This is a genomic window from Vibrio mimicus CAIM 602, from assembly GCF_000338875.1.
GTDB classification, from domain to species: Bacteria; Pseudomonadota; Gammaproteobacteria; order Enterobacterales; family Vibrionaceae; genus Vibrio; species Vibrio mimicus.
The window spans coordinates 1-115,343 of sequence record NZ_AOMO01000002.1 but is presented as its reverse complement, the minus strand read 5'-3'; the positions used below and the strand labels follow the sequence as shown (position 1 = coordinate 115,343).

Below are 115,343 nucleotides of genomic sequence, written 5' to 3'. Positions count from 1 at the left end.
GTGCAATACCGTATTCAGTTTGATCTGAAACTGGCTTAAGATTTTTCTATTCCACATTATTTAAGCCCATGGTTGATTACTAAATCATGGGCTTTGATTATTCCTTTCTGCTGATAATTCTCTCTATGTCAGCCAAATCCACTTTATGTGTAGGGATTCTTACATTTTTCTGACTTAATGGTGCTAGCCTTACCGCCAATTGTTGTACAGGAGATTGTGTATGAAATTACACCATAGAGTTACCAGCATCATGGTATCGCTCCCCTTGCTACTCGGTGGGTGTTCTTTATTGGAAGTGAAACTGGATAGCCAAACTACGCCATTAACTCAGCAAGAGCTGAATATGCGGCTGATGACTCGCGAATACGCCCACCAGTTTTTCTCTGCGGTTGAGCAAAGTGCCGATCACATCGCTGCACAATATGAAGCGCAAGATAAGCTGCATCAATCCTATGTGTTGCTTTGGAAAATCAATGCGGAAGAAGGTTTACAGCGTTCGGCTTATCAGCTTTCACCTATGGCTGCTCTGATTGATAGTTGGGTTTTTACCCAGCAGATGGATAACTTTTTCCAAACGGGGAAAGGACAATCACTTTTTAGCAGTGAGCAGGCTAAGCAAACGGCAGCCGGATTAACTCGCGATGTTGAGCAACTTGCCCAGTCATTACTGAAAAAAGAGAGCTATCAAACCGCCCAAGCTTTTGTGAAATCTTTTGCCAGCGCAAACCCTTTTACCGATCTCACTTTCACGCGCACTCCGGCTTATCGGGCTTGGCTACAAGCGAATAAGATCGATGAAGCGCAAGCGGTTTCCACAGTAGGAACCATGCCTGAAGCGATGAGTGACGTTTCGGATCGGCTCAGTTTGGTATCGGAACAGTCACCGAAAATCATGACTTGGAAAGCACAATTGATTGCGATGAATAGTGCGCTGAGCGGCGAGCAACTGACGGAAACACTGCAAAGCATTCAAGCTTCATCCGCTTCGTTTCAAGATTTTGTGAACAATAATCCTGAATACATGCGCAACCTCGCGGAGTATATGGCCGTTGAGCTGCAACCCTTGGTGGAAGATATTGACCAGAAAACCCAGCAACACCTGAGTAAACTCAGTGATGAGCGAGTTGCGTTGGAGGCGATGGTGGCCAGAGAGCGAGCTGAAATTGCGGCGATTATCCATACCGAACGAGCGCAGTTTGCCGCTGATATCGATCAGATTTCGCAGAATGTGCTGGCGTTAGCGATGGATAAAGTCATGCAATTAATAAAGAGCACCATCTTGTACTTTGTGCTGTTTATCGTGGTGATCTTTTTTGCCCCGCTCGGCCTGGGTTACTGGTTGGGTAAACGTTCTACTGGGAAACGAACAAGCTAACATGCTTTGCAATAGAAAAAGGCGGGGTTCCCGCCTTTTTGCTTTCATGTCACCGATTCAGTGAGCGTCTATTGAGCTAATTGAGTCGTTTGGTCTACCAACCCGCTTCTTGGTGATCAATCTCGTTATGGATCAGCGTGACACACTGTGAAGCAAACAGCATTTTGGGGCCAAGGCTGATTTTCTCTACCCCAAGGCGTTTCATCGAGTTACCACTCTTTTTCGGCATTGGGATGTGATCGGTCAAAATAAAACACGGGTTCGGGCCGATCTTAATATCACGGATTGAATCGCCTTTTTTATCCATCATGTACAGCGAATGATGCTCTGCCAACTCGCCCAGTAGGGCTTCAAAACTGATAGTGCGCACGGTCAATCCCGGCTGAACCACACGAGTTTGTTCTTTTCCCATACCAACAGAGGCATCCAGCGCTTTCACCAACAGGGCAATCAACGCCGCTTCATGGAATCCGCCCACATCACTGATTTCATTCGCTTCGACTGTGATGGTGCGTGAATAATCGCGCGTGCTTTCCAATACCAGATGAATCACCACATCTTCACGATGCGACTGCGCGGTAAACAGGCTGTTCATCATGCAGTGCGCCAAAATTTCGGTATGGCATTTGCCACCAATTTCGTCCAGTAGGCGTTGACTATCGGTCGGTGCAGAGCGAGCTCGAAGGATAAAACTGCGCATGGTATTTCTCATTCGTTGTCATTCAAAGTGCGGTATTGTCGCTAAGCGCGCTGAACTTGACCAGCACTTTATGGCTATTCGTTTTTAAGGTCGAAAACGGTAGGTTTGAATCAGATTTTCCTTTCGCAAACGACACTTGAGAAGGTTGTGTTCCCAAACCATTGTTGTTAGATTGCCCAGATGAACGATATTTCACTTTCTACTTCATTCTTCTTCTGGTGGCGCTCTCATTAGAGCGGCACGGAATTCTTACATTCTTAAGCTGCTGGAAGGTAGCTAAGACTGTAATTTCTTTTGTATCTCCAGTAGCACTTATTTTTAACGAGGAGATACACAATGTATACACATCAAGATACTGATAAAACAGAGATTATTTTAACTGGCGATCGAGCCACTGGCCCTTTGCATTTAGGTCACTATGTCGGCTCTCTAAAGCAACGTGTCGCTTTACAGGAAATTTATGAGCAAACGATCCTTGTCGCCGATATGCAAGGTCTTACGGATAACGCTCACAATCCCAAGAAAGTCTCATCCAACATTCTCAATGTCGTGGCTGATTATCTCGCCGTCGGTATTGATCCCACCAAAACAACCATTTGCCTTCAATCACAACTTCCCGCTCTTGCTGAACTGACCATGTATTACAGCAACCTTGTCACCATCAGTAGGCTGGAACGAAATCCAACCGTCAAAAGTGAGATTCAAAACAAAGGGTTTGAACGCTCAATTCCTGCTGGATTTTTAACATACCCCATATCTCAAGCGGCGGACATAACTGGTTTTAACGCCACTCTCGTTCCCGTCGGGGACGATCAATTACCCATGCTTGAACAAGCTAATGAGATAGTGAGGAAAGTGAACTTACTCGCTGGGCGTACTGTTTTGAATGAATGCCGGCCGCTACTGAGTAATGCACCACGGCTACCGAGCACGGATGGGAAAAGTAAGATGTCTAAATCGATGGGCAACGCGATCAATCTTGGGGCTTCGCCAAAAGAGATCTCCGCAGCGGTGAAATCCATGTATACCGATCCCCATCATCTAAGAGTCGAAGATCCCGGCCGTATTGAGGGAAATGTGGTGTTTACTTATCTCGATGCATTCCATCCAGATGAGGAATATATCAGCCAACTCAAAGAGCACTATCAAGGTGGTGGTCTTGGTGATGGCATAACGAAAAAAATATTAGAAGAGTGCTTGCAGGAGATGCTCCAACCAATAAGAGAAAGACGATCTGAATTTTTAAAAGATAAAGCTCAACTGATTGATATTTTGAAACAAGGAAGCCAACTTTCTAGAGAAAAAACGGCAAGAGTGCTGTTTGATGTAAAAGCTATTTTTGGACTTAATATTTTCTGAACAACGTGTTTTGTTCGCCAGCTTCGAGGCGTTTACTCGCTGAACTCCTCGAAGCGGTTTGTTCTATTTTAGTCGTATAAATAATGTGTTTTAAGCCCCAAAGTAAGTGTTAGTAATTCGCTATTGCTCAAAAATATTCAAGAGTGATTACCTTAAAGCCTTTCGGGTTAAAGCAAATCCTGCTCAAAATAACGCTTACTGAACTCAATAAACCGCTTTAAGCGCACCGGTTGATACTTGTCTTTATGGTAGATAAGGGAAAACTCAACGCTCGGGATATGCCAATCCGGAAATACTTCCACTAATGCACCGCGGGCGATTTCTTCTTGGCAGTAGAAAGTGGGTACGCGAATGATGCCGTTATGCGCCAATGCTGCTCGTACTAACACTCGACCATTTTTACACTGTAAATCTCCATCGACCGGGATATCAATGGTTTGCTGGGTAGTATTGTGTTGATAACTCCAACGTTTTACGGAGCCCGTTAAGCAGCTATGTTCGGCTAATTGTTTAGGATGCTGAGGTTGCCCACACTGTTTTAAGTAAGCTGGAGTCGCTAAGGTGCTCATCGCAACGTTAGTGAGCTTGCGAGCAATAAAACTGGCATCTTCCAATTTCCCCATCCGAAATGCCACGTCAAAGCCTTCTTCAATTAAATCAACGCGATGACTACTGAAGTCGAGGTGAATCCGAACCTCCGGATTTTCTTGCATAAAGGCACTGCAAATGTCCGCAATTAACTCTTCCCCGATATGCCCGCCAACACTGTTGATGCGTAGCTCACCGCGCGCTTCTTGCACGTCATCCACTGCCGCTAATACGGCTTGTTCAATACTGCTCAGGGCTTGCTCGCATTGGCGATAGAACAACTCACCTGCATCAGTCAATGAAAGGCTGCGCGTAGTTCGGGTGACGAGTGTGACGCCCATGCTGTTTTCTAACTGGCTCAGTTGGCGTGAAACATGTGAGCGGGAAACCTCCAGTTCTTCCGCCGCTTTGGTGAAATTGCCCAGTTTTGCAATCAGCACAAAGGCACGAATATCGGCCAGATTAAGTTGGTTAAGCTGCATAGTAGTCTCTTCAATTAGTCATCAATTGGCAACAGTCTGTGAACCTGTCGACTATATATCAACAATCTGCTTTCACCTAGACTGCTCGCATTCCAATGAACTCCTCAGATGGCAGGAGACTCTTTTACGAATCAATGAGGTAATCCAATGAAATCGTTAGTCGTTATTACAGGTGCAAGTTCTGGTATTGGTGAAGCGATTGCTCGCCGTTTCAGTGAAGCGGGTCATCCGTTGCTTTTGGTCGCGCGCCGCGTGGAACGTTTAGAAGCCCTGAATTTGCCCAACACACTGTGTGAAAAAGTGGATGTGACTAATGCCGCTACGTTAGTCGCTGCAATTGCGAAAGCGGAAGCCATGTTTGGCCCGGCAGATCTTTTGGTGAACAATGCGGGTGTGATGCTGCTGGGGCAGATTGATACGCAAGAGGCGAGTGAATGGAAGCGTATGTTTGATGTGAACGTACTCGGTTTGCTAAATGGCATGCACGCGGTGTTGGCGGATATGAAAGATCGTAACCACGGTACTATCGTGAACATCAGTTCCATTGCGGGTAAGAAAACGTTCCCGAATCATGCCGCTTACTGCGGAACAAAGTTTGCAGTACATGCCATTTCAGAAAACGTGCGTGAAGAAGTGGCCTCCAGCAATGTGCGTGTGACGACCATTGCACCGGGAGCGGTAGAAACTGAACTGCTTTCACACACCACATCAAGCGAGATTAAAGACGGTTATGACGCTTGGAAAGTGGACATGGGCGGTGTGTTGGCGGCAGATGATGTCGCGCGTGCAGTACTGTTTGCTTACCAGCAACCGCAAAGTGTGTGTATTCGTGAGATTGCGTTGGCTCCAACGAAACAGCAACCTTAATTGAAGACAAACGAATCTTTCAGCGTATTGCTGATTGAGATAGCGGTGATCTGAAAGGGTCGCCGTTTTTTTTATTGAAATCAGGGCTCTATTTATCAGAAAGCTTATTGTTTAAGAGTTTCTTTGCATTTTTTTGTACAGACAGCCAGCACTGACTATGCTTTGTAGGAGACTCTATTCTTATAAATACACTCAATTTTTGTCTATCTGTCGTTGGCATAGTCCTTGATTTCTCAAGGATAAAATCTGTTATGTAGGGATATAACGATGAAAATTGCCAACAAAATCGTACTTTCAATGACCTTATTGTCGACCGCCGTTGTTGTGCTTGCGGGAGCATGGATCGGATGGAGCGCCTCGGCGCTTTCACAGCAAGCCATCTACAACCGGGCGAGCAGCCAGCTGTTGTCAGTACGAGAAATCAAAAAAAGCGAGATTGAACGCTATTTAAAAAGTGTTGAGGGACAACTGATCACGTTGGCCCACATGGTTTCGACCGTGGATGCCGTGCAAGGCTTATCCAATGCTTTTAAAAATTACCCGCTTGATTCTGTGCCTGACTCTTCATTTCGTGCGCTAAAAGACTATTACAGTTCGCAGTTTGGGCAGAATTACCAAAAACTGAATAATGGCCAAGAGGCGAATTCATTAATGCGCTTGGGGCAATTATCCAAACAAGGTGAAGCGCTGCAGTCTCGTTATATTGCGAGCAACCCGAATCCACTCGGTTCAAAGCATGAATGGATGGGCGATTCTTTAGGCACCCCCTATGACACCCTGCATCAAAAATACCATCCGGGCATTAAGCAATATCTTGAACAGTTTGGTTTGTATGATGTTTTCATGGTCGATAATGACGGCAATGTGGTGTACACGGTGTTCAAAGAACTCGATTTTGCAACCAACTTGCTCAATGGCCCATACAAAGACAGTGGACTGGCGAGAGCCTATGTAAAAGCCAAGATCTTGGCGGATAACCAGTATTATCTGGATGATTTCACGCCTTATTACCCATCGTATGAAGCGGCGGCCTCTTTCATTTCGACCCCGATTTTTAATGGTACTGAACGTGTCGGCGTGCTGGTTTTTCAAATGCCAGTGGATGAAATCAACAACATCATGACTTTCGATTCTCGCTGGAAAGAGAATGGGCTCGGTAATACGGGTGAGAGTTACTTGGTGGGTAATGATCATCTTATGCGTAGCCAACCTCGTCAGTTATTGGAAAATGAATCGGCCTTTATTGGGTCATTGGAATCAATGAAGGTAGACAGAGCCGCAGCCAACCAGATCCGTAACAGAAGCTCTGCGATTGGTTTGCTCAAAGTGAATACTCAAGCCGTCGATAAGGCGTTGAGAGGAGAACGAGGCGTAGTGGAAGACACCAGTGCTGCCGGCGTGAAATGGCTATCAACCTATGTGCCGATGGAAGCATTAGGGCTGCGCTGGGCTTTGGTTACTGAAATGCAGGCAGATGAAGCTCTTGCCGATATTTCAACGCTGAACCATGAAGTGATTCTCAAAGTAGTGATTGCGATTGTTGTCGCGGCTGTTGCGGCAACAGTTGCTGCTTTAGTGGTGGGGAATGGCATTTCCAAACCGATTCGCGTCTCTATCAGCCAAATTCAGCGGATCAGCCGAGATAATGATCTAACGGCACGGTTGCCAGAACAAGGCAGTGAAGAGATCAAACAGCTGGCAAAAGCGCTCAATACCTTGTTTACCCAACTGCAGGAAACCATTTGCCAATTTGCACAGGCGACTGACAAATTGAATTCTCATACCCAAGTGATTTCACACAATATGGGGGGAACGCGTGAATCCGTCTCCGATCAGCATGAGCGTACGGAATCTGTCGTCACTGCCGTGAACGAAATGAGTGCTTCAATTGCAGAAGTGTCACAATTCGCGCAGCGAGCAGCTCTGTTTGTGCAAGAAGCCAACCAGAAAGGGCACAGTGGCGTCTCGGTTGGGGATGAATTAGCACGAGATATGACGTCCATTAACCAACAAATGGCTTCGGCAGTGGAAGCGATCGCACGTTTGAACCATGAAAGCCAATCGATCGCTTCTGTTTTGGATGTGATCCAAGCGATTGCGGAGCAAACCAACTTGCTCGCGCTTAATGCGGCGATTGAAGCTGCTCGCGCCGGTGATCAAGGGCGTGGTTTCGCGGTGGTCGCGGATGAAGTTCGCAATTTAGCGGCGAAAACCCAAGCGTCTACCGAAGAGATCCGCAATAAGATTGATCGTTTGCAACATGAGACTCAAGCGGTGGTCAGCTCGATTGAAAGTGCCAATCACACCGTTATACGGGGTGTTTCTACCTGCAACAGCAACACGGACATGCTCAAACAGATTGTGGATATGCTGAATGAGTTGAATGAAATGAACATTCAGATCGCCACAGCGACAGAAGAACAACGCAGTGTAACTGAAGAGATCAATGCCAATATCACATCGATTTCTGATGTCTCCTCTTCAGTAACCGAGCAGGTGGGCGAAGTGGATACCATTGTCAATGAGTTGTCTCATGAAGCGATTGGATTGAGCAAACGAGTGGGGCAATTCCGCTACTGATATTTGATTGCTCGCCCAACCGATCTGGTTGGGCGATGTGTTTTAAGGCCACAGTAAATCTTGTTGCCAACGCTCCGCGAGAAAATCAATAAACTGCCTGACCAAAGGCGTCTGATAGCTGCGGGAGAGATATACCGCCCATATCGCGCTACTGGGCAGATGGTAATCGGGTAGCAGCGCTTGCAGTTGACCCGATTGCAGCAGCGGATTGGCTAAATCGCAAGGCAGACGAATCACCCCTTTGTGGTTGAGGGCAGCACGGCATAACGTGCCCATATCGTTCGCGCGAATATTACCGTTCACTAAAACGCTAAAGTGCTCGCTATCACGCACGAAATCCCATTTGTTGCCACTGATGTGAACCAAGCAGTTGTGCTCAGCCAGATCTTGCGGTGCCTTGATGGGGGCCTGTTGTGCGAGATAGTCTGCCGTTGCGCACACCACCATGCCGACTTCCAACAAGCGGCGAGCGATCAAATTTTCGTCCGGTTGCTGGGTAAAGCGCAAAGCAATATCAACTCGTTCATCGACCAATTGTGAAAAACGATCCGAGGCCAGCACATCAAAATGCACTTGCGGGTGTAAGTCGGTAAAGGCCTGTACTGCATCCAGCAGCATGTTTTGAGTGAGCCCAATTGGGGCAGAAATACGAATGCTGCCGTGTAAAGAACCGGATTGTTCCAGTGCGCGCATTTCCAATTCCATGGTTTGGTGCAGAATTTGCTCGCAGCGTTGTAAAGCCTCTTCGCCGGCGGCAGTCAGGCTGACTCGACGAGTTGTGCGATGCAATAACCGCTGTTTCAGCCAATCCTCAATCTCTTGAACGTGGCGTGAAACCTGTAAACGGCTCAGATTCAGGTTATCGGCCGCTTGGGTGAAGCTGGCGGTATTCGCCACTTCAATAAAACTGCGCATAGCGGTGAGGCGATCCATAAGCTCTCTCATTGGCAAACTAACTGGATACAATGTACATCATTTTTTCTCATTTATCGCTCGTGATGCTACAAACTATACTTATCCTCGTTGAATGAACTTACCTAAACAGATTTAAGAGGAAGGTAAAAAATGAAAGTCACAATTCTAGGTGCATCAGGTTGGATCGGTAGCCATTTATTGGCAGAAGCTAAAATGCGTGGACATGAAGTGGTTGCTATTGTGCGTGATCCATCAAAAGTAACCTTGCAAGGCGTGACAGTACATCAATTGGATATTCTAAACCCTGAGAGCGATCTGAAGCAGGCCGTGCAAGGTGTTGATGCTGTGGTTGCTTCTATCGGCGGGCGTGCAGCAGGCAATCACGACATGGTGGCGAAAACGGCGCAGCGTTTACTTCATGAGTTACCACAAGCCGGTGTAGAACGTTTGTTATGGGTTGGTGGCGCTGGCTCACTGGAAGTCGCACCGGGTGTGAAGTTAGTGACAGTGCCTGATTTCCCAGAAGAATACAAAGGTGAGGCGTTAGCACAAGGTGAAGCACTTGATGTATTTCGTGCCAGCGAAAGTGCGCTGAACTGGACTTTCGTCAGCCCAGCAGCAGAAATCTTCCCTGGTGATAAACAAGGTCAATACCGCGTAGGTGGTGATCAACTGCTGACCGACAGTGAAGGTAACAGCCGTATTTCCGTTGCCGACTATGCAGTGGCTTTGATTGATGAGCTAGAGTACGCCGAGCATCCTCGTCAACGCATCGGTGTGGCGTACTAAAAAGAAGGTTTCCCCTTCCTACTTGAAGCTGCATTGGTGTTGGCTATGTTTGTTCATCCCAATCACATAGTGTGTCTATGCTCATGGGGGGGAACGCACTTATCGCCTACCTGCAACTTCAAGTTGTTTGGGGATAACGGCCGTTCACTTTACATGGACGGCACGATTGGGTTTCGAGTAGCGAAACGGCCAGAATTGAAACAGCAAAATCGCGCCCAAGATCCCCGCCAAACACAACAGTGTGCGATTATCCACCGCACCACCTTGTGCTAAAACAGACAGCAACACACCCACGGTAGGCACCAGATAGTTACTCAATGAGGCATAAGCAGGGCCTTTGCTCATAATGAGTTGCATGAAGAGAATGTAAACTACACCGCCGCAGAAGATACCCAAATAAAGGCTAGCCAGACCGGATTGCATTGAAATGTGGCTATACGTGAGCTCACTGCTCAGCAATGCAACGGGCAGTAATTGTAGCGCCGACAGCACAATCACATCACGAGCGACCACAATGGGGTTTAGTTGATCGAGCTTTTTAACCAAAATTAGGCTCAGGGCGAAACTGAGTGCAGCAATAAAAATGGCCGCGGCATCATAAAAACTGCTCACATCTTGCACCTGTAACTGGGGATAGAACAGATACAGTAAGCTTGCGAACCCTAACATACCGCAAATCAGTGACTTGGCATCCAGACGAGCGCTTTTCAAAAACAGCGGAGCAAGCAAAATGGTGAGAAGTGGATTCATACCCGTAATGACGGCCGCATGGCTCGATGGGGTTGTTTGCTGCCCCCATGCCACCAAGAGAAACGGTAAGGTGGCTTCCAATGTCGCGATTAAAAACAGCAACGGCCAGTACCCATGTTCGCGTTTTAACTTCAACAAATAACACGCGACAATCAGGATCACCGCACCGAAGGCTGAGCGTAGAGCGGCAATCCAAATCGCAGGGATTGATTCCAATGCAATACGGTTGAACTCGTATTGTGACCCCCACAAAATCCCGCACATAATCAGCATAACTAAATATTTCATGACGACTCCTTGTCCCTCCCACTTGCGGCTGAGCTGCAACGTCAAGTTGTTCAGGTGTAAATGAAGGCGCAGATGCGCCTTGGTTGTAACATCCCGCCACGGCTAAATTTGCAGGACAATTTTTCCTTGCACGTGTTCGGTTTCCGATAATGCGTGCGCTTGTGCCACTTGCTCAAAAGGCATTTCTTGAATGCTCGGCAGCTGGATCTCACCGTTATCAATCAGCGTGGCAATGTGTGATAACTGCTCGCCACTCGGCATCACCAGTACACGCTCATGGGCAAAAGTGTAGTGAGCCGGGATCTGGTGTGTTTTTAGCGTTGAAATGTATTTTCCTGATGGCTTCACGGAGTCGTAGATACCAAGCGCATCGTTATCCACCACATCAAACACATAATCAAACTGACCGAGCGTCTGCAGATAGTTTGGCGAACGGTAGTCAACGATATGCTCAACACCGAGTGATTTAAGGTAGTTATGATTATTGGCGGAGGCGATGGCGGTTACCTTCGCACCTAAGTGAACCGAAAACTGTACTGCGAAGCTCCCTACACCGCCACTGGCTCCGTGAATGAGAATTGATTGTCCTGGTTTTATCTCAGCTAACTGGGTTATGGCTTGCCACGCTGTTAATGAGGTAAGGGGTACCGCAGCAGCCTGAGCAAAGGTTAGAGTGCGTGGTTTTTTCGCCACTAAAGACGCATCAACACGGATGTATTGTGCATAAGCGCCATCTTTGGTTAGGTCACCAAAAGCAAACACTTCGTCTCCCACTTGAAACTGCGAAACTTGTTTCCCAATTTGAACCACTACCCCAGAAAGATCCCAACCTAGGATCAGCGGTAGTTGATGCAAGTTTTCACTCGCTAACCAGCCCTCACGCACTTTCCAGTCAACAGGATTGATCCCGCTGTATTTCACCGCGATCAGCACATCATGTTCGCCGATTTGGGGGATCGCCACTTGCTCTGTAAGTAGGGTTTGTTGCCCTCCGTATTGATGAATACGGATTGCTTTCATGGTTGTCACATTCATTTTTGTTGCTCCTCGCTGTCACACTTAAGTCATTGGGTGTGAAGCAAGAGTAAGGAGATGAGGCGATTTTTTCTTCGCAAAAAGTAGGTAGGTATTAGTCACTTTGTTCATTCGTCGTAAGGCAAAAACCGCCTTAGGATGAAAGCACATTCACAGAGGATACGACTATGAACAAACAACCTACTCGTCAAATTGAATTCTTCCATGATGCGGTCTGTGGCTGGTGTTATGTGCTCAGCCCACGTCTGCGTAAGCTCGCCAAACAGCAAAATATCCAGATTGTACAGCGCTGTTTTGTGTTGCAGCGCAGTGATGAAGAGATGGTTGAGCGCTTCGGCTCATTAGCGCAGGCCAAAAGTGAAATTCTCAACCACTGGATCGCTTGTCAGCAGGCCGCGGATGACAAGACGTTATTCAATATTGAAGGAATGCGCGCTCAACCTTTCAACTATCCGAGCGGTTATTTAGCCGCTGTTGGTGCGAAAGCCGCAGAGAGATTAGCAGGCAATGAGGCGCATTGGGACTTCTTTGACGAGATCCAACGCTTGCACCTACTGGTGAACGACAACATTGGCGATTTGGAAACGATCGTCAAAGCCGCCGTCAATATTGGTTTAGATGAAGTGGCGTTTCGCCAGATGTTTCATGCGCAAGAGACGCTTGATGCTGTGGAACAGGATCTCGCATTGGCACGCCAATACCACATTCGCAGCATCCCAACCCTTGTTATCAATGGTGAGCAAGTGATTTCAAAAGCGCTGACTAACGAAGAGTTAGCACAGATTTTTCTCAGTTAATCGAACAAGCAAGCATTCAAGGAGACGAACATGACAAAAGTATTGGTTCTGTATTATTCAAGCTACGGTCACATCGAAACCATGGCAGATTACATTGCCCAAGGTGCGCGTAGCGTAGAAGGGGTGAGCGTGGACATTCGCCGTGTGCCTGAGTTGGTACCGCAGGAAATTGCGACAAAAGCGGGCATCAAGCTGGATCAAATTGCGCCGTTGGCCAAAGTTGAGGAACTCGCCGATTATGACGCGATCATCTTTGGCACGCCAACCCGTTTTGGCAACATGGCTGCGCAGATGCGTAATTTTCTCGATCAAACCGGTGGTTTATGGGCGGCAGGGAAACTGGTTGGGAAAGTGGGCAGTGTATTTACCTCGACGGGTACTGGTGGTGGTAATGAAACGACGATCCAATCATTCCACACCACTCTATTCCATCATGGCATGGTGGTCGTTGGTTTGCCTTATGGCATTCCGGAAACGATGGATGTCAGCGAAGTGAAAGGCGGTTCTCCGCTTGGGGCGGCGTGTATTGCCGGGCCTGATGGCAGCCGAGCGCCTTCTGAGAAAGAGCAAGCCACCGCTATTTATCAAGGGCGTCACGTTGCGTCAATTGCTGCTAAACTTGCGCGATAAATGTCACAGGCGGTGCAGAGACACCGCTCTTTTACAGAGTGTTATCAAATATCTTTCTTGCCACTTTCTGTTCGGTATACTCTTTTTCCATTCACTGCCATTGACGGTATTAATAAAGCGCGTAGCGATGAGGTTAGTAGGTCACGCACGCGCTGAAAATGGGATGAGAAGGATACGAGAATGTCAGCAAGGATCTCTCTGGAAATGTGGCGTGCGTTTATCGCTGTCGCGGAACATGGCAGCACAGTCAAAGCTGCTGAGCAGTTGCACAAAAGCCAGTCAGCCATTTCTCACAGCATCAACAAAATGGCGACCATGCTGGGCCAAGAGCTGTTTGTCATAGAAGGCCGCCAGTCGGTGCTCACTGAGCTTGGTAAACAGCTTCTGCCTAAAGCACAAGAACTGCACCACAATGCATTGCAAATCGAAAAGCTGGCGATGAAATTTCAAGGCGAACTCGCGCAGGAAATCAGCATTGCGGTGGATGTATTATTGCCTGCCCGTTTTGTTTTGGAAGTGATCGACCGCTTTCATTTGGTTTATCCGCATATCTCACTGCGTGTTTATGAAACCGCATTGTCCGGTGCTTCACAACTGCTTAATGATGGCAGTGTTTCTCTTGCCATTGCGAGCGCGTTGCCTAAAGGCATCATTCTAGAGTCCTTGTTTGAAGTGGACATGCTGTGTGTTTGCGCCAGTGATTTCGAGCTGGTGCAACGAAAAAACATCACGCAAGCAGAGCTGAAAACGTTTCGTCATATTGTGATTCGAGATTCTGGCAATCAGGATGTGGATAGCGGTTGGATCGGTTCCCACTTACGTTTAACCGTGACGCATCCTAGTACCGCACTCAGTAGTATTATTGATGGTATCGGGTTTGGTTGGCTACCGAAGCACCTAGTTCAGCCTTACTTAAATGATGGACGTTTGGTGTTGGTGGATCTCGAACATGGGCAAAAGCGCAGCGTAAAATTTCAATTGGGCATGAGAGCAGAGTCATTGCAAAACAGTGAGTTGATGACCTTATTTGAATTTTTTAACGCCTTGTGCACCATGCCAATGGTGTTGAATGAAGAGTGACAATTGAGCGATGAAATAAGCTAGGTTCATCGAATAAAACCAAGATCTTTTTCTTCGCTACGGCTTGGTTTGCTTATCCACCTTGTGGCACACTGCATGCTCATTAAACCGACAAGGAGAAGTCGAATGTCTAGTGCCGTATCTCGCGTGCCTGCGGCGTCCAGTGTGGATGCTCTGGCACATTTTGAAGCGTTGTTGCAGTTTGAAACCGATTGCTGGGATGTGCACCACGCGATCACCAATGAAAGACAAGATTTTGTGTTACTCGATGTCCGTGGTGAAGCACTGTATGCCGAAGGACATGTTCCGTGCGCTATTAGTCTGCCGCACTCACGTCTGAATGAAAAAACCTTAGCCGATTACCCTATGGATACACTGTTTGTGGTGTATTGCGCGGGGCCTCATTGCAATGGCACTGAAAAAGCGGCGATTCGTTTAGCCAAGTTAGGTCGACCGGTGAAGAAAATGATCGGCGGCGTTACTGGTTGGTTGGACGAAGGTTTTACGTTGGTCACTGAGTAGACGTTATCTACTTTCTTCCATTATTTTGATGAAATCGAGATTAGCGGTCGCCACCTAAAACGACCGCTTTATGATTTCTTACTCTGCCAGCAAAATTTTCTTTAAAAGTTGTCCCAGCTGTTTTTGTTCTTGCTCAGTGAGCACTTCTAACATGCGATTTACATTGGCGACATGGGCATTTAATGCTTGGTCGACCAACGTTATTCCTTGTTCCGTTAATGTCACCTTACAACTGCGTCTGTCTTCTTCACTCGCCACTCGTTGCACCAAACCGCGTTGTACTAATTGTTCAATGCGTGTGCTGATCGCACCGGAAGAAAGCATCAAGGTTTGGTATAGCTCGGTTGGGGTGATCTCTCTGTTATTGCGGCGGATCGTAGCCAAAATATCAAATTCAACCGAGCTTAATTCAAAGTTCTCAAACACTTGATCTAACCGTGTTTTCCATAACCCATTCGTCTGGCGTAAACGGCCAACCACTCCCATTGCAGAGCAATCCAGATCCGGCCTGACATTGCGCCATTGCGCAAGAATGGCATCGACTTTATCGGTGGGCATAGCATTCTCTGGAGACATCGGGGTATCTGAAGGCATAGTGTTCTCACTCAAAATATCTTTTCAAAAAGATACTTGATCAAAAATTACTTTTCTATTATTTTCGACAAAGTATCTTTTATGAAAGATACTTTGTCGAAAAGGATTAGCTCATCTAGGTAGGGTGAAATATGAACACAAGGTCAGGAATGAAGACGCTACTGCTTACTGCGATTGCTCCCATCGTTTGGGGCAGTACTTATATTGTGACGACAGAAGCTCTGCCGCCGAATTCACCACTGATGGCCTCTTTGGTACGAGCTCTGCCTGCTGGGATATTGCTGGTGCTGTTTAGCCGAGCTTTACCAACGGGAAATTGGTGGTGGCGTTTGCCAGTATTGGGCTTTTTTAATATTGGTTTTTTCTTTTACTGCTTATTTTTTGCGGCCACTGAATTACCGGGTGGGATGGCGGCCTTAGTTATGTCCTTCCAACCTATGTTGGTGATGACGATGAGCTGGATTTTACTGAGCACACGCATTACGCATTTGCAGTGGATCGCAGGTGGTATCGGAGTCATTGGGATTGGGCTATTGGTGCTTAACCAAACCGCAGCCTTGAGCATACAAGGTTTATTGGTGGCCTGTTTAGGAACACTTAGTATGGCATCCGGAGTCGTTCTGACCAAAAAATGGGGACGTTCTCAGAGTATGTCCACGCTCGGATTTACTGGCTGGCAATTACTGTTTGGTGGGTTGTTTTTGCTGCCAACCACGCTGTGGATTGAAGGCATTCCTGAGCAAATTACCCCACTTAACTACCTCGGTTACGGATACCTGAGTGTGGTTGGCGCTATGTTGGCTTACTTTCTCTGGTTCCGTGGTATTGAGCAACTGCCAACTGTCACTGTGTCTTTTCTCGGATTTTTGAGCAGTGTTTCTGCCTGCTTGCTGGGCTACTGGGTTCTCGATCAAGCACTCACTTGGACGCAAATTTTGGGAGCAGGGGCGATTTTTATCTCGATCGTGCTGGCTATCCCTCGTTCCACCTCAACCACTTATTCAACAACACCCTCTTTCAGTTTAAAAAGGAATTGATATGAAACTTACTCTCGTCTCTGGCAGCCAAAGAGCACATTCACAAAGTTTGAATGTGGCGAACTACTTAAAAAGTCTCGCGGAAGCACATTTTGATCAGATCGAAATACTGGATTTACACGAGTTGGATTTACCGTTTTGGAATGAAGGAGTATGGCAGAACCGTGAGCAATGGCAGCCTTGGCGTAATGTCGCGCAGGGGCTGAAACAATCGGATGCGTTTGTGTTTATCACTCCCGAATGGCACGGTATGGCAACCCCTGCATTGAAGAACTTTTTACTGCTGACGACGGATGACGAACTGGCACACAAGCCCGCGTTGCTGGTGAGTGTGTCGGCCAGTGTCAATGGCGTGTACCCGATCAGTGAGCTGCGGATGACGGGCAACAAGAATAATCACGTCTGTTTTTTACCGGATCATCTGATTTTCCGCGATTGCGAACAGCTCATCACCGCCGAGCATCAGCTCACTGATCCACAGATGCAGGCACGCAGTGAATACACCATTGCCTTGCTGAGTGCCTACGCGACAGCGCTTGCGCCTGTGCACCGTGACATGGTCAATTTGGGCAAAACGTTCCGTTACGGAATGTAAGCCGTTGAGCTGAGTTCGGGCGAAACGTTTCTATTGCGAAATATCGCTGAACTGATAACGTCAGTATCTTCGATGAGTGGCAGTACAAGGGAAGAAAATGGAATATTTAGGCGCGAGTGCATGGATTGCAATGTTACTAGTGTTTATCGGTTCCTTTGTACAGACCGCGATTGGCTTTGGGCTGGCCGTGGTCGCTTCGCCGCTCTTGTTCCTCGTCTCTCCTGATTATGTTCCTGCACCGATCTGTTTAGTTGCGCTGTACATTTCACTGCTTAATGCCATGAAACATCGTGAAAGCATTTCGATTGGTGGCTTAAAAATGGCCTTAATTGGGCGCATTCCGGGCTCGGTTGTCGGTGGTTTGCTGCTGATGTGGATTTCCACACAGGCGTTGGCGCTGTGGCTTGGCCTGTTGGTACTCTTTGCGGTGGCGGTAAGTTTACTGCCTCTGCGTATTGAACCGAACCCAACTCGGATGGGGATCGCGGGATTTTTCTCGGGCGTATTTGGTACCAGCAGTGGCATAGGTGGGCCACCCATGGCACTGCTGCTTCAGCATCAAGATGCTAACCAATTGCGCGGTAATTTGTCTGCCTTCTTTGTGTTTAGCTCGATCATCTCTTTGATGGTGCAGTGGCCGACGGGTTTTTTAACTTGGCACCATGTGTTACTGACTTTACCGTTGATCCCCGCTGCTTGGTTAGGCTACGCGCTGGCACGTAAAACCACTCACTCGTTGCCGAAAGAAAAAATTCGCTTGACTGCTTTAGCTCTGTGTATGACCAGTGGAGCCACCGCTGTATGGCAAGGGTTGTTTTAATTGTATCCGCAAATAGAAATGCTTTAAGTCGCCAACGGATATTCATCTGCCATTCATGGTGGCATGATTAGCTTAGGGCGAGTGAAACACCTTTAACAACTTGAGGTAACGTGATGTTAAGAACGCTAGGCAACATTATTTGGTTTTTATGCGGTGGCATAGTGATGGGATTGGCTTGGTGGCTATTTGGCGTGCTGGCGTTTATCAGCATCATTGGTATTCCGTGGGGACGTGCTTGTTTTGTGATGGGGAATTTCTCGTTCTGGCCGTTTGGTTATGAAGCCATTTCGCGTGATGAATTGACTCAGCAGACCGACATTGGTACCAGCGGTTTTGGCGTATTAGGCAATATTATTTGGTTTGTCTTAGCTGGTTTTTGGTTGGCGGTGGGGCATATTTTGTCTGCGGTGGCCTGTTTTATCACCATCATCGGTATTCCGTTTGCGTTACAGCATTTAAAACTGGCGGTGATTTCATTGGCACCGATTGGCAAAACCGTGGTGCCAATTGAAGAAGCCGCGCGTGCGCGTTATCACGCTCGTTAATAGGCTTTAATGCCGAACTCACGCAATTTCGCGGGCAAAATGTCATCAAGTTGCGTGATATCATGAGGCTGGATCTCAATTAACCCTAACCCGTGTGCTTGATAGAGTGCGCGGGTTTTTTGTTGCTCGCTTGGTGCAATTTCACCTTCGTCTGTACCCCAAAATTGCAAATACACCTTGCCGCTTGGCAGATAAAAATCACTGGTCACTTCCTCTTCGATGGGAAGCGGGCGCTGATAAGCGTGTACCACGCCAGCCAGATACAACCAGTTATCAATCAGCAGTTCACCCGTTGAACGGACATAGTGCCCATCCAAAGTGCGGTGTTTGGCGGCAAATTTCTGGCGAAAGCTAGAATAAGATTTATCGGTCGCGTGAGCCTGTGCTTCTTGGCCGAGAAACTCAACCACGGATTGGCGTAAGTGGCGGTTACGCAGTATCGCTTCATGCCAGACCACAAACCCATTGCCTGAGCTTTTTTCTTCACGCTGTTGGGCTCCGGCACGCAGGCCGCTTTCAGTGGCATGCCAACCAGCTTCGCTACGCGCTATCCAGCCTAATTCACTGAATAACTGATTCATTTTCTTCGGGTTTAATTTGAAATATTCCCCGACTTGCGTGGCGGTGAGTGTTTGGCCGGAGGTGGCGTGTAAGTCGATCAGCAAATTCTCAGGCCAGACAATAAAGCGACCATACTTAGGGTGCTGGGCATATTCACCACCAAACTTGGTGCCGAGATCGGTCAGTATCCACTGCTCATCATGGCGATGGATATAACCCGCTGTTTTCAAATCCTGAAACAGCTGTTTGGCATCTTGCTGGCGCTTTTTTGCCAAGGCGGAGGTGGAAAGTTTGTCGGCCATGCTGAAATTCCTCGGTGTCTGCGCTCCATTCAAGCATAAGGCGAGGAAGAGACTCAATGCCGATCGGCAATGGGAACAGAAATCTGTGAGGTTCTCTAGGCAATCCCGTTTGATTGGCTAACTGATTTGAATCAGTGATGTTCAGAATGCGATCTATTTGTTCAAATTAAAACACAATAAGCTGTCACCGTATTGATGCACTACGGAGACACAAACATGAATTTTACTCGTACCTTTTTGACCACTGCACTGATGTTACCTGCTTTTTCAAGCTTTGCTGCGCTGCAACTACAAACTTATAACCCAGGTGAGCAGGGCATATTCCCCGTCAGCTCTACGCTGATCAGTGGCGAAAAGCACGCCATCTTAGTGGATGCTCAATTTGGTGTGAATGATGGCGCTAAGTTGGTGGAGATGGTGAAACAGTCAGGCAAAGAGCTCACCGCTATTTACATCAGCGCGGGCGATCCGGATTACTATTTTGGTCTACAACCTCTGGTGGAAGCCTTTCCCAACGTTCCGGTTTTAGCCAGTGAGAGTGTGGTCAAACACATTGAAATGACCAAAGATGCGAAAATTGGCTATTGGGGGCCGATCCTCGCAGAAAAAGCGCCAACCAAAGTGATTGTGCCTAAAGTGGATAACCGCACCGAATTTGTGCTGGATGGCGAAAAGATCGAGATCAAGCAGCTCAATCACCCACAAGCATACCTCTGGCTGCCCGCGCAAAAGACCATTTTAGGTGGTGTCGCGGTGATGAGTGATATGCACGTTTGGACGGCAGACAGCCAAACCAAACAAGCTCGTATGGAGTGGGTTGAAACCCTAGATCGTATGGCCGACCTGAAGCCTAAGCAGGTGATCCCGGGGCATTATGGTCACGAGATCCCACAAGGACTACAAGCGGTGACGTTCACCAAAGAGTACTTAGTGAAATTTGAACAGGCTTTGGATAGCTCGACTCACTCTTCACAAGTGATTGAGAAAATGCGCGCGATTTACCCAACCTTGCCAGATGACGGTAGCTTGCAGCTCAGTGCGGAAGTGAACATGGGCGAAAAAAGCTGGTAAGTGCGGCGTTATAGACTCGTCCCATCGAAGCATGTTGATGAAATATATTCACCCCAACCCTAGAGTGTATCTTCGTGGTTGGGGTGAACTCATTGGCTTAAAGGCGAAATTCACTGGAATTGCGCGAGCCAGTTTCCTGCTGCTTCGATTCGACTTATCGTTGAACCTGTTGAATGAGATGTTCGCAAATCGCTTCTGCCAGCTGGTGGCTCGCTAAGTTACGTTCAATGATATGAGCAGCCAGCGTGCCTGTCGCCGCAACCTGTAGCCAGTCTTGCACCATATGTTCAAAGCCTTTGCTGGCCAGCATTGGCGTCCAATCTTTTAAGGCCACTCGGCTTTCTTGGTTATCTCGCCACGCTTTTCCTTGGGTAAAGGAATCAAACTGATAGGCCACATTGTCATAGCTGGCCGTGACATGCTCGGTGGTGATCCCAAACTGACGGTTCATCGAAGCGTGCAGTAAGGTATCGCCCGCTTGCCATTGAAGATCAAGGCGAGCAAGCAGCCCGCCGCCGCTCATGTGATGGGTCAGATGGATGTCGTCTAAGTTGCGTTGACGCGAAAGGTTGACGCTATCTAGAGGATGAATGAAATCATCAAACACGAAAGTGCGGATATCACCGGGTAGGGCGTGGCGATGCTTTTCCCAACGTAACGAACGCAACTCACCACATTCTTGATGGCGCAGTTCTGGCAGATGTTGGTTGTAGAGCGGAATATGGCGTCGATTAAATCCGACATAAAGTGGTTGGTGATGTTTCTCCGCTAACTCATACAAGTCTTCACACTCTTGTGCGCTCGCGGCCAGCGGTTTATCAACAAAGGTTGGAATACCTTGGGTTAGGAAAAAGGTTGCCAATGTACTGTGAACATCGGTCGCCGCATGGATCATCACCGCATCCACCCCATGCTGTAAAACATCGCGGTAATCAGTACAAGTTGCACTGACTCGATAACGCGTAGCCAGTGTTCCCAATATTTTCGGGTTGCGGGTACACAGCACCAGTTCGACATCGGGTAATTGAGCTAATACAGGAAGGTAAGCTTTCTGGGCGATATCACCCAGACCAATCATGGCGATTTTCATTCTTCGATCATCGGTTATCAGAAAAGGGCTTCAGGCTAGCACGATAAACAGACAATGCGAAAAATGGATGTGAGATTTGTGTTGTGATCGTGCGGTTTATGCGGCGGCTGGTGCGGCAATCTCGCGGTTCAAAATGGGCTGTCTTTATTGAGCGTATTGCAAATCTGAATGATGGCTAAAGAGAGCCCTGATTTAATGACTTGCTGCTGGCGCTGCAACTGCAAATGGTAAAAGCTGAGGTCAATATCATCGTCGGGTTCCACCACATTTAAGTGCAACATGCCCATTTTCTTAACCAAATTCAGCGCTTTGATTGGGGCAAGAATTTGAGGATCGGTGAATTGGTACTCAGTGGCATCGTGATTGAGCTGGTTACGCAGTTTGATGAGCTGCTCAATATCGTGGAAAACTTCATCCGGGATAACGCCGAGGCCGAACAAAAGCTTCAGACGAACGGAGAGATCACCCAGTGGGCCAGTATCGTGCAACAGGGGTTCTACCACGGATTTCACCGCAAAGTTGTCTTTACGGAAAATGCGTTGCATCAGTGCATCAATGGCCTCGGTCAGCACATCAACCGTTGTAATGAAGAATCCTCGTACCGTGTTGGTCTGATTCAAGCGCTCCAGAATGTCGGATTCGTTAATTTTTTCTGCCATAAACTGATCTGTTGTTGGGTTAAGTCGAGAGCGAGTGACGGCTCTCGACATTTTAAGGCTTCCGATAACATTGTTTTTCAAACAGTTATCCTGAGACTTCAATCCATTTGTTGATAGAGTGCTTCAATCTTCTGCGCTTCAACACTGTCTGCTGCTAACCCTGTGTAGCGAGCCAGTGTAGAGCGAACCCCTTCTTTTTCAATGCTTTGCTGCAGTTCCACGGCTTGCGGATCACTGTCATTACGGTATTTCAGTGCGGCCGCGATGCCTTTCAATAACATGCCGTTTGGCAGGCCATACTCGATTGTACCGAGTAACGGTTTGATTAATCTATCATTTGCGCCAAGTTTTCTTAGCGGCTGACGACCAACGCGATCCACTTCATCCACCAGATAAGGATTGGCAAAGCGGGTAAGGATTTTTTCGATATAGGCGCTGTGCAGTGCGCGATCAAAACCATAACGGCGGATCAGCACTTCGCCGCTCTCCTGCATCGCTTGTTTCACCTGCGCCTGAATGCTCGGATCTTCAATGGCCTCTCGAATGGTGCGGTGCCCTTTCAAACATCCTAAATAAGCAGTAACGCAGTGACCCGTATTCAGGGTAAACAGTTTACGCTCGACAAACGCCATCAGATTGTCAGTTTTTTCCATCCCCTCAATATGCGGGATTTCGCCTTTAAACTGCTGCTTATCAACAATCCATTCACTAAAGCTTTCTACTGTCACTTCCAGCGGGTCATCGTTGGCGGCTTGCAGCGGTGGCACAATGCGATCGACTGCGGAATCAACAAACCCCACTAAAGCATCGGCTTGTTGTTGCTCGTCGGTGGTGAGGAATTGATACACCTGCTGTTTAAGGTGGGTGGTACCGCGCACCATATTTTCACAGGCGATGATGTTGAGTGGCTGGCGATTGCCTGCCGCAAATCGAGCACTCAAGCCTTTGGCAATGGTTTTGGCGATGATATCGAGCACTGTTGGGCCAACGGCCGTGGTGACCAAATCGGTTTTGATAATCCGCTCTATCAAGGCTTCACTGGCACTGTTAACCGCGGTGACGTGGCTAACGGTCTCCATTTTGCATTCGTTACCCACTACTTTGACTTTGTATTCTTGCTGATGGCTCAATTGATCCACTAAAGGTTCGTTAACATCCGCGAAGGTGACGGCGATATCGGCATCCGCCAGAAGTTTTCCAATAAATCCGCGGCCAATATTGCCTGCGCCAAAATGAACTGCATTCTTTTTCATCTTTACCTACCTCAATCTTGAATTGTTACCCTTACTGCCTGAGGTGAGGTCAGCCACATAGGGGGCGTTGCTGACCTCGTTTTGCCTCAGGAGCAAAAACGTTATGCTGCTTGGCTGGTGGCCAAAATGCTCAGTACATCACTCACGTCCTTGGTTGAGGTGAGTTTGTCGATAGCACTTTGATCATCAAGAGCATTGGTAATGGTGGTAATGACTTGAATATGTTCGTCATTTCTAGCCGCAATACCGATGACGAGCTTGGCAACATCGCTGCTGTCTTCGCTAAAGGCGACACCTTGCGGGTATTGGCAAATCACGATGCCGGTTTTGATCACGCGATCTTTGGCATCCACTGTGCCGTGAGGCACCGCGATGGATTCACCGAGGTAGGTAGAAACCAATTTTTCGCGTTCAAACATGGCATCGACATATTCTGGGTGTACGTAACCTAATTCGACTAATTTGTTACCCGCAAAGCGAATAGCTTCTTCTTTATTACTGGCATTCAGGCCAAGGTGAATGTTCTCTTTTTGCAGTTGGAACACACTCGGTGGTTGGACTTCAAAACTGTCATCATTGGCGGCCATGATGGAAGGTTTGAGTAACTGACCATCATTCGCGGCATGGCGTTGAGCGGCGAGAAGCTGCGTGACCAGTTGGCTATACAGTGCGCTGTCCAGAAAGTTATTGAGTGAAATGTGCTCGGCTTGTGGTGCATGTTTGCGTGCACGGTCAGTCAGATCTCGGTGCGTGATGACTATGTCTACCTCCGCAGGCAATGCATTGATCGCCATGTTGGTGACAATGATTGGTAAACCAACTTCTTGAACCTTCTTACGCAGCATGCTTGCCCCCATGGCACTGGAGCCCATGCCTGCATCACAAGCGACGATGATGCTTTGTACATTCGCCATGTCGATTTTCTTATTCTGCGCGGCAGTTGGTGTTGATTGACCTTTAGGGCCCGCTTTCATCTCTTGCATCTTGGACGTGGCTTTCACCAACGCGTCTTTATCGCCATCTTGCTCGGTTGAGGTTTGAGCTTTCATCAGCAGTGCTGCCACCGTGAAGGAAACCGCGGCGGCCGCAAAAATGGAGCAGACGACACCCAGAATTGAACCTTTATTGGTCATCAACAGTACTGCGAAAATAGAACCCGGAGATGCTGGAGAGACCAGACCTGCATTGAATACCGTTAGGGTAAATACACCCGTCATACCGCCAGCAATCGCCGCTAAAATCAGGCGTGGGTTCATCAAGATGTAAGGGAAGTAGATCTCGTGAATACCACCGAAGAAGTGAATGATGCTTGCACCGCCAGCGGTTTGGCGAGCGGTACCTTTACCAAACACCATGTACGCCAGCAAAATACCAAGGCCTGGGCCCGGGTTGGCTTCAATCAAGAAGAAGATGGATTGGCCCGTTTCACTGGCTTGCTGAATACCCAGTGGTGAGAAAATACCGTGGTTAATCGCGTTGTTGAGGAACAGGATTTTGGCTGGCTCAACAAAAATTGAAGTCAAAGGGAGTAAGTGAGCGGTAACGAGGAAGTTAACCCCAGCCGCTAATGCGCCTGACAACACCTTCACGAATGGGCCGATCAGGAAGAAAGCGATGATGGCACACAGCATACCGATAATGCCGGCTGAGAAGTTGTTCACCAGCATTTCAAAGCCGCTGCGCACCTTGCCATCGATTTTTTTATCGAAAGTTTTGATTGCCCAGCCACCCATAGGCCCGACGATCATGGCACCCATGAACATTGGGATGTCCGTTCCAACAATCACGCCCATAGTGGTGATTGCACCTACCACGGCACCACGTTCGCCGCCTGCCAATTTACCACCTGTGTAGCCGATCAGCAGAGGCAGCAAATAAGTAATCATGGGGCCAACTAATGACGCAAGCGTCTCATTGGGTACCCAACCTGTTGGAATAAAAAGCGCGGTAATAAAGCCCCACGCAATAAAAGCGCCGATATTCGGCATGACCATATTTGATAAGAAGCGGCCAAAATTTTGTATCTTGACCTTGGCGTCTGATGATATCATCGCGTCCCCCGTTGGATGTTCTGCTTGAATTTAATCGTAGTAACGGTTCGGCAAAAAACCGTTGATTGCTTAGTACACAATCACTCTACCACACAAATTTCGAACAGAATCCCCAACGGGCTTTTTGTGATCATTGTTATAAAAATGTGCTTAGCATTCGGATTTTTTAGTGATCCATTTCAACTATTTGTCATGTAAATTTAATACAATTTTATCAATTTAATTTTGTCAATCATTTAAAAGCGATCAATGTCCCAAATTTATATTTTTAATTTTTATAAATTAAGTGATCAAATTCACATTTAGTGAATATTGGTTGTTTAAAAATAAAACCATTGATGATTTAGATCACATTTTTGTTTCCTTGGCACTCCGTAATCTGCATTTCTCCTTTCATTATTGTTTGATTTGTAATTAAGCTACGAAATCCGTCATGTTTTCTGCCTATAAGCGTAATTAACGTGTGGGTAAGATACCTAATTCACAAAATACACATTAAGGCTGTGAATTGGCTTCAATGACCTTATGCAAAAGATTTAGATGGGGGGAGTTCCTTGTTATCATCCGCCCCACTTTGCCGTCCAGATGAAGAAAACAAAGCAGTATGAAAGAAAGAGTGATTGTCTCGGTTTCCTCGATCCATGGAACCCAGCATTTTCATTTGGATAAAGTGTTTCGCCTAGTCCTCAAAAGCTTGGGTTACATCACCTTAGTGGGCGTGTTTGCCACGGGTGGCGTGATTTATTACCTGAAAAACCAAGTCGATTTTGCCAAACTCAAACAGCAAGAGTTGGAAAGCCAATCGACGACGTTACTAGAAGAAGTCTCTTCACTTCGAGAACTGAAAGAGAACTTAGAAAGTGACTTAGCGGTACGCGAAGAGAAGATTCAGATTGTTTCAGATCGCCTTGGTGATTTGGAAAAAGTGCTTGGCGTGGATGAAACGGGCGCTGAATTAGAATCCCGTTTAGATGCCGCCGCGATTACGTCCTCAGTGCGAACCATGATGTTGACACAAATTCCAAGTGGTTCCCCCGTTCCGGGCGCACGGATCTCTTCCGGTTACGGTAAGCGGATTCATCCGGTGACCAAGCAAGCTAAATTGCACCGCGGTCAGGATTTTGCGGTCAACATAGGTACCCCAATTTATGCCCCGGCTGACGGCGTTGTAGAAGTGACTCGCGCCAGCAAAGTGGGTTCAGGGAATTTTATTCGCTTGTTGCATGCGTATGGGTTCAGCAGTTCGTATTCACATTTGCAGAAATTTGCCGTGAAAAGTGGTGAGTTTGTGCAAAAAGGCGACTTACTGGGCTATTCCGGTAACAGTGGGCTCTCATCCGGCCCGCACTTACATTACGAAATCCGTTTTATTGGTCGATCATTAGATCCACGACCTTTTGTCGATTGGGGAGTCAATGATTTTGAAACCATATTCACTAAAGTAAGAGGTATTCGATGGGAATCTTTAGTAAACAAAGTCGAGCAAAGAGTCAGCTCTCAGCTACAACTCTCATCGCAAAAGGTAGCCACATCTCCGGAGAGCTGAAAGTGGAAAGCAGCATTCAGGTTGATGGCCTAGTAGAAGGCGAACTGCATGTTGATAAAACACTGGTGATCAGTGAAAGCGGTGTGGTTCGTGGCGAAATCTTTGCTGACCATCTGATCATTAATGGTCTGTTTGAGGGCACTGGTCACGCCGGAAAAATTGAGATCCTCAACAAAGGTCGTGTCAATGGCACTTTGTTCAGCGATGATCTCAGTATTGAACAAGGCGGCCGTTTTACGGGCAATACCCACCCTTCACCAGAGCATCAAGTGGTTGATTTTAAAGATGCCAAAGCTGCGGCTGAAGGTTAACTTAACGCTCAGTAAACAATAAAAGAGAGGCATTAGCCTCTCTTTGTTTTTGTAAAATGCATGTGCTTAAAGCGAGTTATAAGCTGGTTTGATGCTCAGCAATCAGTAATGACATCTGCTCATCGGCACGTTCTTGCGCGCTCGCAAAATCTTCGCCAGCCGCAAATGGCGTCACTACTTCGTAGTAGCATTTTAGCTTAGGCTCAGTACCCGATGGGCGTACAATCACGCGAGCGCCACCGTCCAGGTGGTAGATCAGCACATCACTGGTTGGCAGGGTAATCGCTTCGGTTTTGCCATCGGCAAAGGTGCGGCGTGCCAGTTTAAAGTCTTCTACGATGAGCACTTTACGCCCTGCAATGTCCGTTGGTGGCGTGGCACGCAATTTATCACCCACCGGTGGCGAGTTCGGTGCTAACGCAATGCTGCGTTGGGCGTTAACGTGCAGACCATGCTGGCGATACAGCGCTTCAAGCTGATCCCACACCGTTTTGCCTTGTGCATTAAGCTCTGCGGCAAGTTGGGCAAAAGCGACCAGAGCAGACAAGCCATCTTTATCCCACACTGTGCTACCAATCGTGTATCCCAAGGCTTCTTCATAAGCGAACAGGAATTGGTGTTGCTCGGTTTGCTCTTGCATCGCCACGTTGGTCAACCATTTAAAACCGGTGAGGGTTTGGTAATAACGCGCGCCATGAGCTGCGGCGATTTTGCTGAGCAAGCTGGAAGAGACGATGGTGTTGCCGACCAATTGGCGACGAGCATCGGTTTGCGAGAGCAGATAGTGACCAAACAGTGAGCCTACTTGATCGCCGGTCAGCATTTGATATTCGCCATCGGCTTTACGCGCGGCAACCGCAAAGCGATCTGCATCTGGGTCATTAGCACAAGCAAGCTGAGCGCCGACTTTTTTGGCCAGTGCCATCACCATATCCATCGCGCCCGCTTCTTCTGGGTTCGGGAAGTTCACGGTTGGGAATGTGCCATCTGGCTCGCGCTGTTCCTTCACGCTGCTAACGTGAGTAAAACCTGCATCGGCGAGTAAGGTTTCCGCCATATTGGCACCCACACCATGCATCGCGGTGTAAGCCAAGCTTAGCGCTTGCGGCTTAGTATGATGCTGCAACAGTGGGCTTTCACCAATGGTTTTACGGTAAGTTTGGTAATACTCATCACGTAGCCAATGTAGCAGGCCTTGTTGCTCCGCCAGTTCAAGGGCGAGATAAGGGATCGCTTGCTGCGCTGCTTGGTTGATACAAGCAGCAATGCCTGCATCGTGTGGTGGAATAATTTGCGCGCCGTTTTCCCAATACACTTTAAACCCATTGTACTCTGGCGGGTTGTGACTTGCTGTCACCACAACCGCAGCGGCCGCGTTGAAATAGCGTACACCGAAAGCCACGATAGGAGTCGCGGCAACTTGGTACGTCAAATAAGTCTTGATGCCCAACGAGGTCAGCACGCTTGCGGTATCGTGAGCGAACTGCTTTGAATCTGGGCGGCCATCGTAACCAATCACTACGCCGCGGCTTTTGGCATCGGGTAATTGAGCGATCAGATAATGCCCCAGACCCGCCGCCGTTTCTTGGATCACTAAACGGTTCATTCGGTTAGGGCCACAGCCGACTTTGCCACGTAAACCAGCGGTACCAAATTCAAGGCGTGATTGAAAGCGCTCGGCAATCTGCGCGTCTTGCTGAGTGTCGATCAGCTGTTGCAGCTCTTGACGAGTTTTAGGATCCGGATCTCTGGCCAACCAGTGTGTGACTTGTGAATTCATGGGGTCACCTTTGTCTATTGAGGTTTTGAAGTTTCAGTCTAATTGATATTTATTCTCAAAAATATCGAAGCAATCGCTAAACTGGCTTTGCTTCGATACCTTCATTAATCATTCAACGGCTTAAATGGCGTAAGCTTCGCTTCTCTACTTGCTTAAACAGCATAGACAGCGTGAGGCAAAGCACCAGATAGGCTGCGCCGACAATGAGCCAGATCTCAAAAATTAGCCCAGATGAGTTGGCAATTTCGCTGCCGACAAAGGTCAGTTCTTGAATCGAAATCAGCGAGATGATCGACGTGTCTTTGATGAGGGATATTGTCTGCCCAGCCAGAGCTGGGGTAATTGCGGTCAGGACTTGTGGGGCAATCACATAGCGGTATTTGACCCAAGTTGGCAAGCCAAGCGAATCCGCGGCCTCCCATTGTCCCTGCGGGATGTTGGCGAGCCCAGCACGCACGATTTCCGCAATGTGAGCGGAAGAGAGCAACCCGATACACAAGACGCCGGACAGCAAGTTTTCCCACAAGCGGGCAGGACCAAACAGCAAAGTGATCAGCGGGTGAACTTCCGCTGTGTGGTAGCGCAGTAACTCATCCAAACCCAGTAGCGGGATGAGTTGATTGGAGATGAAAAAATAGAAGATGAACACAAACACCAGTGGTGGAATATTGCGTACCAGCTGCACAAATGCGTTAGCGGGTAAACGCACAAACCAAGCCTTGCGGCTGCGCGCGATGCCGATCAGCGACCCTAACACTAAAGCCAGTACCATGCCCCATAAGCTTAAACGTAACGTTGCGCCTAAGCCTTGTAAGAAGTAGGGCAAGCTGCCATCCGCACGCGGCGTGAAAATCAACGTCCACGCTTCACGCCAATGCCAATGGTAGTGAATTCCCACTTCAGATCGGTAATAGAGCCAGCCAATGAGGCTGGCTATTCCGAGCAGTAATCCGCCATCCAGCAGAGTGAAACGGTAGCCAGATGAAGGTTTTATGCCATTATTGTTCATTTACTGACCTGAAGCCACCTGATCTTGCCAATCTAAAGTGGAGAACCAGTATTCATAACGCGCTTGCAGCCAACCATCGGCAGTGCGGTCTGCAATCCATTGATCAAAATAGGCTTTCTTATCTTCTTCCCCTAAACGCACTGCAAACGCTTCATTCCCTTTACTTAAACGTTCACTGAAAGGAAGAAACAACGAATCGCTGTGTTTGATGCTTTCATGCTCGGGTTTTGGGCTTGAAGCAATCACCGCATGCGCGTTGCCGTTGATCACTTCTTGGAAAGCTTGGGCATCGTCATCAAATTGCAGCACGCTGGCTTTCGGGAAAGTTTCACGCGCCACTTGCACGGTAAAAGCGCCACGGCGAGCCGCGATTTTTACGTTGCGCTTATTAAAATCTTCCAACTTGGAAAAGCCTTCAGCGAGCTTTTTACTCGCGGCAAGTTGCACACCAGAGTGAGAGTAGGGCGCAGTAAACAAGACACTTTTCGAGCGCTCAGGCGTGACCGACATTCCGCCGATGATCACATCAAATTTTTTGGCCAGCAGAGCGGGAATAATGCCATCCCATGCGGTAGGCACAAATTCCACTTGCCAACCTGAGTCAGCCGCAAGGCGTTTAGCGACATCAATCTCAAAGCCAATCAGCTCACCTTGCTTATCGCGCATTGCCCAAGGCACAAATGTCGACATACCAACGCGCAGCGTGCCACGCTCTTTAATCGTATCAAGATTCGGTGTGTCGCTCGCCACTGCTGGCAAAGTGAGAGCTAGCCCCAACAAGCCAGTAAGTAAGGTTTTAACGCTGAATCGACCTAAACGTTGTCCAAATGGTTTCATAGGAGTTCCCTTTTTATTTCGCGCATTTTTATTTCGCGTTACTGTGAGCGCCACTGCGCGCCCAGTTTATGTTCTAGCCAAGCTGATAACGCTGACAGAGTCAGGGTTAACAACAGATAGATCGCCGCCACGCTGAACCAGATCTCAAACGGCATCGCGGTTTCCGAGACGATATTTCGCCCCTGCGTGGTGAGATCAAAAATCGCCATCACACTGACAATAGACGAGTTTTTAATCAGCGACACCATCTCATTGGTTAGTGGAGGTAATGTACGTTGCAGAAGTTGCGGCAGGATCACATCGTAAAAGGTAAAAAAGCGCGATAAGCCTAGCGAGCGTGCCGCTTCATACTGGCCTTGCGGAATGCTGTTTAACCCGCCGCGAAACACCTCTGCGGTATACGCGCCTTGAAACAGAGCAAGGGCAAGCACCGCGGTGGCAAAACGGTCGAGCCCAATGACGGGACCAAACACAAAGTAGAGGAGGTAAATTTGCACCAAAAGCGGTGTGTTGCGGACTACCGCTATGTATCCGGTGCCTAAAGCGCGCCCAACCAGTGAATGTGACTGACGCAGCAAAGCGGTGGTTAAACCCAAAGCCAAAGTGAAAATCAAACTGATCCCAGTGAGCTGTAATGTGACCAACAGGCCGTGCAATAAATCACCTGCCCACCATTCGCCGTCTTCAAAAATCAGTACATACTCAGGCACGCGGTGCCACTGCCATTGATAGCCCATGCTTGTGCGCCGGAATCAAGCAGCCAGACCAACCCTGCAAATACCAAGATCATTTGCAGGGTGGCGAACAGCAGTGGGCGAAGATAGCGTTTTAGCATCAATGGCTCAGGATCTGATTGAGAAATTGTTGGGTTCGCGGATGCGTTGGGTTTTGGAACAACTGTTCGGGTGAACCCACTTCGAGAATTTCCCCTTCATCCATAAATATCACGCGATGTGCGACTTTGCGCGCAAAGCCCATTTCATGGGTTACGCACATCATGGTAATGCCATCTTGCGCGAGGTCGACCATGACTTCGAGTACCTCGTTAATGGTTTCAGGATCGAGCGCGGAAGTGGGTTCATCAAACAGCAAAATCTCCGGTTGCATGCACAGGGAGCGAGCAATCGCTACTCGTTGCTGCTGGCCGCCAGAGAGTTGAATCGGGTACTTATGTGCTTGATCGGTGATCTTTACGCGCTGCAGAAAATGATAAGCCCGATCTTTGGCTTCTTGAGCCGAAAGTTTTAACGTTCGGATGGGCGCTAAGGTGAGGTTTTCCAATACCGTTAAGTGTGGAAACAGGTTGAAATGCTGAAACACCATGCCGATTTTTCCGCTGCGTCGAGTGCGTTCATCCAGATTAGGCAGCACAGTAATTTCACCAGCATCAATGTTTTCTAAGCCATTCACGGTGCGGATTAAGGTCGATTTTCCCGAGCCAGAAGGCCCGCAGATCACCACAATTTCCCCTTTGTTGACGGCCAGAGAAATCGACTTCAGTGCTTGAAATTGACCATACCATTTACTGACTTGGCGAAACTCTATCACTTTCATGTTGTTATCTTTGTTGTTCTTCTTGGCATACCTTAGCAACATAAAACTGACATTGCATTAATTGATTCTGTCTTGAAAGCCGCTTTTGTTCTTTGTCTCATCCCTGTTTTATTCCCGCAACTTCAGGGAGTTTGAAGATGATCCCTCTGTTCTTAGCACTCTATTCTTAGAGTGTAATTTATTTTTTACACAATGATTTTCCTGTAAAGAAAAGTGGAATCTTGCCTTTATTTAAAAATAGTGATTGCGATATTTTCTGAGTGCCGATAAGTTACCCGAAGACACGACAGGTGCAGTAACTACCGTAGCGAGAGCCGTTACTCGCTAGGTAAACCAGAAAGTAAAGGAAGAAGTGACAATGTTTCAAACCGATGATGTAAAAATTAAGAAGATTAAAGAGCTACTGCCACCAGTCGCGGTGTTAGAGAAATTTCCGGCTACCGAAACCGCGTCTTCGACCACGTTTCAGGCGCGCGAAGCGATTCATAACATGCTGCAAGATAAAGACGATCGCCTGTTGGTGGTGATTGGCCCTTGTTCCATTCATGATCCGAAAGCGGCAATTGAATACGGTCAGCGTTTAAAAGCACTGCGTGATGAGCTCAGTGGTCAGTTAGAAATCGTGATGCGAGTGTATTTTGAAAAGCCGCGTACGACCGTCGGTTGGAAAGGGTTAATTAACGATCCGTACCTCAATGATACCTATGAAATTAACGATGGTTTACGCATGGGGCGCAAACTGCTGCTGGATCTGACCGATCTGGGTATGCCAACCGCCAGTGAGTTCCTCGATATGATCACCCCACAGTATGTGGCGGATCTCATCAGCTGGGGCGCGATCGGAGCGCGCACAACGGAATCTCAAGTGCATCGTGAGTTGGCTTCAGGGCTTTCCTGCCCAGTGGGTTTCAAAAACGGGACCGATGGCAACATTAAAATCGCTTCCGATGCGATTCGCTCTGCAGGCGCTTCGCACCACTTCTTGTCGGTTACCAAGTTTGGCCATTCGGCGATTGTCGAGACGGCGGGTAACCCAGATTGCCACATTATTCTGCGTGGCGGTAAAGAGCCAAACTACAGCGCGGCGCACGTTAGCAATATCAAGCAAGAGCTGGAAGTGGCTGGCTTACCACAAAAAGTAATGATCGATTTCAGCCACGCGAACAGCTCTAAGCAGTTCAAACGCCAAATGGTGGTGGCGGAAGATGTCGCGGCACAGATTGCACAAGGTGAACATGCGATCTTCGGGGTGATGATTGAATCGCACCTTGTTGAAGGTCGTCAGGACTTAACTCCGGGTTGCCATCTGACCTACGGCCAATCCATCACAGATGCATGTATTGGGTGGGAAGATACTGAAACCGTATTGCGCCAACTGGCTGCGGCAATCGAAACGCGTCGCCAAGCTTAATTGTGTTGCTTAAATGCAAAGGCCCTTCACATCAGTGAAGGGCCTTTTTTATGGTGGCTTCTTAGCGTTAAAGATGGACAGCGAGTGGTTTGAACCTTCTACGCGACCGCGTGACAAGCGTTTTCAAGCTGCTGCAATGCTCGTCGATAGCTCAACCACGCAACCCAACCGGCTAAAATATTGCCCACTAACGCACCAATAAACAGACCGGTAAGCCCGTAAACTTGCGCCCCGATCCATAAGCAAGGCAGATAAAAAGCAAACAGTCGTAAAGCCGAAATGGTTAACGCGACATAGGCTTTGCCAAGCGCATTGGCGACAGACACCATCAACATACAGATGCCGAGTGTGCCCAAGCTGATTGGAACGATGGTTAAGTGTTGGAGCAAAATTGCCGCAACTTCAGTCTCACTGGTCATTAGCGATGACAGGTAGCTGGCTAGGAGATAAGTGGCTAGTGCAATCAGCAGTTGGAACCCAAGCACAAACTGACAAGCGATGCGAACCAACTGGCGAATATCCGCCACATTTTTAGCGCCGAGCATTCGCCCTACCATGGGGGGAATCGACATTGTCAGTGCCAGAACTGCCACTAAAGCAAAAAATTCAAACCGAGAACCCAATGCCCAAGCCGCTACGGCTGCCGTACCGAAACCGGCTAATAACTTGGTCGCGAACATAGAAGAGAGCGGCGGCAACAACTGGCTTAGCATTGCAGGCCCCATAATGTGACCGAGTGAGGTTAAGCTCTTCGCAATATCCAGATCATGCCAGTCGAAACTCATCCATTGGCGTTGAGTTACTTTAGGAGCCACGATGGCGATCCCGATGCCAAACGCCAAGATAGTGGCAATAGCTGCACCGTTGATGCCCCAATCCAACGTAAAAATAAACAGTGGGTCCAGAATCAGATTCAGCACGCTGGTCACCATCATCATGGTTCCGGGCAGCAGTGTGTTGCCGTTGGCGCGGCATAAGCTGTAAAAGAAGTAGAGCATCGCGCCTGTCCAAGCACTCACCAACCACCAGATCCAGTAATGATCGATGATTTGCAGCACATCATCAGAAGCTCCGAGCAAAGACAGTAGCGGATGGCGCAACAAATAAAGCAGCACCGCAATGACAGCAACCCCAATTCCACCGACACCAATGACTAAACCGCCCAGTTGCTTGGCATAGCGCTCTTGGTTCGCCCCCAAAGCGCGCGAGATCACCGCGGTAGTGGCAATGCCCAAGCCTACTTGCACGCCGATGATCACCATTTGAATCGGCATGGTAAAGCCTTGGGCGGCAAGGGGAAGAATGCCGAGTTGGCCGATAAAGGCGCTATCGACCAGTTGGAAGCTCATTAATGACAGTACGCCAAACAGCATTGGCCAAGTCATTTGAAAGAGTTGTTTCGCTAATGACGATGAAGTGGTAGGCATAAGATTCGTTATCTGGCTGAGTGTAGTTCGTTATATTTGGGTTAAATTGAGATTAACAACCCTTAATCTACTCATGTCATAAAAATACGGCGGCGTGAGTTGCAGATAAAAAGAAGCCTCGGAGGGGAACGCCGAGGCTTTAAGATGTTTTCCGATATTGTTGTTGAGTTCATTTACAAGCGACGGAATTGACTCACGAGGCTGGTTTGCGACACCAAATTTTTCACTAGGTTGTGGCACTCTGTGCGCGTACCTTCGGCCAAATCGAGAGTCGAGGTGGAGACATCACTGATGGATTGAACACTGCGGTTCATATCTTCAGTCACTTTCGCCATTTCTTCGACAGCGGTGGCGATTTGCTCGTTGCGCATAGCGATATCGGAGACTTGAGAAAGCAGCGTTGTCAGCTTATCACCAGACAGATTGGCGCTATTCACACAAGATTCCGAGAGCTGATTACCTTGCTCAATCGTATTCACCGCGTTACGGGTACTGGTTTGAATCGACGTGATCACCTCTTTGATCTCTTCGGTGGATTCAGTACTGCGTTGGGCCAGTTTACGTACTTCATCAGCAACAACCGCAAAACCACGCCCTTGTTCACCCGCACGTGCTGCTTCGATGGCAGCGTTCAACGCCAGTAAGTTGGTTTGTTCCGCAATGCTTTGGATCACCTCCATCACTTGGCCGATAGTGGCACTTTGCGAGGAAAGCTGTTCAATCACTTTGGTGGCCTGTACGAGCTGATCCGCCATGTCATTGATTGCTTCAACCGTTTGCTCTACTGCGCGCATACCTTCACGGGCGGCGTTTTGGGCATGTCCGGTGGCATCGGAAGCGGCTTGAGCATTTTGAGCAATTTCTGTCGCAGTGATGTTCATTTGAGTAATGGCCGCAGCAACCTGCTCAGTTTCGCGAGTTTGTGCATCTAAGTTTTTCGCAGTGGTTTCACTGTTCTTTGAAGACATCTTCGCTGCTTCACTGATTTGAGTGCTGGAGTCCTGAATCCGTCCGACGACTGCGTTGATCTCGGACTGGCGCATCTTCATCGCCAGCTTGATTTCAGAGAGATCGTCGACGCGATCGTTGTAAACCAGCTCCATCAGCGGGTTATCAAAAATTTTGCGAGCTTCTTGTGACAGAGCTTCGAGGCGGCGAGTGAATTGATAAGCCATGGCGATGGTTAAAAGGAGCATCAAAGGAACACCCGCGCCAGCTAAAAATAAATCGGTCGCAAAACTAAGCCCGGCAGCAATCACAAAACCTGCACTTAAACGTTGCCATAGGCGGGTGCGTGGCAGTTTTAAGCGCCAGTGCGTTTTACCTTCACGAATCTGTTTATAAAGCTTATCAGCGTTTTCAACATGTTGCCGATTAGGAGACAAACGAACAGATTGGTATTCCACCACTTTGCCGTTGTCTTTGATTGGTGAGGCGAAAGCATCAACCCAGTAATAATCCCCGTTTTTACAACGGTTTTTGACCATCCCCATCCATGATTTACCCGCTTTGAGATGTTCCCACATATCCTTAAAGGCTTCGGGGGGCATATCTGGGTGGCGAACCATGTTATGTGGTTGGTTGATCAGTTCATCAAGCGTGTATCCGGCGACATTACAGAAATCATTACTTGCATACTTAATATGACTGCTCAGGGTTGTTGTAGATAAAAGATTATAATGCGGTGGGTAAGTCACTTCCTTTTGAGTAACTGGTTGATTATTTCTCATAAATGCATCCCGAAGTTGGCCGAAAAAATGAGCCCAATTCTGTTGTTGTACCGAATGAACCAAGTCGACTTATGCCGACCATAATTACCTCTAGGTATAGTTACCTATATCAAAGAATGCAACTGAGAATCTGGCAATACCCATAAAGGGGTGCTTGGTGACGGTTTTTGGTTTAATGCATTAAAATCAGTATGTTGAATTATGTTTTATGAAACTTAACTTCATGCTTTTGGGTGATAAGAAGAATAATTTTTAATTCAAATTACCTAGAGAAAGCAGCATGTCCTCATGTTGGGTCAGTGCAATATCAATGGTGGTTTTTACGGCCTCAACGCCCATTTCAATACTCATGCTCGGTGCTTTATGTTGGCATGCTTGTTGTGGGCTGAGTGGGATATGAATAAAGCCAGCGCGCACTTTGGGTTGGTCTTTTAAAGCATGCATTAAGCCATAAAAAAGATGATTGCAGACGTAAGTGCCAGCTGAATAAGAGATCTCAGCGGGAATGTGTTGTTGATGCAGGGCATGAACAATGGCTTTGAGCGGTAAGGTACTGAAATAGGCAGTAGGCCCATCTGGAATGGTCGCAGTATCAATGGGTTGTTGTCCTGCGTTGTCCGCAATACGTGCATCATTGTAGTTAATGGCGACTTTCTCTAATGAAAAGGCAGATCGCCCTCCCGCTTGACCTAAAGCCAACACTAAGCAAGGTTGATACTGCGCTAAAGCATGGTTTAGACGATCAATACTTTCATCAAACACGCAAGGCAGCTCGATGGCCTTTACCGTGCACTCTTCGTTCGGTTGCCAGCCATCCAATTGTTTGGCGAGTTGCCATGACGGGTTAACGGACTCTCCTCCAAACGGTTCGAATCCCGTAACAATAATCCAATGCAATTTATTGTTTCCTCATTAAGTTTAGTTAGAGCCAGACTAAATCACCCTTGGCCTAAAAACAAATCTTGTCACTGAGTGGGTTTTGCGGAGGAATAAACTTTGTCTGCACACCAAAAATCTTGTCTATAGTTTTAATGTCTGCGTAGAGAGTGACTAAAGCGAAGGTTTAGCCGCTGCCGTGTTGTTGCGTAGCCTTAGCACGTTCCTTGTTAAGGAGAAACTATGAGGACAGCCCAATCATCCGTGCTCAGTGACCCCGAAGCATTGCTTGCTTTGCATGATCTCACTGAAGCCGATCTCGCCTTGATTCGTAAATTCGGTCAGATCATTCAACCCAAGCTCAAAGAGTACGTTACGCACTTTTACGGTTGGTTGCAGACCACCTCGGCTTACGATCAGTATTTCCACGATCCGCAAAAACTAACTCGAGTGCAGGAGCAGCAACTGGACTATTGGCGCAGTTTCTTTAATGCACGAGTGGACGCGCAATATGTGAAAGAGCGTGCGGAAGTAGGGGAAGTTCACGCCCGGGTCGGGCTGCCTTTGCCGACCTACTTTGCTGGCATGAATATGTCGATGGTGATTTTTACCAAACGTATGTATGACGGCAGCCTCTACAGCGATGAGTACAGTTCTCTGGTCACGGCGTTTACGAAATTACTGCACATGGATACCACCATAGTGGTGGATACCTATTCGCGTTTAATCAATAAGAAAATTTCTGAGCAGAGCGAAGCGCTGCTCGCGATGTCAACGCCTGTCACCATGATCTGGCAAGACATCCTGATGTTGCCGATCGTCGGGATCATCGATTCCAAACGCGCGCAGGACATCATGATCACCGTGCTCAATAAAATCGCTGAATACCGGGCCAAAGTGTTCATTATGGACATTTCGGGTGTGGCGGTCGTTGATACCGCGGTTGCGAACCATTTCATCAAAATCACCAAAGCGACCAAATTGATGGGCTGTGAATGCTTGGTTTCCGGTGTTTCGCCTTCTATTGCACAAACCATGGTGCAACTGGGCATCAATGTTGGTGAAGTCAGAACGAATGCCACATTGCGTGATGCACTGGAAAATGCGTTTCGCACCGTGGGGGTCAACCTAAAAGGCAGTGGGCAAATGCGCTCCGAAGAGTAGGAATGTCAAACTATGCAGAGTGTGATTTCAATCAGCCGAATGCAGCAGGCATTGATTGCCTCAGTGCAAGTGGATTTGTCCTTGAGTGTCTTAAAAGCGTTTGAGGAGGAACTGCTGGCGGCATTGGGTCGCGACAATGTTCGCGGCGTGCTGATTGAAATGTCCGGTTTGAAAAGTTGCAGCCGAGTGGAATTGAGCCGCTTGCTGCAATTGTCTTACGCCATTGAAGTGATGGGGCGGCACTGCATTTTTGTTGGTATTCGCCCCGGTTTGGTTTTGGGAATGTTAGATACCGGCCTAGACACCACGCACATGGTGTCGGTTGCCAGCATCGAACAAGCATTGGCCATATTGAAATGATGCACTCGGAAACCACCGATTCGAAAACAACCGTATTGGTTGGTGAATGTGAACTCTTTCATTTGCGGGAGGAGACCGATTCGGTCACCGCGGTGATGGGCGCTTACGTCTTTGCGCGTTCGATGGGGTTCTCCATGGTGGAGGTGAGTGAAATTGCAACGGCGGTGTCTGAGCTGGCAACCAATGTGTTTAAGTACGCAGAGTTTGGCACGGTAGAAATGCAGCAAATTCAGTCGCAAGGGCGAATGGGGCTCCGAATTACCGTGCAGGATAAAGGCCCGGGCATTGCGGATATCGCACTGGCTATGCAGGAGCATTTTACCACGGGAGGATCCCTAGGTTTAGGCCTGCCGGGAGTCAAAAGGATGATGGATGAATTTTTGATAGAAAACCACTCGCGAGGCACCATGGTTTCCGTGATCAAATGGAGCCAAAATGAATTTTGATATTGCCGTACGCCAAGTGCCCTATTTTGGAGAGCCGGAAGCCGGAGATGGCTACATGGTTTACCAAAATGAGGATGATTTGCTGGTGGTGATTATTGATGCGTTAGGGCATGGCCCGAATGCGGCTGATCTCGCCCGTGCGATGGAACGATTCCTCAATGAGAAAGCTAATTTTGATCTCACTTGGCTGATGCAGTCGTTGCATGAACACTTTATGGGTAGCCTTGGTGCAGCGGTCACCATGCTGCACCTTGATTGCCGAAAAAACCAATTCAGTGGTGTGGGGATTGGCAATAATTTACTGCGAAAAGTGAACCACAGTGCGCAATCTTTTCATGCTCAGCCCGGGGTTGTGGGGGAAATGATCCCCACTCTGCGTCAGTTTCAAGGCACCTTTCAGCCAGAGGACTGGTTTATTCTGACGACGGATGGCATCCGCGAAAATTTGGATCTTCATGAAGCGGACGTGCCATGGGCACAGAGCTCCGCACTGCGCATGGCATCCTATTACATGGACCATTTTTCCAAACACCATGATGATGCCACCGTCATCGTCGTGAGGTGTCACCATGAGCGAAACCATTGAAATTCTTCTGCACAACAGTGAAGCAGGGCTGATTGCGCTGCGCCAAAAATGCTTAACCACGGCGCGCTGTTTGGGGCTGTCGCCTACGGAACAAGATTTACTGACTCTGCATGCGGCGGATCTGTTTAATCAGCTGCTGTCTGTTGCTCCCTCCGTCACGCTGCAAGTCACCATCAATGACAGCGGGTTGACCCTTGCTGGGCGTTATCCTATTTCCGTGAGTGCCCCTGCCCAGCAAGCGTTACGCATGCAGCTTAACAGTCACCGCTTTCTTTGCCACATTGTCGCGAAACGCCAACCCAGTACAGAGGAGCAAACCAAGCTACGAGAACTTTGGCAAGAGAAAGGGCGTGATGAACTCTTAGACGAGTTGCATGAAACAAACCGCGCACTTGCGCAGCACCAAGCTGGGCTCGAAGAAGAGATTGCGAAGCGCACCAAAGAGCTGGCGGTGAGTGAAGAACTCTCACGCACCATTATTGAAGGCGCTCCTTCCAGTGTGGCGATTATTGATAGCCAAGGGCTGATCCTACTCTGGAATAAAACCGCCATTAGCACCTATGGCTACACCGCTGAAGAAGCGCTTGGGCAGCCATTACTCACGCTTCTAAAAATGGCTTTGCCACCAGAATTAGCCGCGGCGTTAACCCTACCGCTGCGAGTAGATCAACGACAGTTACTCAACGAAGCGTTTTACGAAGCAGAAACGTACACCCGTGACGGAAACTTGGTGCCGATCGACCTTGGTGTGTCGATTTTTGAGTTAAACGGCCAATGTCAGGCCGCTATGTTTCTGCGTGATGTCACCGCACGCAAAGCCGCAGAGCAAGAGCTGAATGAGGCCAAAGCCAAAGCGGAAGAAGCGGTGGAAGTGAAGTCGATGTTTTTGGCCAATATGAGCCATGAAATTCGCACCCCAATGAATGCCATCATCGGTATGTCGCACCTAGCACTGAAAACGGAACTGACTCCCAAGCAGCGCGATTATGTTTCGAAAATCCACAGCTCGGCGACTTTGCTGCTGGGCATCATCAACGACATCCTTGATTTCAGCAAAATCGAGGCCGGTAAGCTGAGCATCGAGCACATTGAGTTTTCGCTTGAAGAAGTCTTGCATAATGTTTCTATGGTGACAGGGCAAAAAGCCTTTGATAAAGGCTTGGAATTGCTGTTTAGCCTACCACGCGAAATCCCTCATAAACTGATTGGCGATCCACTGCGTATTGGGCAAGTGGTGATCAATTTGGTGAACAATGCGGTGAAATTTACCGAGCAAGGGGAAATCTCCGTGAATGTTCAGGTGGGTGAGCGCCAGCCTGGGCGCATCAAGCTGCTGTTTAATGTTTCGGATACCGGAATAGGAATGACGGAAAAGCAAACCCGCAATCTGTTCCAAGCCTTCACTCAAGCAGATGGCAGTACAACCCGAAAATATGGTGGTACTGGGCTGGGGCTTTCAATCAGCCGCCGTTTGGTGGAGTTGATGGAAGGGGAAATCAGCGTGACCAGTCAGCCTGATATGGGCAGCTGCTTTACCTTTAACGCATGGTTTGATGTTGATGAAAACCAAGCACCGCATCAAAAGGTTGTGCCTGATGTACTGGGCAGCATTCGCGCGCTGATCGTGGATGATAACGATCACGCCCGTGAGATTCTGCAAGACATGCTTTCCATGCTGGCGATCCCGCCGGAAACCGCCGCCAATGGTGTCGAAGCCTTACGCAAATTGGAACAAGGCGTGGCGAATGGAAAACCCTTTAATCTGGTGTTTATGGATTGGAACATGCCAGAAATGAATGGGATTGAAACAACGCGCGCCATTCGCCACTCATTCGCCGCAGAGCATCAACCTAAAGTCGTGATTGTAACGGCTTACGATAAAGATGATTTGCAACAGATGATTTCGGAAATCGATATCTGCGGCTTTTTGACCAAGCCCATTGGTCAGTCGCATTTGTTTGATCTTCTGGTCAATCTGTTTGTAGGCAGCAAAGCTCAAGCCTCCGTGGCGGCGCGAATTTCTCATCACCATGAGCATGGTGATATACGTGGTTTGCGTGTGTTACTCACTGAAGATAATGAGATCAACCAACAAATTGCCCTTGAACTGATGGAAGCCAAAGAGCTGGTGGTCACCATAGCGAACAACGGAAAAGAGGCACTCGATCATTTAGCCCATTCATTAGAAACCCAACAGCGGTTTGACATCATCTTCATGGATCTTCAAATGCCCGTGATGGATGGTTATGAAGCGGCGCGCCACATCCGTTCGACACCGGAGCACGATGATACGCCATTGATTGCGATGACCGCACACGCCATGGTGGAAGAACGCGAACGCTGCTTGAGTTTGGGCATGAATGATCATGTTTCTAAACCGATCGACCCGGATTTACTGTATCGAACCATCGCCAAATGGTGTGAAGGCAAAGCAAAATCCACAACCACGGCGGAAAGCAATGCCAAGGTGGAACCAGACATTCCAGAGCCGAGCACCGAGAAAACCAGTTTTGAGCTGACGGATGTTGAACGGTTAGATGTGAAAAATGGTCTGTTACGTGTGGCGGGAAACGAAAAGCTATATCGACGTTTGCTGTCACAAATGATGGATAAAGAGTACGACATCGTGAAACGGATTGTGGTGGCTTTAGAGCATAACGATCGAGAACTCGCAGTGCGTTATGCCCACACTCTAAAGGGAACGGCTGCCAATTTAGGTGCGGTGAGAGCTTCCGATATTGCCGCTCGGCTTGAAATCGCTTTAGGCAAAGAAGGTGACGCTACCCAACTTCAAACTATGTTAGATGAGCTGGCAAGCCACCTTGAGTATTTCTTTGCCCTATTAGCTAAAGCGTTGAACCGCCCAGTGCCCAATCAAATGAACCCGCAAACGCTCGATAAAGAAACGATAGCGATTTTGCATCAACTTCACCTGTATCTATTGGATATGGATGCCGCCGCGCTCGACTTCCTTGAGCAGCATTACCTGCACCTCAATTCTCTGTTTAAGTCAGAGGATTTTGCGGCCTGCTGCCAATTGATCAGTGAGTGTGACTTTGCGGCGGCAGAAGTCGCCTTGCGACGGGCAGTGAGTCTTTACCCGCTGGACTTAGATAAGATTTATGGACAAACCGATCATGAGTGAACTTGAAACCATCCTGATTGTGGATGATAACCCTGAAAATCGGGCGTTGCTGGCTGGATTGCTCAAGCCGCATTACCGTTTGTTGGTGGCGACCAGTGGTGCTCAAGCACTGACGATTTGCCATAAGCAGAAGCCGGATTTAGTTCTGCTCGATATCATGATGCCGGAGATGGATGGCTATGAAGTGTGCCAGCGGATGAGAGCTGATCCTGAATTGCAGGATATTCCGGTGATCTTTTTGACTGCCAAATCACAAATCGAAGATGAACAGCGCGGCTTCGATGTGGGGGCGGTGGATTACATTCAAAAACCGATCAGTCCCCCTATCTTACTCGCGCGTACCCGTACCCATTTACGACTACGCCAAGCGATGAAACTGCTGGCAGAGCAGAATGAAACCTTAGAGCAGAAAGTTAAAGAGCGAACACAAGAATTAGAAGCGCTACAAGATGCGACCATCATTGCCATGGCGTCGCTGGCGGAAACGCGAGATAACGAAACGGGAAACCATATTCGCCGAACCCAACGTTACATCGAAGTGTTAGCCAATCAGCTACTGTTGGAAGGCCAATACGCCGATCAACTAACGCCGGAATCCATTAAGGCACTCTATAAATCGTCACCGCTGCACGATATCGGCAAAGTGGGGATCCCGGATCATGTGTTGCTGAAACCGGGCAAACTGACTGAAGAAGAATTTGAAATCATGAAACTGCATACCGTGTTAGGGCGCGATGTGATTGATACCGTAGAGCAGTGCATTCATTTTGAATGTGATTTCTTAACCTTTGCCAAAGAGATTGCTTACTCACACCAAGAAAAATGGGATGGCAGCGGCTACCCGGAGGCTTAAAGGGCGCAGACATTCCGCTCAGTGCCCGGTTGATGGCTTTGGCGGATGTGTATGATGCGCTCATTTCAAAGCGTGTTTATAAACCGCCATTTAGCCATGACAAGGCGCTCGCCATTATTGAAGAAGGGCGGGGCCAGCATTTTGATCCAATCATTGTCGACGCGTTTTTGCGGGTAGAGGATAAATTCAAGCAAATTGCTAAAGAGTTGGCGGATGAAGACGCGCCCGAAAAAGCGCAAACCATGGTTTCACGTTCCGCCGCCGGATAAATTCGGTGAGTGATGTGAAAAATAAAATGGGCGCAGAGGTGAATTCTGCGCCCATTGTTTTATGGCTTGCTTTTACGGTCTGTTTTACCGCTTATTGCAACTTACTGTGCCGATGGACGTTGCGCCACTTCACCCAGTTTTAGCCAAGTATCAATCACCGTGTCGGGGTTGAGCGATACCGAGCTGATGCCTTGTTCCATGAGCCACTGTGCAAGGTCATCGTGATCCGATGGGCCTTGGCCACAAATACCTACGTATTTTCCAGCACGAGTCGCCGCATCAATCGCCATTTTCAGCATGATTTTCACGGCTGGGTTACGTTCATCAAACAGATGAGCCACATCGCCAGAGTCACGATCCAGACCCAGAGTTAATTGAGTCATGTCGTTAGAGCCGATCGAGAAGCCATCAAAGAATTTCAAAAACTCATCGGCGAGAACCGCGTTGGAAGGTAGCTCGCACATCATGATCACTTTCAAGCCTTGCTCGCCACGGCGTAAACCAAATTTCGCGAGCAGATCGATCACCGCTTCGGCTTCACCTGTGGTGCGCACAAACGGGATCATCACTTCCACGTTTTTCAGCCCCATTTCATGGCGCACACGTTTGATAGCTTGCGTTTCCAGCTCAAAACAGTCTTCAAACACCGGAGAAATGTAACGCGATGCACCCCGGAAACCGAGCATCGGGTTCTCTTCGTGGGGTTCAAATTCACTGCCGCCCAGCAAGTTGCTGTACTCATTCGATTTGAAATCGGACATGCGTACAATCACGCGTTTTGGCCAGAAGGCTGCCGCGATGGTGGCGATCCCTTCGGTTAGTTTGCTGACGTAGAAATCAATCGGGTCACGATAGCCGCGAATGCGATCAAGGATCTGCGTTTGCAATTCGGCACTTTGTGCATCGAAATTGAGCAGCGCTTTCGGGTGGATACCAATCATCTTATTGATGATGAACTCTAGACGAGCTAGCCCCACGCCTTCGTTCGGGATCTGCGCGAAATCAAAGGCGCGATCTGGGTTACCCACGTTCATCATCACTTTGGTGGGCAGCATCGGCAGCTCGTCTACTGAAGAGCGGCGCACAGCGAAATCCAACTGGCCAGCATACACATAACCGGTTTCCCCTTCCGCGCAGGAAACGGTGACTTGCGCGCCATCACTCAGGCGACGAGTCGCATCACCACAACCGACAATCGCAGGGATCCCCAACTCACGAGCGATGATCGCCGCGTGACAAGTCCGTCCGCCACGGTTAGTGACAATCGCGGCCGCTTTCTTCATCACCGGTTCCCAATCGGGGTCCGTCATGTCGGTGACGAGCACATCGCCTTGCTGTACGAGCGACATTTGATCCAGAGAATCGACCAAACGGACGGTACCGCTGCCAATGCGCTGACCAATCGCGCGGCCTTCGAGTAGCACAGACGCCTTATGGCTCAGCTCATAACGCTCAATCACGTTTTGTTCGCTCTGTGAACACACGGTTTCTGGGCGAGCCTGTACGATGTAGAGCTTGCCGTCGATGCCATCTTTCGCCCATTCAATATCCATCGGGCGTTGGTAGTGCTTCTCAATGATCAACGCTTGTTTAGCCAGCTCTTGGATTTCGGCATCCGTCAGTGAGAACTGGTTACGCTCGTGCGCTGAGGTATCGACCACTTCCACTTGCTTACCAATCACTTGGCTGTTGGCGTAGATCATTTTGCTTAGCTTGGAGCCAAACGTCTTTTTCACAATCGCAGGGTAGCCCGCTTCGAGCAGCGGCTTGTGCACGTAAAACTCATCTGGGTTAACTGCGCCTTGTACGACCATTTCACCCAAGCCCCAAGCCGCAGTGATAAACACCACTTTGTCGAAGCCTGATTCGGTATCAAGCGTAAACATAACGCCAGAGGCCGCTTTATCCGAACGCACCATGCGCTGAATGCCTGCTGAGAGTGCGATGCCGCGATGGTCGAAGCCTTGGTGAACACGATAAGAAATGGCGCGATCGTTAAACAGCGAAGCGTACACATGCTTGGTCGCTTCCAGTACGGCATCAATGCCTTTCACGTTAAGAAACGTCTCTTGCTGGCCAGCAAACGAAGCATCAGGTAGATCTTCGGCGGTGGCGGATGAGCGTACCGCAACCGACAACTCGCTGTTGCCATCAATCAGTTGGGTGTAATTGGCGCGGATCTCTTGTTCCAGCTCGGCCGGGAAGGGGGCTTGTAAAATCCATTGACGAATCGTTGCACCGGTTTTGCGCAGTGCTTCTACATCGTCGACATCCAATTCGTCGAGCAACTGGTGAATGCGTTCATCGAGTCCTTCAAAGTCGAGAAATTGATTGAAGGCATACGCGGTGGTGGCAAAGCCGTTGGGTACGGAAACGCCAGCGTTGGCGAGGTTAGAAACCATCTCGCCGAGCGAGGCATTTTTTCCACCGACTTTATCCACGTCTTCCATGGATAGGCTATCGAACCAGAGGGTGTTCTTTTGCATGTCTTTCTCCAGAAACATTGCAGCTTGTAGGGTTGGCAATCGTTTGCTTCTCTTGGCAAAAAAATTCACGAAGGAATTTTCAAAGCTGTGGGAGAGGCGCTGGAATGCCGGGTTTTATTATGAGTATTATGGTGCTCATCCTAATCAAAAATTTTTGAAAGCTTAAATAAAAGATGCAAATGGAATCGCAAAGCCGTGATGTGTTCTATGTTTCTGACGGAACCGCCATCACTTGTGAAACGTTGGGGCACGTCGTACTGGGTCAGTTTGCTGTGCAACCCAATGAAAAAACCTTTCCGTTTGTGGAAAGTGACGAAAAACTGAGTGAACTGCTCAAGCAGATCCAGCGTTCTTACCAGCAACATGGTGTGAAGCCCTTGGTGTTTTTCTCTATGGTGATCCCCGAAATGCGGACCCGTTTGCTGCAAGCGCCCGCGCATTTTTACGATGTGTTGGAGAGCATAGTGCAGCGGGTGAGCGATGATATTGAGATGAAACCCGCGCCCAAGTTGCAACGCTCGCGCAGTGTCGGGAAGGATTCGGATACCTATTTTGATCGGATTGCCGCTATTGAATACACCTTGGCGCATGATGATGGCGTTTCGCTCAAAGATCTCGACCGGGCGGACATCATTTTGCTTGGCGTATCGCGCAGCGGAAAAACGCCCACCAGTTTGTATATGGCGATGCAGTTTGGCCTTCGCGTAGTGAACTACCCCTTTATCGCGGAAGATATGCATACGATGCGCTTGTTGCCCGAGTTCGAGTTTCAACGTCATAAACTGTTTGGCCTTACCATCAATGCGGAACGTTTGACTGAAATTCGCGAAAACCGTTTGGCAGGCAGCGAATACGCCAGCAACCAGCAGTGTTTGCAGGAATTAGCGACGGTCGAAGCGCTGTTTCGCCGTGAAGCCATCCCATACATCAATACGTCCTCCTTGTCGGTGGAGGAGATCTCCACCCGGATCCTTGAACGGACAGGCCTAAAGCGCCGTTTGTTCTAACTTCCATTTTGATAAGGGGCGCAAGCGCCCTTTCTCTTCTCCCAAATTGATCGACTTGGGAAAGAGTATTTATGCGTACTCGTCTGGCTGCTCTGTACTCTCTTATGTCGCTTGTATTTTTCCGCGATCTAATCGTGGTCTGGCGACTTCATCCACCAGATATAAGATGGATTGATAAGGAATGCCGCTGTGGTGTGATAAGCCGATTTCACACGTACGGCTGTTACTAAACCCACGGGTACAGTGCGCTGGCACTTGTTCTTTCAGCGAATGGACCGCGGCGGCATTGAGCTCAGGCGTAGTAAAGCCTTTGTCACCCGCCCAACCACAGCACTGAATGTGCTCAGGCAGGATCACGTCACTGGCGCAGGCTTTCGCCAATTTCAGCATATCGCCTTCTAAGCCGAGGCGGCGCGAGCTACAAGTGACATGCAGCATGACGGTTTCTTGCTTCGGCTCTAGCGCTAGGTGATCCAGTAAGTAACGACTTACCAACCCCGTTGGCTCCAGAATTTCCATTGGTTTGGTGAATTGCTCAATGCTGCGTTTGGCGCACGGACTGGTGTCCATCAATACCGGATAACGCCCCCCTTGGCTGGCTTGCCATAAAGCGTTTTCCAACTGCTGGGCTTTGCTTTGTGCAATGTCGGTCATCCCTTTGCTGTCATAAGGCATACCGCAGCACTGGCTGCTGAGCTCTGTAGGCAGAATCACTTCAAAGCCGGCTTTATTGAGCAGAGAGAGGGTGACTTCCGTCAGTGGGCGTTGATCGGTCGCGCTCGCTTGCTGCCCCATGTTGCGGCTGGCGCAGGAGGCAGGTAAACCACTTTTTTGTCACTGCGCGGCAGATTTTCCACTGCGAGTTCCAGTGAGTGAGTGTTTGCTTGCGGCATTTCCGGCATCCACAAAGGGGTTTTGCCTTTGCTGATCCGGCGTAGCCATTCACCATTCCGCCGACCGATTTCTCTCCGAGCACTTTGGTTGCCAGTTGGTTGGCTTTTAAGCCGCCGCGAGCGAGTGCGGTGGTCGCGGTAAAGTGCTCTGCTGTCCAACGCGCAATCGGGGTAAATTTTTGGTATTTGGCGGTGCGCAGTTTTTTGACCAAATCGCCCGTATTGATCCCTACCGGGCAGCGTTCTGCGCACAATCCAGTCGCGGCGCAGGTGTCTAACCCTTGGTATTCAAACACTTGTTCGAGCTCGCTAGAGGCAACGCTTTCACCTGCTGCGCGGCGGCGTTGCAATTCGCGATACAACACAATGCGTTGGCGCGGTGACAAAGTGAGGGTACGTGATGGGCAGACCGGCTCACAGAAACCACATTCGATACAGCGATCCACCAAGTTATCGGCCGCAGGCATTGGTTTGAGGTTACTGATGTGCGAATGCTTATCTTCGTTGATGATGACGCCGGGGTTGAGCAAGCGTTTTGGATCAAAGAGCGCTTTGATTTTCTGCATCAAGGCGTAGCCTTCTTTACCCCATTCCAGCTCAACATAAGGGGCCATGTTGCGGCCTGTGCCGTGTTCGGCTTTCAGTGAGCCTTGGTATTTCACGGCGACGAGTTCGGCTACATCATCCATAAACGCGCCGTAACGTTCGATTTCACTTTGTTTATCAAAGCCTTGAGTGAACACAAAATGCAAGTTGCCTTCAAGGGCGTGACCGAAGATGATCGCTTCGCTGTAGTGGTATTTATCAAACAGGGCTTGCAGATCACGCACACCGGCTGCGAGGTTTTCCACCGGAAAGGCCACATCTTCAATAATGACCGTAGTGCCCACTTCGCGCACGGCTCCCACCGCTGGGAACATGCCTTTGCGAATACCCCATAAGGTCGCCACGGTTTTGCTCTCGGAAGTAAAGGGAACCGATTCAATAATTTGGTAGCTTTGCAGCGCGCTCATCACTTGCTCACACTGAGCGTGTAAGGTTTGCGCGCCACTGGCGTGGGATTCAATCAGTAGTGCCGCGGCTTCTAAATCGAGCTTGGCGATAAATTCCGGCATGCCTTTTTTGTCAGCAACCGAACGCAGCGCACGTCCATCCATCATTTCTACCGCTGCCACTGGCGTTTTGGAAAGCGTGGTCACGGCTTGGCTGGCTTGTTCAATATCGGCAAACACCAGGAGCGCAGAGGCTTTGTGCGCGTGTTCAATCACGGTGTGATAGGTGATGTCGGCGATAAAGCCGAGTGTGCCTTCTGAGCCAATCATCAAGTGGGTCAGCACTTCGATTGGATCAGAGAAATCAACCAAGGCGTTCAGCGCATAGCCTGTGGTGTTTTTTAGGCGGTATTTGTGGCGGATGCGTTCGGTGAGCTCAGAATTGGCTAGAGTCTCTTGGCACAGCGCGTGAATGCCTTCCACCAAGTCGGCACGCTCTTGTTTAAAGCGTGCCACGCTGTCGGGGTCGCGCGTATCGAGCACATAACCATCGGCAAACACAATTTGCATACCATCGACGGTGCGATACGAGTTTTGCGCCGTACCGCAACACATGCCGCTGGCGTTATTGGCCGCAATGCCACCGATTTTACAGGTGTTGATGGAAGCGGGATCGGGGCCGATTTTGCGCTGAAATGGGGCAAGGTACTTGTTGGCATCGGCGCCAATCACGCCCGGTTGCAGGCGAATTTTCAAGCCTTGGTTTTGCACTTCATGTCCGCGCCAATCGTCGGTTAGGGTGATCAGTACCGAGTCGGAAACGGCTTGACCCGATAAACTGGTACCTGCAGCGCGAAAGGTAAAATGGATACCCAGTTGGCCACAGCTCTGAATAGCAAAAATCACTTCATCGAGTGATTTGAGGCGTAACACGATTTTGGGGATCAACCGATAAAAGCTGGCATCGGTACCGTAGGCGAGTCGTTTCGCTTCTTGAGTAATGATGCGCTGCGGATCAATTCGGTTCGCTAAAATCTGTTCGAGCTGCTGATAGAGACGATCGGCGATCGGGGAGTTCATACTGTGCTTCCTCGTGTGTTCCCTCAATTTCCTTTCTACTTGAAGTTGCAGGGGTGTTGGCTGCAACTCCAAGTCGTTTAAGGTTAGGGGGTATTTTTATTATCTTTTGACTAATGAATCGCGTGACAGTTCAGCAATGCTCTTTGCGCCAGTCAGTGTCATGGCAACCCGCATCTCTTTTTCATACAGGTCGAGCAGATTTTCTACCCCTGTGCGTCCTTGGGCTGCCAGAGCGTAGATAAATGAGCGGCCGAGCATGGTGCAATCTGCGCCGAGTGCCAGCATGCGTACCACGTCTAGACCCGTGCGGATACCCGAATCAACCAGAATTTTCAGGTCGCCTTTCACCGCATCGGCAATCGCGGGCAGTGCTTGCACGGTAGAAAGCACGCCATCTAACTGGCGGCCCCCGTGGTTTGACACCACAATGCCGTCTGCGCCAAAACGCACCGCGTCTTTTGCATCTTCGGTATCCAAAATGCCCTTGATGATCATTGGGCCGTCCCAGAAATCACGGATCCACTCCAAGTCTTTCCATGAAATGGAAGGATCAAAGTTCGCGCCCAGCCAGCCGATGTAGTCTTCCAGTTTGGTCGGTGAACCGCGGTATTTGGAGATGTTGCCCAAGTCGTGCGGCTTACCAAGCAAGCCCACATCCCAAGCCCAACTTGGGTGTGTCATGGCTTGCAATACACGGCGCATCGCAGCGTTAGGGCCGCTCATGCCAGAATGCATATCGCGATAACGTGCACCCGGTACCGGCATATCCACGGTGAACACCAGGTTTTTCACGCCTGCAGCTTTGGCACGTTCCAACACGTTTTTCATAAAGCCGCGATCTTTTAAAACGTAAAGCTGGAACCAGATTGGACGATGAATCGAAGGCGCCACTTCTTCAATAGGGCAGACCGAAACCGTGGAAAGGGTAAAAGGAATACCTTTCGCTTCTGCGGCTTGCGCGGCTTGCACTTCGCCACGGCGGGCGTACATGCCGGTTAAGCCCACAGGAGAGAGGGCGATCGGCAGTGCCATTTTTTCGCCAAACAGTTCGGTCTCTAAACTCAGCTCAGACATATCACTCAGTACACGTTGGCGCAGTGCAATGTCGGCCAGATCATCGGTGTTGCGTCTGAGCGTGTGTTCGCCATACGAGCCGCCATCAATATAGTGGAACAAAAATGGCGGGAGTTTGGCTTTGGCTGCAGCGCGGTAATCGGTCGAAGCTGAAATGATCATAATGCAATCCTATTCTGGGCCTATTCTGTGAATGTTTCTTTTTGCTTAAGCTCATACGTGAGGTACAAGGGTGAGCTTGAGCGATGAGAGCGAGATGCTCGCTCTCGGTATTGATTAAAAAGGTTTAGCGGGTCGTTAGGACATCAGTCATGTTGAAACCGTAAATCACGGTCATTCCGATGATGCCTGTCAAAACAAGATAGTAGAGGGTTGGCAAAACGGTTTTGCGCAGCGTCGCACCTTCACGACCCAGCAGGCCAACCGTCGCTGATGCTGCTACCACGTTGTGGATGGCAATCATGTTACCGGCGGCAGCCCCCACGGCTTGCAGAGCGATGATCACCACGCTAGAGATGGTCAGCGTTTGTGCCACTTCAAATTGGAATTGGCTGAACATCATGTTGGAAACGGTGTTAGAACCGGCAATGAAAGCGCCCAGTGCACCGACGGTCGCACTCAGCATTGGGAAGGCTTCGCCTACTAAGCCCGCAGCAAAGTTGGCGGTAGTCACTGGCATACTGGCTAAATCTGCGCCGTTAACCCCAGAGTTGATGAAAATCCGCACCATTGGAATGGTAAACACCAGTACAAAGCCTGCGCCAATCAAGGTTTTGGTGGATTCACCAAACGCTTTGCCCATCGGCGCTAAGCTGCGTGTTTGAGTAAGTACTGCAATCAGGGCCACGAAAACCAGAATGCCACCGGGTAGATAAAGCGGCTCAATTGAGGCGCTGATGCCAGTCTCACCCAGAATATTGCTAAACGCGACTTTCACGCTCAGAAGCAGAGCTTTGAAATCTGGGCTGACACGGCTAGCGACGAGAATCACTGCCAGCAATACATAGGGTGCCCACGCGAGAGCAAGGCTCATAGGCTTGGCTTTGACTTCATCCAGATCCATTTTCAGCGAGCCTAACCACTCCGCAGGCCATTCGTTTTCAGGACGAAAATCCCATTTGGTTTTGGGTACCAAAAAGCCTTTTTTCGCCGCCGTCACCACAATCGCAAGGCCAACGAGACCTCCCATCAGTGAGGGAAACTCAGGGCCGAGGAATACGCCAGTCAGCGCGTAAGGAATAGTGAAAGACAAACCTGCAAAAATCGCGAAAGGCAGAATGTCCAAACCTTCCGTCCAACTGCGGTTTTTACCGAAGAAACGAGTCAACATCATCGCCATCAATACTGGCATGAGCGTACCGACTGAAGCATGGATCAGCGCCACACTGGTGGTGATTTGCTGTAGATAAACATCCCAGTTTGAGCCGTTAGCCATCAGTGCTTCTGTGATGTTGTGGGTGTCCAGACCTTTGTTGATGCCAACAATGATCGGCGTACCAACTGCGCCAAATGAAACGGGAGTCGATTGGATCATCATGCCCATTAACACGGCAGCAAGGGCAGGGAAACCAATCGCAACCAGCAGTGGTGCCGCAATCGCCGCCGGCGTTCCGAAGCCGGAAGCCCCTTCAATAAAAGAGCCAAAACACCAAGCGATGATGATGGCTTGCACTCGGCGATCCGGTGAAATGTTGGTAAAACCATTACGAATCGTGGTAATCGCGCCAGTGTATTTGAGCGTGTTGAGCAGGAAAATCGCACCAAACACAATCCACAATACGGAAACCGTGATACCCAAACCTTGTAATACGGAGGCGATCACGCGGTTGGCCGACATATCCCAAAACATCAAGGCAATGACAACGGTGAGGGCGAAAGCCACGGGCATGGCTTTTTTGGCAGGCCAGTTGAGGCCAACCAGTAGTATGGCGGCCACCACTATGGGTGAAAAGGCCACCAGTGCGAGCAATGTTTCATTCATGGAGTACTTCCTCGTCCTTGAACTCTCCATCAATTTGGATGAGCTAACACGCACAGAATGTAGGGCACGGTTAACAAGTAAGAGTTCAGTTGTTGATTTTTTATAGTTGTGATGCTGTTGTTAAGCTGGCGTGAATTTACTGCTTTATTTTTTGGGGATATAGGGAAATAATGAAATTCATTATTTCCAAAAATGATAAAATAACATGCGTGCCGATGACTTAATTTTGTTTTATCAAGTGATAGAACTGGGTAGTTTTAGCAAGGTGGCTGAGCAAAATGGCCTTACGAATTCGGTGGTTAGCAAAAGATTGGCGCGATTGGAAGAAGAGCTTGGCGTGCAGCTATTATATCGAACAACGCGTAAATTGACCTTGACTGAGGCGGGCAAGGCGTTACTACACGGTGCCAAAAATGTGAAGCAAGCCACTCAGGAGGCGCTGGATGCAGTCGTGGGATTTGGTGAAAACGTCAGCGGCCACATCAAAATGTCGGTGCCAACCATCTCGGGCGACTTGATTTTGGCCGATGCGGTCGCCGAGTTTTGTAACCTACATCCGGGGCTGACGGTGGATATGTCGCTCGATAATCGCTTTGTGGATCTCGTTGAAGGCGGCTACGATTTGGTGATCCGCACCGGTTACTTAGAAGATTCGAGCTTAATTGCCCGGCATATTTTGGACTCGCAATGGGTGGTGTGTGCATCCCCAGCTTATATTGCCCGCAATGGTAAGCCGCTGAAGCCGGAAGATTTGGTGAAGCACAATTGCTTGCAATATGCCTATCAAACCACGGGTGCGACCGATTGGGAATTCAAAGGGGCAAAAGGCAATTACATAGTCAAAGTGTCCGGCACCTTTTCGACCGATAATGCTACCGCATTGCGCAAAGCCGCGCTTGGCGGGCACGGCATTGCTTATGTACCGCGCTGTTTGGTGTATCACGATTTTCGTAATGGAGAGTTGGTGGATGTTTTCCCTGAACAGGTCGGCAAAAAACTCGGGATCTACGCGGTTTATCCTTTTACGCGCCAACCGCTCAATAAAGTGCGTTTGTTGATCGAGCATATCCGCACTCGCTATCTGACCATTTCTCACTATTTCTGATCTCTTTTGCAGAGAAGGATTGAAGACAGGGATAGAAGAAGTCAGAGATAAAAAAACTCGCTCAACCTGAGCGAGTTTTTGTTGTCGGCGGCCAAACCGAAAAGGCAGCTATGCCATGGTGAAATGAGTGGAATGCGGGTTAAACCTCATTCACTGTGAATTAAGTATAGACCGCATTCGTGAACTTAATATGAATCAAGCTGCATTTTCTTCCAGAATGTCGAACGACGCAGCAATGAGCTTTTTAGTGTAGTCATGCTGTGGGTTATGGAAGATGGACTCGGCGCTGCCTTGTTCCATGACTTGGCCTTTTTGCATCACTAACACGCGATCCGATAAGGCTTTCACTACCGCAAGATCATGGCTGATGAACAAAAAGCCGATATTGCGTCGTTTTTGAATCTCTTTAAGCAGTTCAATCACAGTGAGTTGAACGGAGCGATCCAGTGCCGACGTGGGTTCATCCAGCAAAATGAAAGACGGTTCGAGGATCAACGCTCGTGCAATCGCAATCCGCTGGCGCTGACCACCGGAAAACTCATGTGGGTAGCGGTTAATTGAGTTAGGATCTAAACGCACTTCTTCTAGCGCACGCCTTGCTCTTTGCATGCGCTCAAGTTTGCTGATGTGTGGTTGGTGCACCAGCAGCCCTTCCGTAATGATTTCACCTATGGTCATGCGCGGAGAAAGGGAGCCGTAGGGGTCTTGGAACACCATCTGAATGTCTTTCTTCAGTGCCAAACGCTGTTTTTCGCTCAAAGCGCGAAAATCTTGCCCTTTGAAGGCAATGTGACCCGTTGAAGGCAGCAAGCCAATCAAGGCGCGGCCTAAGGTGGATTTCCCACTGCCCGACTCACCGACTATGCCTAGCGTTTCGCCCTGCTTAAGTTCCAGCGAAATGCCTTTTACCGCTTCAAAATATTGGCTACGGCGGCTGATAAAATGCGGTTTCACCAAAAACTTCACGCGAATGTCTTCTGCTTTAAGTAAGGGTGGCGCATTGGCATCAACCGGATCTTTACTGCCTTTCGGAATCGAGTTAATCAGCATACGGGTATAGTCATGTTCAGGTTGCTGAAACAGTTGCTCGGTTGAGCCTTGCTCCACCACATTGCCTTTGCACATCACAAGCACACGGTCGGCAACAAACCTCACAACGCCCAAATCGTGCGTGATGAATAAGATCGCCATGCCCATTTTGGTTTGGATCTCTTTAATCAGTTTCAGCACTTCTGCTTGTACGGTAACGTCAAGCGCTGTTGTTGGTTCGTCCGCGATCAAAATATCAGGCTCATTGATCAGTGCCATCGCAATCATGATGCGTTGTAGCTGACCGCCAGAGAATTCGTGCGGGAATTTTTGGTAAGCCTGTTCTGGCTCAGGTAAGTGAACTAATTGAAACAGTTCTAACACCCGCTGTTTGGCGTGCTTTTGGCTGACGCTGCGGTGGCACAATATGGCTTCGGCCACTTGAATGCCCACGCGCATATAAGGGTTGAGTGAGGTCATCGGCTCTTGGAAGATCATGCCAATGCGATCGCCACGGATCCGGCGCATCTGCGTTTCGGTTTTATTCAGCAATTCTGCGCCTTCAAAAACGATGCTCGATTCAGGGTGGATCAGCGCATTTTTAGGCAGCAGTTGCATTAACGCGTTGGTCGAAACCGATTTACCACTGCCGGATTCGCCAACAATCGCCAGTGTTTCTCCTGGTCGAATCTCAAAGCTCACGTTTTTAACCGCATCGATTTGACCATCATTGGTACTGAAACTGACGCTCAGGTTACGCACTTGCAAAAGTGGGGTAGGTGACATTGTACTTCCTTATTCAATTAATCACGGGGGAGGCAGGAGATAGGGATAAAGCACTTCTTAACTGGTTAAAGTAGAAATGCGCTTTCTCAACCTGTTGGTATTCCAGTTGCCATTCGGCGCTACGTTGTGCGTAACAAAAGGCGTTAAGGTGCTGTAGCAGATGCTCGCTGATTTGGCACAGAGTCGGATTGAGGCGGCGCATCAGGTCAATTTCTTCAATCGAGAGAAATTGCAACAAGGCATAAGCTTGATTGAGCACATCAAACGCGCGTTGGTATTGCCCCGTCTTGTTGAAAATTTCCGCCTGTGCAATGGCTGCATCACGCAACCCGGTGACCATGCATGCCATCTGGCAAGGCTTGGTTTGCTCATCATGCGCGGCACTTTGAATATGCTGTGGCATAAAGTGCAGCACATCTTCCAGCAAGTAATGCGCTTGCGACCAGTGACCTTGTTTGAGTAACTGCTCTGCCTGCAAAAAACCATTCCAACACTGCTGTAAATCCATGACTCATTCTCCCCGCCAAGAAAGCGTTATTTAAATGCAATTAATTATCAAATGCAAATAATTACCATTTTGTGTTTGGTGAGTTTTGTCTATTATTTGTACGCTTAATCTTGAATTGGGAATAAGTCACTAAAAAGACAATGATTTATCTCTACACTTGAGCTACATATGAATAAAGAACCTCGAAGGAAGGAGTGGAGCCATGGCGATTCAGCATCTGAGTTTTGAGCAGCTCTACCAAGTCGCAAAACTGGAAAAGCTAGAGTGCAAGTCAACCAAAGAGCTAGCACCGATTGATGAGATCGTTGGGCAAGAGCGAGCGCAAAAAGCGGTCGAGTTTGCGATGTCGATTAAAGAGAAGGGATACAACATTTACGCCATTGGTCGTAATGGGCTGGGTAAGCGGACCATGATTTTGCGTTATCTCAGCCGCCATCAACACGATGGTAATGAGCTGTATGACTGGTGCTACGTCGCGAATTTTGATGATGTGCGTGTGCCCAAAGTACTGAAATTACCGTGTGGTATTGGGCTGAAATTTCGCCAAGACATTGAAAAACTGATGACCAAGCTGGTCACGGCGATCCCGTTGGCGTTCGATAATGAAATCTACTTCAGCCGTGCAGAAAAGCTAAAAAACCAGCTTGCACAAAAGCAAGAGAGCGAGCTGGAAAACATTACTCGCACCGCTAAAGAGCGTGGCGTGAGTTTGACCATTACCACGCAAGGGGAATACCAGTTTGTCGCGCTCAACGGTGAGGAAATGCACACCGAAGAGACGTTCGATGCTTTGTCTAAGCGCGAGCAGGAACAGTTCAGCAACACGATTGATGAATTGGAAGTTATCCTGCGTAACATGGTGCGTCACTTAACCGAATGGGAAGAGTCGTACAGCGAGAAAATCAAAAAGCTCAATGATGAAGTGACGCTGGATGTGATTGCCCATTTCATCAAGCAGCTTAAATTGGATTATTCCAAGTACTCGGAAATCAAAGCCTATTTGACGGATCTGCAAAAAGACATTGTTGAAAATGTGGAGATCTTTCTTGATGAAGGCGGCGATCAAGGTGAACTTGCCAATGCTTCGTTGGATAAAAAATTGCCGCGTCGCTACAAAGTGAATGTACTGGTGAGCCGCAACGCGGATGAATTTCCGATCGTGGTTGAAGAGAGCCCGAACTACCACTCACTGTTTGGTTATATTGAAACGGCGACGTACAAAGGCACCGTATTTACCGATTTCTCTTTAATTCGTCCGGGAAGTTTACACAAAGCCAATGGCGGTGTGCTGTTGATGGATGCGGTTAAAGTGCTTGAACAGCCTTATGTGTGGGATGGTTTGAAGCGTGCACTGCGTTCGCGCCAGCTCAGTTTCACCTCACTGGAGAAAGAGGTGACGCTGACGGGTACGGTTTCACTCGATCCAGAACCGATCCCGTTGGATGTGAAAATTATCCTGTTTGGTGATTACCGCACTTATGAACTGCTTGCGCATTATGATCCCGAGTTCAGTGAGCTGTTCCGCGTGACTGCCGATTTTTCTGATGAAATGCCACGTGATGCGGATTCAGAGCTGCATTACGCGCGTTTTATTTCCAGCATAGTGCATGATGCCAATATGTTGCATTGCGACCGCAAGGCGATTGCGCGCATCATCGAACACAGCTCGCGCACTACGGGCGATCAAACCAAACTTTCTCTGCATTCTGCGCACATTGCCAATTTGCTGCGTGAATCCAACTACGTGGCTAAACAAGCCAATGCAAACTTGATTCGTCAAAGTCATGTGGATGAAGCGCTGCGTAACCAAGAGCTGCGTGTCAACCGCCTACAACAGAGCATGATGGAAACCTTTGTTAACGGCACCACCTTGATCCATACCGAAGGTACGGCCATCGGCCAAGTGAATGCGTTGTCCGTGCTGGCAACCAGTGATCATGCGTTTGGTATGCCGAATCGGATCACCGCAACCACTTCTTATGGCGATGGTGAAATCATCGATATTGAGCGCAGTGTCGATTTAGGCGGCAGTATTCACTCCAAAGGGGTGATGATCCTGTCTGCTTACCTTAGTTCCGTTTTTGGTCGTACCGCACGAGTACCATTAACCACAACGATCACCTTTGAACAGTCTTACGGTGGGGTGGATGGAGACAGCGCCAGCATGGCTGAGTTCTGTGCGATTGTGTCGGCGTTCTCCAAGCAGCCGAATCGACAAGATATTGCGATTACGGGGTCGATGAACCAATTTGGTGAGTCGCAACCGATAGGTGGGCTGAACGAGAAAATCGAAGGCTTCTTTGATGTGTGTACTATTAAAGGACGCAAGGATACACAGGGTGTGATTATTCCACGTTCCAACATGCACAACTTGATGCTACGTGCCGATATTGTTAAAGCCGTTGAAAAAGGTGATTTCCATATTTGGGCAATCGACCACGTTACCGAAGCGATTGAAATTTTCACGGGTAAACCTGCTGGCATTGCCACCGATGATGGCAGCTATCCAGTAGACACCGTATTTGGTCTTGCTCAGGCCAAACTCAACGCATTACGCAAATAACACCTTCCATATTGTGAACACAACGATAGCGCTATTGTTGTGTTCACATTCTTTCATATAAATACACAAATTGTCATTTATCTACCTTTCGCCATTATTTTGGCCTGAGTGATATATTTTTGACGCCAATGTGTTTATAACCATATGAAATTTATATTGATTTAAACTGGACAATAATGTGATTAAGGTCTAATATTTTGTCGAATTTTTGTGCTGGGAATAATCCCATATGCATGGATGCGTGCGTTACGTTTAAAGAGGTTAAGCATGCCATTTTCTCTGAAAAACTTGTCCATTCGGTTCCAAGTTTTACTTCCTGTTCTATTTACTATGGTCGCGTTGGTGATTGCCTTGTGGATCACTAAAGCCAACCTAACTCATGAGCAAAAAGCCATTGCTGATAACACCCATTCACTGGTTAATTACAAAGATACGCTAGCGAAAGTGGACGATACTATCTATCCACTACGTATCAGTGCGGTTTACGCGATTTATGATGCTGAGCGCCGTGGTGAGTTCCTTACCGAGTTAAAAGCGGGTCTGAAGCAAGCGGAAGCTGCTCTTGAAGTGATGGGTGAAGAACCGCAGTTCAGAGACGATGTGAATGTGGTTGAACAACGTATTACCAACTACGTAGACGAATCTCAACAGATGGTGAGCCTGTTTAACCGTGTTGATCAAGGCACTGCAACCGCTCAAGAAGCGAGTGCATTTATTCGCACTTACCGCGAGACGGGTAACCTAATGGTGAGCTCTATCAACGAGCTGTCGAAAAAAGTGAACCGTTATGCGACCGAATCAATGCAAGCCAGTTCGGCAAGCAATGCGATCGTAATGCGCAACGCTATGATCACGGTACTGTCTGTATTGGTGCTGTCTGTTGTGGCGGCTTGGTTGCTGTCAGGTCAAATTGTTGCACCGATCAACAGCTTGCAAGCAGTGATGCGTAAATTGGCACAAGGTGATCTTTCTGTACAAGCAGATGATGATGGCGACAACGAAATCGCTAAGCTGAGCCAAGACGTGAATACCACAGTGAAACAACTGTACACCACAGTAGAGCAACTGACTCGAATTAGTGAAGAAGTGGCTTCGGCATCGACTGAGCTTGCGGCAGTGATGTCTCAATCAGAATCAAATGCTCAGCTTGAACTGATGGAAATCGAACAAGTTGCTTCTGCAGTTAACGAATTGGCGAGCACGGCGGATAACGTCAGTGATAACGCATCATCCGCAGACTCAACCGCGCGTGAAGCGGATGAATTGGCGAAATCAGGTCTTGCGATTTTCAAAGAAAGCAGCCAAGCGAGTGAGCAAATGGCACTGGCTCTGAATGATGCCGCGCGTGTGGTTCTGCGTTTGAAAGAGCAATCTGAGCAGATCAGCAACGTGATTGAAGTGATCCGTGGCGTATCGGATCAAACCAACCTGTTGGCATTGAATGCAGCGATTGAAGCGGCTCGTGCTGGTGAATCAGGCCGTGGTTTTGCGGTGGTAGCGGATGAAGTTCGTATGCTGGCTGCGCGCACTCAAGAATCAACCAAAGAGATTCAAGCCATCATTGAAGAGCTGCAAAGTCAATCCAATATGGCGAATGACAGTATGCAAACAAGCCTAGACATGCTGGCTCAAAATAAAGAGCTAACGGCTAAAGCGAATGATGCGTTAATCGGCATTACGGAATCGGTTTCTGATATTAACGACAGTAACGCACAAGTGGCGACTGCGGCTGAGCAACAATCTCATGTCACGCAAGATATCAACCGTAACGTATCGAACATGTCTACTCTGGTGCATCAGAACGTAACGGGTATCAGCCAAAGTGCGAGTGCGAGTAACGAACTTTCTCGCCTTGCTGAGAAGCAAAAAGCACAGTTGGCTTTCTTTAAGCTATAAAGAAAAGCAACAAATTCAGCGGTAAACTCATAATGAAGTGATAAACGCTGATAAAACCACTCGAAAGCCGCAGAATATTAATGATTCTGCGGCTTTTTTATTGGCATTTAGAACAGATAACTGCCTGTTTAAATTAGGGTTAATTTAACTGTCTCCTTATTTCTTTTTGTTCTTAACCATTTGAGAAATTGAGCTATCTTTCAAAATTTATTCTCTTTATATTGAACAAAGATTACACAAAGTGTGACACAAGTCGCCTATGCAATGTCAGTCAGCAATGGAAGGGAAATATGGATAGAAGTGAAAGTTTATTTCAGTGGGAAAGGGTAAGGCGTTTTAACTTCCCGGTGTGGACGGTGCTTGTTGGTACTTTATTTGCGCGTACCAGCTTTTTTATGGCTTGGCCTTTCTTGGTGGTGTTCCTGTACCAAGATTACCATGCAACGGCGACAGAAGTGGGGGCTATGCTGGCAACTTCGGCATTAGTGGGTTCTCTGACAGGATTGTATTCAGGATATTTATCCGACAAATTTGGCCGAAAATGGGTGATGGTGAGCGGTTCTTTGATCGCCACTTTTGCGTATGCAGGTATCGGCCTTTCAGACCAGATCTGGCAGTTCTTCATCATGATCGTATTAACGGGTTTGATGCGTCCGATGATTGAAGCCCCCGGAAAAGCGGTGATTGGTGATAACTTACCGAATGAAAAAGACCGCGAATTAGCGCTCAATGTGCGTTATTTCTTGCTCAACCTCGGTGGTGCTATTGGTCCATTAATCGGTATCACCCTTGCGCTCGCTCATCCTCAAGTGCTGTTTATTGTCACGGGTGTGGCTTATTTCCTGTTTGGTTTATGGTTGCTTGCGACCTTAGAGCGGAAAGGACGTTTTCAACAACCGGATCGATCACTGCTCCCCAATTTCTCTGCCACTCTGCGTGTGATCAGTAAAGACAGTGTGTTCGTCAAAATGATGTTGGCGAATTTCCTGATGATGTTTGTGTATGGGCAGGTGGAATCTTCCTTACCGCAAGTGATTGTGCGATCGGAAATTGCGGATGCCGCACAACTGGTTGCGGGACTGGTTTTGGTGAACACCATGACCATCATCCTGTTTCAATTTCCAACCCTAAAATTGCTGGAAAATGTGCCTTTGTTCACCCGAACACAGTTAGGAATGGCATTGATGGGGGTTGCTCAAATCGGGTTTATGTTCACTCCTGAAGCGTGGCCTTTAGGTTGGTATTTGGCCTGCTTTGTATTGAGCATGGGGGAAGTGATCGCATTCCCGACCTTGAATGTGCAGATTGACCGTTTAGCTCCCCCACATTTACGGGGTTCCTATTTCGGTGCTGCGGCACTCTATTCACTCGGTTTTGCTATCGCCCCTCTGGTTGGAGGCATGATGATTGAGTATCTCAATTCCCAGTGGTTGTATGGGCTCTGTTTTGTGTTGTGCTTAGGAATGATCGGGTTGTATTGGTTGGCGCAGCGAGAGCAGGAGAGTGGCGAGAAAGAGGGATTGCCCCGAGCAACGGAATGTTAAAACGGGCGCTATTTTTCGTTGAAATGTTCGGATAACGCCGACCGCCTCATTTGCGTGGCGTTATTCCCTTGATTAGTGACGGTGTATTCAAAGCCTTCGCGAATAAAGCGCTGAATAGGAGAGTTTGGCTGGATTCGTTTTAACTGAGGTGAGTTAAAGGTTCCAGACAGCTCATACACGAAAGTGCCGTTACCAGTGCGGATCGTGATGGCTGCACCGTCAAATTCAAATGTGGTGCTGATCAAACGCTCATTACGAAAGACGCCTTGATCGTTAAAGCGCAGAACTTCGGTTTGATAGCTCGGTGCTCCAATTTCGACCCAAGAACCATAAACATGTTTGGGGTTCACATAATCTTGGTAACTCACATAGAGCAGCATGGCGAATGCCACCGCTAAAATGGAAAGTGATGACCAGAATACAGATTTAAATACCAGCTCTTTTGACATTTTCTCACTTGGTTTTATAACAAACATCGAATCTACCAATCTTCAGCATGGGATCGCTACCACCTTGTTAGAGGCATCGGATAATGCATCATCGTTGTATCACACTGAAAAATCTAAGACTAAAGGCTTAGATTATGCTGCTGCCTAGCTTGTGCTATGCGACTCTTAACCGCAAAACGCATACGGTAAAAGCGTGATCCTACCCTCAAATATATTTAGTGTTTACTGATGAGAGTCTCACATGCAGGCGGCTTACCCTCTGCCATTGTTCATCGGGAATATGCAACACTTTACGACTGTTTTTAGTATAGCTCTCCTGCTGGCGACGCTTGTGCAAAGTTAAATGATGAGTTACAACTCTCGCTTGGATTTTGCAGTGAAACCACTGCAAGCATTGACGACAGACAGGAAGAAAAAATGATTAAGGAAAATACGTACTTTGATGGCAACGTGAAGTCATTAGGTTTTAGCCAGCAAGATGGCGAAAGTACCGTTGGGGTGATGGCGCCAGGCCAATATACCTTTGGTACAGGTGCGCCAGAGCGTATGACAGTAGTGAAGGGTGCTTTAACCATTAAACGAGCTGGTGAAGCGGATTGGACTACCTTTAATGCTGGTGAAGCATTTGAAGTGGCGGGTAACTCCTCTTTTGATCTGCAAGTGGAAGTCGCCACCGCCTATCTGTGCGAGTTTTTGCCTGCCTAATCGCATAAAAAAAGTTGCATAAAAAAAGCCACACCTTAAAGGTGTGGCAAACCATTTGTGATATCTCATCCCATGTTTAATGGTTGCAACATCCGTTGCCATTTCAACGTGGGCTAGCAGTGGATTTTCACTTTGGTTGTCCCCAAATGTCGGGACACTGACGAATTTCCCCTATCTACCTCCCAATCTGTTAGGGCTGGAAAAGGGGAGACTCTAAAACGAATTAGTACGTATCGAAGTGGCCTGCATTGTAATCGCGGATCGCTTGCTCAATTTCAGCCATGCTGTTCATCACGAAAGGTCCATAATGAACGACAGGTTCATCAATGGGTTCTCCCATCAAAATTAAACACCCGCTAGGCTGTTCAGCTTTCATCGTCAAGCGTTCACCGTCTGAAAGCATGGCCATTTGCCCCGCTTTAACCGATTGATTGCCCAGTGTAAGGCTTCCACGATAGACATAGAGCATGGCGTTAAACGTTGAAAGAGTGTTGATGCTGATTTGTTGATCCGCTTCAGCACGCCAGTCCGCGACAGTGGCAGGCACACCGGTGTCTGTTAATGGCCCTGTGATCGTTTCTGTATCCAAAGTAATTGAACCGGCAATCACTCTTAATAAACCTTGCTGCGGATGAACACATTCAATAATGCTTTCCGGTTGAAAGTCGTGATATTTCGCCGGTGACATCTTGTTGCGAGCCGGCTGATTAATCCAAATCTGGAAACCGTGAAGCTGGCCTTCTTGCATGATTGGCATTTCACTGTGAATCACGCCTCGTCCGGCCGCCATCCACTGCGCGCCACCTGAACGTAACTCCCCGACATTCCCCATCTGATCTCGATGTTGAAAATGCCCCTGTAGCATGTAAGTCAAAGTTTCAATGCCTCGATGAGGGTGAGGTGGGAAACCACCAATGTAGTCAGCTTGAGTGTCTGCTTTCAGTTCATCGAGCATCAGGAACGGTGAGAAATTTGAGCGTTGGAACCCAGCAATACGCTGAATTTTCACACCGTCACCATCCGAAGTCGGCTGTGCGGGAACTGTTTGGCGAATTTCGCGGTCTTTAATCATGAGGCTTCTCCATTATAGGCTGAGCGCTGATGAGGGAATTGTAGTTAAGCCTTGCCTAGATGAGCAGCAGGCGAAATTGAGGTTCATATTCGAGAAATTTGAATGATTGGAAGTAATACCACGAGTTAACTCGGAATTAGCCGTTAAACTCAATACGATGGACAACACATGAATGGGAGGGATTACCATGTCTATTCAACCCAAACATACCGATCAATATTCTAATTACGATCCTAGCCAAGACCTGACCAAAGAGCAGTTGCAACGTTTTACTCAAACGGCGAATACGGCGCAGCATAAACGGGAAGAGGTGCATGAGGATGACCCCGGGATTATGCAGTTCGCCAAACGAACCGCATTAAAACCAGTGGTGAAACCGAAACCGGATAAGCCCAATACGGTGCGCTATGCGGCTTGGATGACGGTTTTCGGTGCAGTGAGTTTGTGGCTCATGTACATGTTTGGCTGAACTTAGTGCGCTTTTTTCAATGGTGTGACATTTGGAGGATCGTTTGATTCAACCTCTAACGGTGTTTTGATCGGGGGAGGGTAAGCGGCGTCATGATAGTAGCGGTATTGGTTCTTCCCGCCATGTTTAGCGGCATACATGGCTTTATCAGCACAACGCGTCAGTTCGGAAAGCGAGATCGCATCTTTAGGATAAATTGCTACACCGATACTCACAGTAAGATGATTCAGCATGTCCGTTTCTGGGTAACGATCGATAAACAAGCAAGATATTCGATCCAGAATATTATCAAGGTCACGTAAACTGCGTACGCCGTATAAAAGCAACACAAATTCATCCCCTGCAAATCGAGCAATTGAGTAATCGTGCTGATTGGTTTGGCGATCCTTGTTACGCACATTATTGCGCAGGCGATGGGCGAAATGCTTCAACACTTGGTCGCCCACATCATGGCCGTAGTTGTCATTAATCCGCTTGAAGTTATCGATATCAAGGAAAATCAAAGCGGTAATGGTATTTGCTCCATTTTGCTCTTTGAGTTTTTCGGTCGCCCAACTTTCAAAACTCCAACGATTCGCTAACCCGGTGAGTGGGTCGAGATACGCCAGCTCTTCAATCCCCTCTTGGTATAGCGTATGAATGTAATTGATCGCTCGAGAGAAAAAAGAAAGACGCCGTGTTACAAATGATGGTGAGTGCGTACAAGCTGATCAAAAAATAACTGTGTTCGATATGTGTTCCCCCCGTTTGATAATGGTTGAAAAGAACGGAGCAGTCATGGCCAAACAAATCGCACTGCTGTACACCACGCCCATTCTAAAGGGGTTAATCATCACTAAAGTGGTAATGAGTGGGTACAGCCATAGAAGGTGCCACAATTCATTTTGATTATTACTAATCAAAGCAACAGCGTAGGTGAGCAAAATTAATGAGAGGATTAAATCTGCCTGTGTGTGTAGTTGTCGATGACGGTTTAGCGACAGCATGTTCAAAAGCGTGGCTATGCCACTCAACAGCAGTAAACCACTGGAGAGGAATTGGTTATTGAGATAGTCATAAAGAGCAAATACAAGAAATATTGCCGAAGTAACACCGGAGCTGATCAGAACAATATGCTGCTTACGGGCGAAGCGCATCTCCGTCATCTCTTTCAATTGATTGCCAGCAAAGGTGTCCATCCCAATTTCGACTCATTTTTCAAAGTTAGCTAAAGTTTAGATGAAATTGGCTTATTTGAAGGCGAGAAATAACGAAATAGTGTGACTATCAGCATCTTTTCGATATGCAATTTGTTTTATTTTCGATAATTAAGATGATTTCAGTCGCTTTTGCTGGAAAAGTATCTACCACTTTGGGTGGCTTTTACCTCTTGTTGAAACTCGCTGCTTAGCCACTTCCTTAACTTTAAAACTGCCTCAGAGCGCAGTTTGTCGGCGGTGCACGCAAAATAATATCCTTGATCGGGATGAATCACCGTGTTGCCGATTTCTTTTAAAATGCCGCTTTCCACTTCCTGCTTCACAAACAGGCGATGAGTCACAAACACGCCCAAACCACTGAGCGTGGCTTGCAATGCTTGTGCTGAAGCCGCAAAAGAAAGGTTGCGCTGCTGTTTTGGCGGGTTGACTTGATTGGCTTGGCACCAGATTTCCCAATCATTTTGACGCCTAGGGTTACTGGCAAAAATCGCTGGAAGTTGCGCTAAGGCTTGTTGAGCGGAGATCTCGGAGGAAACCATGGCTCGGCTTGCAACCATCACCAATTCATCCTCGGCTAATTTCTCGCAATAGTAGTCTTGCCAGTCACGCAACTGACCGTGGATAAGTGCGACGTCTACGCTCTGATCCGCTAAGGAAAATGTTCCTGTCAGGGTCGAAATGCGTACATCTACCTCGGGTGCAAAGGCTTGGAAGCTACTTACGCGTGGGATCCACCAATGCAGAGCCAGCGAATTAATCATATTGAGTGTGATGCGGTTTGAGTAAGTGGGTTTTAAGAGTGACTCTGTTGCTTCGACGATTTGTTCTAAAGCTGGAGCGACTTTCTGGTAGTAACGTTTCCCCGCACTGTTAAGTATAACTTGACGACCGACACGGTGGAAAAGAGGCTGATCCAGCTGTGTCTCTAAGGATTTGATTGCTTGACTGATTGCAGAATGGCTGACATTCAACGCTTCCGCTGCAAGTGTCATGCTACCTGTCTCTGCAACAGCAACAAAAGAATAGAGGGATTTTAATGGAGCCAATTTACGCATAGAACTACTTGTAAGTTTATCTAACAGGTTTGGTCAATATTACTCGTTATTTTTTATGCGGTCATCTCTTTACAATGAGGCAAGTGTAAGGAGAGTCGTATGCCTAATCATTTTTCCCCAGTGCTGTTTATGTTGTTATCCACCTTTAGTTTGTCGCTAACGAGTCTATTAAGTAAGTACCTCACTCAGATCATGCCGATTGCGATGTTGGGATTTTTGCGCTTTGTTATCCCGGCACTGTTTTTGTTAATGGTGATGAAATTAACCCATTTTCGTTGGCCGCAGAGAGGAATGCTCTCTTCATTACTGATTCGCTCGGTCTGTATTGCAGGGAGCCAACTCTGTTTTATCTATTCGCTACAGTCTCTCTCTTTGGTTGAAAGTGTCGTGCTGTTTAGCACTGGGCCGCTGTTTATCCCTTTATTTGAAAAGCTGTTATGGGGTGGACAATTGGCGTGGCGAACCGTTCTCAGTGTGTGTGTAATCTTTATCGGTGTCATCCTGCTTGCTGGCAGCACGGGGTCGATTGAATGGCGGCCTGAGTTGCTGTCTGGCCTTGGCGCGGGGCTATTTAATGCTGGCTCACAACTCAGCTTATACCGTGCAACGAAAAGCGACATGCGTTCGATAGAAATTCACGCTTGGACATTTTTAGTCGCGGCTTTGCTACTGAGCCCACTTATTCTGATGGTACCTTGGAGTGGCGATGTGTTATCGAGCATTGGCATGACTTGGGATGAGCCGGGGGGCGTTGAACTTCGCAGCCTTGCTGTTGGCTTCCATGTTGGTGGTGAATACTCAGGTGTTTCGTGCGAAAGCATACCGTTTGGCGCAATCTGGCTCTCAGCTTGCTCCGCTGATTTTCACTAATCTTTTATTTAGTGCTCTGTGGCAAGTTTTGTTTTTTGATGTGGATTACCGCCTAACCCAAAAACTGGGCCTAGCGATAATCGTTGTTACGACGGTGGTGAATGGTATTTTGCCCCGCTTAACAGAACGCAAAGCGAGGCTGAAAGCAGTTTAGTGGACGATTTTATCGACCTTTTGTTTAACCAACCCGTAAGGAAGGCCCGTGAAGATTTCGGGTTGTTGACTTGAGGTAGGTGCGTTATTTACTGAACGCCAATCAAGCAACATGATCGCCAATACATTACGGTGTTCGCCAAGTGCTAAATCGAAATCACCAGAAGTGGAGGGGATCATACCTTGTTCTTTATCCACTGCGGCTTGGATAAATTGTCGGGTTTTGAGGACGACAGGATCATCCTCAAGCCCAGCAAGTAGGAACGAAATCCCCACTTCGGCCACGATATCCGGTTTTGCACGTTGCAAAATAGTCTCTATGTTGGCGCGGAAGTAGTCGTAAATCCATTGATGCTGCTTTTCGCTGACAAGATGTTGGTAGTACCCAGAATCAGCAAAGATAATGTGTGTCATCCCATACAGCTTGTTGCCATATTGTTGGGCATTGAGTTCTGCATCACGCTGGTCAGGGTAGGTTTGTTTAAACGCTTGGATAAAAGGCTCGACAACATCTTGTTCACCCAATTGTCGTAACCAGTAGACTTGATTGGCGAGTTGCGCGGCCCATGCTTCAATCATGCCTGTATCGGTGGCGTAAGGTGTAAAATCGTAGCGGCGCAAAACTTGGCGCAGTTTTTCATCTTCTTTATGTTTTAGGCCATACTCGTTAGCCCGAGCCATGGAGCCTAACAGGTCAATTCCCAGGTAAAGGTATTCCGGCATGTTTTGGGTTGCAACGAAACGACGTTGAGTGCGTTCATCTTCGGCTTGTTGATAGCTTTTCAAACGCTTTTGCGCGTAGCGCTGAATTTGCTCAGGGGTGTTTACCTCGGCAGCAAAATAATTCAAACGACTGGCCACACGCGCTAAATCACTGCCAATCGCGGCAGCGTATTTGTCATCCAATGTTTGGCGATACATGCGCAGGCCATAATGACCTTCTTTGAACGCAGGCAGGGTAAACAGTTGTGTCTCATAGGTTTGGCGGATGAGATCTGCAGTGGTGCTAAAAGAGGTGGGCGCAACCGTATTTAAGGCTGGTGGCCCATTTCTATCGATATTGCCTATAGAACTGATGGCACTGTTCTTGGCTTGTGGTTGGTGGTGCCACGCCTCGGTTTGTGCATTGCTATAGAATGTCGGAAGAGTCAGCGCCGCGATAAGACCTGACCAAATCACCATCGTTTTTTTATGCATTGTTACTGTACCACGCCTGATTTGTTCGTTTTTTAATCCATTAAACTCTAACGCACAGGCACAGTCTGGATGTGAGATTACCGTTAATGGTATGTCAATATACCCAAGAGCTTGACGCCGCTCCCAACCGATGTTTAGAAGCAAAAAATCATATTGCTGAATTAAAACAAGATATTGCGGAACGTAAGATTGATCCTGGGTTGTTTATTTTGACGTGTTTTGGGAATGGCATGTTGCCAATGATGCTGAGTGTTGCCTGCCATGATCAACAAATCTCCATGAGTTAATTCACACTCGATTTTCATGTTGTGGTCGTTGTTATGCCGAAGGATAAAGCGACGACTTTCCCCCAAAGACAGTGAGGCGATAACCGGATTGGTGCCTAATTCTGCTTCATTATCTTGATGCCAACCCATCGAATCCTGTCCATCACGATAAAGATTGGCTAACACGGAATTAAAATGGGCATGGGCGGCGTGCTCACATTTTGTTTTTAATTGTGCCAGTAATTCGGGAAAGGGCTCGGCGGCTAGAGTTAGGCCAGAATAGCGGTAATTTCGTTCACCATACCAAGCGATGAGCCGCGGTTGCAGAACACTTTTTCCAAATAAACGGATGCTTTTCTGTTGCCAATTTAACTCCACCTGTAACCGTTCAAAATAGTGATCGGCTTGTTTCTTGGTCAGAAATTGTGGAAACCAATAGAGCACGCCATCAGCTAGCGTTATCTCTCCGGAAGAAGATTGATCATTTAAAATAAGCGTTGTCGTCATGGGTTATATTTATAAATTTATAATCACTTGTTTCTTTATTGTACATTTGAGTTAATCTAGTAAATAAGCCAATCGTCAAATTTACGATGGTCTATTCCGCTCCGCTTGATTGTTTTGACTGACGATTCAGAGATCAAGTTTGGCGAGTTTGCTTGCGACTGAATCGAGTGGTTCACTCAGTAGCCAAAATCAAAAACAAAAAAATCAATAATAAATCTGAGGGTTGTGGATGGGGTTAACCTCGCACAGAAATAGGTATATTTCTGTTTTTTTTCTGGCATTACTCTTTTTTGGTATTGGCGTTGTTGAGTCTATTCATCTTAATCAAAAGCAAATTTTGCAAGATGATCTGCGCCAACATGCCAAAGAAGAACTTTCTGCTGTGCGTTTCCAACTGGAAGCAGAGGTTTTGGCAGATATCTACGCCGTTAAAAGCTTAACAACTTTACTAGCTTTAGATCCGGAGCTGAAACTCTATCATTGGGATCAACTCGCTGGAGCCGTCATTAGACACAGTGATCACCTACGTTCATTGGGCATTGCACCTAATGATGTCATCGTTTTTAGTTACCCTCGACCTCAAACCAATGCTTTGGTCGGTTTGGATTATCGAACCGTACCGCAACAGTGGCACTCCATCAAAAAAGCGCGTGAAGTGAAACAAACATTCGTTTCAGGCCCGGTTGATCTCGTTCAAGGCGGTCGTGCTTTGGTGATTCGAGAGCCGATATTTTACGATCCACCGAATAACACCCGTTATTGGGGCGTGCTGAGTGTGGTGATGGACTGGGACTCACTGCTTTCAGCCACTCATATCCACAATTTTGGTGAGAATTTCCAAATTGCCATCCGCGGGCAAGATAGTCAGGGAAGTGAAGGCGCTGTGTTTTTGGGTGAACCCCAAGTATTTGATAATGCCTTTGCCAAAGAGACGGTTTTTTTCCCTTATGGTAGCTGGCAAATTGCGATAGCGGAGACGCAAGATTTATTGCGTCTCTTACCTTGGTATGAACGGAATCTGGTGCGATTACTGGGCTACACCGTGTTATTGGTACTCATGGCGGGCTTTGGTGTGATCGTACGTTTGTATCACTTTGCAGAACAGCGTTCGCTGCACGATCCTTTAACACTTTTGCCCAATCGACGTTATTTTATCTGTACCATCGAAAACTATTTTGAAAATGCCAAACGCTCTCACAATGACGGCAACTTCGCGTTACTGAATATTGATATCGACCGCTTTAAGTCCATCAATGACACATACGGACATATTGCGGGCGATAAGGTGCTGGTGGCGTGTGCTGAGCGGATCAAATCCAGCTTACGTGTTTCAGACTTAGTGGCGCGCATTGGTGGCGATGAGTTTCTAGTACTAATTCCACGTATTCATCGTGAGCAGGATGTCCTGAAAGTCAGCGATACAATCGCAAAACATATCTCTGATACCCCCATTGTTTATGAAGGCTCGCTGATCCATATCCGCGTGAGCATTGGCTACGCCTTATATGACAAATCATTTAATGATCCCGATGAGATGTTTAAACAGGCGGATCAGCGCATGTACGCGGCGAAGCGCAGACAAAATCCTCTCTATCGTTTTTGAGTTTTGCATTTTGCAAATGTTAATTTGCAATTCGCAATCGAGATTGCATTTTGTTATTTGATTATGAGTCCAGTTGTAATGAAACTGCCGATTATTTGTACGGTTTTCATGCAAAAGTACTTAATAAAAAGTTGGCACGTAATCTGCATTAATTAGATCGACCCTTCTAAGCCGAGGGTCACCTAGCCAACTGACGTTGTTAGTGAATACCATTGTTCACACATATAGACGGCCAATCACACTTCTTGTGGTTGGCCTTTTTTTTATTCGCCACATTCTCCATAACACCTCGGTTTTCGCGGGCAGACAGCGCCGCGTGAACAAATCAATCTCGCTTCACTTTCGATGCCTCGTTCAACCCAGTTGATATTGAGGATTTTGGCTATCGTACGCAAATCGCGTTTTATTGGTGCCGGAATGGCGGTTGTTCCCCCTTTTTGTACACAACTCATTTTGAGTTCTTGGGCGATAGCGAGCGCATCACCACCTTGTGCATTAATCGCAGGGTTGAGGTCAATTCCAGCACACAACACACGGTTGTTACCCGCAGGATCAATCACGTTGATTGATTCACAGCAGTAGATACGGGGTTCTTCACCTACGGTCAGGATGGATATTTGCGCTGAGCTGCCTTCTTGTGGTTGTGAGAGACGACGAAATACTGCCCAATGTTGGCAAGGATCACTGACTTTGCGCATATTTCCCCAAGGCAGTGGAATGCCATTACCGCGATAAACCGCTTTCAGCTTCCCTTCCCCATAAGCATCAAAGTAATGCCAGTGCGGGTAGGGCGATACCACGGTCATGCGCCGCATCGCCACAGAGGGAGAAACCCCCGCTTTCTGGTGCACGCTGATTTCGTACCCATTGCGATCTAACAATTGTCGGAAAGGGACTTTGGGGCAAAGTAGGGCTCCTGCGAAGAAGCTGGACTCAAAATCTCGCCATGCTTGCAAAATATCTTGTGAATTCAATTCTGAGGATGTGGATGTCTCTACCATTTCATCCCAGCCTTGAGTGTGTCCAACGGATAACACGCTTTTTAAGCCATCTTTGTTATGCAGCACATTGTGACCAATATAAACCGCAAGGTCATATTTCAGCCTCGTTGGGTATTCACGCAGGATCTCATTGAGGTAAATTCGGCCGGGAGGCTCAAAAAAAGAAGTCACTAACTGTTTTGCGCTCACTCCCAATTCATCGGTGACATCATGGGGAGTGCGTTTTACCCAGCGAACATCTAAGCCAAGGCTTTTGGCAATCTCCATCAAATCGGTGACTGACAAATTGAGGCGTTTTAGCCCGACTTCTTCAGCGGCTCGCTCAAGGTCAGGAAAGTGATTTTGTAAACTCTCTTGATGAGCGCGGATCAGTAGATGAGCGAATTGGCGGCCTGTGATCCCGGTTTGCGATAGCATTTCAGGAATCGCGATTTGCAGTATGTCGTTGGAAAAGAGAAAGCTTGGCTCCAAAGCCATCCCACTAATTCCACCGCGGTTGCCCTTCTCGGGGGTGATATCAACTTGTTCAGGTTCATCATCCAGAAACCAGATGGGATCTTTTTGAAATACTTCAGCGATCACTTCCAACATTTCTACACTGGGCACTCGTTTACCACGTTCAATCATGGAAAGGTAAGAAACCGATGGCGCGTATTCCGGGCTGACACGAATGCAGCGTGCGGAAAGATCTTCCATCGTTAAGTGATTTCTTTTCCTCAGGTTTCTGACTTTGGTTCCCAAAAAATGGGACTGCCGAACTAGACTTTTAGACACACTCATTTTGTAAAATTCACATTGTAAAATTTTTGTTGTGAAATTGTAGTCAAAGATCCGCTAGTCTTCCAAGTAAGCGAAGTCACAAATCCGGCGAAAATATCGCCAGTGCCTTTGCAGGAAAATGAATTTGATCTGGACGAGGGAACGACGATGAACATGCTGACATTTGATAAAACAGAAATCCAACACCACAACAAACCCTTTATCGCTGAAGCAGTGTTCGCCGTCGAAACGGTTTCCGCTAATCAGCAACGAGAAAAGCAAGCCAAAGCCAAACAATTGTTGGATCGCCTTTTTCCATTAGAAAATGGCACTCACCAAGACGTTACGGCTTATGTGATTGATTACAACCATCTGCTGGCTTACTTCCAAGATGGTCGTCATAGTGGGCTGAAATACCCTAAGCAGTTCGTTGCGTTCAATGGCAGCAAAGAGAACCCAAGCCATCTTTTATTCCGTGATGGTCAAGGAAGCCATGTTGAGATGACACTCGGTTGTCAGCGTGGAACCGGATGTATTGAGTTGCGCGAAATTGCCGACATTCAGTTAGAAACTTGCACGGTCTTGAACCATGCTACCGAACAAACGCAGCCTTGTACGACCATTCGCCATTGGGTGAGCCTAATCAAAGGGGATGAGCAAGGTCGCCCACAAGCGTTGAGTGAAGAGAAAGAATACACCGCACGCAATGGCGAAGAGTATTTCTTGGGCAATTGTTTCTCACACTAACTCATTACCAAAATACAAAAAGCCAAGGGTGCAAGTTGCGCTTTTGGCTTTTTGCTGTTTTATCGGTAGGACTAAATGCAGTCTGTTTTAAAGGGGCATCACTCGGTTACGGCCAAGATTTTTTGCTTCGTAGAGCAACCTATCTGCTCTGCCTACTAATGATTCCAAAGAATCACCATCGATTTTTTCGACCACACCAAAAGAAGCGGTGATATTGCCGACAGATTGCCCGCTGCGTCGGTCTTTTACGGTGAGTTTTTCAATAGAACGGCGAACAGATTCCGCAAACTGTCGCGCAATACGCAGCGATTTGTTTGGAGTAATTAACGCAAATTCTTCACCGCCATAGCGATAGGCCGTAATACCATCGCGACAGAGGCTTTGTAATCGTTTGGCAATGGCACGGATGATCTGATCACCAAACAGATGGCCGTAGGTATCGTTAAGAGCCTTAAAGTGATCAATATCGAGCATAATCAAACAGACTGGGTGATCCGCATGAATCAAGGTGAACATATCGCCATCAAACGCGCGGCGGTTGTAGAGCCCAGAGAGGCTATCAAACAAGGCATCTTTCTGAACTTGTGCCAGTTGTTCTTTGAGGCGTGAAATTTCATGCGTTGCGGCATTAAGCTGATTGTTCAGAAAATTAGTGGAGTGGCGGATATCTTTGGAATCACTGATCAGCCGACGAATTACCGTCATCACTTCTTCAATCGAGAGATTGTCCTGTTCGACTCTTTCTAGCTCTCTAAAGCCTTTATCAATGATGCTGGCGAAGGAACTCGTATCACTGAGTGTATCGCTCATGGAACTGCTGATCTCGCCTAACAATACTTCGACATTAGCGCGTAATTGATTGATATTGGTTTCTGCTTTCGTCGCAATGTACTGTTGATATAGATGTTCACCAGAAGCTGGAGGGCAAAGACCAAAATTGGCGAGAACAGCATCCATTTCGGTATTAAGTTGTGGATTAGCTTGATCAACATAGGTGTACCACAGCGCATAGTTTGCGGGTGTGGCAGCTACGTGATGCTTCATCATCAACGGAACGGCTTTTTTTAAGTTAGCTGTGGATTTCTTGAAATCTTCAGTCGTCATCACTTGAATCAAATACGCAAGACATTTTCATAACGTTAAGATTAGCGGATTTAAATCAGAAACGCTGCAAAATTGTTTCCTTCTTGCGCAGTAAACATTGTGATTAAGAGATAAAGATTAGCGCTCATTTATAAAGGAATTTTGGCTTACAAAACTAAGGATAAGCGATATGGATTCAGTTGGAAGAATGGTTAGTGAGTGGGCAAATGAAAAGCCCGAAATGAACACTTTGCCCATGTCGATTTTGCATCGCTTACAGCGGATAACGAAACGCCTTGAGTTGATGATGGCGGAGTTTTACCAAAAAGCAGAATTAACGCCCGGTGAGTTTGAAGTGCTGATGGTTTTGCGCAGAAAAGGGGCTCCATTTTGTTTGGTGCCAGCTGATTTGCAGAGTTTCACACTACTCAGTTCCGGAGCAATGACGAACCGACTCGACAAATTGGAACAGAAGGGATTGATCGATCGGAAAATGAGCCAGTATGACAGGCGAAATGTAGAGGTCACGTTGACAGAGAAAGGGCTAAATCGTATTGAGCGACTGTTGCCGGAGTACATCACGTTGCAAGAACGAGCGTTGGCCGGTTTTACCGAAGCCGAGCAGGATACGTTATTGCAACAAATGCGGCAGTGGCTGGGACATTATGAGCGGTTGTGGTGAGCCATGGTTTTGGTCCGTTATGGCTCTTATCAATGAAAATCGGCAGCGATAAGGCTGCCGATGACACAAAGCACAGAAAAGAGTTAGTGCGCTTCCATACGCTGACTTTCGAGCTTTTTAGCGCCGCGCAACATGGCTTCCACCAATTCGGTCGCGTTGAATTTTTCCAACGCTTCATGCGCGCCAACTTGATGCGCTCGGTCAACACAGATTTCACTCGACAATGAGGTATGCAAAATACAGTAGGCATGGTTTAACTGCGCATCATTTTGTACTTCAAACGCAAGCTCATAACCATCTAGCCCCGGCATCTCGATATCGCTAACGAGAATGTCGATGGCACGCTGTTTAAGCGCCATTTCGCGCATCAGCTCCAATGCATCATTGCCATTTTTGCAGATGTGATAGGGAATATTAATGCTGTCTAGGGCATCCGATAACTGCTTGCGGGCAATCGAAGAGTCATCCACTAACAAAATTTGCAGTGGTTTTAAGCGTTCACGTTCAATATCCGTCAACATCGGCACTTTCGAAGATTCGTATTGTGGGTAAATCTTCGAAAGCAGTAATTCAACATCAAGCAGTTGAACGATCTTATTTTGGTAACGGGTGATGCCAGTAACGAAAACATCATGGCCAGCAGTTGAAGGTGAAGACTCAATTTGCTTCCAATCACATTCAATGATTTTTTCGATGGTTCTGACCATGAAAGCCACCACAGTGCGTAGGCAGTCGGTGACGATCAGATAGCATTTTTGATATTCACTAGGCTGAATAGGACGAAAACCTATGGCTGCCGCCATATCGATCACAGGCACAGTCAAGTTACGTATTGTGACGGTTCCTATCACATGATGATGTGAATAGGGAATGTGAGTCATTGGTTGATAAGTGACAATTTCCCTGACTTTGAGCGTGCCGATAGCGAAAAGTTGCTGCTGGGCACTGAGCGTGAACATCAACATTCCTTGTGATTGATTCGCTTTACTGACGACTTTAGCCATAATTCATTCTTTATCTGGTCGGACTATTACTTATACTAACTGAAAATACCGTATCGGCAACGGAATGGCCTGAAATTAGCCAATATTCGCTGTATTTGTTTTGAACTCAGCCGCGCGTTTACATTTATTGTTGATCGGGTACACTACGCGGCTCGATAAAACAGGGGGAAAACATGGCTCGTACCGCGGCAGCTTTGCATATTTTGGTCAAACATAAAGAGCAAGCAGACGATATTCTGGCTCAGCTTAAGAAAGGGGCGAAATTTCATGTTTTAGCCAAGAAATATTCGCTTTGCCCTTCAGGTAAAAAAGGCGGTGACTTGGGTGAATTTCGCCAAGGCCAGATGGTTCCAGCCTTTGATAAAGCCTGCTTCCAAGGTGAAGTGTTAACGCCTCAACTGGTCAAAACCAAATTTGGTTGGCACGTTGTTAAGGTACTTTATAGAACATAGAGTGCGCTCAAGTACGTGTTCTGAGTCATACGCAGTTAACATCATGGCAGACACGAATTGAGCTGCCATGTTTCGATGATGAGTTGCTTTCCTAAAGCTAATTCGCGCAAATCGCAGCCGCATCAAGTGTAATGTTGCAGGTGTTTGGTTGTGGGGATTTCCAGTAAACTTTGTCAAATGCGGCGTTGCAGCCAACATCTTCCATTAATGCGATATCTCCATCACATATCAACATTACCGCATTATCCCCTTGGAATTCAGAAAGAATTCGATAGTGAGCAACCTTTCCTTCTGTAGCCAACTCGGGAAGCTTAGTGAGTAACTTAGGGTTTGAAGACATGGCCTTCACTATGATCTCTTCGTTTGATAAGCCACGGGTTTCTCCAAATTTCAGTTCACCATCAACCGCTTGGGCAACATCTTTTAAAACCGAAGCCATGTCATACATGACTTCATCCGAATATTTGGTCTGAGTTGCACAAGAGGTCAAAGTGAGAAGAAACGCGATAGCCGTGAATAATTTCATAGATTCCCCCAAGCAGTAAGTTGTCCGTCTTCGCAGCGGCCAGTATCTAAATTCCAATTTTTGAAAAAGTCCGTATTGTGATCTTCATAAACGCAAGATGCGGTTTTTTCCCAAAACAACTGGATTGTTTTGACCGCCTTATCAAAGATCTCATCGTAATGTTTAAGGCCATCGGGCGTTTCTAAGTTCTCGATATAAACAGATTTGACTTCATCTTGAAGTGGGTAAGTTAACCCTTGTCCTGAGGCCACATGCCGAGCCCATGGGAATAATCGATGTGACTCTTCCGCCGCATCGACAACCGTTTGGAAACCTTTGTGCCATGCGTTAACGTCTGGCTGGCATTCTTCGGCGTACTCTGGATAAACCATGGAAAGGGCTGTGCACCAGAGATTGCGGATAATCTGATCTAGTTGGCTGTCGTCATCACTGTTTACACAGCTGCCGATGTTGTCCTTTACTCGATCTGCAAAACCAAGATCCCCAAGCTGCATTCTCGTTGGCCAGATATAGGCATCCTGGTTCATTTCACAGATCCTGTGGTCTTTAGCGTTTTGCGCATAAGGGCCAACTTTCAGTTCCACAACGGGATGAATCGTAATATCCGCCGCCACATGCGCCACAAAGCCACATAACCAAGCGAAGGTTTTCGCTGAGTGTTCGCCCTCTACAGCTTTAACTTGTTGAATGAGAGCATTGATCAGCTTGCCAACATCGTTGTAGTGCATTTTATCTGCCCATTTATTTTGTGCAGAATTCATAATGGCGAGATAAGGGTAGTCCGGGCTGACACAACCTAGCTCCAAGTACCTTTTATTTTGAGCTAAAGCCTTTCTCGCGCTCTGAGGCATGTTTAACTTTTGTAGAGCCTTGTTGGCAGAAGCCACATTGACCGCTGTGATATGAGCAAAAGCACCAGGCATAATAACCTCCATGTACGGTGTAAGAGCATGGAGTTTACTATGCATAAAGTATATGAGCTGCGATTGGCGTCTTATAAAAACATCGATTTCTTGTATGCAACCTGCTTAATGCTTATTGGTCGAGTAAAGCACAGCTTCAGCGGGTGATGTCTGGTGAGATTAAATATGTTGAAAACCCAGTTTCACGTTTTAATTTGAGTGAATACCGAGCGACTGCATCAATTCACAAATTGTACTTTCAAGCCACTGTATCAGCGGGGTATTGCGCCATTTCACCCCATAGATGTAGCAGAAGTATCCCTCCAATTTAGGGAAGGCTTCATCCGCTTCCAAGCTTGTATAGCTTGCATCTAATTGCCGAATTAAATATTGCGAGCAAGGGAACAGTAAGTCTCTTTGTTTAATCGCATCGAGAATGACATTAATGTGAGTTGTTCGTAATTGAATTCTAGGTTGGATATCAAAAGGTCTGAGAAGTTTGGAAATATGCTGCTCTTTTTCGTTCCAATCTTTGATGATGTGTACGGCAAACGGATATTTTTGGACATCACTCAGCGTTAATAACTGACCTGCGTGTGGATGGTCAGCCCGACAGGCAATTCCGAAATGATCTCTGCCGCCTTTTCTTTGTACAAAGTGTTTCGGTAAATCCATGGGGAAATAGTTTATTCCAAACAGAATTTCACCATTTTCAATTTTATTGGGTGTGTTTTCTGTCCAGTCTTCAATGGTGAGATTTACTAAGGGCGCTTTCTCTGCCAAAGCCTGGCTGAGAGGGGCTGCAAACCATTGGCCGATGGAGCTGTTCATTGCAATGCGTAAATCGATCTGTAGCGTTTGGGGATCAAATTCTGTGGACTGTTCAACCAGTTGTTCAATGGCATGAATGAGGTCATTCAATGGGTTTTTGAGTGACTCAGCTTTAGGCGTTAGCGCCATTTGTCCGCCACTTCTTACTAATAAATCGTCACCGAGCAGTTCTCTTAGCTTTCTTAAAGAACGACTTACCGCTGGTTGGCTGGTGGAAAGTCGCTCTGCTGTAAGCGTAGTACTTTGAGTTTCGAGCAAAGCGGTTAGGACTTTTAATAAGTTGTAATCAAAATTCGCCACAGAGTTATCTCAGTATGAATATGCCAAATCACCATATCACATTTGATATTATCTAAATACCTAATGGTCATTTAAAGTATAAGTAAAGAAGCCCTATTCTAGTGCCAACAACACAATCACTAGGTAGGTTTTAAGATGAAAATGACAACGAGAACGAAAACACTCACCGCTGCACTAGGAATTGGTCTCTTTGGTGTAGGTATGTTTGTTGGCAACGGCGCGATGGCTGCGAGTCAATCGGATGTTGAATTGGCCAAGAATGCCTACATTTATGGCTATTCAATCGACGAAGCCTACAAGTTCTTCTACCGTACTGTGGTAGAAAAAGACTACCCACTAAACCGTTTTCAGAATATCCGCCACATTGCTGACGATACTTATACTGATCACGTAACGATCAACAACGACACTTTACATGTCATGGGCTGGCTTGATGTGGCAGCTGAGCCAGTCATCGTCAGTGTTCCTGATATGGATGAAGGACGATATTGGATTCTGCACACCATGGACATGGGGCATTACACCAATGCAATGATTGGCTCACGTACTCAAGGTACCAAAGGCGGGCGTTACATGTTCGCATCCCAATCTTGGCAAGGTGAAGTTCCGGCTTCGGTTGATAAAGTGATTCGTGTCGAGAGTAACTTAGTTAAGCTCATGGGCCGTATTATGGCGGTAGGTAAAGAAGACGAAAAAGTGGCATTGAACTACATGGATCAATGGACGCTGCGCACTTTATCTGAATACCTAGGTGAAAATGGGCCGAAGCCGGTTGAGCGTAAATTTCCGGATGTGAACAATACTTCATGGCTTGAACGAGTTAACTTTATGCTGTGCGACGGCAGCATGGCTGACGCTGATAATATGTGGGTCGAGCAATACAAACCCATTGGTATTGAAGCCTGTAAATATGATTTCACTGAGAAGCAGCTTGAACTCGCTAAAATAGGTGAAAAAGCAGGAATGGAGCATTTGCTTCAATTAGCGCCCAAAATTGTCGATTCACGCAAACTGTTGGGTACGCGTGAAAGCTTAGGTACAGGTGCTCGTGATGAGTTTGCCGAAGGCACATTGATTGGTCAGTGGGGATTACCACCTGTCGAAGCGAGCTACCGCCAAGCGGTTGCGGATTCTGACGGAGATATCCTCGATGGCTCTAAGCATGATTATGTGATGCGTTTTAAAGCCCCTAACACCAGTGAATTTTGGTCTGTGACGACGTATGCCAATGATACGCGCTTGATGGAAAAAAATGCCATGAATCGTCATAGCCGTGGTGACCGTACGCTAAAACCTGATGCTGACGGTTATTACACGATTTACATGAGTTCTGATACGAAAGGTAGAGAAAACGATAGTAATTTCCTTCCGATCCCGAACAAGCCGTTCTACAACGTCCTGCGTTTGTATGGGCCAGATGCCGATATTCAGAGCGGTAAATATCAAATGCCTGCCACCGTTAAAGCGAAGTAGTCCTTATAGTAACAATGCTCAGTCCAATGGATTGAGCATTTTTTACACCAACTTGGACGGCTTATTTTTGGGATTGAAATAAAGATAAACAGACCGATTGTGTAAATGATGTCTACTGCTTATTGCAAGGCACTCTCAATTCATTATTCAAACTGAGTCGCAAAAATTTATATTAACAGAAGCCGAATATAGAATAAATGTTAATGACTTGTGATTGTTGTTGGGTGTTAGGATCCTGTCACATACCTCGGTAGATTCAAATTAATAAGAACCTCAATGCTTATTTGATGCACATTTTTTAAGCAACATGGTTTATATCTGGCAAATATAGTTAAATTCACTATTAATATTCTTAATATTGAGAAAAAGTCTTAACCTTATGAATTGTACAGATTAAATTTTTCATTTCGTCGAGTTAAACGTTTTTCTTAATTTCTGAACATTGACTTAGCTTTTCTTAACGTTAGTTTTACTCATGTTAGCCTTGATGTGTTAGGAGGGGTGAAATGAAAGAAGGGAACAAACTAAACGTTAGATTGCTTTCTGATGTTTGTATGCAGTCCAGATTGTTGAAAGAAGCGTTGGAATCGAAACTTCCCGTAGCGCTAGATATCACACCATTTTCGGAATTATGGCTTGAGGAAAATAAACCAGAAAGCCGAAATATCGAGATGTTGATGATTGATTATTCTCGTATCTCAGATGATGTTTTGACCGACTACAGCTCGTTTAAACATATCTGTTGTCCTGATGCTAAAGAGGTAATTATTAATTGCCCCCAGAACATCGAACATAAATTACTCTTCAAATGGAATAATCTTGCTGGGGTATTTTATATTGATGATGATATGGATACGCTCATCAAAGGCATGAGTAAAGTATTGCTTGATGAAATGTGGCTCACACGAAAGTTAGCTCAGGAATATATCCTTCATTATCGCGCAGGTAATTCCGTCGTTACCTCACAAATGTACGCAAAACTGACTAAAAGAGAACAGCAAATTATCAAGTTACTCGGCAGTGGTGCATCGAACATTGAAATCGCAGATAAACTCTTTGTTAGCGAAAATACAGTAAAAACACATCTGCATAATGTGTTCAAAAAAATTAACGCCAAAAATCGTTTGCAGGCATTGATTTGGGCGAAAAACAACATTGGCATTGAGGAAGTCAATTCCTAATCTTTGGTCTATCCTTTGTGACTTGCAATGCTAAGCAGTAAGAATCTCGCTATAACAAACAAGGCAGCGTAATGCTGCCTTATTTGTTATCTAGCGTTAATCAGTTGTCTGGTTTATTCCACAACGACTGCTGTACCACTGATTGAAACCATCAACATACCATTGGTTTTACCAAAGGTTTCGTAATCTAAATCGATACCGACTACCGCGTTTGCCCCCAAAGCAGCTGCTTGCTGTTGCAGTTCTTCCAGCGCCATCGCGCGGGCTTTTTCTAATTCACGCTCATAGGTTCCGGAACGGCCGCCAACAATATCGCGGATTCCAGCGAACAGATCTTTAAAAATGTTGGCACCGAGGATGGCTTCGCCAGCAATCACACCGCAGTAGCGGACAATGCGTTTACCTTCGACATTTGGAGTAGTAGTAACAATCATAGGATTTCCTTCGTTAATTTCGTTGTGATGTGGGTTTGATTGTGAAGCGGGTGTGAAGTTCCTATTTGTAATGGTGAACTAAAATCGTACCGACAAGTGTTCTTGTTATCGGTAAGAATGCTTCATCCATCAGGATTATTGATCTTGGAGATTAATAACTCGAATTGCTGAGCGCAAGTAAGCCAGATATAACGCGCATCTTATTGTTCATGTAGTGAGAATCATGGCGTTAGACGCATTAATGGATGCAATTGCAGACCGAGGTTGGTATGTGTGGGACGATTTTTTGAACCCACAAGAAGTGCAAGCACTACGAGAGTGTGTTCCTGAACATTGGAAACGGGCGCGCATTGGAAGAAACGAGGAGACACAACGCGCAACGGATATTCGCAGTGACAAAATCCAGTGGTTAGATCTTTCGATGGGGCAACCTATCCAAGACTACTTAGAACGGATGGAGCAGATCCGGCGTGAAGTGAATCGCCATTTCTTTTTGGGGCTTTTTGAGTACGAAGCGCACTTCGCGAAATATGAGGCGGGTGACTTCTATCTTAAGCATCTCGATTCTTTCCGAGGCAACGAAAACCGCAAATTAACCACAGTGTTTTACCTCAATGAACAGTGGACGCCAGCCGATGGCGGTGAGCTGAAAATCTACGATTTGCAGGACAACTGGATTGAAACATTAGCTCCAGTGGCGGGGCGTTTGGTGGTGTTTCTCTCTGAGCGTTTTCCTCATGAAGTGCTAGAAGCACATGCAGACCGTGTGAGTATCGCGGGTTGGTTTCGTACCAATGGGGTAAGTGGTAATAAACTAGATATTGCTAATTAACCATCCACAAACGGCTTGAAGCGGCAACACCAAGTCATCCGAATATAAAACACAAGGCAGCTCGTCACAGCCGTGCTGCCTTGTATCGTTCAACGTGGGTTATTTGAAATGAATAACAGAGAAATGGGGCTGTTCACTTAAGGCTTCCATTGAACTTAACTGCCCAGTTTCGAGCAACCACGTCTCTTCTTCACCACGAAGTTCAATGCATTCCTGCTTTTGGCTATTACGCTGGGTATCGGACGCGACACCGTAGTACACCTCACCATTTTTCATTGTCAATTTGACTGGCAGATGGAACAAACAGGCCAGTTCAATGTAATCGTATTGACTGCAGCTAACCATGTTTTTACTCGCTTTTATTTAAGTACTTATTTTGTAGTATATACATTCTCTTAACATCTTGGTAACGGCCGTTGATGAAAAACTCTTCGACTAAGTGGCCTTCTTCAACAAATCCGCACTCTTCATACAGATGTACCGCTTTGGGGTTTTCCACCGCGACATGCAAATAGATTTTGTGCAGATTGAGGATAGTAAAGGAGTAATCCAACGCACGGTTAATCAGAGTGCGCGCAAAACCTTTGCCTTGATACTCTGGCGCAATGATGATCTGAAATTCAGCGCTGCGGTGAATGTAGTCGATTTCTATCAGCTCGACTAAGCCAATCAGGTTTTTATTGCCATCTTCGACCACAAAGCGCCGTTCTGCGTTGTCGTGAATGTGTTTGTTATAGAGTTCTTCAAGCTCATCAAATGACTCGTAAGGTTCTTCAAACCAATACGACATGATGTTGCGGTTGTTATTCAGATTATGGATGAAGCGTAAGTCGCCACGTTCTAATGCTCTGAGCGTTAACTGACTGTTCATGTAATTACCTAACTGATGTTTGAGTCTCTCGACTTTTAGACCATAGAGGAAGAGAGGGCGTATTCACAAGAGGTATAACATCAATTTATTGCAAAATTAGGCGGCGAGTGAACGGCTTAGGCCTCGGACTGGCAGAAAGAAAAAGCCCTCTCAAGTTAAGAGGGCCTAGCAAGTAAAGGTGCTGAGGTTAGATCTCGAAATCGACGCCTTTTTCTTTGTGTAAACGGCGGCAAGCACGGCCATCACTGTGGAATAGATGGCAGCGATGTGCGGGAATGCCAATGGTGAGCGTATCGCCGGTTTCGACATCGAGTGTGTCTGGCTGGCGGTAGATCACGTCAGAATCTGAACCCTTCAGGTTCATATACACTTGGGTTTCGTTCCCCAGCTTCTCAACGATCATCACTTTGCCTTCAATTTTGGCATCGCCATGCTCTGCTTCAACCAAATGTTCAGGGCGAATGCCGAGCGACATACGTTCTCCGCGAGTCACGGTTGTACCGTCGACTGGGATCCAGAATGTGGTGCCATTGGAAAGCTGAACTTGTACGCGATCATTCTCAACCGCTTCAATGAACACGCTCATAAAGTTCATCTTAGGTGAGCCAATAAACCCTGCAACAAAGCGGTTTTGTGGGTAGTGGTACAGCTCCAGCGGCTTGCCAACTTGCGAGACAAAACCCGCATCCAACACCACAATTTTGTCCGCCATGGTCATGGCTTCCACTTGGTCATGGGTAACGTAAATCATGGTGCAGCCCAGTTTACGTTGCAGTTTGGTAATTTCTGAGCGCATTTGTACGCGCAAAGCGGCATCAAGGTTGGATAGCGGCTCATCCAGCAGGAATACGTTGGGCTGTGAAACCAGAGTCCGGCCAATGGCTACACGCTGGCGTTGACCACCGGAAAGCGCTTTGGGTTGACGATCGAGCAGGTGACTCAGTTGCAGAATTTCCGCCGCATGGTCAACGCGTTTTTTGATCTCGCTTTTATCGGCTTTGGAGAGCTTAAGGCCAAATGACATGTTGTCGTACAAATTGAGGTGCGGGTAAAGCGCGTAAGACTGGAATACCATGCCGACACCGCGTTTGGAAGGTTCCACATCATTCATGCGCTGCTCACCGATGTACAGGTCGCCAGACGTAATGTCCTCTAAACCTGCGATACAGCGCAGCAGAGTGGATTTACCACAACCTGAAGGACCTACGAATACCACGAATTCGCCTTCTTGAATCTCTAGGTCGACATTCTTGGAAATCAGCACATCGCCATAAGCTTTACATACATTTTTTAACGTGACACTCGCCATCTAGCTCGTCCTCGATCAAGATTTTTAATCATTATCGCGGCTCATTATATGAATTGTTGTGCACGCAATAACAGTAGGAATTGGATAAGGTGAACCACATCATGTGGTTTCATTGGCTGCGCCGCCTTATTGAGTAAGAAAAGAAAGGGTGAACGCTCCGGCTATGAAGCCATTCACCCGTCTGCCGCGAAAAGTAAGTTGTTTCCCCCTACACAAAATCATGTCTCTCCCGTAATGCTTACACCACAAACATGACTTTATATCGACAACTTACTTGGCGGTGGAACCAGCCACAAACCGTGAACTGGAAAGGCTCTTACCATCCTCTTTGGGATACATTCAGTTTGTGTGAAAGGGGCAATCTGTACATCCTCCTCATCCATTTTTTTGTAGGGGGAGTAGGTGAGGAGGAGGTGGAGGAGGGGCATTAAGGCGTAGTTAGATCCAGTTCAAATTATTGAGGGCGGATAAGTTGAGTAGGATCACATCAAACCTACTTTTTGTGATTTAGCTCGCTCACATCAACCGATGGAGATCACGAAAATACGCCATAATATCGAGGGCGTAGGGATTAGGAGGATGAGTCGAGCGCGTTTTTTTCTGATCATAAATGGCGAAATACGGCAAAACCTCCTGGTGAGCCCTACAACACAAAAATAAAAGGATATGAACATGAAAAATGCCCTAAGCACAGTCGCGCTGAGCACTCTGGTGGCTCTTGGTTCGTTTGGTGCCCATGCTGCTATTGAAGAAGGACAACTCACCATTTGGATCAATGGTGATAAAGGCTACAACGGTCTGGCGGAAGTTGGTAAAAAGTTTGAAGCGGACACCGGGATCAAAGTAACGGTGGCTCACCCAGATGCGCTGCAAGACAAGTTCCCGCAAACCGCGGCAACGGGTGATGGTCCTGACATTGTGTTCTGGGCTCATGACCGTTTTGGTGGTTATGCAGAAGCCGGTTTGCTGGTGGAAATTAAGCCTTCAGCCAAGGTTCAAGAAGGTATTGTCGATTTCGCTTGGGATGCCGTGAAATACAACGGCAAACTGATCGGTTACCCCATTGCGGTAGAATCGCTATCGCTGATCTACAACAAAGATTTAGTACCAAACCCACCAAAAAGTTGGGAAGAAGTGGCTGAGCTGGATGCCAAACTGAAAAAACAAGGCAAATCAGCCATCATGTGGAACCTGAAAGAACCTTACTTCACATGGCCTTTGATGGCGGCTGATGGTGGTTACGCATTCAAATATGGTGTTGATGGCTATGATGTGAAAGATGCCGGCATCAACAACAAAGGCGTAAAAGAAGCGATGAACTTCGTGAAAGGCCTAGTGGATAAAGGCGTGATCTCTCCAGATATGGACTACTCAGTGTCTGAATCTGCTTTCAACCAAGGCAACACCGCGATGACCATCAATGGCCCATGGTCATGGGGCAACATCGAGAAATCTGGCATCAACTACGGTGTGACCACACTGCCTAAGTTTAACGGCCAAGCGTCAAAACCTTTCGTTGGCGTTCTGACTGCAGGTATCAGCACGGCTTCTCCAAACAAAGATCTGGCGGTGGAATTCATCGAAAACTATCTGCTGACCAACGATGGTCTGCGCATGGTAAACAATGACAAACCACTGGGTGCGGTTGCGTTGAACTCTTTCCAACGTGAACTGGATTCGGATGCACGCATCGCGGCTACGATGGATAACGCGATGAACGGCGAAATCATGCCCAATATCCCACAGATGAATGCGTTCTGGAGCTCAGCGAAAAACGCCATCATCAATATCGTTGATGGTCGCCAGACTGTTGATGCCGCGCTAGCGGATGCTGAAAAACAGATGACGAAATAACCCATCGTCACACCTTGGAGGGGGACCTTTCCCCCTCCGCATTTCTTGGTAACAACACGCTAGCAGGTTATTTATGCAGTCAGTTCAAGGTACACAGGCTATGTCCGATCCAACTGCGGTACGTCCAGCCGACAAACGTGCTTTTCTCAAATGGGCAGTACTTGGCGCGGTAGGTATCGTGAATGGCTACGCAACCATTCTTATGTATTCTCGTGGGGAGGTGGCGTTTGCATTGCTGACGCTGATCCTAACCACTTTGGCGCTGTATGTTTTCGGTAGTCGTAAAACGTACGCGCATCGTTATATCTATCCAGGTATTGCGGGGATGATTCTGTTTATTCTGTTCCCACTGGCCTACACCGTTGGCCTGGCTTTCACAAACTACAGCGCGAAAAACCAGCTCACTCTTGAGCGCACACAATCCGTGTTGATGGATCAAACCTTCCAAAGTGGTGAGAGCTACGCTTTCCAACTCTATAACACTGAGCAAGGTTACCGTTTGGTGATTGAAAATGGTACAGAGCGTTTAGCTACTCCACCTTTCTCCCTCAGCAGCAATGTACCCACGGATCTTAACCTTGAAGTGATTGGTGGCATTGAAGGGGAGGTGGAACCGATTAAAACCATCATCGGATACCGAACAGCGCTGAGCAGCATCGATCTGCATTTCCCGGACGGTGAAGATATCCGCATGAGTGGTCTGCGCAAATTTGCCGCAGTAAAACCGCTCTATACCTTGCAAGCCGATGGTGAAACCCTAACCAATAATCAATCTGGCCAGCTGCTGCGCCCCAATATGGAGATCGGTTTTTATCAGCCCATCAATGAAAGTGGTGAGTTCATTGGCGAGCGAATTTCTCCGGGATTTGTGGTGTCGATTGGTACCCACAACTTTGAGCGGGTTTGGAAAGATGAAGGCATCAAAGAGCCGTTTATCAACATCTTTATCTGGACGGTGATTTTCTCGGTACTGACGGTGATTTTCACTCTCATTATTGGCCTTGTTTTGGCAAGTGTGGTGCAGTGGGAAGCGCTGAAAGGCCGTGCGATTTATCGTGTGCTACTGATCTTGCCTTACGCGGTGCCTGCTTTCATTTCGATCCTGATTTTCCGTGGTCTGTTCAACCAGAGTTTCGGTGAAATTAACGTGGTGCTCAATGGCTTGTTTGGCCTTAGTCCTGCTTGGTTCTCGGATCCACTGCTGGCAAAAACCATGGTGCTGATCGTCAACACTTGGCTGGGTTTCCCTTACATGATGATTTTGTGTATGGGCCTACTGAAAGCGATCCCTGATGATCTGTATGAAGCTTCAGCGATTGATGGTGCGAATTTCATCCATAACTTCACCAAAATCACCTTGCCGATGATGATCAAACCACTGACACCGCTACTGATTGCCAGCTTTGCTTTTAACTTCAACAACTTTGTGATGATTCAGCTGTTGACTCAAGGTGGGCCAAACCGTATCGGCACTTCTGAGCCGGCGGGTTATACCGATCTTCTGGTGAGTTACACCTACCGCATTGCGTTTGAAGGCACAGGTGGTCAAGACTTTGGTTTGGCGAGTGCGATTGCGACGCTGATCTTCTTGCTGGTGGGCGCATTAGCTCTGCTCAACCTGCGCTTTACTAAGCTGAGCCAACAATAAGGAGCATTCATATGGCTATGGTACAAGGCAAATCTCTGAAGTATCGCGTGTGGGCCACCCACGCGGCACTGTGGGTGTTCTTAGCGTTGATTATTTTCCCACTACTGATGATTGTCGCGATCTCGTTTCGCGAAGGTAACTTTGCCACCGGCAGTTTGATTCCGGAGCGCCCATCATTGGAACACTGGAAGCTGGCACTGGGTATTGCGGTACAAAATGCCGATGGCACAGTCACACCGCCTCCATTCCCAGTCATGACATGGTTGTGGAACTCGGTAAAAGTGGCGGGTATTACGTCGGTATTGATTGTGGCGCTTTCTACTACTTCGGCTTACGCCTTTGCGCGTATGCGTTTTAAAGGCAAAGAAACCATCTTAAAAGCGATGATGATTTTCCAAATGTTCCCTGCGGTATTGGCCTTGGTCGCCCTGTACGCCCTGTTTGATAAGCTTGGGCAGTACATTCCCTTCTTGGGCTTAAACACGCACGGCGGTTTGATTTTCTCTTACCTTGGTGGGATAGCGCTGCACGTTTGGACCATCAAAGGTTACTTTGAAACGATTGACCGTTCATTGGAAGAAGCGGCTGCGCTGGATGGGGCAACACCATGGCAAGCCTTTAAGCTGGTACTGCTTCCATTATCCGTGCCTATACTTGCGGTGGTATTCATTCTTTCGTTTATTGGTGTGGTGGGTGAAGTTCCGGTAGCGTCTTTGCTGCTTTCTGATGTAAACTCGTACACGCTTGCGGTTGGTATGCAGCAGTATCTTTATCCTCAGAACTATCTGTGGGGTGATTTTGCGGCCGCTGCGGTGCTATCAGCACTTCCAATCACTATCGTATTTTTACTTGCACAGCGTTGGCTTGTCGGAGGACTTACCGCTGGTGGTGTGAAAGGATAATAACGATAAGGGCGACGAACAGTCGCCCATTTTGTTTCTTCTTAACATTTATTGGTTTGGCCGCCGACAAGTTAAGAAGCTTCAATTCTGGCGTTACGCATAGCTGGCTGTTAGCTCTATTCCTTACTAGTTCACGACTAACAGTTTTTGTAACCAAAACCTGAGCTTAGCTTGGGTTTTTTTATATCTGAATTTTATGGTTAGCCGTTCTGCGTGAACGGGTGCCAGTATAAGCACAACCCAGTTTCTCAGCAGTGAAACAAATAGAGGATGCGAGACAGATCCGATATTGCGTTGTAACTACGCGGCGTAGTGCAGAAAAATTAGAACTCTCGACTGGAAGGCGCACAGTTCAAGTATTGAAGTAGCAAATACAAGCTCTCTTCATGCATGGCGACACGGCGGAAAAGATCGGCGAAGGTGGCATCTCCCCCAAAACAGGCTTGGATGTAGTGATTAATCGATTCTGGCTGATAGCCTGAACATATAAGGTTCTGACCCATTGATACTCGACAGATTTGGGGTTGTTTAAGGTCGTTTCGGTCAGGGTAATTTTATCAAGGGTAAGTGCCATAATATGCAATCAATATGTTGGGTGAGCGGAACATGACGACGCATTAAAGCAACAAAGCATGACAGTTCAATGACACCGACTTACCGCATCCCCTGATTGGAATTGAGAAAGGCATCATTTATCGAATCAATCAAACTGGCTATCTCGTTTAAATGCACAGATTGCTGTGGTTCTAGCCTTGGTGTTTTAGGTAGAAGATAGTTAAACAAGAATCGATAGATCTCTTGCCATTGATGGATCCGCTTTAGGCTTAGTCGCGCACAGTAAGTAGGAGGAAGCCATTGCTCGTAACCTTGCCACAACACACGATTCCAATTAGGGTGGGTTGGCAGTGCGTTTTTTAGCATTCCTTCATTGAGATTTGTGTGCGGAGTCAATAGACCGAGCCCTATTTGCCAATCACCCCATTCATTGGTTTGATTGAACTGCAGCCATTTCTCATCCCACCAACTCATGCTTTTGGTTTTGTTGGTATCAAAGTGGTGAACTTCGGCTAAATGGCAATACAAGAGCGTCGTTTTGGCGGCTTTTACGGCATCAGAGAACGCAGTAATGGCAGCGCCACGTAGAAAGCTTTCATGCTCCAAGATCAGTGTTTTTGGAGGCGGCTTACCGAACCATTTGCGTAAATTCTGCATATGAGCGTGAGCCGCATATACAGGGCGGAGTAGCAATCCTTCTTTTAAGTGTTGATGGAGTGGTGAGCTATAACCGAGTTGATCAAATTGGCTACGCGCAAGAATTTTGGCATAGGTTTTTTCTGCACTCACGAAAACATCGAACTCGTCAGTGCTTGCTGCTTCTTGGTTGGGCATTTGATAGCGCGCTTTTTCAGCTAATGAAGGTGGCAGCAGAGCGGAATCAAGAAGTGCATTGTCGCTGATGAAATAGGCATAGCCAGTCGTGGAATCACAACTGGATAGGCTCCATACATGAGCAGCAAGTGCCTGAGTATCTTGATGGCGAGAACCAGAACGAGAGCATTGAATGTGCGAGCGGATCTGTAATGCCGAAGGGCGGCAATGCTGCTCTTGTTGGCGGCTAAATGCTCTCAAAACGTCAGCGAGAAACGCAATTCGCTGGGCAAAGACCTTGTTACTCAAGCCACAATAGTTCTGCAATTCACTCGGTAATATGCCTTCAAGTAAGGCATTCAGAAGTGGTTGAAGAACGGATGAGCCGTGTGTGGCGTTAAGCAAAGTCGCGCTTTTGCCGCATTGCTTACACTTGACTCTTTGGCTACCCGCTTGAGTGAGGCCATGCCTTTTCCACTGAGGCGCTGGGCAACCACAACTCTCCAGTAATGGTGAAGATAAATGTTGAGCGTGGATTTGCTCCGCTAAGCACAGAATGGGTTCATTAAGCAGGACGGGAGGGTAAGCACCACAAAGTGGGCAATACCAAGCATCATACCCTAAGCGATTCGAGCGGGAATACAAGGAGAGATCTGCGACGCCACAATTGGGGCACCCGAAGGACTTGCATCCGTTATATTCCCGTCGAAAGTTCACTCTTCTTCTAATCCCTTATTTGGCTACGCTGGTGTCAATTTGGCGACCAAGCGCTGGAACAGAAACTTGTTTCTCTTGTTTGAATTGGTCGATGAGCACTTGAGTTACCGACTCGCCTTGAGAAAGTAAGGTGCCTTTTTCAAATACATGATAGCCATCACCGCCACTGGCAGCGTAAGAGTAGGTAGCGACCTTGTAGAGGCGATCCTCTTTTGCGGGCTGGCCATTAATCTTAAGCGTTAACAGGCGTTCACCTTGCGGCTTTTGGCTGTTGTAAGTGGCTTCAATACCGGAAAATTGAGCCAAACCATAAGGCAATGTGTAGCTGTATTCCAGCAGTTCTTTGACTTGTGCTCCATTCAGCTCAACCACTGCAAGTTTGTCGGTGAAGGGGAACAGATCCATCACATTTTCCATCGTGACAGGACCTTGGTTTAAATCAACTCGAATGCTACCTGAGCTGATCATGCCAATATCCGCATTCCCTTGCTTGCGCATCATATCTGCCACTAAGTTACCCACGTTAGACTCACGGTAATAGCGACGATAAGCCGTACTATCAATGGTCGCCAGTGTCTGTTTAAGCTCTGGATAACGAGCTCTTGCTTCGCTAATGAGATCGCTGGTTTTGCTATCACGGGCCAATTTATCGGCTTCAACGGGGATCAGTTTTCCTTCCAACAGCTTTGCGGTCTGTTTGTCGGTATCAACTGAAAACTTGGTATAGCCTAAATATTTTCCCTGACCGAAGGTTAAACCAATCACAGTGCCGGTTTTCGGGTGAACAACTGGTTTCCATAAGCCGTGATCTGAGTGTCCACCGAAAATGACATCGACACCTTTTAGCTTACCAGCCATCTCATAGTCTTCGTCAAAGCCACGCTGTACTTCCGGATCGGCTTCTTTATCGGTCTGCATCGGTGCGGTTTTATTTTGATGAGTGAGTACCACGACTAGATCTACCTCATCACGGATCTTATCAACCCAGTATTGCGTTGTTTTGATTGGGTCATCAATGGTTAATCCTTTGCGGTTTCCTTTCCACATGGTGTTATAAAAGGCATCAATCCCCATCACGCCAATCACTCCCACTTTCATACCATCACGTTCGATGATGGTATATGGTTGTGAGAATGGCGCATTGTTCTGTTCAAACTTGATATTGGCATTCAGCACTGGGTAGGCCGCACGTGGCATGTTTTCTTTGAGTGTTTCGCAACCATACTCAAATTCATGATTACCGAGAGTAATCGCGTCATAACCCATGGCGCTGTAAAGATCAAAAGAGAGCTTACCTTGCGTTTTTTTGGCGAGTGAGCCAGTAAAAATATCTCCCGCATCAAATAAGAAGCTGATCTCCTCATTAGAGCGAGTCTCTTTAATCAATGTCGCGAGGTAAGGAATACCGCCGATGCGGCTGATATCTGGGTTCCAGAAAGCGTCAACCGGTTCGTACACGCTTTCGATATCGTTGGTATGAAGCAGGGTGACGGTTTTAATCTCCGCAAGTGCGAAAGTGGAATAGCTCAAACAGGTTATGGAAAAGGGGAGTAGTACGGCAGCAAAGTTGAATTTTTTCATAATCGGATCCTTATGGTGGCTGAATGGGGTTCCCCTGACTACGTGAAGTCGTAGTGGTGTGAGGATTGTCCTAAGCACGAATGCGAATATAAAAAAGCTGAGATGTCGGTCGAATGAAGTGCATCACACAATTAATTGAAAACTCATTAACTGAAACGCAAAGTTTCCAAATGTGTGTTTGATGCTTAGAGTTCGATTTGGGCTGATGACTCTGCAGAAGAGGTGCCATCAGCCATATTCAATCAAGGTATTGGGGGAAATCAGTTCTTCAAATATTTCACATGCGCTTCCATCTCTTCACCGATTTCAGTACGCATGTTCATTAAACGGATCGCGGAAGCGCGTAATTCCTGATCTTCCTTCGTTTGCGGGATCCACTCTGGTACAGGTGAGGGTTTACCTGCTTCATCGACCGCCACCATGATCACAATACAGTGAGTCGTGAGGTGATTTTTTAGGAATTTGGGATCACTCGCTTGCACATCAATAGCGATGTGCATGGAGGTTTTGCCGGTATAAATCACCTTGGCATTCACTTCGACCAAGTTGCCCACATGGATCGGTGCCACAAAGCGGATGCCGCCGGCGTAAGCGTGATGCAATATTTACCACTCCACGCGGCGGCACAAGCGTAGGCTGCAAGGTCAATCCATTTCATTACTGCGCCACCGTGCACTTTTCCACCAAAATTGACATCCCCTGGCTCAGCCAGAAAACGTAATGTGATCTCTCGTTTGCCACTGCTCATCGGCTTATCCTTCATTTTCGTTTTGAGCATTTTGCTCAAATAAGTGTAGAGCCAATAACAACAAATCTTTTACATGCAGGCAATAATTTGTGCATTTTGTGTATGAAAAAAGGCGCTTTAGCGCCTTTGAATCGTGTTCACTGTTTATCGCCTAACCCGTTACACAACTTGAATAGTCACTTCATTCTCTTTCGCAAATGTTTCGATCTCTTTCGGCGGTGTCTGGTCAGTAATGATCAAATCGACATCGGCAAGCGTACCGAGTTTGACCATCGCATTGCGGCCAAATTTACTGTGGTCGACAGCGAGAAACACACTGCGGCTATTTTCGATAATGGCGCGTTTTACGCGCACTTCATGATAATCGAAATCGAGCAGTGAACCGTCATAGTCGATACCACTGATGCCTAGAATGCCGAAATCCAAACGGAACTGGGAGATAAAATCCAGTGTCGCTTCACCCGTCACACCACCATCTTTGTTACGCACTTCGCCACCGGCGAGAATGATATTGAAATCGGGTTTGCTCATCAGCAAAGTGGCGACATTCAAGTTGTTGGTCACTACTCGCAGTTGGTGGTGATTGACCATCAAAGCACGTGCAATCGCTTCTGGCGTAGTGCCGATATCAATAAACAGCGTGGCACCATCGGGAATATGTTGCACTAACGCCGCGGCAACTTTCTCTTTTTCATCTTGGTAAGAGACTTGTCGAGTATGGTATGAAGAGTTTTCTGAACTGGTCGCAATCGTCGCTCCACCATGGTTGCGGCGTAGCTTATTGGCTTCTGCCAATTCGTTGAGATCACGGCGAATGGTTTGTGGGCTGACATCAAATCGCTCAACCAGTTCTTCCGTACTGACAAACCCTTGGGCTTGTACCAATTCAATGATTTCTTGATGGCGCTTTACTGCTTTCACCGGGATATCCTTATTGCGTAGACTGGCTTCAGTTTACGGTCTTAATGTTTGATTTCAAATTTTGGTTTGCGTTTTCTTACGTTTGCTGTTCGTTTTTAATCATTTTTCACAAAAACGAAAAATTAAGTGAATAACACAGAGCGCTTTGAGTTACTCAACGGATGGATTGTAGATACAACACCGATTTCGGCCACTGCGCTTGGCTTGATATAGCGCTTGGTCTGAACGTCGATAGATGTCCGTAAAATCATGATCACTCAGACGCATTGTCGCGACACCAGCACAGAGATAGACATGTTCTTTTTGCTCAAAAAAGGAGTGTTGGGAAAAACGTTGGCGGATTTGCTCTGCCAGTGCGAATGCGGTTGCAACAGGCGTGTCTTCAAGCACGATGATGAACTCTTCGCCACCTACACGGCCACAAATATGGTGCTCTGAAGTCAGCTCATAAAAGAGTTGAGCAAGGAAACATAGTACTTCGTCCCCTTTATCATGGCCAAAATGGTCATTGATCAATTTGAAGTTGTCGATATCAATCGAAATACAGCTCAAGGGCTGTTTTGAATGTTTCGCGCGAGCGAAGGCAGAACGAAAATCCGCCCACAATTTGCGTCGATTACACAGTTGGGTTAAAGCATCGGTATTCGCCAGTTGATAAAGCTGTTCACGCAATTCCACGATATCGGTAATGTCAGTGGAAACGCCAATCAACCCAATAACTTCGCCAGTTGTTTTTTGCAGAATAGGGTGTTTTACCGCGCGATACACTCGATCCAAACCGTTGGATTTGGCGACGGCGTGCTCCTCGTGCGTGACGGAAGAGCGTGTTTCAAAAACATGTTGATCGGAAGATAAGATGTCGCTTAATTGATCATCGCGGAAAAAGTCGTGGTCGGTTTTGCCAATCAAGGATTGTGCATCCGTTTCAAACAACGCTAGGGTGAGTGCGTTGGCGTAGAGGTACTGACCACGACGGTTTTTAACAAAAACATACACCCCCAGTTCGTTCAACACGAGTTCGTGTAAGGAGAACTGTTGATGATCAAAAATATCTTCAATACTACTGAGCTCAATCATAGGCTCACCTCTTTTCCCTAGCAACTTACGAGCTATAAGTGGTTGGGGTGGGGGAACCTAGCCAATCATTTTTTATCGCGTCTTCCGACGAGCTTTTAATTTAAAGATAGCGTTATAAGAGCCTTTTTGCGCATGAAAATGCCTGCTTTTTATACCTGTGTCACTTTTTCGACACCGTCATCATTACGTCGTGGGAGTTTCAACTGTGAAAGTGCCACACCACTTATGACCAACAGACCACCAATTAAATGATAAGGGTGAACCGTTTCGCCCAATAATGTGGCAGCCAATGAAACAGAAAATACGGGTAGCAGGTTCATAAACATGGCAGTGGAGTCTGCACCAATTGCATCAATTGCTTTCACCCACATCCAAGGTGCCAACAATGAAGCTGCAATGCCCGCATAAGCAATTAGAGAAATTGAACCTTCCGTTGGAAGTAAATGATCACTGGTTAACCAAAGTGGGGTGAGCATAAATACCGCGCAAACGCCTTGTAGGTAAATCAATGTCCAGTTGCTAAAGGGCATTTTCCAGCGCTTCAGAAGTACGCAGTACAGGGCATACACTAGCGCGGCCATAACCATCAAAGCATCACCCTCGGTTACGCTTTGATGTAAGAAAAACAGTGGGTTACCTTCGCCTAACATGTAGGCAAGACCGCTTAAAGAAAGTACACCACCAACTACACTGAGCGCTGAAATCGGTTTATTGAGCAAAGGTAAGCTAATGAACACGCTCATCAAAGGCACAAATGAAGTGATCAGCGACATATTGGTCGCCGTTGTCGTTAGCCCCGCGTAGTAGCCGAGGGATTGGTTAAGAACCATGCCCAGTAAAGCCAAAAATGCTAGCTTACTCAAATAGCGCTTAACGGTAGGCCATTGGCGGATGGTGCTGGGTAAACAAAAGGGCGTGAGGATCAGCATGGCGAGAAACCAGCGGTAGAAGCTCATTGCACTTGGTTCAATCGTTGAGGCTGCGAGTTTGTTGACAATCGAGTTGCCACCCCAAATCAGCACAGTAAAAAATGGCAGAAGATAGATCATGTGCACCTCGTCGCAATTTGTTCCTTGGGTTATAGTGTGGCAGGTCTTTATAATTACAACTATCTCCAAAAAGACATTGCGAGCGATAGGAAGACAAGATTGAAAAAACGTACCCGACACCTACATCCATCATTATCAATCGAGCATCCACCATCCGATGTATTTATGAATTTTGAGGCATTTCTTTCCAATACAGAAACTCGTGAGCACAGCCACGCTTGGGGGCAAGTGCAACTGATTTCTGGTGGGATCTTGGAAATGGAAGCAGAAGATACGCGTTTTTTGGCTCCGCCCCATTTGGCGATTTGGGTCCCTGCGGGCATTCGCCATCGAAGCTACAACCGTAAGCCAATTGAGTATTGCTCACTGAATATTGCTTCACAACTGACCACAGCATTCCCTGCCAAAACCAGTTTAATTAAGGTGACATCGATTGTTTCGGCGATCATTGATGATTTCAGAGAGCGTAACATCAATGTCGCGCAAAGCAGTGAAGATAAACGATTGGTGCAAGTGTTGCTGGATCAACTGGCGACTCGCGAAACTCAGCATCATTTTCTTCCTTCCACCAATCACAAGTATTTAGCGCCGATTTTGGCTTCTGTGGAAGAGAATCCAACCGATAACACCACATTGCAGCAGTGGGCGGAAAGGGTGCATACCACAGAACGAACGCTAGCGCGCCATTGTCAGGCCGAATTGGGCATGAGTTTTACCGAATGGCGGCTGCGGGTGCGCTATCTCTATTCCATGGAGTTGTTGCGCCAAGGGCATGCCGTGAAAGAGGTGGCATTAACCTTGGGTTATAACCAAGCCAGCCCATTTATCACCATGTTCAAAAAATACTCCGGGTTAACCCCGGAGCAGTATAAAAGTCGATTGCTAGCCTAACAGGGTTGGTTCATTGGCGAGTACATAATCGAGCGCACCAGTGATGGCGGCGACTTGTGCATCATTGCAGTTTTGCGCCGTGACTTTGGGGCTATCTGGGTAGACTTCTGTGGTCGTACCGTAAGTGCAGTAGGTCATGCCACCACACAAACCCAGCGCTTTCATCGGGTAGAGGATGACGCCATCTGCGACAACGGGTGAGCCAATGATTTCGTTTTTTTCATCAGCAGGGGCAATATGAGTCACGCGGCGTACCGAATCAATCACCGCTTGTTGGAAAGCAAGCTGCGGATTTTCTGTGTCACCCACCGTGTAAAAACCATCAGGGATTGAGCCTTCGACATAGGCTTTGCCATCACGCGCCGCCAGTGCTGGGCGAAACTCAGATTCATCCGTATCGGTCGTTTCATGCAGATCAATGTGCAGCAAAATGGGCTCATGCTGAGCAACCATCGCCATCAGTAAGGCTGCTTCTTCTGCAGGACTGTTCTTAACAAAAGAGCGATTAGGATCGATGGCATTTGGGTTCCAGCGGTTGATGGTTTCGTAGCCCCAAGGACTTACGCAGGGAGCCGCAAGCAGATTGAAGTGGTCTAAATAAGGCTCTGCGGCTGTCGCTAAAAATTGCAGCGCACCGTGCACACCACTGGTTTCGTAACCATGTACACCACCTGTGATCAATACGGTTGGTTTGCTGGTATCCCAGTTGCGACTTTTTACCACATACAGCGGGTAGCGTGCGGGATCATAAGAGAGTGCGCCATAAGTGTTCACATCGAATCGGTCATTCAATGTCAGAATTTTCGGCACCACTTCTTGTTGATATTCACGCTGAATACGGCGTTGTTCCAGCCAAGCTTGGCGCTCAGCAGCTTGCCAAGGTTGCCCAGGTGTACCAATCGGATAGGTGTAAGACGCAGACATAATCATTCTCGGTTAATACGGAAGAAGAAAAAGAGTAAAGGCTATGGTCTACAGGAGCAATAGGAATGTCATTCAGTGTGATCGGGATACATTATCTATTCTGAGTTTGATATCCCGATTGAAAAAGACCTCCAGCGGGAGGTCTTGAGGCATGAAATATGAGTAGATGACAGAAAATTATTCTGTCGCACAAAGGGTTTAGTTTAATAATCTAAACGCTGAATGTGCGTGATGCCTACCTTTCCTTCCAAGTCCTTAAACATGTGAACCATGGCTGGGTAAGGTTGAGATCCGGGGTAGACCATCTCGGCATTACAGAAAAAGGCATAATTGCAGCCTGCGACCACTTGTGTCGCTACTGCAACAGGTCTATAGCTCACACCCACAAAGCCTTCGATACCGCTTGCAAATGCTGCTTTATCTTCGTTGGAGAGTTCATGGAACAGTCCCCAGCCACCTAACATTGTATTAGCCATTTTGATTTTCCTTATTGTTTGCTCTAGATATGAGCAATATGAGTTTAGTTGAGTATTTGGAAAATGCAGTTTTTAATACGACACCGCTTCACACTGGGGTAGAGCGTGGTTTGAGTCGGTTTCCACAAGGTTTAGCTGAATGGGGGAAAAGATAAATAAAATGATTGCGCAGTGGCGCAGCTATCATTTTTAACAAAGTCAGTTTATTGGATAAATGCGAAAATAAATATAGATGATTGAATTTTCAAGAAGAGAAAATATATGACGAGTTAGTGAATCTTAAAATTTCCCAATTCCACGCCTGTATCAGATAATATTTTTCCTGATTGCTGTATTTCACAGAAATTAAAATAGATTGGGTAATGATTGGAATTAATTCTTGGTAATATATGACGTTGTAAAATGTCACTATTTAATTGATGAATTTGAGCTGACCAGTGGAGATTATTTTTCAGGAGATGAAATTCGATTTTTATCATGGGTTAAATTTTCTTGTTGGTGAGATTTCTCACGTAATAGTTGATACCAGTGTCGCTGGCGAGACGTTCTTCGAGACATATTTTACTCGTGGTGATGAATAAAGGGGGAGAGTAGTCAAGGTATTGCTGAGTGGTTAAAGCGTGGCGCATGAGCACCACGCAGAAAAAAGCTTACAGCGTAACTACGTTAGACGCTTGTGGGCCTTTCTTACCTTGTTCAACAGTGAAGCTAACACGTTGACCTTCAGTCAAAGTTTTGAAACCTTCTGACTGGATAGAATTAAAGTGAACAAACACATCGTTGCCACCGTTATCTTGAGTAAGAAAACCGAAACCTTTAGTTTCGTTGAACCATTTTACAGAACCAGTCATTTTATTAGACATAGAGACCTCTAGAGATAATTTTTACAGTAATTTATTAGGGCTTAAAACAAAAGCTATTATATGGAGTATTAAGGAGAAGCTATCACAGAGGTTGAACGAAGGGTATCGAAAAAAGACTGAGGTAAAACTTGAACTAAATTTCATTAATAGCTCATTTGTCTGAGCTGTGAGTGAGTATACATGGAAAAAGATTTATGACTAGGATTATTTTCAGAATAAGCTAATTATTTTATTTTCTCTGTAAGGTTTTGTTGTTCCATCATGTAAAAACGCGCTTTATCGCGAGTGGCAGTTCAGGCGTGCGCTGTCTACACTCCATACAACGAGAACGTTGAGTGAATAAAAACGATGAGCGTTGCAAACCCGACATTTCCCCTCTCTGAATTAATGATTTCGCTGACCACGGCTTTGGATATGACAGAAGGGCAGCCTCCAGAGCACTGTATTCGTTGCTGTTGGATTGGTATGCATATCGGGATGCAACTAGAGTTAGCTGAAACTGACCTTCATGATCTGTTTTTTACTCTGCTGCTGAAAGATGCTGGCTGCAGTAGTAACGCCGCGCGAATTTGTGAGTTATATGCCACCGATGATCTGACGTTTAAACGGCGTTATAAAACGGTCGGAACCAGTCTTTCCAGTGTGATTAATTTTATTGTGAAAAATACAGGTTCTGAACAAAGCTGGACAGAGCGTATTTTAACCACCATCGATATCCTGAAAAACGGCAATGATTATGCGCAAGAGCTGATCCAAACCCGCTGTACCCGTGGTGCGGATGTGGCACGAGAGCTGCGATTTAGTGAGGCTGTGGCTCAGGGCATACATTCACTGGATGAACACTGGAATGGCCAAGGGCGACCAGAGCAGTTGAAAGGGGAATCCATTCCACTTTTTGCGCGCATTGCGTTATTGGCGCAAGTGTTTGATGTGTTTCAGATGGAGCATGATTTAGACGAAGCCTTTCAAGAAATTATGGCCCGCAGTGAGATGTGGTTTGATCCTCAGTTGATTGCAATTGTTGAACAACTATTAGATAGCCCGCCATTCATTGCTGGACTAAAAGCCCCAGATATTAGCCAACGTGTTATGAGCTTACCTCCTGCACAAGCACACTTGCCCTTGGATGACGACTACCTGGAATGTATCGTCACCGCATTTGGCAAAATTGTTGATGCGAAAAGCCCGTATACGGCAGGACACAGTGAGCGTGTGGCCGTTTATACGGATTTGATAGCACGCCAATTAGGCATTTCAGAGACAGACCGAACGTGGTTGAGGAGAGCTGCCTTACTGCACGATATCGGCAAACTGGGTGTGAGTAATGCCATTTTAGATAAGCCGGGTAAGTTAAACGATGTGGAATGGAAAGCGGTTCAAGCTCATGCTGCGTTCACTGAGCAGATTCTGCAGAAGCTGTCACCCTTCAAAACCCTAGCGCGTATGGCGGGCGCACATCATGAAAAACTCGATGGTACAGGCTATCCTCGTGGTGCGAAGGGCGACGAAATCACTCTGATGACACGAGTGATTACAACCGCAGATATTTTTGATGCGCTCAGTGCTGAGCGGCCTTATCGCCCAGCTATGCCGATTTATAAAGCCCTTGCCATTATGGAAGATAGCCTGTACACCGCGATAGATCCTGACTGCTTCATCGCATTAAAGATCGCTCTTGACCAATTACCCGCCGAGTATACTCAGCAACTCAATTCTCCCATTTCTCCTCCTACTACAACGATTACTCAGATAGCGTAACTAATGCCGCTGTTTACCCAGCGGCATTGTAAGAGGTGTTTGATTAACTCAACGTGCTGACGTCACTGGACGCAGTGCAAAAATCGCGGAACCAAACAGGAAAATGGCGAGGAGTGCCATTGCCCAATTACCGACACTATAAGCCAGTCCGGCGGTGGCAGACCACATAGCAACACCAATATGCATCATGGTCATTGCCCATGAAAGTAGTCGCCCGCGATGTTGGGACGACAAACCAGAAAGATAACCTTGCAGTGCGGGTGAGCCTATGCCACCAGCGAGTGCCCAAAAAAACAGCGGCAGCATCAGTAAAGTAAGCTGCTGCGCAGGATAGAGGTAAAATCCGACACTGCTCACCAGACAAACTACCAAAGCCAGTCGCATGATTTGTCTTCCGTTTTCAAAACGATGAGCAAGGCGAGGGAGTAATATATTGCCCAACACGCTGACAAATCCCAGTACGGCATAGAGACTGCCGATGGACCAGATCGGCATGCCTTGTGTGTCGTGCAGATGTTGTCCTATTAAGTTGAATAAGCCAATTCCGCCACCTAACCCCAAACACATTGCGGATAAGCCGCCTAAAGCCCCTGGGATCTTCCAGAGTTTGGCTGATTCAACCTCATCGTGATGGGCGGCTTTCGGTTTTTCATCATCTTGAACGCGAATGATGAGCAACCCTAACGCGACGCCCCAAGAAGCCAAACCTAAAGCAATGAACGCCGCACGCCAAGAGAGCCACTCAGCAAACAAGGCACCAAGGGCAGGGCTAGAGATCATGCCCAAAGTGAGCCCTGATTGTACGGAAGCAATGCACTTCATCATGTCTGTACTTGAGCGATCGGCCGCCATTGCGAAAGCAATGGGTAACGTTCCGGCACTGGCTAATCCCGTGAGGATCCGCGTGATGATGCCCCATTCAAAAGTTTCGACTAATCCGGTCGCAATCGAAGCTGCACCAAAAATGATCGAGGCAGGCAACATAGTGGCTAAGCGCCCGAAGCGATCCGACCAACCACCCAGTAGCGGGGCGATCAACGCTAACGCGACGCTGTAAGCGGTGATGAATAAGGTCACTCGCTCAGGAGGGACACCTAAGTCATGGCCAATCGGTGTCAGAATCGGACCTAACATCAGTTCATCTGCCCCTACTAAGAAGGCAATCAGAAATAACATAACCTTTAAAAACATTTCTTTACCCTCGTTAGGCTTGCGTTGTTGTGGAAGAAGTTAGCGCTTGAATATCAATGGTTTTATCCAGCCAGCCGTGTATGAAATCCTCTTCGTGAGAGACCACAATGAGCGTTCCTGAATAACGGACTAATGCCTGTTTTAAGGCGCTTTTCACTGTGTTATCCAGATGTGTAGTGGGTTCATCTAAAATCAACATATGTGTGGGTTGCAGAGTTAATTGGCATAGTTTGACCTTGGTTTGCTCCCCACCGCTTAATGAGCTGATGGGTTGAAGCACCATTTTCCCGGATAAACCAAACTGCGCGAGATGCTGACGGATCGTTTTATCATCGGACTGATGAGCGACCGATTTCACCAGCTGCACTGGCGTGGCATCAGGATCTGACCATTTAAGCTCTTGTTCGAAGTAGCCGATTTTTAAGCCATTGGCTTGCTCGATGTTGCCACTGAGCGGAGATATTTGCCCAATCAGTGTTTTCAGCAACGTGGATTTACCAATACCGTTAAATCCACGCACCGCCATTTTTTCCCCTCTGCGAATTGCAAATGAGAGGCTTGGGAGCAACGGGCGTGAGTAGCCAATGTGCAGCTCAGAAGTCAGCAGCATTTCTTGGGCGCGACACGGTGCACTTTTAAAAGAAAAAGCCACGGATTTTTGCTTTTCAGGAGCCGCTAAGCGTTCAATGCGCGCTAACTGTTTTTTGCGGCCATTGGCAATGCTGGCATTTACGCCCGCGCCATTTTTGGCAATAAACTTTTCCAGCTTTTCAATCTGCTTACTCTGCGCCTGATATTGTTTGGTATAAGCCTCTTGATCGCGGCTTTTCTGCGTTAGGGCTTTATCGATATTGCCTTTGTATTTATAGAACTGCTGATGATCAATGTCGCAGGTCGTGGTCGCAATACGATTGAGAAAAGCACGGTCGTGAGAGATCACCATGAATGCCCCTTGGAATACGTTCAAATAGTCCGCCAGCCAATCAATGTGTACGGTATCGAGATAGTTGGTGGGTTCATCCAATAGCAACACCTCGGGTGATTGCAACAGCAAAGCCGCCAAAATTACCTTGTGTCTTTGGCCTCCACTGAGGTGTTTAAGTTGCGTGTTTAACCCCAATTGAACGATTCCCAAGCCTTGTGCGACATGTTCAACCTGTGTATCTAATGTGTAGAAAGCATGGCTTTCTAACTTGGTTTGGATCTCTGCCGCCCGCAGCAAAGCGTGCGAATTAACGCATTGTTCAGGGTCGGCGTAGATGGACATCATCTCCGTTTCAAGTTCATACAGGGCTTTGAAGGTTAATTGAAGATGTTCACGAATCGTGAGTTGCTCATTCATTTGGGCGTGTTGATCCAGATAGCCGATCTGGACATGGCGTTGCCATTCAATCTGCCCGCGATCGGGCAGCAGTTCTGCTTGCAGCAATTTGAACAGGGTGCTTTTCCCCACCCCGTTATGGCCAATCACGCCGATGTGTTCGCCCGCGTGCAAAGTAAAGTGGGCATTATGATAGAGAACCTTGTCACCCGCTTGGTGAGAGAGGTTTTGGATTGTCAGTAAACTCATTGCATTACATCCATAAAAAACGAGGGCGGTTGATTGGCCGGCCCTCGTCTCAAGAAGTTGAAACTTCAAGTCTGACGTTAATGCGCGTCAGAAATGAAAAAGCCGACGATGAAGCATCATCGTCGGCCAGTCTTCTGCAATCCTTCAGCTACAAAGTTACGCCTCTTGCTAAAAGCAAAAGGTGAGTCTTATCGCTGATGAAGATTTAAAAGATTAAGCTCCGAGCAACACTTCATCGTGTTAATGCGCGGAGTTCAGCCTTCTAACAAAACTCTTGAAAAGGATGTAAAGCATTGCAGAAAAGTTCCTAAATTATTGCTGGGCGGGAATTTACTCTTTTCTCGAATAAGGGTCAACCAAAGGCACTTTTTACTTGTTTCATTGAAGTCATCACAGCATTTCCCTTGCTAGGGTGATTGGTGTTACATTTTGTCACGATTTCAACCATGAATAAGAGAGATGATGTATGGCAGGCGCAAGTTTATTGACCCTACTCGATGATATTGCGACGGTATTGGATGATGTGGCTGTGATGTCGAAAATGGCCGCAAAAAAGACGGCGGGCGTGCTGGGGGATGATTTAGCGCTCAATGCGCAGCAAGTCTCTGGCGTGGCAGCTGAACGTGAAATTCCAGTGGTGTGGGCGGTCGCCAAAGGTTCATTTCGCAATAAGCTGATTTTGGTTCCGGCAGCACTCATCATCAGTTCAATCGCTCCTTGGTTGATCATGCCTTTGCTGCTACTCGGTGGTTTATTTCTCTGTTTTGAAGGCGCAGAGAAGATCCTCGAAAAATGGCTGCATCCAGTATCCAAGCAGGATGCCGAACAACGCGCTGCCGCTATGATGACTGAGGGTTTAGAAACCGAAAGCTTGGCGACAGAAAGTGTGGCTGAGTACGAAAAGCGTAAAATTGGTGGTGCGATCCGCACCGATTTTATTCTGTCGGCAGAAATCATTGTGATCGCTCTTGGTACCGTGCAGGGGCAATCCATGCTCACGCAAATTCTGGTGATCAGTTTGATTGCTGTCATCATGACGATCGGCGTATATGGTTTGGTGGCAGGCATAGTGAAGTTGGATGATTTAGGCTTCTATCTGCAACGCCAATCCCAAGGCCAAGGACTCAAAGCCAGTTTAGGTGGTGTGTTAGTGCGTTTTGCGCCCAAGTTGATGAAAGGGCTGACTGTAGTCGGAACCGCGGCGATGTTTTTAGTCGGCGGCGGGATCGTGGTGCATAACGTGCCCGCAGTGCATCATGCCCTTGAGCCGATACTCAATACGGTTGAAGCATGGCCAGTGGTGGGGGCGCTGATGCCAACCCTCATTAATGGTGTGATTGGGGTGGCGGCTGGCAGCCTCTTAGTGGCTGTGATGGAAGTGTGGCACAAACTTCGCGGTTAATTCTCCCGCCTAGCTGTCGCACCAAGTCGTTTGGAGAATCTCCTGCTTATTGGCAGCGACAGCGGTGTTGGCTACAACATGGAGTAGGGTATCCGTAAAATTCTCGTTGTTATTTTCGAGAAGGCAAATAAACTAGCGGCTTTTGTTTTTCGGCGGTCGATATTATGCAGTGTGAGTTCTTTATTCAAAAACGGTGTACCTCTTGCCACCAGTGTGCGCAGCCGTATTCCCAACAAGTTGAGAATAAAGATCAGCAGTTGCGTGAGTTGATTGCGCCAGCCACGGATGTGCAGTGGTTACCTCCGGTCACCAGTGCTGACACCGCGTTTCGCAATAAAGCCAAAATGGTGGTGCTCGGTGCGGCTCACGCGCCGATTTTAGGCATTGAAGATGCACAAGGTCAGCCTTTGTCGCTGGTGACTTGCCCACTTTATCCGCAGCCGATGCAAGAGCTGCTCGCTTATCTGGAAAACTGGATCCGCATCGCGGGTATTCCGCCGTATAACAAGCTGAAGAAAAAAGGTGAACTGAAGTTTATTCTGCTCACCCGCAGTGAAAACAGCGGCCAATTTATGCTGCGTTTTGTGGCACGCAGCCATGCGGTGCTTGAGCGAATTGAACGCAATTTGCCGACATTGATCACGGCTTTCCCGACGATCGAAGTCGTTTCTGTCAATATCCAGCCGGTGCATATGGCGCGTCTAGAAGGTGAAGAGGAAATTTTCCTCACCGAAACGCAAAGCCTGCTTGAACAGTTCAACGATGTGCCTATGGTGATCCGCCCGAAAAGCTTTTTCCAAACCAACCCCAAAGTGGCTGAGCAGCTATACGCGACTGCGCGTGCTTGGGTGCGCGAGATTACGCCAACGCAAATGTGGGATCTGTTTTGTGGCGTTGGTGGCTTTGCGCTGCATTGCGCCGCGCCAGACACTGCTGTGACGGGCATTGAAATTGAACCAGAAGCGATTGCCAGCGCGCAACGTTCGGCGCAAATGATGGGGATTGATAATCTTAGTTTTGCGGCGCTCGATTCTGCCAAGTTTTCGCAAAGCCAGATGAGTGCACCAGAGTTAGTGTTGGTCAATCCTCCACGTCGTGGTTTGGGCAGCGAACTGACTGCGCAGTTGGAAGCGCTCGCACCAAAACACATTCTTTATTCCAGCTGTAACCCGCAAACTATGGTCAAAGACATCGCTGAGCTTTCCAGTTACCAAATGATTCGCGTGCAGTGGTTTGATATGTTCCCCCATACGGATCACGCCGAAGTGCTGACCTTGTTGGTCAGAAAATAGGTGCTGAATAACGAATTGAACAATAAGGGACGGTTAGCCCCTTATTGCATTCTTATAGGATTAAGAGCGACTTAGCTGTGATTGGCCACTTCCGTGTTGCAGATCACCTGTGGCTCAGCATCAAGCAACCAAGAAATCCAACGTCGACGGGAATTGAGGATGAAGCCTTCATCGGCAGCAATGCCACTCACAATGTAGCCATCCACCTTTTTACGCTCTTCTTTTGTGCCAAATACCCAATCATCGCTGTGAATTTTTTGTCCTGCGAGTATCGCTTCACTCAAGCGTGGATTGGTGATCGCAATCATCAAACCTTGAGTCGAGTGAATACCAATATCAGCGGATGAAAAGCTGCCAATCGCGACTGGCACTTCTATTGAACATTCCTGTCCTTGCACATTTTTGGCTTGGTATTTTCCTTCACCCACTCGCCCCTTTAACCAAAGAAGCTGTCCTTGGGTCATTTTCGTGATGGTCAGTAGGCCAATGGTTTGCTCGGGTAAGTTGCCATTGAGCTTAAGGGGATCCGCCGAAGCAAGATTCGCCATTAAAATCAGTAATAAAACCAATAGAGTTCTCATGATAAAAGCGCCTTATCGGTGAAGTGAGAGGAAGAGGGCTGAACCAGTAAGTAAATTAGCCAGAAAGGGCCAATCACGGGGATCACAAATACCATGCCCACCATTCGGAGCGCTGGGTATCATGCAAACGCCGAACTAAGATGGCGAGCATTGGGATAAAGCTGATGAGGCTGTAAAACAGATCTAACCAGCCTGGGTTGTTTGTGGCGATCTCCACGCCGATCACCGTCAATGTGACCAGTAGATGAGCGAGCATGAACCACCAAAAATCGTCTCTGGTTGTTTGCCCTGAAAAATCAAAGTATTGTTTCCACGCCTGCAAATAGGCGGTCAGTAAAGGTGTCATGTGCGTTTCTCATGTTGGGAATTGGCACAGGGAATGGTGGGGCAATCTGTGGCGAAAAACGTCCTAAAACGGGTTTGAGGACGTACTTGAACGGGTATTAGTCTAAGCTGTGGCGTAATCAGACCGTTCAATGCGGTCTCTCGTTTACTTTTTCAGGGAAAGATATGTTGATGATTCCAGTGCCCTTCGTGGTTTCGCTGATGCTGCTGTTATTGGCAGTGACGCTTTACTTGCGACTGGCTGAGCAGGCGAAAAGTGCTTGTCTTTTTTTAGTGTTGTGTGTGGCAACCACGGCTGTGGTTGGATTACGTTGGACGGTCGATTGGCCCGCACTGCGCATGGCACAACCTATTTTAGCTTCTCTCATTCCTGTTGCTGCGTGGTGTGCCTTTACTCGTACCCATGAAAAAGGTCTGTCGCGTTGTTATAAGCATTTATCTGGCCCAATTTTGGTGTTGGTGAGCTTGTTGGCTCAGCCATTTTGGTCGCTACCTCTCGATGAAATTCTGACCGCGATCTATCTGTTTTACGGGATTGCGTTGGTGCGTTATTCCTCACAAGATGCTTTGCGCATCTATGTGGCTTTTAACCATTGGGAAAACGTCAAACGGGCTGAAAATATCGCCGGTTGGATGCTGCTGTTTTCTGCATTGATCGATAGCGCGATGTCTCTCGATTTCATCTACAACCAAGGGCGTTTTTCGCTGTACATTTTGACTGTTGGGCATGTGGTACTGATCCCTGTTTTGGCCTTCGCAGTGATTGTGGTTGGGGTGAGTACATCCAGCACTGATGAAGCAGCTAATTCGGAACTGACGACCTCGCATGAAGTGAAAGAGACGTTAACCGATGAGGGGATGCCAGAAGCACGAGCACAAGAGATTGTGGCCTTGTTTGATCGGCAAATGAGGGAGAAAACTCACTACTTAGATCCTGAGCTGACCTTATCTAAGCTGTCACGCAAGTTAGGCATTCCCGCTAAACAGATTTCGGCGGCGGTTAACCAAATCCATCAGAAGAATATTTCCAAGTTGATTAATGAATACCGGATTGGTCATGCGTTGCAGGCGCTCACCAAGAGTGAAGATTCCATCACTCAGATTTTTATGAACTCGGGTTTTCAGACAAAATCGAATTTCAACCGCGAATTCTCACGAGTAACAGGGATGACGCCGAGCGATTATCGAAAGCAACATCGACCGATCTAAAATCGCATAATAGAGAATGAAAAAGGAGAGGCGAGCCTCTCCTTTGATGTCACTGGACTGAGCTTATTGCACAGTCCATTCGATGTTTTCACCGGCGCGGATTGGCACCACGATATCGCTGCCAAACGGCATGCTTTCTGCGACTGGCCATGCTTGCTTGGTGAGCGTGACGGTCTCTTGATTGCGAGGCAGACCGTAGAAATCAGGGCCATTAAAGCTAGCGAACGCTTCCAGATTTTCGAGCTTACCTTCTTTTTCAAACACTTCGGCATACAGCTCAAGAGCGGCATGGGCTGTGTAAGAACCTGCGCAGCCACAAGCGGCTTCTTTGCGGCCTTTGGCGTGCGGGGCAGAGTCCGTGCCGAGGAAGAATTTCTTGCTGCCTGAAGTTGCCGCTGCCACTAACGCGTGTTGGTGAGTCGCACGCTTTAGAATCGGCAAACAGTAGAAATGTGGGCGAATGCCGCCAACCAGCATGTGGTTACGGTTAAACAGCAAATGGTGAGCAGTAATGGTGGCGGCAACGTTTTCATTGGCTTGGCGAACAAAGTTCACTGCTTCTGCGGTGGTGATGTGTTCCAGCACGATCTTTAGCTGCGGAAAATCATTCACGATCGGCGCAAGCACGGTGTCTAGGAAGGTCTTTTCACGGTCAAAAATGTCGACTTCGTGCGTGGTGACTTCACCGTGTACCAACAGCAACATACCGACTTCCTGCATCGCTTGCAGAACTGGATAAATGTTTTTGGCTGAAGTTACGCCTGAATCCGAGTTGGTGGTCGCACCGGCTGGGTAAAGCTTAGCTGCAACGACTTTGCCTGATGCTTTGGCTTTGCGAATTTCCTCTGGTGAAGTGTTATCGGTGAGGTAAAGCGCCATCAAAGGCTCAAAGTGCGCTTGTGGTTGAGCGGCCATAATGCGCTCACGATAGGCCAAGGCCATCTCGGTGGTGGTTACAGGGGGAACAGTATTCGGCATGATCAGCGCGCGGCCGTTATAACGGCTGATGTCGCGTACGGTATCGGCAAGTACATCGCCATCGCGAAGGTGAACGTGCCAGTCGTCTGGGCGTGTAATCGTCAGTGTTGTCATTGAGTGCTCCCACCATGAATGCATGAAATGATTGGAGCCTAAAGCGTCGCGCAAACGCTTCCGCTTAGGCGACAGGATGATAGTGGAAAGTGTAATCCATTTCATCCTTTATTTAATTTCAGGTGGTTAGACACTCATTTATTTCGGAGGGAAATAATCCCCTGTTGTAACAACTTGTTAGTCTGAGGTGACGATTTGTTCTATGATGTTGCGCAAATGACAACAGCAAAAGGAAGCACCATGTCGACGGGACACTTATCTCAAATCAATGTCTTTCCGGTCAAATCATTAGGAGGGTTGGCGCTTTCGTCCGCTTGGGTGGAAAAGCAAGGCTTAACCTTTGATCGCCGCTTTATGTTGGCACTGTCTGACGGAAGCATGGTGACGGCGCGTAAATTTCCACAAATGGTGCTGATCAAAACCGCGCTGCGTCATGATGGTGTGCTGTTTTCCGCACAAGGTCATCCCTCTCTCACCATCCGTTATGCAGATTTCAAGTTGCAGCCGGTACCCGCGCAAGTTTGGGCGGATAATTTCACTGCGTATACCACCACCGATGAAGCAGACGATTGGTTTAGTACGGTATTGGGGATTCGTGTTGAGCTCTTATACAGCGGCGAGCAATCCAATCGTGTACGTGAAAACGTGGGGCACAATGTCAGCTTTGCAGATGGATATCCGATGCTGGTGATCAGCCAAGCATCGTTGGATGAACTCAACCGCCGCAGCCCTGAATATCATTCGATGGATCAATTTCGTACCAATTTAGTCGTTTCTGGGACAGAGCCCTTTGCCGAAGACAGTTGGAAGCGTATCCGTATCGGCGAAGTAGAGTTTGAAGCCGTCAAACCTTGTGAACGCTGCATTTTAACCACGGTTGAAGTGAAGAAAGGGGCGTTTAGGCCAACCAAAGAGCCGCTGCGTACTCTCTCACAATTTCGTGCTAATGAACGAGGTGGCGTGTTCTTCGGGCAAAACTTGGTTGCCAAGAATGAAGGGATGATTCGCGCGGGCGATCTGATTGAAGTGTTGGAATACAAAGAGAAAGAAGTTTACCCAGATCAAGGTATCAGCCACTTCACACTGACTTGTGTTGAGCGCGAAGAAATTGCCCGCGATTTTGTGACTTTCTGGCTAGAGCCTGCCAAAGGCATCGCACCTCAGTATCTGCCTGGGCAACATCTGCCGATTGAAATGGTGATTGATGGTGAGTCTGTGCAGCGTTACTACACGCTTTCCTCTAGTCCATCGCGTCCGGGACGTTTGGCGATTTCGGTGAAACGCATTGATGGGGGACGAGTCTCTAACTGGTTACAAGATCATTTGCAGATTGGCACGACCTTGACCGCGCAGCATCCGGCGGGTCATTTCCATCTGGATACCACAGCGCCACAGCCTTTACTGCTGCTTTCTGCGGGCAGTGGTGTTACGCCAATGCTATCTATGCTGCGTTATCTGGCTGACCATAACCAAGTGGATGATGTGGTGTTTTATCATCAATGCCGAAGTGAGCAGGATATACCTTGCCGAGCGGAACTGGATGCGTTGGCAAAACAACATGTTGGGCTGACGCTCATCTATGCGTTAACCCAACCCTCAGCTGAGTGGCAAGGTGAGCATGGCCGTTTAGCCTTGTCGCACATCAAGCGCATTCCGGATCTTCCTGCTCGCCAAGTGTTTGTGTGTGGCCCTGATGGGTTTATGCAAAAAGCGAAAAACTTGCTACAGAAACAAGGTGTGGCTGAGTCGGCTTACCATCAAGAAGCGTTTGGTGCTCAACGAACTGCGCCGCGTGAGAATAAGTCAGTAACAATGCGCTTTAATGGCATTCAGGTGGAAGGTAGTAACCAGAAAACGTTGCTGGAACAAGCGGAAGCCGCTGGAGTGAAAATTGCCAACAGTTGCCGTGCCGGTATTTGTGGTGCGTGTAAAGTGACCGTGAAATCTGGCCTTGTTCAGCAACCGAACGTCCCTGCTTTAGCGGATCATGAACGAGCAATGGGAATGGCCTTAGCGTGCTGCGCGATGCCGGACACCGATGTGGATGTAGAGTTTTAGCCACTCTTGTTCGAACACATAAAAAAACCTCCCAATGGTCTGTCTCTTATACACAAATCCCCCGTCAAGTACGGGGGATTTTTTTGAACTCTGTTTGATGTTGTCGATCTGATCTTCATTACAACATCAGGCAAACACTATGAACTTTATATCAAACTCTGCACAATGGGCTAAACATGTCTTTCAACATGCCAACTTAGGTGATAGCCGACGCGTTAACCGCTTGATTAAACTCTCGGCAACTCTGGCAGCTCATTCGGGGAAATCTGTGCCACAAGCCAATCAATCCGCTGCGGACATAGAAGCCGCCT

Annotated in this window: 98 protein-coding genes and 8 pseudogenes (1 of these 106 running past the window's edge); 50 read left to right on the top strand and 56 right to left on the bottom strand. The window is 47.5% G+C overall.

Features of this window, described 5'->3' with window-relative positions; translation table 11 throughout:
• Together ribB and D908_RS18105 are read left to right on the top strand one after the other, a co-directional pair.
• Nucleotides 1-39 carry the 3' end of a 3,4-dihydroxy-2-butanone-4-phosphate synthase gene (gene ribB, locus D908_RS18100; RefSeq protein ID WP_001076650.1) on the top strand. 618 nt of this gene lie to the left of the window's left edge, so only the last 39 of its 657 coding nucleotides appear in the window; its start codon lies off the left edge, out of view; its stop codon occupies nucleotides 37-39.
• A gap of 181 nt (nucleotides 40-220) precedes the next feature.
• A complete protein-coding gene (locus tag D908_RS18105; protein WP_005522086.1) occupies nucleotides 221-1,375 on the top strand; it encodes a hypothetical protein in 1,155 nt (384 codons plus the stop codon).
• 94 nt (nucleotides 1,376-1,469) lie between these two features.
• Here D908_RS18105 and trmY read toward each other — a convergent pair whose 3' ends face one another.
• Nucleotides 1,470-2,075, bottom strand: coding sequence for a tRNA (pseudouridine(54)-N(1))-methyltransferase TrmY (trmY, locus tag D908_RS18110; RefSeq protein WP_001256106.1), 606 nt, complete (start codon nucleotides 2,073-2,075; stop codon nucleotides 1,470-1,472).
• 336 nt (nucleotides 2,076-2,411) lie between these two features.
• Between trmY and trpS the strand changes: the two genes are divergently transcribed.
• A complete protein-coding gene (trpS, locus tag D908_RS18115) occupies nucleotides 2,412-3,434 on the top strand; it encodes a tryptophan--tRNA ligase (RefSeq protein ID WP_005522084.1) in 1,023 nt (340 codons plus the stop codon).
• Nucleotides 3,435-3,601: 167 nt separating this feature from the next.
• Here the strand turns inward: trpS and D908_RS18120 are convergent, their stop codons facing one another.
• Nucleotides 3,602-4,504 carry a LysR family transcriptional regulator gene (locus tag D908_RS18120; RefSeq protein ID WP_005522083.1) on the bottom strand — a complete coding sequence of 301 codons (903 nt, stop codon included), beginning with the start codon at nucleotides 4,502-4,504 and terminating at the stop codon, nucleotides 3,602-3,604.
• Nucleotides 4,505-4,651: 147 nt separating this feature from the next.
• Here D908_RS18120 and D908_RS18125 point away from each other — a divergent pair, with 147 nt between their 5' ends.
• Both D908_RS18125 and D908_RS18130 read left to right on the top strand, forming a co-directional pair.
• Nucleotides 4,652-5,371 carry an SDR family oxidoreductase gene (locus D908_RS18125; protein ID WP_005522082.1) on the top strand — a complete coding sequence of 240 codons (720 nt, stop codon included), beginning with the start codon at nucleotides 4,652-4,654 and terminating at the stop codon, nucleotides 5,369-5,371.
• A 267-nt stretch (nucleotides 5,372-5,638) separates the two neighbouring features.
• Nucleotides 5,639-7,951 (top strand): methyl-accepting chemotaxis protein, encoded by a 2,313-nt coding sequence (locus tag D908_RS18130; RefSeq protein ID WP_005522081.1) that lies wholly within the window; start codon nucleotides 5,639-5,641, stop codon nucleotides 7,949-7,951.
• 42 nt (nucleotides 7,952-7,993) lie between these two features.
• Here D908_RS18130 and D908_RS18135 read toward each other — a convergent pair whose 3' ends face one another.
• Nucleotides 7,994-8,884: a LysR family transcriptional regulator gene (locus D908_RS18135; protein ID WP_005522080.1), complete on the bottom strand. Its 891-nt coding sequence runs from the start codon at nucleotides 8,882-8,884 to the stop codon at nucleotides 7,994-7,996.
• Between the two features lie 132 nt (nucleotides 8,885-9,016).
• Between D908_RS18135 and D908_RS18140 the strand changes: the two genes are divergently transcribed.
• The gene (locus D908_RS18140; protein WP_005522079.1) at nucleotides 9,017-9,655 is read left to right on the top strand and encodes an NAD(P)-dependent oxidoreductase; all 639 of its coding nucleotides are present in this window, start codon (nucleotides 9,017-9,019) and stop codon (nucleotides 9,653-9,655) included.
• Nucleotides 9,656-9,799: 144 nt separating this feature from the next.
• Here D908_RS18140 and D908_RS18145 read toward each other — a convergent pair whose 3' ends face one another.
• Complete coding sequence (locus D908_RS18145; RefSeq protein WP_005522078.1) at nucleotides 9,800-10,693, bottom strand: DMT family transporter; 894 nt, start codon at nucleotides 10,691-10,693, stop codon at nucleotides 9,800-9,802.
• Between the two features lie 102 nt (nucleotides 10,694-10,795).
• Complete coding sequence (locus tag D908_RS18150; RefSeq protein WP_005522077.1) at nucleotides 10,796-11,728, bottom strand: NADP-dependent oxidoreductase; 933 nt, start codon at nucleotides 11,726-11,728, stop codon at nucleotides 10,796-10,798.
• Between the two features lie 167 nt (nucleotides 11,729-11,895).
• Here D908_RS18150 and D908_RS18155 point away from each other — a divergent pair, with 167 nt between their 5' ends.
• The 4 genes from D908_RS18155 to D908_RS18170 all read left to right on the top strand — a co-directional run bounded on the left by D908_RS18155 (nucleotide 11,896) and on the right by D908_RS18170 (nucleotide 14,757).
• Nucleotides 11,896-12,525 (top strand): DsbA family oxidoreductase, encoded by a 630-nt coding sequence (locus D908_RS18155; protein WP_005522076.1) that lies wholly within the window; start codon nucleotides 11,896-11,898, stop codon nucleotides 12,523-12,525.
• Between the two features lie 30 nt (nucleotides 12,526-12,555).
• On the top strand, nucleotides 12,556-13,155 hold the full coding sequence (wrbA, locus tag D908_RS18160) for an NAD(P)H:quinone oxidoreductase (RefSeq protein WP_000170082.1): 600 nt from the start codon (nucleotides 12,556-12,558) through the stop codon (nucleotides 13,153-13,155).
• Nucleotides 13,156-13,335: 180 nt separating this feature from the next.
• Nucleotides 13,336-14,235 (top strand): LysR family transcriptional regulator, encoded by a 900-nt coding sequence (locus D908_RS18165; RefSeq protein ID WP_082320844.1) that lies wholly within the window; start codon nucleotides 13,336-13,338, stop codon nucleotides 14,233-14,235.
• Nucleotides 14,236-14,361: 126 nt separating this feature from the next.
• Nucleotides 14,362-14,757: a rhodanese-like domain-containing protein gene (locus tag D908_RS18170; protein WP_000093080.1), complete on the top strand. Its 396-nt coding sequence runs from the start codon at nucleotides 14,362-14,364 to the stop codon at nucleotides 14,755-14,757.
• 78 nt (nucleotides 14,758-14,835) lie between these two features.
• Here D908_RS18170 and D908_RS18175 read toward each other — a convergent pair whose 3' ends face one another.
• Nucleotides 14,836-15,315, bottom strand: a complete 480-nt coding sequence (locus D908_RS18175) for a MarR family winged helix-turn-helix transcriptional regulator (RefSeq protein ID WP_032467488.1) — start codon at nucleotides 15,313-15,315, stop codon at nucleotides 14,836-14,838.
• A 167-nt stretch (nucleotides 15,316-15,482) separates the two neighbouring features.
• Between D908_RS18175 and D908_RS18180 the strand changes: the two genes are divergently transcribed.
• The 4 genes from D908_RS18180 to D908_RS18195 all read left to right on the top strand — a co-directional run bounded on the left by D908_RS18180 (nucleotide 15,483) and on the right by D908_RS18195 (nucleotide 18,348).
• Nucleotides 15,483-16,388 (top strand): EamA family transporter, encoded by a 906-nt coding sequence (locus tag D908_RS18180; protein ID WP_032467483.1) that lies wholly within the window; start codon nucleotides 15,483-15,485, stop codon nucleotides 16,386-16,388.
• A gap of 1 nt (nucleotide 16,389) precedes the next feature.
• Nucleotides 16,390-16,983: an NADPH-dependent FMN reductase gene (locus D908_RS18185; protein ID WP_000779179.1), complete on the top strand. Its 594-nt coding sequence runs from the start codon at nucleotides 16,390-16,392 to the stop codon at nucleotides 16,981-16,983.
• A 97-nt stretch (nucleotides 16,984-17,080) separates the two neighbouring features.
• A complete protein-coding gene (locus D908_RS18190) occupies nucleotides 17,081-17,803 on the top strand; it encodes a sulfite exporter TauE/SafE family protein (RefSeq protein ID WP_005522067.1) in 723 nt (240 codons plus the stop codon).
• Between the two features lie 113 nt (nucleotides 17,804-17,916).
• Nucleotides 17,917-18,348 carry a YccF domain-containing protein gene (locus D908_RS18195; protein ID WP_000946560.1) on the top strand — a complete coding sequence of 144 codons (432 nt, stop codon included), beginning with the start codon at nucleotides 17,917-17,919 and terminating at the stop codon, nucleotides 18,346-18,348.
• Here D908_RS18195 and D908_RS18200 read toward each other — a convergent pair.
• Entirely contained in the window at nucleotides 18,345-19,211 is an 867-nt protein-coding gene (locus D908_RS18200) for a hypothetical protein (protein ID WP_005522064.1), read from the bottom strand. The two genes, D908_RS18195 and D908_RS18200, sit on opposite strands and share 4 nt — an antisense overlap.
• Nucleotides 19,212-19,427: 216 nt before the next feature.
• On the opposite strand from D908_RS18200, the gene D908_RS18205 reads away from it, so the two are divergent.
• Nucleotides 19,428-20,282, top strand: coding sequence for a Vmh family MBL fold metallo-hydrolase (locus D908_RS18205; protein WP_001011944.1), 855 nt, complete (start codon nucleotides 19,428-19,430; stop codon nucleotides 20,280-20,282).
• A 154-nt stretch (nucleotides 20,283-20,436) separates the two neighbouring features.
• Here the strand turns inward: D908_RS18205 and D908_RS18210 are convergent, their stop codons facing one another.
• The 4 genes from D908_RS18210 to D908_RS18225 form a co-directional block, all read right to left on the bottom strand.
• Nucleotides 20,437-21,372 (bottom strand): Gfo/Idh/MocA family protein, encoded by a 936-nt coding sequence (locus D908_RS18210; RefSeq protein ID WP_005522063.1) that lies wholly within the window; start codon nucleotides 21,370-21,372, stop codon nucleotides 20,437-20,439.
• 128 nt (nucleotides 21,373-21,500) lie between these two features.
• Entirely contained in the window at nucleotides 21,501-22,031 is a 531-nt protein-coding gene (locus tag D908_RS18215; protein WP_000818301.1) for an MltR family transcriptional regulator, read from the bottom strand.
• Between the two features lie 98 nt (nucleotides 22,032-22,129).
• Complete coding sequence (locus tag D908_RS18220) at nucleotides 22,130-23,284, bottom strand: mannitol-1-phosphate 5-dehydrogenase (protein ID WP_005522061.1); 1,155 nt, start codon at nucleotides 23,282-23,284, stop codon at nucleotides 22,130-22,132.
• Nucleotides 23,285-23,385: 101 nt separating this feature from the next.
• A complete protein-coding gene (locus tag D908_RS18225; RefSeq protein WP_005522060.1) occupies nucleotides 23,386-25,335 on the bottom strand; it encodes a PTS mannitol transporter subunit IICBA in 1,950 nt (649 codons plus the stop codon).
• Nucleotides 25,336-25,939: 604 nt separating this feature from the next.
• On the opposite strand from D908_RS18225, the gene D908_RS18230 reads away from it, so the two are divergent.
• Nucleotides 25,940-26,881, top strand: coding sequence for a M23 family metallopeptidase (locus D908_RS18230; protein ID WP_000664680.1), 942 nt, complete (start codon nucleotides 25,940-25,942; stop codon nucleotides 26,879-26,881).
• A 2-nt stretch (nucleotides 26,882-26,883) separates the two neighbouring features.
• Nucleotides 26,884-27,192 (top strand): bactofilin family protein, encoded by a 309-nt coding sequence (locus D908_RS18235; RefSeq protein ID WP_000445978.1) that lies wholly within the window; start codon nucleotides 26,884-26,886, stop codon nucleotides 27,190-27,192.
• A 76-nt stretch (nucleotides 27,193-27,268) separates the two neighbouring features.
• Here the strand turns inward: D908_RS18235 and D908_RS18240 are convergent, their stop codons facing one another.
• The 5 genes and pseudogenes from D908_RS18240 to D908_RS18255 all read right to left on the bottom strand — a co-directional run bounded on the left by D908_RS18240 (nucleotide 27,269) and on the right by D908_RS18255 (nucleotide 32,366).
• Entirely contained in the window at nucleotides 27,269-28,972 is a 1,704-nt protein-coding gene (locus D908_RS18240; RefSeq protein WP_005522050.1) for a phospho-sugar mutase, read from the bottom strand.
• Between the two features lie 112 nt (nucleotides 28,973-29,084).
• On the bottom strand, nucleotides 29,085-29,981 hold the full coding sequence (locus D908_RS18245) for an amino acid ABC transporter permease (protein ID WP_005522046.1): 897 nt from the start codon (nucleotides 29,979-29,981) through the stop codon (nucleotides 29,085-29,087).
• Nucleotides 29,982-30,818, bottom strand: coding sequence for a transporter substrate-binding domain-containing protein (locus D908_RS18250; protein WP_000802047.1), 837 nt, complete (start codon nucleotides 30,816-30,818; stop codon nucleotides 29,982-29,984).
• Nucleotides 30,819-30,856: 38 nt separating this feature from the next.
• Nucleotides 30,857-31,653, bottom strand: a pseudogene (locus D908_RS0118740) (amino acid ABC transporter permease).
• On the bottom strand, nucleotides 31,653-32,366 hold the full coding sequence (locus D908_RS18255; protein ID WP_005522044.1) for an amino acid ABC transporter ATP-binding protein: 714 nt from the start codon (nucleotides 32,364-32,366) through the stop codon (nucleotides 31,653-31,655). Before D908_RS18255 ends, D908_RS0118740 begins: the two are co-directional and overlap by 1 nt.
• A gap of 364 nt (nucleotides 32,367-32,730) precedes the next feature.
• Here D908_RS18255 and aroG point away from each other — a divergent pair, with 364 nt between their 5' ends.
• The gene (gene aroG, locus D908_RS18260) at nucleotides 32,731-33,783 is read left to right on the top strand and encodes a 3-deoxy-7-phosphoheptulonate synthase AroG (protein WP_000487854.1); all 1,053 of its coding nucleotides are present in this window, start codon (nucleotides 32,731-32,733) and stop codon (nucleotides 33,781-33,783) included.
• A 98-nt stretch (nucleotides 33,784-33,881) separates the two neighbouring features.
• Here aroG and D908_RS18265 read toward each other — a convergent pair whose 3' ends face one another.
• The 3 genes from D908_RS18265 to pcp all read right to left on the bottom strand — a co-directional run bounded on the left by D908_RS18265 (nucleotide 33,882) and on the right by pcp (nucleotide 37,837).
• Entirely contained in the window at nucleotides 33,882-35,210 is a 1,329-nt protein-coding gene (locus tag D908_RS18265; RefSeq protein WP_005522042.1) for an MATE family efflux transporter, read from the bottom strand.
• A 173-nt stretch (nucleotides 35,211-35,383) separates the two neighbouring features.
• The gene (locus tag D908_RS18270; protein ID WP_005522040.1) at nucleotides 35,384-36,940 is read right to left on the bottom strand and encodes a methyl-accepting chemotaxis protein; all 1,557 of its coding nucleotides are present in this window, start codon (nucleotides 36,938-36,940) and stop codon (nucleotides 35,384-35,386) included.
• 252 nt (nucleotides 36,941-37,192) lie between these two features.
• Nucleotides 37,193-37,837, bottom strand: coding sequence for a pyroglutamyl-peptidase I (pcp, locus tag D908_RS18275; protein ID WP_000558649.1), 645 nt, complete (start codon nucleotides 37,835-37,837; stop codon nucleotides 37,193-37,195).
• A 222-nt stretch (nucleotides 37,838-38,059) separates the two neighbouring features.
• On the opposite strand from pcp, the gene D908_RS18280 reads away from it, so the two are divergent.
• The 6 genes and pseudogenes from D908_RS18280 (at nucleotide 38,060) to D908_RS0118735 (ending at nucleotide 44,639) form a co-directional block, all read left to right on the top strand.
• Nucleotides 38,060-38,980 (top strand): protoglobin domain-containing protein, encoded by a 921-nt coding sequence (locus D908_RS18280; protein WP_005522038.1) that lies wholly within the window; start codon nucleotides 38,060-38,062, stop codon nucleotides 38,978-38,980.
• Between the two features lie 12 nt (nucleotides 38,981-38,992).
• Nucleotides 38,993-39,340, top strand: coding sequence for an STAS domain-containing protein (locus tag D908_RS18285; protein WP_001192242.1), 348 nt, complete (start codon nucleotides 38,993-38,995; stop codon nucleotides 39,338-39,340).
• Nucleotides 39,337-39,786, top strand: coding sequence for an ATP-binding protein (locus D908_RS18290; protein ID WP_005522036.1), 450 nt, complete (start codon nucleotides 39,337-39,339; stop codon nucleotides 39,784-39,786). Before D908_RS18285 ends, D908_RS18290 begins: the two co-directional genes overlap by 4 nt.
• Nucleotides 39,776-40,372, top strand: coding sequence for a SpoIIE family protein phosphatase (locus D908_RS18295; protein ID WP_005522034.1), 597 nt, complete (start codon nucleotides 39,776-39,778; stop codon nucleotides 40,370-40,372). The genes D908_RS18290 and D908_RS18295 overlap by 11 nt, the downstream gene beginning before the upstream one ends.
• Complete coding sequence (locus tag D908_RS18300) at nucleotides 40,356-43,517, top strand: hybrid sensor histidine kinase/response regulator (RefSeq protein WP_005522032.1); 3,162 nt, start codon at nucleotides 40,356-40,358, stop codon at nucleotides 43,515-43,517. The genes D908_RS18295 and D908_RS18300 overlap by 17 nt, the downstream gene beginning before the upstream one ends.
• Nucleotides 43,510-44,639: pseudogene (locus D908_RS0118735) on the top strand (response regulator). Before D908_RS18300 ends, D908_RS0118735 begins: the two are co-directional and overlap by 8 nt.
• A 101-nt stretch (nucleotides 44,640-44,740) precedes the next feature.
• Here the strand turns inward: D908_RS0118735 and ppsA are convergent.
• The gene (gene ppsA / locus D908_RS18305) at nucleotides 44,741-47,125 is read right to left on the bottom strand and encodes a phosphoenolpyruvate synthase (protein ID WP_005522013.1); all 2,385 of its coding nucleotides are present in this window, start codon (nucleotides 47,123-47,125) and stop codon (nucleotides 44,741-44,743) included.
• A 173-nt stretch (nucleotides 47,126-47,298) separates the two neighbouring features.
• Here ppsA and ppsR point away from each other — a divergent pair, with 173 nt between their 5' ends.
• Nucleotides 47,299-48,132 (top strand): posphoenolpyruvate synthetase regulatory kinase/phosphorylase PpsR, encoded by an 834-nt coding sequence (ppsR, locus tag D908_RS18310; protein ID WP_005522009.1) that lies wholly within the window; start codon nucleotides 47,299-47,301, stop codon nucleotides 48,130-48,132.
• A gap of 102 nt (nucleotides 48,133-48,234) precedes the next feature.
• Here the strand turns inward: ppsR and D908_RS0118730 are convergent.
• The 3 genes and pseudogenes from D908_RS0118730 to D908_RS18320 form a co-directional block, all read right to left on the bottom strand.
• A pseudogene (locus D908_RS0118730) lies at nucleotides 48,235-51,097 on the bottom strand (FAD-binding and (Fe-S)-binding domain-containing protein).
• A 99-nt stretch (nucleotides 51,098-51,196) separates the two neighbouring features.
• Nucleotides 51,197-52,333 (bottom strand): FMN-dependent L-lactate dehydrogenase LldD, encoded by a 1,137-nt coding sequence (gene lldD / locus D908_RS18315; protein ID WP_000587016.1) that lies wholly within the window; start codon nucleotides 52,331-52,333, stop codon nucleotides 51,197-51,199.
• Nucleotides 52,334-52,457: 124 nt separating this feature from the next.
• Nucleotides 52,458-54,152 carry an L-lactate permease gene (locus tag D908_RS18320; RefSeq protein WP_005522008.1) on the bottom strand — a complete coding sequence of 565 codons (1,695 nt, stop codon included), beginning with the start codon at nucleotides 54,150-54,152 and terminating at the stop codon, nucleotides 52,458-52,460.
• Between D908_RS18320 and D908_RS22260 the strand changes: the two genes are divergently transcribed.
• Together D908_RS22260 and D908_RS18325 are read left to right on the top strand one after the other, a co-directional pair.
• Nucleotides 54,112-54,258 (top strand): hypothetical protein, encoded by a 147-nt coding sequence (locus D908_RS22260; protein ID WP_005516342.1) that lies wholly within the window; start codon nucleotides 54,112-54,114, stop codon nucleotides 54,256-54,258. The two genes, D908_RS18320 and D908_RS22260, sit on opposite strands and share 41 nt — an antisense overlap.
• Before the next feature lie 99 nt (nucleotides 54,259-54,357).
• Nucleotides 54,358-55,257, top strand: a complete 900-nt coding sequence (locus D908_RS18325) for a LysR family transcriptional regulator (RefSeq protein WP_005522007.1) — start codon at nucleotides 54,358-54,360, stop codon at nucleotides 55,255-55,257.
• A 195-nt stretch (nucleotides 55,258-55,452) separates the two neighbouring features.
• On the opposite strand, the gene D908_RS18330 is transcribed toward D908_RS18325, so the two are convergent.
• Nucleotides 55,453-57,072: an ABC transporter ATP-binding protein gene (locus D908_RS18330; protein ID WP_005522006.1), complete on the bottom strand. Its 1,620-nt coding sequence runs from the start codon at nucleotides 57,070-57,072 to the stop codon at nucleotides 55,453-55,455.
• A gap of 13 nt (nucleotides 57,073-57,085) precedes the next feature.
• Nucleotides 57,086-57,580: a hypothetical protein gene (locus D908_RS18335; RefSeq protein WP_005522005.1), complete on the bottom strand. Its 495-nt coding sequence runs from the start codon at nucleotides 57,578-57,580 to the stop codon at nucleotides 57,086-57,088.
• 202 nt (nucleotides 57,581-57,782) lie between these two features.
• Here D908_RS18335 and D908_RS18340 point away from each other — a divergent pair, with 202 nt between their 5' ends.
• The 3 genes from D908_RS18340 (at nucleotide 57,783) to D908_RS18350 (ending at nucleotide 63,583) form a co-directional block, all read left to right on the top strand.
• On the top strand, nucleotides 57,783-60,143 hold the full coding sequence (locus D908_RS18340; protein WP_005522004.1) for a Lon protease family protein: 2,361 nt from the start codon (nucleotides 57,783-57,785) through the stop codon (nucleotides 60,141-60,143).
• 267 nt (nucleotides 60,144-60,410) lie between these two features.
• Nucleotides 60,411-62,039 carry a methyl-accepting chemotaxis protein gene (locus D908_RS18345; protein ID WP_005522003.1) on the top strand — a complete coding sequence of 543 codons (1,629 nt, stop codon included), beginning with the start codon at nucleotides 60,411-60,413 and terminating at the stop codon, nucleotides 62,037-62,039.
• Nucleotides 62,040-62,329: 290 nt separating this feature from the next.
• A complete protein-coding gene (locus D908_RS18350; protein ID WP_000376131.1) occupies nucleotides 62,330-63,583 on the top strand; it encodes an MDR family MFS transporter in 1,254 nt (417 codons plus the stop codon).
• A gap of 8 nt (nucleotides 63,584-63,591) precedes the next feature.
• Here D908_RS18350 and D908_RS18355 read toward each other — a convergent pair whose 3' ends face one another.
• A complete protein-coding gene (locus D908_RS18355; protein WP_000032245.1) occupies nucleotides 63,592-64,032 on the bottom strand; it encodes a DUF2850 domain-containing protein in 441 nt (146 codons plus the stop codon).
• A gap of 417 nt (nucleotides 64,033-64,449) precedes the next feature.
• Between D908_RS18355 and ppnP the strand changes: the two genes are divergently transcribed.
• Nucleotides 64,450-64,737: a pyrimidine/purine nucleoside phosphorylase gene (gene ppnP / locus D908_RS18360; RefSeq protein WP_005522001.1), complete on the top strand. Its 288-nt coding sequence runs from the start codon at nucleotides 64,450-64,452 to the stop codon at nucleotides 64,735-64,737.
• A 223-nt stretch (nucleotides 64,738-64,960) separates the two neighbouring features.
• Here ppnP and D908_RS18365 read toward each other — a convergent pair whose 3' ends face one another.
• A complete protein-coding gene (locus tag D908_RS18365) occupies nucleotides 64,961-65,809 on the bottom strand; it encodes a pirin family protein (protein ID WP_005522000.1) in 849 nt (282 codons plus the stop codon).
• 172 nt (nucleotides 65,810-65,981) lie between these two features.
• Between D908_RS18365 and D908_RS18370 the strand changes: the two genes are divergently transcribed.
• Complete coding sequence (locus tag D908_RS18370) at nucleotides 65,982-66,278, top strand: hypothetical protein (protein WP_005521999.1); 297 nt, start codon at nucleotides 65,982-65,984, stop codon at nucleotides 66,276-66,278.
• A 2-nt stretch (nucleotides 66,279-66,280) separates the two neighbouring features.
• Here the strand turns inward: D908_RS18370 and D908_RS0118720 are convergent.
• Both D908_RS0118720 and D908_RS18375 read right to left on the bottom strand, forming a co-directional pair.
• Nucleotides 66,281-67,456: pseudogene (locus D908_RS0118720) on the bottom strand (GGDEF domain-containing protein).
• Nucleotides 67,457-67,596: 140 nt separating this feature from the next.
• Nucleotides 67,597-68,532 carry a LysR substrate-binding domain-containing protein gene (locus tag D908_RS18375; protein WP_005521998.1) on the bottom strand — a complete coding sequence of 312 codons (936 nt, stop codon included), beginning with the start codon at nucleotides 68,530-68,532 and terminating at the stop codon, nucleotides 67,597-67,599.
• A 99-nt stretch (nucleotides 68,533-68,631) separates the two neighbouring features.
• Between D908_RS18375 and D908_RS0118715 the strand changes: the two are divergent.
• Nucleotides 68,632-69,556: pseudogene (locus D908_RS0118715) on the top strand (DMT family transporter).
• Here D908_RS0118715 and D908_RS18380 read toward each other — a convergent pair.
• Together D908_RS18380 and D908_RS18385 are read right to left on the bottom strand one after the other, a co-directional pair.
• Nucleotides 69,553-70,752, bottom strand: coding sequence for a DUF3541 domain-containing protein (locus D908_RS18380; RefSeq protein ID WP_005521997.1), 1,200 nt, complete (start codon nucleotides 70,750-70,752; stop codon nucleotides 69,553-69,555). The pseudogene D908_RS0118715 and the gene D908_RS18380 overlap by 4 nt on opposite strands.
• A 161-nt stretch (nucleotides 70,753-70,913) precedes the next feature.
• A complete protein-coding gene (locus D908_RS18385; RefSeq protein WP_005521995.1) occupies nucleotides 70,914-71,525 on the bottom strand; it encodes an alpha-ketoglutarate-dependent dioxygenase AlkB family protein in 612 nt (203 codons plus the stop codon).
• Between the two features lie 229 nt (nucleotides 71,526-71,754).
• Between D908_RS18385 and D908_RS18390 the strand changes: the two genes are divergently transcribed.
• Nucleotides 71,755-73,128, top strand: coding sequence for a diguanylate cyclase (locus D908_RS18390; RefSeq protein WP_005521993.1), 1,374 nt, complete (start codon nucleotides 71,755-71,757; stop codon nucleotides 73,126-73,128).
• Nucleotides 73,129-73,391: 263 nt separating this feature from the next.
• On the opposite strand, the gene D908_RS18395 is transcribed toward D908_RS18390, so the two are convergent.
• Entirely contained in the window at nucleotides 73,392-74,825 is a 1,434-nt protein-coding gene (locus tag D908_RS18395; RefSeq protein WP_032467481.1) for a DUF3612 domain-containing protein, read from the bottom strand.
• A 231-nt stretch (nucleotides 74,826-75,056) separates the two neighbouring features.
• On the opposite strand from D908_RS18395, the gene D908_RS18400 reads away from it, so the two are divergent.
• The gene (locus tag D908_RS18400; protein WP_005521990.1) at nucleotides 75,057-75,635 is read left to right on the top strand and encodes an aldolase/citrate lyase/malate synthase family protein; all 579 of its coding nucleotides are present in this window, start codon (nucleotides 75,057-75,059) and stop codon (nucleotides 75,633-75,635) included.
• 87 nt (nucleotides 75,636-75,722) lie between these two features.
• Here D908_RS18400 and vdcA read toward each other — a convergent pair whose 3' ends face one another.
• A complete protein-coding gene (gene vdcA, locus D908_RS18405; protein WP_032467480.1) occupies nucleotides 75,723-76,739 on the bottom strand; it encodes a diguanylate cyclase VdcA in 1,017 nt (338 codons plus the stop codon).
• Nucleotides 76,740-76,908: 169 nt separating this feature from the next.
• Between vdcA and D908_RS18410 the strand changes: the two genes are divergently transcribed.
• A complete protein-coding gene (locus D908_RS18410; RefSeq protein WP_005521986.1) occupies nucleotides 76,909-77,400 on the top strand; it encodes a MarR family winged helix-turn-helix transcriptional regulator in 492 nt (163 codons plus the stop codon).
• 83 nt (nucleotides 77,401-77,483) lie between these two features.
• On the opposite strand, the gene D908_RS18415 is transcribed toward D908_RS18410, so the two are convergent.
• Nucleotides 77,484-78,404: a chemotaxis protein gene (locus D908_RS18415; RefSeq protein ID WP_001151677.1), complete on the bottom strand. Its 921-nt coding sequence runs from the start codon at nucleotides 78,402-78,404 to the stop codon at nucleotides 77,484-77,486.
• Nucleotides 78,405-78,577: 173 nt separating this feature from the next.
• Between D908_RS18415 and ppiC the strand changes: the two genes are divergently transcribed.
• Nucleotides 78,578-78,856: a peptidylprolyl isomerase PpiC gene (ppiC, locus tag D908_RS18420; RefSeq protein WP_000124504.1), complete on the top strand. Its 279-nt coding sequence runs from the start codon at nucleotides 78,578-78,580 to the stop codon at nucleotides 78,854-78,856.
• Nucleotides 78,857-78,953: 97 nt separating this feature from the next.
• On the opposite strand, the gene D908_RS18425 is transcribed toward ppiC, so the two are convergent.
• From D908_RS18425 to D908_RS18435, 3 genes are all read right to left on the bottom strand, one after another.
• Complete coding sequence (locus D908_RS18425) at nucleotides 78,954-79,382, bottom strand: hypothetical protein (protein WP_005521984.1); 429 nt, start codon at nucleotides 79,380-79,382, stop codon at nucleotides 78,954-78,956.
• A complete protein-coding gene (locus D908_RS18430) occupies nucleotides 79,379-80,305 on the bottom strand; it encodes a zinc dependent phospholipase C family protein (RefSeq protein ID WP_005521982.1) in 927 nt (308 codons plus the stop codon). Before D908_RS18430 ends, D908_RS18425 begins: the two co-directional genes overlap by 4 nt.
• A gap of 189 nt (nucleotides 80,306-80,494) precedes the next feature.
• Complete coding sequence (locus D908_RS18435) at nucleotides 80,495-81,415, bottom strand: LysR family transcriptional regulator (protein WP_032467479.1); 921 nt, start codon at nucleotides 81,413-81,415, stop codon at nucleotides 80,495-80,497.
• 135 nt (nucleotides 81,416-81,550) lie between these two features.
• On the opposite strand from D908_RS18435, the gene D908_RS18440 reads away from it, so the two are divergent.
• A complete protein-coding gene (locus D908_RS18440) occupies nucleotides 81,551-82,888 on the top strand; it encodes a DUF1254 domain-containing protein (RefSeq protein WP_005521979.1) in 1,338 nt (445 codons plus the stop codon).
• 506 nt (nucleotides 82,889-83,394) lie between these two features.
• Nucleotides 83,395-84,069, top strand: a complete 675-nt coding sequence (gene vpsT / locus D908_RS18445) for a LuxR family transcriptional regulator VpsT (protein WP_005521978.1) — start codon at nucleotides 83,395-83,397, stop codon at nucleotides 84,067-84,069.
• A 113-nt stretch (nucleotides 84,070-84,182) separates the two neighbouring features.
• Here vpsT and D908_RS18450 read toward each other — a convergent pair whose 3' ends face one another.
• The gene (locus D908_RS18450) at nucleotides 84,183-84,503 is read right to left on the bottom strand and encodes a heavy metal-binding domain-containing protein (RefSeq protein ID WP_000637495.1); all 321 of its coding nucleotides are present in this window, start codon (nucleotides 84,501-84,503) and stop codon (nucleotides 84,183-84,185) included.
• Nucleotides 84,504-84,726: 223 nt separating this feature from the next.
• Here D908_RS18450 and D908_RS18455 point away from each other — a divergent pair, with 223 nt between their 5' ends.
• Nucleotides 84,727-85,335 carry a 2OG-Fe(II) oxygenase gene (locus tag D908_RS18455; RefSeq protein ID WP_001162309.1) on the top strand — a complete coding sequence of 203 codons (609 nt, stop codon included), beginning with the start codon at nucleotides 84,727-84,729 and terminating at the stop codon, nucleotides 85,333-85,335.
• Between the two features lie 99 nt (nucleotides 85,336-85,434).
• Here the strand turns inward: D908_RS18455 and D908_RS18460 are convergent, their stop codons facing one another.
• The 3 genes from D908_RS18460 to malK all read right to left on the bottom strand — a co-directional run bounded on the left by D908_RS18460 (nucleotide 85,435) and on the right by malK (nucleotide 87,515).
• Nucleotides 85,435-85,680, bottom strand: a complete 246-nt coding sequence (locus D908_RS18460; protein ID WP_000253073.1) for a Rho-binding antiterminator — start codon at nucleotides 85,678-85,680, stop codon at nucleotides 85,435-85,437.
• A gap of 4 nt (nucleotides 85,681-85,684) precedes the next feature.
• Nucleotides 85,685-86,206 (bottom strand): spermidine N1-acetyltransferase, encoded by a 522-nt coding sequence (speG, locus tag D908_RS18465; protein ID WP_001088094.1) that lies wholly within the window; start codon nucleotides 86,204-86,206, stop codon nucleotides 85,685-85,687.
• 187 nt (nucleotides 86,207-86,393) lie between these two features.
• Nucleotides 86,394-87,515, bottom strand: coding sequence for a maltose/maltodextrin ABC transporter ATP-binding protein MalK (gene malK, locus D908_RS18470; protein WP_005521976.1), 1,122 nt, complete (start codon nucleotides 87,513-87,515; stop codon nucleotides 86,394-86,396).
• Between the two features lie 672 nt (nucleotides 87,516-88,187).
• Here malK and malE point away from each other — a divergent pair.
• From malE to malG, 3 genes are all read left to right on the top strand, one after another.
• A complete protein-coding gene (malE, locus tag D908_RS18475; RefSeq protein WP_032467478.1) occupies nucleotides 88,188-89,369 on the top strand; it encodes a maltose/maltodextrin ABC transporter substrate-binding protein MalE in 1,182 nt (393 codons plus the stop codon).
• A 73-nt stretch (nucleotides 89,370-89,442) separates the two neighbouring features.
• Complete coding sequence (malF, locus tag D908_RS18480) at nucleotides 89,443-91,017, top strand: maltose ABC transporter permease MalF (protein WP_005521973.1); 1,575 nt, start codon at nucleotides 89,443-89,445, stop codon at nucleotides 91,015-91,017.
• An 11-nt stretch (nucleotides 91,018-91,028) separates the two neighbouring features.
• Nucleotides 91,029-91,919, top strand: coding sequence for a maltose ABC transporter permease MalG (gene malG, locus D908_RS18485; RefSeq protein ID WP_005521972.1), 891 nt, complete (start codon nucleotides 91,029-91,031; stop codon nucleotides 91,917-91,919).
• 323 nt (nucleotides 91,920-92,242) lie between these two features.
• Here the strand turns inward: malG and D908_RS0118710 are convergent.
• The 7 genes and pseudogenes from D908_RS0118710 to D908_RS18510 all read right to left on the bottom strand — a co-directional run bounded on the left by D908_RS0118710 (nucleotide 92,243) and on the right by D908_RS18510 (nucleotide 99,380).
• Nucleotides 92,243-92,493, bottom strand: a pseudogene (locus D908_RS0118710) (hypothetical protein).
• Between the two features lie 80 nt (nucleotides 92,494-92,573).
• Nucleotides 92,574-94,004 carry a hypothetical protein gene (locus D908_RS18490; protein ID WP_032467477.1) on the bottom strand — a complete coding sequence of 477 codons (1,431 nt, stop codon included), beginning with the start codon at nucleotides 94,002-94,004 and terminating at the stop codon, nucleotides 92,574-92,576.
• A 15-nt stretch (nucleotides 94,005-94,019) separates the two neighbouring features.
• Nucleotides 94,020-95,585: a bifunctional metallophosphatase/5'-nucleotidase gene (locus tag D908_RS18495; RefSeq protein ID WP_005521970.1), complete on the bottom strand. Its 1,566-nt coding sequence runs from the start codon at nucleotides 95,583-95,585 to the stop codon at nucleotides 94,020-94,022.
• Nucleotides 95,586-95,845: 260 nt separating this feature from the next.
• Nucleotides 95,846-96,333 (bottom strand): annotated as a pseudogene (locus D908_RS0118705) (acyl-CoA thioesterase).
• Between the two features lie 159 nt (nucleotides 96,334-96,492).
• Nucleotides 96,493-97,254, bottom strand: a complete 762-nt coding sequence (locus D908_RS18500) for a DeoR/GlpR family transcriptional regulator (RefSeq protein WP_005521967.1) — start codon at nucleotides 97,252-97,254, stop codon at nucleotides 96,493-96,495.
• Between the two features lie 150 nt (nucleotides 97,255-97,404).
• Nucleotides 97,405-98,331, bottom strand: coding sequence for a diguanylate cyclase (locus tag D908_RS18505; protein WP_005521966.1), 927 nt, complete (start codon nucleotides 98,329-98,331; stop codon nucleotides 97,405-97,407).
• Nucleotides 98,332-98,480: 149 nt separating this feature from the next.
• Nucleotides 98,481-99,380, bottom strand: a complete 900-nt coding sequence (locus tag D908_RS18510) for a DMT family transporter (protein WP_005521965.1) — start codon at nucleotides 99,378-99,380, stop codon at nucleotides 98,481-98,483.
• 99 nt (nucleotides 99,381-99,479) lie between these two features.
• Here D908_RS18510 and D908_RS18515 point away from each other — a divergent pair, with 99 nt between their 5' ends.
• Nucleotides 99,480-100,271, top strand: a complete 792-nt coding sequence (locus D908_RS18515; RefSeq protein ID WP_000747480.1) for an AraC family transcriptional regulator — start codon at nucleotides 99,480-99,482, stop codon at nucleotides 100,269-100,271.
• Here the strand turns inward: D908_RS18515 and D908_RS18520 are convergent.
• The 3 genes from D908_RS18520 to cspE form a co-directional block, all read right to left on the bottom strand.
• Nucleotides 100,263-101,195 (bottom strand): M14 family metallopeptidase, encoded by a 933-nt coding sequence (locus tag D908_RS18520; RefSeq protein ID WP_005521964.1) that lies wholly within the window; start codon nucleotides 101,193-101,195, stop codon nucleotides 100,263-100,265. The two genes, D908_RS18515 and D908_RS18520, sit on opposite strands and share 9 nt — an antisense overlap.
• A gap of 203 nt (nucleotides 101,196-101,398) precedes the next feature.
• On the bottom strand, nucleotides 101,399-101,671 hold the full coding sequence (locus D908_RS18525) for a hypothetical protein (RefSeq protein WP_000024173.1): 273 nt from the start codon (nucleotides 101,669-101,671) through the stop codon (nucleotides 101,399-101,401).
• Nucleotides 101,672-102,321: 650 nt separating this feature from the next.
• Nucleotides 102,322-102,534, bottom strand: coding sequence for a transcription antiterminator/RNA stability regulator CspE (gene cspE / locus D908_RS18530; protein ID WP_000066499.1), 213 nt, complete (start codon nucleotides 102,532-102,534; stop codon nucleotides 102,322-102,324).
• A 348-nt stretch (nucleotides 102,535-102,882) separates the two neighbouring features.
• Here cspE and D908_RS18535 point away from each other — a divergent pair, with 348 nt between their 5' ends.
• Nucleotides 102,883-104,292 (top strand): HD-GYP domain-containing protein, encoded by a 1,410-nt coding sequence (locus D908_RS18535; RefSeq protein WP_005521963.1) that lies wholly within the window; start codon nucleotides 102,883-102,885, stop codon nucleotides 104,290-104,292.
• A 48-nt stretch (nucleotides 104,293-104,340) separates the two neighbouring features.
• Here D908_RS18535 and D908_RS18540 read toward each other — a convergent pair whose 3' ends face one another.
• Together D908_RS18540 and D908_RS18545 are read right to left on the bottom strand one after the other, a co-directional pair.
• Nucleotides 104,341-105,483: an MFS transporter gene (locus D908_RS18540; RefSeq protein WP_032467476.1), complete on the bottom strand. Its 1,143-nt coding sequence runs from the start codon at nucleotides 105,481-105,483 to the stop codon at nucleotides 104,341-104,343.
• Nucleotides 105,484-105,496: 13 nt separating this feature from the next.
• Nucleotides 105,497-107,053, bottom strand: a complete 1,557-nt coding sequence (locus D908_RS18545) for an ABC-F family ATP-binding cassette domain-containing protein (RefSeq protein WP_005521961.1) — start codon at nucleotides 107,051-107,053, stop codon at nucleotides 105,497-105,499.
• Nucleotides 107,054-107,519: 466 nt separating this feature from the next.
• On the opposite strand from D908_RS18545, the gene D908_RS18550 reads away from it, so the two are divergent.
• Nucleotides 107,520-108,455 carry a DUF808 domain-containing protein gene (locus D908_RS18550; protein ID WP_005521960.1) on the top strand — a complete coding sequence of 312 codons (936 nt, stop codon included), beginning with the start codon at nucleotides 107,520-107,522 and terminating at the stop codon, nucleotides 108,453-108,455.
• 164 nt (nucleotides 108,456-108,619) lie between these two features.
• Nucleotides 108,620-109,747, top strand: coding sequence for a 23S rRNA (uracil(747)-C(5))-methyltransferase RlmC (rlmC, locus tag D908_RS18555; protein ID WP_005521959.1), 1,128 nt, complete (start codon nucleotides 108,620-108,622; stop codon nucleotides 109,745-109,747).
• Nucleotides 109,748-109,818: 71 nt separating this feature from the next.
• Here the strand turns inward: rlmC and D908_RS18560 are convergent, their stop codons facing one another.
• Nucleotides 109,819-110,328, bottom strand: a complete 510-nt coding sequence (locus D908_RS18560) for a hypothetical protein (RefSeq protein WP_005521958.1) — start codon at nucleotides 110,326-110,328, stop codon at nucleotides 109,819-109,821.
• A pseudogene (locus tag D908_RS0118700) lies at nucleotides 110,325-110,674 on the bottom strand (DUF805 domain-containing protein). The gene D908_RS18560 and the pseudogene D908_RS0118700 overlap by 4 nt, the downstream one beginning before the upstream one ends.
• 164 nt (nucleotides 110,675-110,838) lie before the next feature.
• Here D908_RS0118700 and D908_RS18565 point away from each other — a divergent pair.
• On the top strand, nucleotides 110,839-111,882 hold the full coding sequence (locus D908_RS18565; protein WP_005521956.1) for a helix-turn-helix domain-containing protein: 1,044 nt from the start codon (nucleotides 110,839-110,841) through the stop codon (nucleotides 111,880-111,882).
• A gap of 63 nt (nucleotides 111,883-111,945) precedes the next feature.
• On the opposite strand, the gene pyrC is transcribed toward D908_RS18565, so the two are convergent.
• A complete protein-coding gene (gene pyrC, locus D908_RS18570) occupies nucleotides 111,946-112,974 on the bottom strand; it encodes a dihydroorotase (protein ID WP_005521955.1) in 1,029 nt (342 codons plus the stop codon).
• 240 nt (nucleotides 112,975-113,214) lie between these two features.
• On the opposite strand from pyrC, the gene D908_RS18575 reads away from it, so the two are divergent.
• Both D908_RS18575 and D908_RS18580 read left to right on the top strand, forming a co-directional pair.
• Entirely contained in the window at nucleotides 113,215-115,032 is a 1,818-nt protein-coding gene (locus tag D908_RS18575) for a hybrid-cluster NAD(P)-dependent oxidoreductase (protein ID WP_005521954.1), read from the top strand.
• 139 nt (nucleotides 115,033-115,171) lie between these two features.
• Nucleotides 115,172-115,343 (top strand): IS4/Tn5 family transposase DNA-binding protein (locus D908_RS18580; protein ID WP_005521953.1); only part of this gene is annotated, 172 nt, incomplete at its 3' end.

Coding starts and splice junctions, on each gene's coding strand:
- D908_RS18150 (WP_005522077.1), bottom strand. CDS start 11,728: ATGAATGTGACAACCATGAAAGCAATCCGTATTCATCAATACGGAGGG.
- D908_RS18125 (WP_005522082.1), top strand. CDS start 4,652: ATGAAATCGTTAGTCGTTATTACAGGTGCAAGTTCTGGTATTGGTGAA.
- D908_RS18560 (WP_005521958.1), bottom strand. CDS start 110,328: ATGAGAACTCTATTGGTTTTATTACTGATTTTAATGGCGAATCTTGCT.
- D908_RS18180 (WP_032467483.1), top strand. CDS start 15,483: ATGAACACAAGGTCAGGAATGAAGACGCTACTGCTTACTGCGATTGCT.
- D908_RS18455 (WP_001162309.1), top strand. CDS start 84,727: ATGGCGTTAGACGCATTAATGGATGCAATTGCAGACCGAGGTTGGTAT.
- D908_RS18440 (WP_005521979.1), top strand. CDS start 81,551: ATGAAAATGACAACGAGAACGAAAACACTCACCGCTGCACTAGGAATT.
- D908_RS18320 (WP_005522008.1), bottom strand. CDS start 54,152: ATGAATGAAACATTGCTCGCACTGGTGGCCTTTTCACCCATAGTGGTG.
- D908_RS18295 (WP_005522034.1), top strand. CDS start 39,776: ATGAATTTTGATATTGCCGTACGCCAAGTGCCCTATTTTGGAGAGCCG.
- D908_RS18510 (WP_005521965.1), bottom strand. CDS start 99,380: ATGATCTATCTTCTGCCATTTTTTACTGTGCTGATTTGGGGTGGCAAC.
- D908_RS18365 (WP_005522000.1), bottom strand. CDS start 65,809: ATGATTAAAGACCGCGAAATTCGCCAAACAGTTCCCGCACAGCCGACT.
- D908_RS18230 (WP_000664680.1), top strand. CDS start 25,940: ATGAAAGAAAGAGTGATTGTCTCGGTTTCCTCGATCCATGGAACCCAG.
- D908_RS18355 (WP_000032245.1), bottom strand. CDS start 64,032: ATGTCAAAAGAGCTGGTATTTAAATCTGTATTCTGGTCATCACTTTCC.
- D908_RS18220 (WP_005522061.1), bottom strand. CDS start 23,284: ATGAAAAAGAATGCAGTTCATTTTGGCGCAGGCAATATTGGCCGCGGA.
- malE (WP_032467478.1), top strand. CDS start 88,188: ATGAAAAATGCCCTAAGCACAGTCGCGCTGAGCACTCTGGTGGCTCTT.
- trmY (WP_001256106.1), bottom strand. CDS start 2,075: ATGCGCAGTTTTATCCTTCGAGCTCGCTCTGCACCGACCGATAGTCAA.
- D908_RS18325 (WP_005522007.1), top strand. CDS start 54,358: ATGCGTGCCGATGACTTAATTTTGTTTTATCAAGTGATAGAACTGGGT.
- cspE (WP_000066499.1), bottom strand. CDS start 102,534: ATGTCTAATAAAATGACTGGTTCTGTAAAATGGTTCAACGAAACTAAA.
- trpS (WP_005522084.1), top strand. CDS start 2,412: ATGTATACACATCAAGATACTGATAAAACAGAGATTATTTTAACTGGC.
- D908_RS18345 (WP_005522003.1), top strand. CDS start 60,411: ATGCCATTTTCTCTGAAAAACTTGTCCATTCGGTTCCAAGTTTTACTT.
- ppnP (WP_005522001.1), top strand. CDS start 64,450: ATGATTAAGGAAAATACGTACTTTGATGGCAACGTGAAGTCATTAGGT.
- D908_RS18300 (WP_005522032.1), top strand. CDS start 40,356: ATGAGCGAAACCATTGAAATTCTTCTGCACAACAGTGAAGCAGGGCTG.
- D908_RS18390 (WP_005521993.1), top strand. CDS start 71,755: ATGGGGTTAACCTCGCACAGAAATAGGTATATTTCTGTTTTTTTTCTG.
- D908_RS18335 (WP_005522005.1), bottom strand. CDS start 57,580: ATGGATTTACAGCAGTGTTGGAATGGTTTTTTGCAGGCAGAGCAGTTA.
- D908_RS18425 (WP_005521984.1), bottom strand. CDS start 79,382: ATGAAATTATTCACGGCTATCGCGTTTCTTCTCACTTTGACCTCTTGT.
- D908_RS18505 (WP_005521966.1), bottom strand. CDS start 98,331: ATGATTGAGCTCAGTAGTATTGAAGATATTTTTGATCATCAACAGTTC.
- D908_RS18250 (WP_000802047.1), bottom strand. CDS start 30,818: ATGAAACCATTTGGACAACGTTTAGGTCGATTCAGCGTTAAAACCTTA.
- D908_RS18375 (WP_005521998.1), bottom strand. CDS start 68,532: ATGCGTAAATTGGCTCCATTAAAATCCCTCTATTCTTTTGTTGCTGTT.
- D908_RS18140 (WP_005522079.1), top strand. CDS start 9,017: ATGAAAGTCACAATTCTAGGTGCATCAGGTTGGATCGGTAGCCATTTA.
- malG (WP_005521972.1), top strand. CDS start 91,029: ATGGCTATGGTACAAGGCAAATCTCTGAAGTATCGCGTGTGGGCCACC.
- D908_RS18265 (WP_005522042.1), bottom strand. CDS start 35,210: ATGCCTACCACTTCATCGTCATTAGCGAAACAACTCTTTCAAATGACT.
- pyrC (WP_005521955.1), bottom strand. CDS start 112,974: ATGACAACACTGACGATTACACGCCCAGACGACTGGCACGTTCACCTT.
- D908_RS18520 (WP_005521964.1), bottom strand. CDS start 101,195: ATGTCTGCGTCTTACACCTATCCGATTGGTACACCTGGGCAACCTTGG.
- D908_RS18240 (WP_005522050.1), bottom strand. CDS start 28,972: ATGAATTCACAAGTCACACACTGGTTGGCCAGAGATCCGGATCCTAAA.
- ppsA (WP_005522013.1), bottom strand. CDS start 47,125: ATGCAAAAGAACACCCTCTGGTTCGATAGCCTATCCATGGAAGACGTG.
- D908_RS18175 (WP_032467488.1), bottom strand. CDS start 15,315: ATGCCCACCGATAAAGTCGATGCCATTCTTGCGCAATGGCGCAATGTC.
- D908_RS18190 (WP_005522067.1), top strand. CDS start 17,081: ATGGAATATTTAGGCGCGAGTGCATGGATTGCAATGTTACTAGTGTTT.
- D908_RS18460 (WP_000253073.1), bottom strand. CDS start 85,680: ATGGTTAGCTGCAGTCAATACGATTACATTGAACTGGCCTGTTTGTTC.
- D908_RS22260 (WP_005516342.1), top strand. CDS start 54,112: ATGGGTGAAAAGGCCACCAGTGCGAGCAATGTTTCATTCATGGAGTAC.
- malK (WP_005521976.1), bottom strand. CDS start 87,515: ATGGCGAGTGTCACGTTAAAAAATGTATGTAAAGCTTATGGCGATGTG.
- D908_RS18215 (WP_000818301.1), bottom strand. CDS start 22,031: ATGGCAGAAAAAATTAACGAATCCGACATTCTGGAGCGCTTGAATCAG.
- malF (WP_005521973.1), top strand. CDS start 89,443: ATGCAGTCAGTTCAAGGTACACAGGCTATGTCCGATCCAACTGCGGTA.
- D908_RS18395 (WP_032467481.1), bottom strand. CDS start 74,825: ATGGAAGATCTTTCCGCACGCTGCATTCGTGTCAGCCCGGAATACGCG.
- D908_RS18270 (WP_005522040.1), bottom strand. CDS start 36,940: ATGAGAAATAATCAACCAGTTACTCAAAAGGAAGTGACTTACCCACCG.
- D908_RS18280 (WP_005522038.1), top strand. CDS start 38,060: ATGAGGACAGCCCAATCATCCGTGCTCAGTGACCCCGAAGCATTGCTT.
- rlmC (WP_005521959.1), top strand. CDS start 108,620: ATGCAGTGTGAGTTCTTTATTCAAAAACGGTGTACCTCTTGCCACCAG.
- D908_RS18200 (WP_005522064.1), bottom strand. CDS start 19,211: ATGGCCGACAAACTTTCCACCTCCGCCTTGGCAAAAAAGCGCCAGCAA.
- D908_RS18450 (WP_000637495.1), bottom strand. CDS start 84,503: ATGATTGTTACTACTACTCCAAATGTCGAAGGTAAACGCATTGTCCGC.
- D908_RS18385 (WP_005521995.1), bottom strand. CDS start 71,525: ATGACGACAACGCTTATTTTAAATGATCAATCTTCTTCCGGAGAGATA.
- aroG (WP_000487854.1), top strand. CDS start 32,731: ATGTTTCAAACCGATGATGTAAAAATTAAGAAGATTAAAGAGCTACTG.
- D908_RS18165 (WP_082320844.1), top strand. CDS start 13,336: ATGTCAGCAAGGATCTCTCTGGAAATGTGGCGTGCGTTTATCGCTGTC.
- D908_RS18210 (WP_005522063.1), bottom strand. CDS start 21,372: ATGAAAATCGCCATGATTGGTCTGGGTGATATCGCCCAGAAAGCTTAC.
- D908_RS18185 (WP_000779179.1), top strand. CDS start 16,390: ATGAAACTTACTCTCGTCTCTGGCAGCCAAAGAGCACATTCACAAAGT.
- D908_RS18290 (WP_005522036.1), top strand. CDS start 39,337: ATGATGCACTCGGAAACCACCGATTCGAAAACAACCGTATTGGTTGGT.
- D908_RS18535 (WP_005521963.1), top strand. CDS start 102,883: ATGAGCGTTGCAAACCCGACATTTCCCCTCTCTGAATTAATGATTTCG.
- D908_RS18130 (WP_005522081.1), top strand. CDS start 5,639: ATGAAAATTGCCAACAAAATCGTACTTTCAATGACCTTATTGTCGACC.
- speG (WP_001088094.1), bottom strand. CDS start 86,206: ATGAACAGTCAGTTAACGCTCAGAGCATTAGAACGTGGCGACTTACGC.
- D908_RS18145 (WP_005522078.1), bottom strand. CDS start 10,693: ATGAAATATTTAGTTATGCTGATTATGTGCGGGATTTTGTGGGGGTCA.
- D908_RS18370 (WP_005521999.1), top strand. CDS start 65,982: ATGGGAGGGATTACCATGTCTATTCAACCCAAACATACCGATCAATAT.
- D908_RS18195 (WP_000946560.1), top strand. CDS start 17,917: ATGTTAAGAACGCTAGGCAACATTATTTGGTTTTTATGCGGTGGCATA.
- D908_RS18350 (WP_000376131.1), top strand. CDS start 62,330: ATGGATAGAAGTGAAAGTTTATTTCAGTGGGAAAGGGTAAGGCGTTTT.
- vpsT (WP_005521978.1), top strand. CDS start 83,395: ATGAAAGAAGGGAACAAACTAAACGTTAGATTGCTTTCTGATGTTTGT.
- D908_RS18400 (WP_005521990.1), top strand. CDS start 75,057: ATGAACATGCTGACATTTGATAAAACAGAAATCCAACACCACAACAAA.
- D908_RS18205 (WP_001011944.1), top strand. CDS start 19,428: ATGAATTTTACTCGTACCTTTTTGACCACTGCACTGATGTTACCTGCT.
- lldD (WP_000587016.1), bottom strand. CDS start 52,333: ATGATCATTTCAGCTTCGACCGATTACCGCGCTGCAGCCAAAGCCAAA.
- D908_RS18430 (WP_005521982.1), bottom strand. CDS start 80,305: ATGCCTGGTGCTTTTGCTCATATCACAGCGGTCAATGTGGCTTCTGCC.
- vdcA (WP_032467480.1), bottom strand. CDS start 76,739: ATGACGACTGAAGATTTCAAGAAATCCACAGCTAACTTAAAAAAAGCC.
- D908_RS18380 (WP_005521997.1), bottom strand. CDS start 70,752: ATGCATAAAAAAACGATGGTGATTTGGTCAGGTCTTATCGCGGCGCTG.
- D908_RS18540 (WP_032467476.1), bottom strand. CDS start 105,483: ATGTTTTTAAAGGTTATGTTATTTCTGATTGCCTTCTTAGTAGGGGCA.
- D908_RS18285 (WP_001192242.1), top strand. CDS start 38,993: ATGCAGAGTGTGATTTCAATCAGCCGAATGCAGCAGGCATTGATTGCC.
- D908_RS18135 (WP_005522080.1), bottom strand. CDS start 8,884: ATGGATCGCCTCACCGCTATGCGCAGTTTTATTGAAGTGGCGAATACC.
- D908_RS18340 (WP_005522004.1), top strand. CDS start 57,783: ATGGCGATTCAGCATCTGAGTTTTGAGCAGCTCTACCAAGTCGCAAAA.
- D908_RS18225 (WP_005522060.1), bottom strand. CDS start 25,335: ATGATATCATCAGACGCCAAGGTCAAGATACAAAATTTTGGCCGCTTC.
- D908_RS18105 (WP_005522086.1), top strand. CDS start 221: ATGAAATTACACCATAGAGTTACCAGCATCATGGTATCGCTCCCCTTG.
- D908_RS18330 (WP_005522006.1), bottom strand. CDS start 57,072: ATGTCACCTACCCCACTTTTGCAAGTGCGTAACCTGAGCGTCAGTTTC.
- D908_RS18565 (WP_005521956.1), top strand. CDS start 110,839: ATGTTGATGATTCCAGTGCCCTTCGTGGTTTCGCTGATGCTGCTGTTA.
- wrbA (WP_000170082.1), top strand. CDS start 12,556: ATGACAAAAGTATTGGTTCTGTATTATTCAAGCTACGGTCACATCGAA.
- D908_RS18495 (WP_005521970.1), bottom strand. CDS start 95,585: ATGAAAAAATTCAACTTTGCTGCCGTACTACTCCCCTTTTCCATAACC.
- ppsR (WP_005522009.1), top strand. CDS start 47,299: ATGCAAATGGAATCGCAAAGCCGTGATGTGTTCTATGTTTCTGACGGA.
- D908_RS18575 (WP_005521954.1), top strand. CDS start 113,215: ATGTCGACGGGACACTTATCTCAAATCAATGTCTTTCCGGTCAAATCA.
- D908_RS18415 (WP_001151677.1), bottom strand. CDS start 78,404: ATGGCTAAAGTCGTCAGTAAAGCGAATCAATCACAAGGAATGTTGATG.
- ppiC (WP_000124504.1), top strand. CDS start 78,578: ATGGCTCGTACCGCGGCAGCTTTGCATATTTTGGTCAAACATAAAGAG.
- D908_RS18120 (WP_005522083.1), bottom strand. CDS start 4,504: ATGCAGCTTAACCAACTTAATCTGGCCGATATTCGTGCCTTTGTGCTG.
- D908_RS18545 (WP_005521961.1), bottom strand. CDS start 107,053: ATGAGTTTACTGACAATCCAAAACCTCTCTCACCAAGCGGGTGACAAG.
- D908_RS18170 (WP_000093080.1), top strand. CDS start 14,362: ATGTCTAGTGCCGTATCTCGCGTGCCTGCGGCGTCCAGTGTGGATGCT.
- D908_RS18410 (WP_005521986.1), top strand. CDS start 76,909: ATGGATTCAGTTGGAAGAATGGTTAGTGAGTGGGCAAATGAAAAGCCC.
- D908_RS18525 (WP_000024173.1), bottom strand. CDS start 101,671: ATGGCTAATACAATGTTAGGTGGCTGGGGACTGTTCCATGAACTCTCC.
- D908_RS18245 (WP_005522046.1), bottom strand. CDS start 29,981: ATGAACAATAATGGCATAAAACCTTCATCTGGCTACCGTTTCACTCTG.
- D908_RS18550 (WP_005521960.1), top strand. CDS start 107,520: ATGGCAGGCGCAAGTTTATTGACCCTACTCGATGATATTGCGACGGTA.
- D908_RS18155 (WP_005522076.1), top strand. CDS start 11,896: ATGAACAAACAACCTACTCGTCAAATTGAATTCTTCCATGATGCGGTC.